General features: G+C 42.5%; 74 protein-coding genes, 12 tRNA genes, 1 rRNA gene, 1 riboswitch and 1 other annotated feature. Of the genes, 38 read left to right on the plus strand and 49 right to left on the minus strand.

The window, feature by feature from the left end; genetic code table 11:
• Positions 1-38: 38 nt before the first annotated feature.
• Genes YK48G_RS05370 through cobD form a run of 13 tightly spaced genes read right to left on the minus strand, consistent with a single transcriptional unit; the run spans position 39 to position 11906 of the window.
• Complete coding sequence (locus tag YK48G_RS05370; protein ID WP_203629704.1) at positions 39-806, minus strand: sirohydrochlorin cobaltochelatase; 768 nt, start codon at positions 804-806, stop codon at positions 39-41.
• Positions 778-2199 carry a uroporphyrinogen-III C-methyltransferase gene (gene cobA / locus YK48G_RS05375; protein WP_203629705.1) on the minus strand — a complete coding sequence of 474 codons (1422 nt, stop codon included), beginning with the start codon at positions 2197-2199 and terminating at the stop codon, positions 778-780. The genes YK48G_RS05370 and cobA overlap by 29 nt, the downstream gene beginning before the upstream one ends.
• The gene (cobK, locus tag YK48G_RS05380; RefSeq protein WP_203629706.1) at positions 2196-2948 is read right to left on the minus strand and encodes a precorrin-6A reductase; all 753 of its coding nucleotides are present in this window, start codon (positions 2946-2948) and stop codon (positions 2196-2198) included. Before cobK ends, cobA begins: the two co-directional genes overlap by 4 nt.
• Positions 2945-3670, minus strand: coding sequence for a precorrin-3B C(17)-methyltransferase (gene cobJ, locus YK48G_RS05385; protein WP_203629707.1), 726 nt, complete (start codon positions 3668-3670; stop codon positions 2945-2947). The genes cobK and cobJ overlap by 4 nt, the downstream gene beginning before the upstream one ends.
• Before the next feature lie 3 nt (positions 3671-3673).
• The gene (locus YK48G_RS05390; protein ID WP_203629708.1) at positions 3674-4741 is read right to left on the minus strand and encodes a cobalt-precorrin 5A hydrolase; all 1068 of its coding nucleotides are present in this window, start codon (positions 4739-4741) and stop codon (positions 3674-3676) included.
• Positions 4719-5501 (minus strand): cobalt-precorrin-4 methyltransferase, encoded by a 783-nt coding sequence (locus YK48G_RS05395; RefSeq protein WP_203629773.1) that lies wholly within the window; start codon positions 5499-5501, stop codon positions 4719-4721. The genes YK48G_RS05390 and YK48G_RS05395 overlap by 23 nt, the downstream gene beginning before the upstream one ends.
• Before the next feature lie 6 nt (positions 5502-5507).
• Positions 5508-6065 (minus strand): decarboxylating cobalt-precorrin-6B (C(15))-methyltransferase, encoded by a 558-nt coding sequence (locus YK48G_RS05400; protein WP_203629709.1) that lies wholly within the window; start codon positions 6063-6065, stop codon positions 5508-5510.
• A complete protein-coding gene (locus YK48G_RS05405) occupies positions 6052-6657 on the minus strand; it encodes a cobalt-precorrin-7 (C(5))-methyltransferase (RefSeq protein WP_203629710.1) in 606 nt (201 codons plus the stop codon). Before YK48G_RS05405 ends, YK48G_RS05400 begins: the two co-directional genes overlap by 14 nt.
• Positions 6654-7781, minus strand: coding sequence for a cobalt-precorrin-5B (C(1))-methyltransferase CbiD (cbiD, locus tag YK48G_RS05410; protein WP_203629711.1), 1128 nt, complete (start codon positions 7779-7781; stop codon positions 6654-6656). The genes YK48G_RS05405 and cbiD overlap by 4 nt, the downstream gene beginning before the upstream one ends.
• 13 nt (positions 7782-7794) lie before the next feature.
• Positions 7795-8448, minus strand: a complete 654-nt coding sequence (locus YK48G_RS05415; protein WP_203629712.1) for a cobalt-precorrin-8 methylmutase — start codon at positions 8446-8448, stop codon at positions 7795-7797.
• Between the two features lie 17 nt (positions 8449-8465).
• Complete coding sequence (gene cbiB, locus YK48G_RS05420; protein ID WP_203629713.1) at positions 8466-9452, minus strand: adenosylcobinamide-phosphate synthase CbiB; 987 nt, start codon at positions 9450-9452, stop codon at positions 8466-8468.
• Positions 9439-10809, minus strand: coding sequence for a cobyrinic acid a,c-diamide synthase CobB (locus tag YK48G_RS05425; RefSeq protein ID WP_203629714.1), 1371 nt, complete (start codon positions 10807-10809; stop codon positions 9439-9441). The genes cbiB and YK48G_RS05425 overlap by 14 nt, the downstream gene beginning before the upstream one ends.
• A gap of 11 nt (positions 10810-10820) precedes the next feature.
• Positions 10821-11906 (minus strand): threonine-phosphate decarboxylase CobD, encoded by a 1086-nt coding sequence (gene cobD, locus YK48G_RS05430; RefSeq protein WP_203629715.1) that lies wholly within the window; start codon positions 11904-11906, stop codon positions 10821-10823.
• 451 nt (positions 11907-12357) lie between these two features.
• On the opposite strand from cobD, the gene YK48G_RS05435 reads away from it, so the two are divergent.
• The 5 genes from YK48G_RS05435 to YK48G_RS05455 all read left to right on the plus strand — a co-directional run bounded on the left by YK48G_RS05435 (position 12358) and on the right by YK48G_RS05455 (position 19081).
• Positions 12358-12933: a cob(I)yrinic acid a,c-diamide adenosyltransferase gene (locus tag YK48G_RS05435; protein ID WP_203629716.1), complete on the plus strand. Its 576-nt coding sequence runs from the start codon at positions 12358-12360 to the stop codon at positions 12931-12933.
• Between the two features lie 404 nt (positions 12934-13337).
• Positions 13338-14846: a phosphoenolpyruvate carboxylase gene (gene ppcA / locus YK48G_RS05440; protein ID WP_203629717.1), complete on the plus strand. Its 1509-nt coding sequence runs from the start codon at positions 13338-13340 to the stop codon at positions 14844-14846.
• 491 nt (positions 14847-15337) lie between these two features.
• A complete protein-coding gene (locus tag YK48G_RS05445) occupies positions 15338-16573 on the plus strand; it encodes a TMEM175 family protein (protein WP_203629718.1) in 1236 nt (411 codons plus the stop codon).
• 566 nt (positions 16574-17139) lie between these two features.
• Positions 17140-18048 carry a hypothetical protein gene (locus tag YK48G_RS05450; RefSeq protein WP_203629719.1) on the plus strand — a complete coding sequence of 303 codons (909 nt, stop codon included), beginning with the start codon at positions 17140-17142 and terminating at the stop codon, positions 18046-18048.
• Positions 18049-18145: 97 nt separating this feature from the next.
• Positions 18146-19081, plus strand: coding sequence for a hypothetical protein (locus tag YK48G_RS05455; protein ID WP_203629720.1), 936 nt, complete (start codon positions 18146-18148; stop codon positions 19079-19081).
• A gap of 417 nt (positions 19082-19498) precedes the next feature.
• Here YK48G_RS05455 and YK48G_RS05460 read toward each other — a convergent pair whose 3' ends face one another.
• Positions 19499-20278 carry a sulfite exporter TauE/SafE family protein gene (locus YK48G_RS05460; RefSeq protein ID WP_203629721.1) on the minus strand — a complete coding sequence of 260 codons (780 nt, stop codon included), beginning with the start codon at positions 20276-20278 and terminating at the stop codon, positions 19499-19501.
• Between the two features lie 202 nt (positions 20279-20480).
• Here YK48G_RS05460 and YK48G_RS05465 point away from each other — a divergent pair, with 202 nt between their 5' ends.
• Positions 20481-21929, plus strand: a complete 1449-nt coding sequence (locus tag YK48G_RS05465; protein WP_373300176.1) for a C69 family dipeptidase — start codon at positions 20481-20483, stop codon at positions 21927-21929.
• 126 nt (positions 21930-22055) lie between these two features.
• Here the strand turns inward: YK48G_RS05465 and YK48G_RS05470 are convergent, their stop codons facing one another.
• Together YK48G_RS05470 and YK48G_RS05475 are read right to left on the minus strand one after the other, a co-directional pair.
• A complete protein-coding gene (locus tag YK48G_RS05470; protein ID WP_203629723.1) occupies positions 22056-22541 on the minus strand; it encodes a hypothetical protein in 486 nt (161 codons plus the stop codon).
• A 1-nt stretch (position 22542) separates the two neighbouring features.
• Positions 22543-22746 (minus strand): helix-turn-helix transcriptional regulator, encoded by a 204-nt coding sequence (locus tag YK48G_RS05475; protein WP_203629774.1) that lies wholly within the window; start codon positions 22744-22746, stop codon positions 22543-22545.
• 176 nt (positions 22747-22922) lie between these two features.
• Between YK48G_RS05475 and YK48G_RS05480 the strand changes: the two genes are divergently transcribed.
• The 6 genes from YK48G_RS05480 to yaaA all read left to right on the plus strand — a co-directional run bounded on the left by YK48G_RS05480 (position 22923) and on the right by yaaA (position 28346).
• A complete protein-coding gene (locus tag YK48G_RS05480; RefSeq protein WP_203629724.1) occupies positions 22923-24062 on the plus strand; it encodes an NADH-dependent flavin oxidoreductase in 1140 nt (379 codons plus the stop codon).
• Positions 24063-24178: 116 nt separating this feature from the next.
• Positions 24179-24544, plus strand: a complete 366-nt coding sequence (locus YK48G_RS05485) for a hypothetical protein (protein WP_203629725.1) — start codon at positions 24179-24181, stop codon at positions 24542-24544.
• Complete coding sequence (locus YK48G_RS05490) at positions 24541-24852, plus strand: hypothetical protein (RefSeq protein WP_203629726.1); 312 nt, start codon at positions 24541-24543, stop codon at positions 24850-24852. The genes YK48G_RS05485 and YK48G_RS05490 overlap by 4 nt, the downstream gene beginning before the upstream one ends.
• Positions 24853-25075: 223 nt before the next feature.
• A complete protein-coding gene (locus YK48G_RS05495; RefSeq protein WP_203629727.1) occupies positions 25076-26491 on the plus strand; it encodes a DHA2 family efflux MFS transporter permease subunit in 1416 nt (471 codons plus the stop codon).
• A gap of 138 nt (positions 26492-26629) precedes the next feature.
• Entirely contained in the window at positions 26630-27346 is a 717-nt protein-coding gene (locus tag YK48G_RS05500; protein ID WP_203629728.1) for a sulfite exporter TauE/SafE family protein, read from the plus strand.
• 247 nt (positions 27347-27593) lie between these two features.
• Complete coding sequence (gene yaaA, locus YK48G_RS05505) at positions 27594-28346, plus strand: peroxide stress protein YaaA (RefSeq protein WP_203629729.1); 753 nt, start codon at positions 27594-27596, stop codon at positions 28344-28346.
• A gap of 124 nt (positions 28347-28470) precedes the next feature.
• Here yaaA and YK48G_RS05510 read toward each other — a convergent pair whose 3' ends face one another.
• Complete coding sequence (locus YK48G_RS05510) at positions 28471-29841, minus strand: MFS transporter (protein ID WP_203629730.1); 1371 nt, start codon at positions 29839-29841, stop codon at positions 28471-28473.
• Between the two features lie 21 nt (positions 29842-29862).
• Positions 29863-31410, minus strand: a complete 1548-nt coding sequence (locus YK48G_RS05515) for an alpha-N-arabinofuranosidase (RefSeq protein WP_203629731.1) — start codon at positions 31408-31410, stop codon at positions 29863-29865.
• 244 nt (positions 31411-31654) lie between these two features.
• Between YK48G_RS05515 and YK48G_RS05520 the strand changes: the two genes are divergently transcribed.
• From YK48G_RS05520 to YK48G_RS05535, 4 genes are all read left to right on the plus strand, one after another.
• Positions 31655-32548 (plus strand): ArsR/SmtB family transcription factor, encoded by an 894-nt coding sequence (locus YK48G_RS05520; RefSeq protein WP_203629732.1) that lies wholly within the window; start codon positions 31655-31657, stop codon positions 32546-32548.
• Positions 32549-32811: 263 nt separating this feature from the next.
• Entirely contained in the window at positions 32812-33927 is a 1116-nt protein-coding gene (gene hisC, locus YK48G_RS05525; protein WP_203629733.1) for a histidinol-phosphate transaminase, read from the plus strand.
• A 13-nt stretch (positions 33928-33940) separates the two neighbouring features.
• Positions 33941-35200 (plus strand): MFS transporter, encoded by a 1260-nt coding sequence (locus YK48G_RS05530; RefSeq protein WP_203629734.1) that lies wholly within the window; start codon positions 33941-33943, stop codon positions 35198-35200.
• Positions 35197-36186: an NAD(P)-dependent oxidoreductase gene (locus tag YK48G_RS05535; protein WP_203629735.1), complete on the plus strand. Its 990-nt coding sequence runs from the start codon at positions 35197-35199 to the stop codon at positions 36184-36186. The genes YK48G_RS05530 and YK48G_RS05535 overlap by 4 nt, the downstream gene beginning before the upstream one ends.
• Before the next feature lie 196 nt (positions 36187-36382).
• On the opposite strand, the gene aldA is transcribed toward YK48G_RS05535, so the two are convergent.
• The 3 genes from aldA to YK48G_RS05550 all read right to left on the minus strand — a co-directional run bounded on the left by aldA (position 36383) and on the right by YK48G_RS05550 (position 41096).
• Positions 36383-37858, minus strand: coding sequence for an aldehyde dehydrogenase (gene aldA / locus YK48G_RS05540; protein WP_203629736.1), 1476 nt, complete (start codon positions 37856-37858; stop codon positions 36383-36385).
• A 664-nt stretch (positions 37859-38522) separates the two neighbouring features.
• Complete coding sequence (locus YK48G_RS05545; protein WP_203629737.1) at positions 38523-39644, minus strand: NAD(P)-dependent alcohol dehydrogenase; 1122 nt, start codon at positions 39642-39644, stop codon at positions 38523-38525.
• Positions 39645-39917: 273 nt separating this feature from the next.
• Complete coding sequence (locus YK48G_RS05550; protein WP_203629738.1) at positions 39918-41096, minus strand: NAD(P)-dependent oxidoreductase; 1179 nt, start codon at positions 41094-41096, stop codon at positions 39918-39920.
• An 86-nt stretch (positions 41097-41182) separates the two neighbouring features.
• Between YK48G_RS05550 and YK48G_RS05555 the strand changes: the two genes are divergently transcribed.
• Positions 41183-41812, plus strand: coding sequence for an LbetaH domain-containing protein (locus YK48G_RS05555; RefSeq protein ID WP_203629739.1), 630 nt, complete (start codon positions 41183-41185; stop codon positions 41810-41812).
• Between the two features lie 87 nt (positions 41813-41899).
• On the opposite strand, the gene YK48G_RS05560 is transcribed toward YK48G_RS05555, so the two are convergent.
• Positions 41900-42058 (minus strand): hypothetical protein, encoded by a 159-nt coding sequence (locus tag YK48G_RS05560; protein WP_203629740.1) that lies wholly within the window; start codon positions 42056-42058, stop codon positions 41900-41902.
• 132 nt (positions 42059-42190) lie between these two features.
• Here YK48G_RS05560 and YK48G_RS05565 point away from each other — a divergent pair, with 132 nt between their 5' ends.
• Both YK48G_RS05565 and YK48G_RS05570 read left to right on the plus strand, forming a co-directional pair.
• Entirely contained in the window at positions 42191-42784 is a 594-nt protein-coding gene (locus tag YK48G_RS05565; protein WP_203629741.1) for a zinc ribbon domain-containing protein, read from the plus strand.
• 105 nt (positions 42785-42889) lie between these two features.
• Positions 42890-43393 carry a DNA-3-methyladenine glycosylase I gene (locus tag YK48G_RS05570; RefSeq protein WP_203629742.1) on the plus strand — a complete coding sequence of 168 codons (504 nt, stop codon included), beginning with the start codon at positions 42890-42892 and terminating at the stop codon, positions 43391-43393.
• A 309-nt stretch (positions 43394-43702) separates the two neighbouring features.
• On the opposite strand, the gene YK48G_RS05575 is transcribed toward YK48G_RS05570, so the two are convergent.
• The 5 genes from YK48G_RS05575 to YK48G_RS05595 form a co-directional block, all read right to left on the minus strand.
• The gene (locus tag YK48G_RS05575) at positions 43703-44239 is read right to left on the minus strand and encodes a GNAT family N-acetyltransferase (protein ID WP_232365292.1); all 537 of its coding nucleotides are present in this window, start codon (positions 44237-44239) and stop codon (positions 43703-43705) included.
• A gap of 146 nt (positions 44240-44385) precedes the next feature.
• Complete coding sequence (locus YK48G_RS05580) at positions 44386-44838, minus strand: MarR family winged helix-turn-helix transcriptional regulator (RefSeq protein ID WP_203629775.1); 453 nt, start codon at positions 44836-44838, stop codon at positions 44386-44388.
• A gap of 230 nt (positions 44839-45068) precedes the next feature.
• Positions 45069-45818: an SDR family NAD(P)-dependent oxidoreductase gene (locus YK48G_RS05585; RefSeq protein ID WP_203629744.1), complete on the minus strand. Its 750-nt coding sequence runs from the start codon at positions 45816-45818 to the stop codon at positions 45069-45071.
• Between the two features lie 382 nt (positions 45819-46200).
• The gene (locus tag YK48G_RS05590) at positions 46201-48981 is read right to left on the minus strand and encodes a cation-translocating P-type ATPase (RefSeq protein ID WP_203629745.1); all 2781 of its coding nucleotides are present in this window, start codon (positions 48979-48981) and stop codon (positions 46201-46203) included.
• A 113-nt stretch (positions 48982-49094) separates the two neighbouring features.
• Complete coding sequence (locus YK48G_RS05595) at positions 49095-50516, minus strand: aspartate ammonia-lyase (protein WP_203629746.1); 1422 nt, start codon at positions 50514-50516, stop codon at positions 49095-49097.
• Positions 50517-50822: 306 nt separating this feature from the next.
• Here YK48G_RS05595 and YK48G_RS05600 point away from each other — a divergent pair, with 306 nt between their 5' ends.
• The 4 genes from YK48G_RS05600 (at position 50823) to YK48G_RS05615 (ending at position 56151) form a co-directional block, all read left to right on the plus strand.
• Positions 50823-51419, plus strand: coding sequence for a DUF3862 domain-containing protein (locus tag YK48G_RS05600; RefSeq protein ID WP_203629747.1), 597 nt, complete (start codon positions 50823-50825; stop codon positions 51417-51419).
• Positions 51420-51583: 164 nt separating this feature from the next.
• The gene (locus YK48G_RS05605) at positions 51584-52156 is read left to right on the plus strand and encodes a TetR/AcrR family transcriptional regulator (protein WP_203629748.1); all 573 of its coding nucleotides are present in this window, start codon (positions 51584-51586) and stop codon (positions 52154-52156) included.
• Positions 52156-52746 carry an NAD(P)H-dependent oxidoreductase gene (locus YK48G_RS05610; RefSeq protein ID WP_203629749.1) on the plus strand — a complete coding sequence of 197 codons (591 nt, stop codon included), beginning with the start codon at positions 52156-52158 and terminating at the stop codon, positions 52744-52746. The genes YK48G_RS05605 and YK48G_RS05610 overlap by 1 nt, the downstream gene beginning before the upstream one ends.
• Before the next feature lie 432 nt (positions 52747-53178).
• Positions 53179-56151, plus strand: a complete 2973-nt coding sequence (locus YK48G_RS05615; RefSeq protein ID WP_203629750.1) for an MMPL family transporter — start codon at positions 53179-53181, stop codon at positions 56149-56151.
• A 138-nt stretch (positions 56152-56289) separates the two neighbouring features.
• On the opposite strand, the gene YK48G_RS05620 is transcribed toward YK48G_RS05615, so the two are convergent.
• The gene (locus YK48G_RS05620; RefSeq protein WP_203629751.1) at positions 56290-56979 is read right to left on the minus strand and encodes a TenA family protein; all 690 of its coding nucleotides are present in this window, start codon (positions 56977-56979) and stop codon (positions 56290-56292) included.
• 19 nt (positions 56980-56998) lie between these two features.
• The gene (locus YK48G_RS05625) at positions 56999-57595 is read right to left on the minus strand and encodes an ECF transporter S component (protein WP_203629752.1); all 597 of its coding nucleotides are present in this window, start codon (positions 57593-57595) and stop codon (positions 56999-57001) included.
• Positions 57596-57795: 200 nt separating this feature from the next.
• A riboswitch (TPP riboswitch) is annotated at positions 57796-57890 on the minus strand.
• 223 nt (positions 57891-58113) lie between these two features.
• Here YK48G_RS05625 and YK48G_RS05630 point away from each other — a divergent pair.
• Positions 58114-58587, plus strand: a complete 474-nt coding sequence (locus YK48G_RS05630; RefSeq protein WP_203629753.1) for a hypothetical protein — start codon at positions 58114-58116, stop codon at positions 58585-58587.
• 472 nt (positions 58588-59059) lie between these two features.
• On the plus strand, positions 59060-59380 hold the full coding sequence (locus YK48G_RS05635; protein ID WP_203629754.1) for a magnetosome magnetite crystal formation protein family: 321 nt from the start codon (positions 59060-59062) through the stop codon (positions 59378-59380).
• A gap of 69 nt (positions 59381-59449) precedes the next feature.
• Here the strand turns inward: YK48G_RS05635 and YK48G_RS05640 are convergent, their stop codons facing one another.
• Positions 59450-60835 carry a L,D-transpeptidase family protein gene (locus tag YK48G_RS05640; RefSeq protein ID WP_232365293.1) on the minus strand — a complete coding sequence of 462 codons (1386 nt, stop codon included), beginning with the start codon at positions 60833-60835 and terminating at the stop codon, positions 59450-59452.
• 231 nt (positions 60836-61066) lie between these two features.
• Here YK48G_RS05640 and YK48G_RS05645 point away from each other — a divergent pair, with 231 nt between their 5' ends.
• Complete coding sequence (locus YK48G_RS05645) at positions 61067-61498, plus strand: GNAT family N-acetyltransferase (RefSeq protein WP_203629755.1); 432 nt, start codon at positions 61067-61069, stop codon at positions 61496-61498.
• A gap of 157 nt (positions 61499-61655) precedes the next feature.
• Here YK48G_RS05645 and YK48G_RS05650 read toward each other — a convergent pair whose 3' ends face one another.
• Positions 61656-62999, minus strand: coding sequence for a PFL family protein (locus YK48G_RS05650; protein WP_203629756.1), 1344 nt, complete (start codon positions 62997-62999; stop codon positions 61656-61658).
• An 11-nt stretch (positions 63000-63010) separates the two neighbouring features.
• On the minus strand, positions 63011-63280 hold the full coding sequence (locus YK48G_RS05655; RefSeq protein ID WP_203629757.1) for an ACT domain-containing protein: 270 nt from the start codon (positions 63278-63280) through the stop codon (positions 63011-63013).
• A 312-nt stretch (positions 63281-63592) separates the two neighbouring features.
• Here YK48G_RS05655 and YK48G_RS05660 point away from each other — a divergent pair, with 312 nt between their 5' ends.
• The 5 genes from YK48G_RS05660 (at position 63593) to YK48G_RS05680 (ending at position 68958) form a co-directional block, all read left to right on the plus strand.
• Complete coding sequence (locus YK48G_RS05660; protein ID WP_203629758.1) at positions 63593-64159, plus strand: sugar O-acetyltransferase; 567 nt, start codon at positions 63593-63595, stop codon at positions 64157-64159.
• 70 nt (positions 64160-64229) lie between these two features.
• Positions 64230-64466: a binding site (T-box leader), on the plus strand.
• A 544-nt stretch (positions 64467-65010) separates the two neighbouring features.
• Positions 65011-65823 carry a 2-keto-4-pentenoate hydratase gene (locus tag YK48G_RS05665; RefSeq protein WP_203629759.1) on the plus strand — a complete coding sequence of 271 codons (813 nt, stop codon included), beginning with the start codon at positions 65011-65013 and terminating at the stop codon, positions 65821-65823.
• Positions 65824-66191: 368 nt separating this feature from the next.
• The gene (locus YK48G_RS05670; protein ID WP_203629760.1) at positions 66192-67484 is read left to right on the plus strand and encodes a Y-family DNA polymerase; all 1293 of its coding nucleotides are present in this window, start codon (positions 66192-66194) and stop codon (positions 67482-67484) included.
• Positions 67485-67500: 16 nt separating this feature from the next.
• Positions 67501-67821: a hypothetical protein gene (locus YK48G_RS05675; protein ID WP_203629761.1), complete on the plus strand. Its 321-nt coding sequence runs from the start codon at positions 67501-67503 to the stop codon at positions 67819-67821.
• Between the two features lie 99 nt (positions 67822-67920).
• Positions 67921-68958, plus strand: coding sequence for a matrixin family metalloprotease (locus YK48G_RS05680; RefSeq protein ID WP_203629762.1), 1038 nt, complete (start codon positions 67921-67923; stop codon positions 68956-68958).
• Between the two features lie 113 nt (positions 68959-69071).
• Here YK48G_RS05680 and YK48G_RS05685 read toward each other — a convergent pair whose 3' ends face one another.
• The 4 genes from YK48G_RS05685 to YK48G_RS05700 form a co-directional block, all read right to left on the minus strand.
• Positions 69072-70241, minus strand: coding sequence for a pyridoxal phosphate-dependent aminotransferase (locus tag YK48G_RS05685; protein WP_203629763.1), 1170 nt, complete (start codon positions 70239-70241; stop codon positions 69072-69074).
• 106 nt (positions 70242-70347) lie between these two features.
• The gene (locus tag YK48G_RS05690; protein ID WP_203629764.1) at positions 70348-71010 is read right to left on the minus strand and encodes a methionine ABC transporter permease; all 663 of its coding nucleotides are present in this window, start codon (positions 71008-71010) and stop codon (positions 70348-70350) included.
• Positions 71007-72029 (minus strand): methionine ABC transporter ATP-binding protein, encoded by a 1023-nt coding sequence (locus YK48G_RS05695; RefSeq protein WP_203629765.1) that lies wholly within the window; start codon positions 72027-72029, stop codon positions 71007-71009. Before YK48G_RS05695 ends, YK48G_RS05690 begins: the two co-directional genes overlap by 4 nt.
• A 12-nt stretch (positions 72030-72041) precedes the next feature.
• Positions 72042-72881, minus strand: a complete 840-nt coding sequence (locus tag YK48G_RS05700; protein ID WP_203629766.1) for a MetQ/NlpA family ABC transporter substrate-binding protein — start codon at positions 72879-72881, stop codon at positions 72042-72044.
• Positions 72882-73946: 1065 nt separating this feature from the next.
• On the opposite strand from YK48G_RS05700, the gene YK48G_RS05705 reads away from it, so the two are divergent.
• The 7 genes from YK48G_RS05705 (at position 73947) to YK48G_RS05730 (ending at position 79661) form a co-directional block, all read left to right on the plus strand.
• On the plus strand, positions 73947-76097 hold the full coding sequence (locus YK48G_RS05705; protein ID WP_203629767.1) for an amino acid ABC transporter substrate-binding protein/permease: 2151 nt from the start codon (positions 73947-73949) through the stop codon (positions 76095-76097).
• Positions 76094-76831, plus strand: coding sequence for an amino acid ABC transporter ATP-binding protein (locus YK48G_RS05710; protein ID WP_203629768.1), 738 nt, complete (start codon positions 76094-76096; stop codon positions 76829-76831). The genes YK48G_RS05705 and YK48G_RS05710 overlap by 4 nt, the downstream gene beginning before the upstream one ends.
• A gap of 122 nt (positions 76832-76953) precedes the next feature.
• The gene (locus YK48G_RS13600; RefSeq protein WP_284692017.1) at positions 76954-77088 is read left to right on the plus strand and encodes a hypothetical protein; all 135 of its coding nucleotides are present in this window, start codon (positions 76954-76956) and stop codon (positions 77086-77088) included.
• A gap of 80 nt (positions 77089-77168) precedes the next feature.
• Complete coding sequence (locus YK48G_RS05715) at positions 77169-77708, plus strand: hypothetical protein (protein ID WP_203629769.1); 540 nt, start codon at positions 77169-77171, stop codon at positions 77706-77708.
• Positions 77709-77895: 187 nt separating this feature from the next.
• The gene (locus tag YK48G_RS05720; protein ID WP_203629770.1) at positions 77896-78048 is read left to right on the plus strand and encodes a hypothetical protein; all 153 of its coding nucleotides are present in this window, start codon (positions 77896-77898) and stop codon (positions 78046-78048) included.
• 13 nt (positions 78049-78061) lie between these two features.
• Complete coding sequence (locus YK48G_RS05725; protein WP_203629771.1) at positions 78062-78436, plus strand: hypothetical protein; 375 nt, start codon at positions 78062-78064, stop codon at positions 78434-78436.
• Between the two features lie 67 nt (positions 78437-78503).
• Positions 78504-79661, plus strand: coding sequence for a site-specific integrase (locus tag YK48G_RS05730; protein WP_203629772.1), 1158 nt, complete (start codon positions 78504-78506; stop codon positions 79659-79661).
• 174 nt (positions 79662-79835) lie between these two features.
• Here the strand turns inward: YK48G_RS05730 and YK48G_RS05735 are convergent.
• The 13 genes from YK48G_RS05735 to rrf form a co-directional block, all read right to left on the minus strand.
• Positions 79836-79920 (minus strand) — tRNA-Leu (locus YK48G_RS05735).
• A gap of 46 nt (positions 79921-79966) precedes the next feature.
• Positions 79967-80037 (minus strand) — tRNA-Cys (locus tag YK48G_RS05740).
• Between the two features lie 19 nt (positions 80038-80056).
• Positions 80057-80128: transfer RNA gene (locus YK48G_RS05745), tRNA-Gln, on the minus strand.
• A 7-nt stretch (positions 80129-80135) separates the two neighbouring features.
• Positions 80136-80208 (minus strand) — tRNA-His (locus YK48G_RS05750).
• 14 nt (positions 80209-80222) lie between these two features.
• Positions 80223-80293: transfer RNA gene (locus YK48G_RS05755), tRNA-Trp, on the minus strand.
• Positions 80294-80297: 4 nt separating this feature from the next.
• Positions 80298-80380 (minus strand) — tRNA-Tyr (locus tag YK48G_RS05760).
• Between the two features lie 5 nt (positions 80381-80385).
• Positions 80386-80458: transfer RNA gene (locus tag YK48G_RS05765), tRNA-Phe, on the minus strand.
• Between the two features lie 58 nt (positions 80459-80516).
• A tRNA-Asp gene (locus tag YK48G_RS05770) sits at positions 80517-80591 on the minus strand.
• A 16-nt stretch (positions 80592-80607) separates the two neighbouring features.
• Positions 80608-80680 (minus strand) — tRNA-Val (locus tag YK48G_RS05775).
• Positions 80681-80682: 2 nt separating this feature from the next.
• Positions 80683-80754, minus strand: a tRNA-Glu gene (locus YK48G_RS05780).
• A 19-nt stretch (positions 80755-80773) separates the two neighbouring features.
• A tRNA-Ser gene (locus tag YK48G_RS05785) sits at positions 80774-80865 on the minus strand.
• Between the two features lie 13 nt (positions 80866-80878).
• Positions 80879-80951 (minus strand) — tRNA-Asn (locus YK48G_RS05790).
• A gap of 5 nt (positions 80952-80956) precedes the next feature.
• Positions 80957-81073: ribosomal RNA gene (rrf, locus tag YK48G_RS05795) — 5S ribosomal RNA — on the minus strand.
• Between the last annotated feature and the right edge of the window lie 49 nt (positions 81074-81122).

Genomic DNA, 81122 nt, shown 5'->3' on the forward strand with positions numbered 1-81122 from the left:
AGGTGCTTACACGCAGATCCCTGCTTTGCGTAGCTGTCCTACATCACTTGTTTCAAATGATCAATATACAACTGCTGAATATCTGGATATTCACCTAATCCAATCAAGCGTGCATCAACCGCAATGCCATGCGCCTGCAATTTAGCACGCCAAGAGGTTGGCGAAGCCGATGCCATATCGTGATGGGCATGGTTTCCCGCTACCATCATCAACGGTTGAAGCACGACCTGATTAATCCCATCCTTAACTAACCGCTGAATCTCAAAGTCAATATCTGGATAGCTTTCGACGGCGCCAACGTAATTACCGGACCCCATTAACATATGATCTAAACAGGCATAGGCAGTAAAGGCACTATCAGCTGTTCCGTGACCCATTAATAGCAGGCCTGAATGCGCTGGCTGGTTTGGAACCATTCCCTTGATAAAAGTGATCAAGCGCTGATAATCAGCAAACCGCTTCAATAAGGGAGCCCCCAACACAATTTTTTTAAACGTTGCCTGAAACTGATCGACAACTTTTTTGACCATGTCATACTCAATCCCAGGTATCAGGTGAAGTGACTGGACATAGACTTCTTCGAATCCAGCTTGATAAATCTTGGTCAATGCTTCTGTCGGTGTGTCAATCTTAATTTGTTCATTTTTTTGAATCCGTTTAATCACCACGGTGGACGTAAAAGCTCGAAACACTTTGAAATCGGGAAAAGTTGTTTGAAATGCTTTTTCAACCGCCCCAATTGATTTCTCGCGAGTGGCTGGATACGTGGTACCAAAACTAACGATTAGAATTGCTGACTTTGTCAACTTGCCTGGCCTCCTTTAACGCTGCCAATACTGCTTGATATGCTGGCGCAACCGCCACGACTTGATCTAAGCCATTACTTCGGCAAGCCTCAGCAACTTTTTGGCCCATTGCTAAACACGTTAGGCCTTTTAATCCTGCTAGCTGAATTGGCTCAAGGCTGCTGATTAATTCTTGGACAGCTGCCGAACTTGGAAAAACGATCGTCTGGTAGTTGGCGAAGTCAATATTCTGTTTACTGGGTACCCGCTTATAAGTCGTTAATAAATGAACGGTTTCACTGGTTGAAATTTCCGCTAATTGATGCTGTTCGCCAATCACATTAATTGGCCCGCGTAAATGGTCAAACCGATCGCTCACCTGGTCAACAATGATGCCAACCAACCGTAACTGTTTAGCAACCACCTCGTTTTTAGCAACCAAATGCCACTTTGCTAAGTGACGCTGGTCTACTCCTTGGGTGATCATTTTTTCTTGAAAATAACGGTAAGCGTTAACGTCGTTAATGAATAAGGTAGCTGGCTTAACGAGATTAGGAAGTTCAAAGGCTACCTTACGGACCTCGCCTCGTCGAAAGAAACCAACCGAGGCGCCGGCATCCTGTAATAAACTAAATAATTGAGATTGCTTTTTGTAGGGAACGAGAATATGTTGCCCTAGTAGTGATGGATGAGGCTGTAAGGTCTTCATCAATTTAGCCACTTCACCGACAACAATCAATGCTGGTGAGCCCATTTGCTTAGCAGCAACAACTTGAACAATGTCGGCCAAAGATGCTAAGACCGACCGCTGGTTCCAATGAGTGGCCCACTGAATCACGGCAACCGGCGTTTTTTGATCCTTACCATTTTCAATCAATTGACGCACAATTTTTTCCAGCTGTTCCATCCCCATCAAGAAAACTTGGGTACCCTCTTGATGGGCAATGTTGTGCCAATCCAGTTCTTCACCAGTCTGTTTGCGATGCCCGGTGATAACGTGAAACGACGACGCAAAGTCTCGGTGAGTAATTGGAATGCCAACGGCCGCTAAGCCGGCAATCGCGCTGGTGATACCCGGCACCACTTCATAATCAACCTGATTGGCTTTTAAATACTGACTTTCTTCACCACCGCGGCCGAACACGTCTGGGTCCCCTGCTTTGAGTCGAACAACTCGTTTCCCTTGCTTAGCTAATGTGACCAGCAAATCGTTAATCTTATATTGACTATATTTGTGATGGTGAGGTAACTTGCCAACGTCAATCGTCTCCGCAGTCGTTTCCATTAGTATGGCCGGATTGACGAGTCGATCGTACAAAATCACATCTGCCTCAGCTAATCGGCGCTTGGCCAAAAGTGTTAACAATTCTGGGTTCCCAGGGCCGGCCCCGACCAACGATACAAAACCGCTCATAATCGCCCCTCCAGTCTTTGCTTTAATTCGTCAAACGAACCCGTAACGTCAGGATAGTCAACGGCCGGGCGCTTGATGACCAGACACACAATTTGTAACGCCTGACAAGCTTGGATCTTTTCTGGCAGGCCACCGCGACGCCCACTTTCTTTGGTGACAACGAATTTAGCCGCCGTTCGCTTAATCAATTCAACGTTCAAAGCTTTAGAAAACGGCCCTTGAATCGCGTCAACCTGATTGGCTTGATAACCCACCTCAGCTAACATTCCCATCACTTTTGGGGTTGGTAATACTCGAACGTGAAGCCGCTCAACGCCCAGCTTAGTCGCAAACTCACTTGCGGTTTTACTGCCAGTTGACAGGTAAACGGTGCCTTTGCGCTGCTGTAAAAACTTAATCGCCGCTTCGGTATCATCAACCACTCTTAGAAATGGTCCTTCGCCGTGCATTTGCTGCCGCTCAAATCGGATATAGGGAATCCGGTTTTGCCTAGCCGCAATGATAACGTGCGTTGAAATTGACCTGGCAAACGGGTGAGTCGCGTCAATTACCAACGAAATTTGATGATTACTAAAGAAGTCATCAAAGTCTGCTGGCAAAATTGCGCCCAGATGCACCTGGCTCGCATGTTGCCGGGCGAGTTCAGCACCGTATTTAGTTGTCACTGATAATACAAAATCTCGCTGTAAACTGGTCAGCATGTCGGCGATTGTTAAACTCTCGCTCGTTCCGCCAAGCAATAAAATCATAGCGTGTATCCCCTTGGAGTAATCATTCGACCATCGGCAACGTAGGTATTTTTATTGCCAACAATCACAATTGTGGTCATATTAATTTCGGTTTCATCCAAATCTTTAATTGTTGTTATCTTGTCAATTTCGTGCTTGCGGGCAACGTCTTTACCAATTCCAACCACTGTGTCTGCCGATTTATATTTCAAAATAATCTCAAGGGCTTCTCGTAAATTATTTGGCCGTCCCTTGCTGCGGGGATTATACAAACAAATCACAAAGTCTGCTTTGGCCGCTGCATCAATCCGGTTCTTAATGACGTCCCAAGGGGTCATCAAATCACTCAAACTAATATGACAAAAATCATTCATCAAAGGCGCGCCTAGAGCAGCCGCAGCAGCAATACTGGCAGTTACGCCTGGGATCACCTTAACGTCGACGTGTTTATCCTCTTTGGCCGCCATTTCTAAGACTAAGCCGGCCATCCCGTAAATCCCAGCGTCGCCGCTAGAGATAATCGCAACGTCTTGACCAGTTTCAGCGAGTTCAATGGCTTTTTTTGACCGCTCAATTTCCCCACGCATTCCGGTTGTAACGATGTTTTTGCCCTTAATCATGTCTTCAACTAAATGAATATAAGTAATATAGCCAACAATTGTGTCGACCTTTTTGATGGTTTCAATGGCCTCTTGGGTCATTAATTGCTGTGAACCGGGTCCTAATCCAACGATATATAACATCTTTTAATCATCCTTTTTAAGTTGTCGTTTACTAATAGCCATTGTGATCTGATTGCTCGAAAATCGTTCATTAACGGTCTGGCTGCCAGAGGCAAACTCCGAAGCAGCGTTGGCAACGTTACCAACGCCAACCGTTTTGGCAACGAACGCCGATTGTTCATAGTGCCCGGCAGTAGCCTGAAGCTGTTCAACCGAATAAAACTCAGCTGGCACCCCTAGACTATCAGCCAGATAATGAATGGCATTTTCATGGGCCTTTTTTTCAATTGAAACAACCTGACAAATTGATCGCCAAGCCAGCTGTTGTCGTTCACAGAAGGCCACAAAAGCGGCCTGCATCATTGCATAACTGACATCTTTTCTGCTGCCAACGCCTAAAACGTTAATTTGAGGAATAATTTGCAGGGAATTCGGTCGCTTCGGAACGGTACTTTTATCAGAAATGATCACGAGGGGGATTTCAACTCGCTGCTGATCAAGTTCGTTAACGACTTCGAAGCCTTTAAGGTCAGTCACAATTCCTCGAAAGTCCGGGTCGATGTACAGTAGCAACGGCTTTTTTTCAACTAACCTTGTATTAAATAACTTGGTATTGTATTTAAAATCCGGATACCAGCCATTAAACCGCTGGGCTAACGTGTCAATTGCTTGGACATGCTCGGTATCGGTAGCCGTTGTAATAACTGGATCAGAATCAAGGGCGACGGCAAGTTGATTGGTGATGGCGTTGGCACGGCCAACATGACCGGATAATAGACTAATCACGTGGTTGGCCTGCTCATCCATTACAACAACTGCCGGATCGATTGTTTTATCCTGCATCAGTGGCCCCGCTTTGCGGACAACAATCCCCGTGGCCATAATGCAGACTAAACAATTAAACCCTTTAAAAGCTGCCGTAAATGCTTGGGTAAATTGGCCCTTGGCAAATGTCTCGTCGTCATCCACACCGTACTTTTCTGGAACCAATAAGCGACTGCCCGGAATTTTGGAATGGACTTTTCTAGCCAGTTGAACGCCTGGACCAGTTAGCGCCAGAATACAAACCTTAGTCTTTGTTTGCTGTAACATTTTTAATCCCTTTTCGATAAGTATGGGTAAAGGTCGGGTCATACAATTTAGAATAGGTGTAATTATCCCCAAGGAATTCACCTACCATAATTAATGCGGTTCGTGAAATGCCAGCCTTGCCAACTTTATCCGCAATGTTAGCCAAAGTGCCCTTAACCATTTTTTCATCTGGCCAAGTGGCTTTATAAATGACCGCAGCTGGCGTTTCAGCCGTGTAGCCGCCGGCAATCAACTGACGAACGACTCGGCGAATGCTTTGAACCGATAAAAAGATCACCATCGAGGTATGATGCTTGGCAAGTGACGTCAAAGACTCATCTTCTGGCACTTTCGTCCGCCCGGAAATTCTGGTAATAATCACGCTTTGGGCAATTTCTGGAATCGTGTATTCAACGCCCATTTGAGAGGCTGCGCCAAGAAACGAGCTGACTCCAGGGATGCACTCGTAATCAATGGCCCGCTTTTTGAGTTCCTCAACTTGTTCTCTAATTGAGCCGTAGATCGAAAAGTCTCCCGTCTGCAGCCGGACAACGGATTCGTTTTTTTCAACTGCTTCGGCCATTTTGTCAATGATGGCCGCCAAAGTCATCGAGGCACTGTCAAATTTTTGGGCCTCAGGCTTGCAATAATCCAATAATTTGGGGTTGACCAAAGAACCGGCGTAAATCACAACATCCGCTGCTGCCAACCGGCGATACCCTTTCAACGTGATTAAATCTGGATCACCAGGGCCGGCCCCTACAAAACTAATTAAACTCATCATTTATCATCCTTTCGTGGCACTTAATATGATGCTCGGGTTATGGTGCTTGAAATAATGTCCCTTACCAAGCGCATGCCATTTGGAAACGTCCACTTGGGTCATTTCCAACTCATCAACGTCCTGATTGGCTAATACTTGGTAAGCCGCCATGGCATTTTCGATCAAGATAAAGTTTAAAACCAATGTCCCACCTGATTTCAAACGACTCAGGCATTCTTCGATAATCTCTTTTAGATTTGACCCGCTGCCGCCCACAAAAATCGCGTCAAACCGCTCATCTGGAATCCCTTGAGGGGCATTAGCAGTGATTAAGCTAATATTGTCGGTATGAAATTGAGTCATGTTTCGGGTCATAATCTCGATTGCATCGGGATTTTTTTCAATTGAAGTTACTTGAAGATTTGGAAATTCGATGGCGGCTTGGATGCTGACACTTCCCGTACCGGCCCCTACATCTAACAAATTGGCTTTACCTTTTAACTGCAGCTTATCGATGCTAACGGCTCGGACTTCAGCTTTGGTCATTGGCACCTTGGTTCTCAAAAATTCACTGTCCTTCATCTTTTATAATCACCACGTTCATTTTGTATTTGCGCTGTTCAACGTCTGCTTCAGTAAACCGGGAAATGCGTTCATTGGGGTAACTCAACATTTCACCGACATAAATTGTTCGGTGCAGCCCGCGCTTTTGAATTTCATTGGCAATTTCAACCGGCCCAATATCGTCATCCGTCACCATACCAACCGTTTGATGCAGCAGTAAAAAATCAAAGTCGGGCATCCGCCCATGACTGCTAGTCAAGTAGCAATCGTTCATCGATAGCCCCAGTTGATGAAACAAGTACTGAATCGAGCTAATTCCCGGCACAATTGTGACCATTTGCGGATCAAAATTGGCTAATGTCCAGCTGCCAATCCCATACATCAAGGGGTCACCAGAAGCCAGCAAGGCGATTGGCTTTTCAAAATTCTCACAAATAATTTTTTTGAGAACTGCCAGCCTTGTAAAAATGACCGCCTTTTTGGTGGGAACGTTAAAGAGCTTCAATTGGCGCTTAGACCCAATCACAATTTCAGCTTGGGCAACAATCGATTGGGTACCTGCTAACATGAGTGATTGGTTACCTGGACCAATTCCAACAACTGTTATCATTGCCATCGCCCCTTAATTTGATCGATCGGAAGTGTTGCTGCTAATACACCGGACGTATTGGAATAAATTACGGCATCAAGTTCAACTTGAGGCGTTCGATGGGCAATGTATTTTTCACAACGTTCTTTGATTTTGTCAACGATTACCTGCAGAACTTGTTGATAGCCTTCTTCTTCGACAATCTTTAGCATTGAAATCGTCGTTAGGCACTTATAAACTCGTTGGAGCATCTCCGTGGGCGCACCCAATAATGCCAGGTTGGCGACCATAATCTCCGCTCGGGCGTCAGCGTCCTTGCTATGCGTCGAAAAAATGCCGCCTGATACTTTGATCAACTTACCCAGGTCACCAACGATCAAAACCCGTTTGAACCCGATCCGCTGAGCTTCCTTTAAGACATAGCCGACAAAATTGCTCATCTGGACAATTTTCTCCGCTGGTAATCCCAGCTTTTCTTTGGCAAAGGCTTCCCCAGCATCTCCCGGCGTGAGGATAATGCCGTCATCCCCCCGTTTTTTATGGATATTCATTTCAATTGAAATGGATGCTTTCCAGCTGTCTTCAGACATCGGAGTGACGATTCCACTGGTACCAAGAATCGAGATGCCCCCAACAATTCCAAGCTTGGGATTATAAGTGAGTTTAGCTACCCGCTCTCCTTCCGGCGCAGAAATCACAATGTCCGCACCACGATTGGGGCCAAGCACCTGGCGAGCACTTTGCGTAATCATTTTTCGCGGTGTTGGATTAATCGCCGGCATCCCGGGTTTGTTTGGCAAGCCTTCTTGGGTCACCCGGCCGATCCCCTTGCCACCATCGAGCTTGATTTGATTATCATCCCGCAAATTAACCGTCGAATAAATGAGCATCCCATCGGTTGCATCTTGATCGTCACCGCCATCTTTTTTAATGGCGACGGCAGCCTTTTGCTGATCAAAATCGCATTTTTCAATCGTAAACTTTACTTTTTGCCCATTGGCGGCTTGGACACTGACGGCGGCTTGCTCTTTTTGATCCAATAATGCGGTTAAAGCCGCCACCGAAGCAGCCGTTGCCGTCGTACCAGTCGTAAATCCCTTACGAAGCTTGCGGCCGTTATAAAAGACAAAATCATCGTCTGCCATGAAACCAAACACCTCACTTAATTAAGTCAAGATTGTAAATAATCGCATTGGTTAACGCGGCAGCCAGGTTACTGCCGCCTTTTCTGCCAACCGCAGCGATTGCCGGAACGTCGCTGTTTACCAACTCATCCTTACTTTCTTTAGCCTCCACAAACCCAACCGGTACCCCAATAACTGCGGCAACTGCCAGTCGATTCTCCTTAATCATTTCAAGAATCTTGTACAATGCAGTTGGCGCATTGCCAATTACAAATACTTTTTCACCTGGTAATTTAGCCGCGACTTCAATGGCGGCCATCGAGCGGGTAATCCCCTTTTCACTGGCCAGTTTTCGGACTTCTGGATCCCGGATAAAGCAGTGATAGTGAACGCCTAGTTGATCTAGTTGCCGCTTGTTAATACCAGATAAGGCCATTGTCGTATCCGTGATAATCGTGCCGTGAGCCATCATGGCATGTTTAATGCGGCCAATTGCATTATGAGTGAACCTCAGACTATGCATATAATCGAAATCCGCAGTGGTGTGAATGGCGCGCTTGATAATTTGCTCTTCAATCGGTGACACAAATGTGTAGTTCGGATCAAGTTTATCGATTTCTGTTTGAATCATCGCAAAACTTTTCTCAGTGATTTGATTTGGGACCGTGATGTACTTCTCGTCTGCCATTATTCCTAACTCCTTTGTTATGCGTAAAAAATCAGTGTCAGTGATGTGAGCGCCAACAACCCAATAATTGCCGCCGCGTACAGCATCCGAATGGTTTCTTCAATTTTGGTGACGGTGGCAACTTGTGGGTTTGGAACCGTTGTGCCGATATACGGTTTATCCACCAGTTCACCAAAGTAGTAGTGGGGACCGCCCAGTTTGAGCTTGAGGGCACCAGCAACGATTGACTCAGAAAAACCGCTATTGGGGCTGCGATGATTCTTGCGGTCGTGGATGCCCACCGAGTAGGCTAATTTGGTGTCATACCCCAGCAACATGCAGGCCGCCAATAAAAACAGCCAAGTCAACCGAGCCGGAATGAATCCCACCACGTCGTCAATTTTTGCTGACACCATGCCAATATCGCCATCCTGTTCATTTTTATAGCCAATCATTGAATCCAGCGTATTGACTGCTTTATAGGCAATCCCCAAAGCCGGGCCGCCAAGCAATAGATAAAAGAGCGGGGCAACTACACCATCGCTGGTGTTTTCAGCAACGGTTTCAATAGTTGCCTTACAGACTTGATCTGCTGATAAATGCTGGGTGTCTCGGCCAACAATCATCCCCACTTGCTCGCGAGCTTTTTGCAGATTACCGGCCTTTAGACTTCTCATAATCTTATGGCTCTCAACTGAAAGACCCTTAATTGAGAGGCAGGTGTAGCAAAGATAAGTTCCGACGATAAATTGGATCGCAGTAACAACTTGAACCGGAACCCAAGTAATCAATGAAATTCCCCAGAAAAGCAACCATACTACCGCAAACGAACTACCTACCACGATAAGCCAAATCACCAATCCCAAAAACTTTCTTAGACGATGAGCGTAAGCTGGACGATTTAATTCCCTAGTTAAGACTGCAATCAGTTTGCCCATCAGCTTCACCGGATGCGGCCAAGTTGGCGGATCGCCCAAAATGGTATCGAGGACAAAACCGCAAAGTACCATACTAACGATTTGCATTTTCCATTGCCCCTAAGTTTGCTAATAATTGATTAAAAATTGTTGGATCCTGATAAAAATGAATGTGCAAATAACTGGCAAATGTATGATTGACCTGATAACCACCATCCCAGCGCTGAGTAATTCGACCATCAATCACTTTGGTCATCTGGAGAACTGGGTCGAGGCCATCCCCTGGCCTAAAGGTCGAATGATGAAATTCATGACCACGGATTTTGATGCCTTGCTTAGCCAAGACGGTATCTTCTTTAGGACTGGCAATACAGTAGCCAAACCGCTTGAGTCGAGGAGTCATTTCACTTGTACCATCAAATACCCCAGCCATTTGATAAGTGTGACCGTGGTCAATTAATTGATTTCCTAAATACATGAGGCCACCGCATTCGGCGTAAATGGGCATGCCCCTTTCAGATGCTTCCTTAATCGCCATTTTCATTTTGTGATTGGCCGCTAGTTCAGCCGCGAATTCTTCTGGATAACCGCCCCCTAAATAAAGCGCGTCAACATCGGGAAGGCGTTGATCATTTAAGGGACTGAAAAAGGTTAGCTTGACGCCCACTTGTCTTAGTAAGTTCAAATTATCTTCGTAATAAAAACTAAACGCATCATCGTAGGCTACCCCGAGCTTTAAATGGGTTCGTCGATAACCTTGGGGCACGTTAATTGGTTCAACCGCTTTTTTCATAAGCCCTAGTAACTGCTTTAAATCAACGTGGTCCTTAATTAACTCGCCCAGTTTGGCAATCTTTTGATCAACTTGTGCCAACTCGTTATCAGGCACCAAGCCCAATTGGCGGGACGGTAAGCGAACGTCATCACAATGGGGCAAATAGCCAAGGACGGCAACGTGATCGTATTGTTCAATGGCTGCTTTAATCAGCTGAAAGTGATGATTGGACTTTAAATTATTAATAATTACGCCAACAATGTTGACATCTTTGTCAAACACCTGAAAGCCCTTAATAATTGCGGCAATCGAGGTTGACGCCGCATGCCCATCCACCACCAAAATGACTGGCAGCCCCAGCATTTTGGCAACTTTAGCAGTTGAATGGCTATCCTTATCGACTCCCAAACCATCGTACAAGCCCATGACGCCTTCAACTAAACCAATATCAACGGTTTCCGTATCCCGCCTAAACAAATAATTAAGCGTTTGAGCATCTGGCACCAAGAAATTATCAAGATTGCGAGAATCTCGGCCCACAATTCGTGAGTGAAACTTGGTGTCCACGTAATCTGGGCCTACTTTGTACGGCTGAATTTGATATTGCCGGCTGAGCGCCGCTAACAATCCCAAGACCACACTGGTTTTTCCGGAACCACTAGTGACGCCGGCAATCAGTATTTTTCTCAACGTGTCACCCCCTAACTAACTGGATTGGAACAGATTGCTTTGAGTGCTGCCAGTAATTGGGTATTTTCTGAATGCGCTCTCACCGCAACCCGGTAATAGTCTTGACCAAGACCCACGTAATCAGCGCAAGAACGAATCATGATTCGGCGTTGCCATAATTTTTCCCGTAAGTTTGGCACGTCACTTTTAAGCAGGTAGTAATTAGCAGCTGACTCATAGGCGTGAACATTTGGTAATTGTTGCAACCCAGCCCACAAATAAGCTTTTTCGCGGGTTAGCCAATCATATGTCTGTTCAATATAATGCTGATCGTCATACATATGCTGGCCAAATTGATCTGCCAAGGTATTCACTGACCACGGCTCAGCCTGTGCTTGCCAAGCGGCCTTGAGCGCTAAATTTTTGGTAATGGCAAACCCTAACCGCAGACCGGGGATCGCGAAAAACTTGGTTGCCGATCGAAGAACCATGACTGGCAACTGGGCGCTAAGGTGGGTCACAAAGCTCCACTGGTCATGATCGACAAAATCCATAAAGGCTTCGTCAATTATTAACCACTTGTGATTCTTGCGGCAAAAATCAGCGATCTGCAGCATTTCTGTCGGCTTAACCATTGTTCCAGTTGGATTGTTGGGGTTGCATAGACAAATCAAATCAATCTGTGGCTTGGCTTTTAAAGTTGCAAGCAGGTCGGCGACATCCAGTTCAAATCCCGTTGCTTGCGCCAAGCCATAGTGATCAGTCGTCATGTTTGAACGGTTAAACGACCGTTCGTATTCGCCAAAAGTTGGGGCTAAGACCAGTGCATGTTGCGCGTTAACCGCGTTAGCCATGTCAAAAATCATTTGAACTGCGCCGTTGCCGACCATAACATCGTCTTTTGAAACGTTAAAATGATCAGCGATTGACCGTTTTAGTGCTGGGTACTCCGGATTAGGATAGTAAATGACTTGAGATAATGCGTTTGTTAAAACCGGTAGTAGCCGCTTGGATAAGCCTAGCGGATTGATGTTGGCACTAAAGTCCAACATCTCATCGGCTGAAAAGCCCAGTTGAGCGGCAATCTTTTCTCTATTTCCACCATGAATGACTTTCATATTTCTGCTCCACTTTTAATTAATCAAGATATCGGGTTCCTTAAAACAAGATTGTGAAATCCTTTTCATTTGTTTCCAGTTCAAAACATACAATATGAGAGTAACCGGATACAAGCCTTTTCAAAGAAACAGCCTGCTTTGTGGAATAATTCCCTTGATTAACCTAAAAAGTGTTAAAATACCAACGCCAAGTGGCAATTAGTACATTTTTGTTGACAAAAAAGTTTGCCTCAATGGTTGATATGGATTCGTCTGACGGAGTTTAAGAAAGCGATTACATTAATCCGACCAATTTATTGTGAAAAAGCAACCTAAGCCATTAATCAAAAGTGACATTTTTAGTCTCATGAATGTAAAAATGTGATTATTTTGTTTAGTTAGTGGTTTACACCTCCAATCAGTCATATTTTTAAGTTATGCTATCGTTAATTTCGAAAAGGACTGATGATAAATGAAGATCTACACAAGAGCAGGCGATAAGGGGCGCACCCAACTTATTGGTCATAAAGTTGTTAACAAAGATGATGCCCGCGTGGAGGCCTATGGCACTGTTGATGAGTTAAATTCCTGGGTCGGCTATCTCATTTCAGTGTTAACTCAAAATACGCGTATTTTAGCCGCTGAACTCGAAGAAATTCAACAGTTGCTCTTTGACGTTGGCAATGATTTAGCTAATCCAATTGCCGATTCACACCGGGCTTACAAATTCGATCCCAAGACCGCCAACGAAGCCACTCATTGGCTGGAAGAAAGAATTGATGCCTACACCCAGGCTGCCCCGGCAATTAAAAAATTCATTCTGCCAGGTGGATCAACGCCGGCAGCCATCCTCCAAGTGGCCCGCACAATCGCTCGCCGCTGTGAACGGCGGACCATTACCCTGGCTAATCAGACTGAAATCAATCAGGAAGTCTTGCCCTTCATTAATCGGTTATCAGATTACTTCTTTGCGGCCGCCAGATATGCCAACAAGTTGGACCACCATGAAGAAATTATTTATCGAAATAGTAACCCCATATTTAGATAACCCATTTTAAATAAACAACGGTTCAATTGTCACCAACTGAAAACACTTCGATCTAATCCAGAAACCATTCTCTGGACTAATCGAAGTGTTTTTTCTACTATTGAGTTAGGCAGTGGCTATCACCGTTCATTTTCGCCGAGTTCAAAAAGTATTCTGAATTGTCATTTAACCCGCTGTCGTGAGTGTTAACCGCTTTCATAGCGCTAACCGTCGGCTGGTAAAACTTAGCCATTAGCGGTAATATCTAATTAATATTTAATTAGATGAACATTTTATTCATAAATTGACTAGAAAGCGTGAATTTATGTATAGAAGCAGTTAATTCTAATTTTATTTTCATATTAGCCCTTTTTTACTGTATAATCATTCTAAATACATATCTATATATTAGGAGGCAATTCTTTATGGACAGAAAAATTCCAAATATTATGGGGACGCAACATCCGGATAATGCCGGAGTTCCATTCTTTAAAGACCATCAAAATCCATTTGTGTCAGCATTTCGAGAAATTGACGAAGCTTACCAAAACTTTTCGGTACTAGACGCTGACGAGTACATGTGGGATTGGGAAGGCAAACACGCTGATGCTTCTGTTATTGATCGCTTATATTCTGAGCACTATGAATATTTCAAAAAGCACCCGCTTGGCAAGGATAAATTTTTAACTTTCCGGTTTCCAAATATTTGGGAAGAAAAAGGCTATAGTTTGATGCAAGCCATGACAACGATTCTTTCAGCCGAGGACTTTGCCTTAGACCTTGGCTTTAAAGAACGGCCATTATTTGAAGCGATCCTGCCAATGACCCAGTCGGCTGATCAATTAATTGATATGGAAGATAAGTTTGCCAGCCTATCTCATTACAAGACCAAGGAATTTAACACTGGCCATAAAGACTCCGATACGTTACAAATGATTCCATTATTTGAAGGGTTTGAGTCTCAACTTCACGCCCCCGAAATTTTGAAAAAATATCTGGAAATGTATCATCAACACTTCGGCCGTGATTTGAACTATATGCGAGTCTTCTTAGCAGGTTCGGATTCAGCCCTTTCAAACGGTTTTTTAAACAGTATTATTGGTAATAAGTTAGCCCTTACCCGACTAGCTGAATTTGAACAAGAGACTAAATTACCAATTTACCCAATTGCCGGCATGGGCAGCACAATTTTCCGTGGTGGCTTATCACCAATGATGATTGACCGCTACTTAGAAGAATTCCCCGGCTTAAAGACCGCTACCATTCAATCAGCCTTTCGTTACGATTATCCACTGGACGTTGTTGAACCGGCCATCATTAAGTTGCGAGAAGGACTGCAAAAGAGCAAGTTCCAACTTATCGACAAAGACGATCAAAGGGTTCTCTTGGAAATTGCCAAGAAAGCAGCCCATGAATATCATGAAACTTTGGATCCATTAATTAACGATTTACAACCAATTTTTGATGCCTTTCCCAAGCGGCGTGACCGTCATCAACACGTTGGCATCATTGGTTACTCACGAGACGTTGACGGCTACAAGATGCCACGGGCGATTACCTTTACCGGCGCGCTTTATTCAGTTGGCGTACCACCAGAGTTCCTTGGGACTGGTCGCATCTTGAACAAGTTAGATGATAATGAACTATCAACGTTAATGAAATATTATCCAAATATCAAGCACGATTACGCCCACGTCGCTAAATACTTCAGCAAAGATGCCTTAGAAGCATTGCAGGCTAAAAATCCGGCTTGGCACGCCGTTGATGAAGATATCGAAGCTATTGAAAAATTGTTTGATATTAAAGCCGGCCCTCAAGACGAGGATCAAGAAAAGCACGCTGCATTGGCTGCCGATTTGGTCAAAATTTCTGATAAAGAAACCAAGACATTGCTTATTAGTAGAGAAGCAGTCTTACGTAAGTTCCTAGGATAATTCAGCAGTTTAATTTAATAACTTAAATAGGATTATTTCAAAACAGCGCGACTCGTTTTAGGGGTCGCGTTGTTTTTTCGCCGAAAGTGGTGATAAAGCTGCCAAATCCAAGCATTTATGTATTATGGATCACTAGACAATTCTTCGCCAAGACCTCATGTTTTTGAGACTTTAGGCGGCTTAATCAGTTCAATCAACGTTCACTATTCGCTCTTTTGACGCCCAGAGTTCTATAATGGGCATAGGTTAATAGAGTTAGACCATCACAATGTAAACTAAACGCACATTAAAGTTATCATTGATATGGAACCAATTCAGGGCACCCAGTATAATTGGCACCGGATTTTAAAAGCGACCGCCAAAGCGTTTAACAACAATGGGTGCCAAGGGATTGGGCTCACGGTCAGGCCCTACGCTTTTCTAAGTTAAAAATATCTCAATAAATTCAGCTTTCTCAAACAATCACCCCAGGCAGTAAAGAGGCCTTCATAATGAAAAAATTAAAAACCCGACTAGACGCATTTAGCGATGCCGTCATCGCCATTATTTTAACGATTATGGTATTGGATTTAACTCCAGTGTTAAAAGACAGCGCTGCCGACTATCTATTATTGAGCAAAGAAATCGGCGTCTACATTATCAGCTTCGCGTTTGTCGCCAACATGTGGTACCAACACGCCACTTTATTTAATGAAATTGACGACATGAGTTATCGCATTATGCTCTATGATTTTGTCTTTCTGATTCCTTTATCGCTTACACCGCTGGCAACCAATATGATGGCTGAGAATACCACTAAAATAACGGTTACTGCCTATGGACTACTAGTCGGCATCACCGGTGCTTGCTTTCGCTTACTGGCCCGAGGTGTCATTCACTTCCAATATACCGATACGTCAAAAATGCGTCAGGTTTACCACAAAGTATTTGGGCAACACAACCTCATTTATGTCCTATTAAATTTAGTTTTGATAGTTTTGGCTTACTTCTTCCCCCAAATTATTTTGTGGTTCTACCTGCCTTACCCCCTTGTTTATCTGCTGCTTAGTTCACGAGACCGCCAACAAATGTACGACGTTGCCCAACTCACTACCAACCAGCGACAACAATACTTACGGCTACCTCGCGACCAGATGAAGCAATTTCGACAATTGGTTGAAACTCAAAAAGCAGCCAATGGGACTGAAGCTGTCCGGTCAATTAGTGCCAAACCAATCAGTTGGGTCCGTTGGCTGGATCAACCCATTGGCGCGGGAGCTGGCAAAAGCGGTGGTCATTTAGATGCCGAAGCTATTCGAGAATTACGCCGAGCTCAGTGGGATGAGTTTGAACGCCTGGCTAAACATCAAAAAACTGCTCAACAACAAGCCGCTGATGAACGGGAAGCCCAGCAGGATGCTCAAAAAGCAGCGGCTAGACAAGCGAAAAAAGAACGTCAACGCCAACTAGAAGCACAAAAAGATGCCGCAGAACAGGCAGCCAAGCAACGTGACCGCGATCAAGAGGCTCAAGAAGACGCTGCTAAATTAGCGGCCAAGAATATTGAGCGGCAAGCAAAGGCCAAGCGAGAGGCGGCCAAACAAGAAATCAAGATCCAAGAGCGCCAGCAAAAAGCCAAACGAAAAGCGGACCGCAAGGATGCCAAAGCACTTATTCGCCAAAAGAAGTTGGCCCAAAAAGCTAAGCGATACGATTCTGATAATCAAGATGATCAATCGCCGAAGTAGCGATCGCCATTGTCAATTACTAACATTTAGATGGCCTATCAAGATAAAAAGTTCCGATCAAGTCAGCCCATTTTACGGCAACTTGATCGGCTTTTTTAATCTCAATTCATAGCAGCTCTCTAACTGTAATGCCCAGAAATCAAATCATCTAACTTCATAGACGAATTGTCTATTTTCTAGTCGAAATTACTTCAGCCGCCTATGGGTGTATTTTAGTATAATCCGTCTAATTGCCTCACTCATTTCATGATTTGGCTCACTTGTTCAACTTCTTAATTGTCAATTGTCGTTATAGATATGGACAGACTATTAATTTATCATCCTTATCTCTTAATAATGATTTGTTCATTCTTTCGGTTCTTCTTTTCTCATAATTAATTACGCTAATCACCTATTTTCGCCCCACTCAGCAAGGCTAAATAGTCTATCATCATAGGCTTTCAGCGGTTTATCCACGTCATAATGATAGCTTGGAATTTCAATTAATTCACCTCACTTTTCTTAAGAAAAAATAAAAAAACATCTCATCTTCACGGTGCTATAATCCCTGTGGAGGTGAGTTATCCATGAAAAATCCAACTGTCAAACTGCTTGTTACCAGCCTAATTAGCTTAGGAGCTATCTTTACCAGCCAACTATCGCTCGGGGCTGCCAGCTCGAATGACGTGAAGTTAATTTGGCGCCACGCTATGGGCCGGCATGCCTATACTGCCACAACCGGGGCTCGCTATTCGGAGCATTTGGGCACTCGATATGGTTTTAACACCCAAACAGCTAAAGTTACTTGGTACACAACGGCCCACGAAAAGCTTTATTTTAAGGATTCACATACTTACGCGATTTATTATCACGTCACCAATGCCGACCAGAGTCTCCAAGGTTGGATTTGGAATGGTTATTTGAAACCAGCGACGACCTCAGGAACCGCGACCAATTCAAGCAACGGTGGTACCACCACTAATAATGGTAATTCTTCGACTACCGCCCCGACAACAAGTCCTAGTAATTCAACTGATAGTAGCAGTTATTCAGACAATGCACAGAAATTCAATCAAGCCGATAACGTTAAATTTGCTCAGCAAATCCTTCAGCTTTCTCCTAAGATGGTGGTGGATAACAAACTGACTGATTTAGCAAAATATGATTTCTGGGTAGATGATCATTATCACTATAATAACCCTCAAATCAAATTGACAAACTATCTCACTCAATTATATGGTGGTCAACCCCAAGGATTGTTAAAAGACTGGGGATACGTCAGCAAACCAGATACGAGTTTAGTGAAAGCGCAGCAATCAATCAACCTTAATCCTATTGATTACGCCAACTTGTCAAAATATGATGGTGACCACATTGGCGTTGCCACCGAAGCTTGGTCCTCACTTCCTGATGGAAAAATTGAGAAAATTAACTATGTCATCTACGTTCTTCCACCTAATCCAACAATAACGCCAAGTAATAATACTTCAAACTAATTTTAAAAGTTGCTACCTAAAATCATAAACAACCCATTATCTCGGGAAATTATTTTATTTAAAGCATACTCAGATGCCCAGTGGAGGCAATTAACTCATGAAGAATTCAACTATCAAACTACTTGCTGCCTGTTTAGTCAGCTTAGGCGCCGTTTTTACCAGTCAACTACAAACAACTGCTGCCAGCCAGTACTCGGCGGCACGTTCGAATGATGTAAAATTAATTTGGCGTCACGCTATGGGTCGCCATGCCTATACCGCAACGACTGGGGCGCGTTATTCAGAACATTTAGGTACTCGGTATGGCTTCAATACCGAAACAGCTAAAGTCACTTGGTATACAACTGCCCACGAAAAACTCTATTTTAAAGATTCCCGCACGTATGCAATCTATTATCACGTTACAAATGCCAGCCAAAGTCTTCAAGGTTGGATTTGGAATGGTTACTTAAAACCAGTCACGACCTCGACTGGGACAACTAGCACGCCAACTCATTCAGGCAGCGGTGACACTTCCACCAGCAATGGCAATCCTTCAGCCACCACGCCGGTAACTGCCAACAATTCAGCTAACAATAACAATGCCAATTATTCAGACAACGCACAAGAATTCAATGATATCGATAATATTAAATTTGCTCAGCAGATTCTTCAACTCTCACCTAATATGGTGGAAGATGCAAAGCTGGATGACCTGGCAAAATATGATTTATGGATGGACGATAATTATCGTGACGTTGATCAAAACATGTTTACAAACCATCTTGTTCAAGAATATGGTGGGGAACCACGGGGATTAGAAGAAGACTGGGGATATGTTAGCACCCCCGATATTAGCTTGGTAAAAACACAGCTTTCAAATAAGCTCAACGAAATTGATTACACTAATCTATCAAATTATGATGGTTACCATATTGGCGTCGCGACTGAAGCTGAGTCTTCACCACCTAGCGAGAAAATTGAAAAAATTAATTATGTTGTTTGGATTTTACCAGCTAACCCAATAATTGCTCCCCAGTCCCTTATTGGTTAACTCAATCCCTATGATATGCACGAGAGGAGCGGCACCATAAATTAAAGGTAAGTAACTAATGAAGCGCTCAGCAATTAAACTATCCGTTACGGACTTCGTTGGCTTAAGCGCGGGCATTACTATGCAATAACTACTTCCGCTGCCAGCCACAATTCCGCCTTAGTGAACACTCAATTTAATATTAATTCGATGTATAAGAGGGGCTAATCACTCCTCTTTTTTCGTCATTTTAACCTGATTAACCACCTAAAAAATCTTCTGAGTTATTCCACCCAAATCGCTATTAATGCACCATACCCGCACTTGAACTAAGCCAAAAAATGGTCCAGGCGTTATTATCTTGACTATCAATTGACCGTTGACCTTTCCTGTCACTCCGATCGGCTAGTCCGCAAGTTGGGTGACTAAACGAGGCTTTCAAAAATAGGCCGTTATAAACAAGTAGATTGCCAACCCAAAAGCTGCCAGCGAAATTAACACTCGCAGTAAGTGAATATTAGCGTGACGAACAATAATCGGCCCTGTATAGCCACCAATTAACAGGCCAAATCCAAGTGGGATGACATATAGCCAGTCAATGTGTGATTTAAAGATGAAAATGATAGCTGCCACTAAGTTGCCAATAAAGGCAATCGCATTTTTGGTCGCGTTCACCACCGTAAACTTGTCGTCCATAATAATCGACAAGATTGCCAAAAAGATTACCCCGCCGGCCGCGCCAAAATAGCCAGTGTAGGCTCCCACCAGCACAATCCCTGCCAGGCTGATAAATGATACCCAGAAATGTTTTTCGGCAGTAACATTGGCAGCCTTGAGTTTACGAGTCGAAACGTCCTTCTTTCGCCCAGACATCCACAACAAGATCCCAGCGACCAAAATAAAGAACGGCACGACTTTTTCAAAAGAAGCTGCCGGGGCCATCAGCAGTAAAATACTCCCACCAATACTGCCGACTAACGACAGCCCGACATAGACACCCAGCCGTTTCCAATTTCCCTTCAATTCCTTTATCGAGGAGGCCATTGACCCAATTCCAGAAAAAACCAAGGCCGTTGTATTCGTCACGTTGGCAATTACTGGTGGCAAGCCAACCATTAAAAGCGCCGGATACGAAGCCAGTGAAGCCAAGCCAGCAACTGATGCCAACAACCCCGCCACGAAGCCAGCAATGATTAAGAAAATAAATATTCTGACCATTATTTCCAAACCTTTCTAGTTCTAAGTATTTGACACAATTCACCTACTAATATACTACTTTTTCTGATTAATATAGCCAATTTTATCAGCCTGTTACGAACTAAAATTTTGCAGTATACTTAACTTTACAAGTGAGTTAAACTCACATGATTTGAAACGCTACTCGTTGTTTAATGAGGTCAGCGTTTTTATTAGAGAGGAAATGACTTTTTTGCAAACTGCTTTAAATCTTTCTAGCTGTACCGCCTTTTTAGCTGGTAAAAAGGCAACTGTTGATGGTTCGACGATGATCGCCAGAAATGAAGATGCCGGTGGAGGTATTAATGCTAAACGATTTGTCGTAGTCAATCCGGCCGATCAACCCAGCGAATATGTGTCAACGTTTAACAATTTTCGGCTGAAACTGCCAGCTAGCCCGTTGCGTTACACTGAAACCCCCTGCGCCGACACGAGCGATGGCTTATGGGGCGAATCTGGCATTAACACCGATAACGTTGCCATGAGTTCAACTGAAACTGAGTTTACCAACACGACGATGCTTGGCCTCGACCCCTTGGTACCAGACGGGATTGGCGAAGAAGCCATGTTAACGGTTGTTTTACCTTACGTCCATTCTGCCAGAGAAGGCGTCAAACGCTTAGGCCAATTGGTAACTCAATTTGGAACTTGCGAAAGTAATGGCATCGCGTTTTCTGATGCCGATGAAGTTTGGTACTTCGAAACTGTCGGCGGCCATCACTGGGCAGCCGAACGAATTCCCGATAATGCTTACGCAGTTGCACCGAACCAAACCGGCATCCAAGAAATCGACTTCAACGATCCGGATCACTTTATGTATTCGGCTGACCTCAAAGAATTCGCTGAAGCTCATCATCTCAATCAAGCTCGCTCGGGGTTTAATTTCCGTAATATCTTTGGCGAAGACGTTCAAGCCGATCACTACTACAACACGCCACGGGTTTGGTACGGCCAAAAGATGTTTAACCCAGAAATTGACCAGGATCCTGAAAGCCGCAGCATGCCCTTTACCAGAGTAGCCGCGCGCTTAATTTCCGTCGAAGACATTGCCTTCTTTTTAAGCAGCCATTATCAAGGAACTGATTTTGACCCTTATGGCAAAACAGGCACTGCGGAAAGTCGGCAACGCTATCGGCCAATCGGGATGAATCGTAATCAGGAAATGCACATTTTACAAATTCGGCCAAACTTTCCTGCCGAACACGCGGCAATTCATTGGCTGGCTGAAGGCGTTAACGAGTTTAACGCGCCGGTGCCTTTCTTCGCGAACTGCACGGATACACCCGCTAACTTTAAAAATACCCCGCTACGAACAACGACTGAAAGCTTTTATTGGCTCAATAAGTTAGTTGCCATGTTGGCTGATCCGTTCTTTGCCGAACACGATTTAGATGCCATGGTGGCGGTTTCTGAAAGCCGTAAGTTTGGCTTGGCAAACGGCCGGGCTGCGGTAGCGGCCGCCGATGCTGAATTTAAGAATATTGCCAAGGAAAAATTACCCGAGTGGCATAATCAAGTCAACGAAAAAATCGCCAACACAATTACCGAAAACGTGAAGGACTTACTTCACCAGCTTGTCTTACTGCGGGCTGAGAAGATGGTGCCGACCTTTGAAAAAGGCGGCGAACTTTAACAGATAAAGTTGATGTCACCATTAGCTGTAACCTAAAAAGCAATCTAAGATTAGATCCCGCTAGAGACTGATTAATTTCAGCTTCTAGTCAGATTTAATCCTAGATTGTTTTTTTATCAAATGAGTTCATGCTCTATCTAAATGAATATAAGAAATGACATAGCCCCATTCATTAACCATAATTGCCAAAAAAACGACTGTTCCGGCAAAGAATGCCCAGAAAAATGCGCCTAATTCAATCCCTGATAAAATAATTGCATAGGGTATCAAGAACGCAATAATTAAATAAATAACTGTCAGTCGCGATGAAATATACGTTGCCGTCAACATCATTCGCCATTCCCGTTCATCATTATGCTGCATGTCAATTGGATAACCATCTTCATTAAAGTCAAAGAATTTAACTTTCCGTTTAGTCTTTCGAGTCTTCAATAAAAGAAACAGGTCAATGATCACACCAGCTCCTAGCACCAACCATAAAATCACTGAAACACTGGCCGGAACATTAGCATAGCCTTTATAAAAAGCACTTCCAAGGAAAAATATGTAAATTGCGCCTAACGCAAGGGTGGTTGCAATCGCAACGTTGATCATATGTTTTTTAGTATTCATTTTACTTACTGTCCCTTCCATAAATAAAAAGTTCGTCAACTGTTGTCCGTAACACTTTCGCCAATTTAAAAGCCAGTTCTAGAGAAGGATCATATTTTTCATTTTCAATTGCGTTAATTGTCTGGCGGGTAACTGAAGTCAATTCACTTAATTCCGCTTGGGACAATTTCAGGCTTTTTCGACGGCTTTTAATCGTATTTTTTATATTGCTCCCTCCGTTTCAATGTAAAACTTGTTTTACATTTACAGTAAAACATCTTTTACATATTATGTCAAATTGATTTTACATTTTTAATCAGTTAACCACCAATTTAACCACTAACTTATATAGCTATGCTAGAATGAAAACGTAGTTATTTTTACTTATATGGAGGTTTTGCAATGACCAACTACCATTTTTTCAAACCTTACACGCTGCGAAACGGCGTGACAATTAAGAACCGGCTTGCCATGTCACCAATGACCGAACAATCCAGCTTTGAAGATGGTTCGATTACCAATGACGAAATTGCCTATTATCGCCTTCGAGCTGGTGGTGTCGGGATGATGATTACCGGCTGTGCTAACGTTAACGATCTCGGCAAAGGCTTCGAGGGCGAATTGAGCGTTGCCAATCGTAAAATGCTTCCTGGATTGACGCGCTTAGCCAATGCGATGAAACTTAATCACACCAAAGCTATTTTGCAAATTTTCAGTGCTGGCCGGATGAGTAATTCCAAGGTCCTTCGCGGCAAGCAACCAGTGTCTGCCAGTGCCGTTGCCCCACTGCGGCCAGGAGCCGAAACGCCTCGTGCGTTGACCAATGAAGAAGTTGAACAAACCATCAAAGACTTTGCCAGTGCAACTCAATTAGCAATTGATGCCGGCTTTGACGGTGTCGAACTTCACGGCGCTAATACTTATCTAATGCAACAATTCTTTAGCCCTCATTCGAATCGACGCACCGACAAGTGGGGTGGCACGCTTGAAAAACGGATGAACTTTCCTTTAGCAGTGGTTGCCGTTTGTGCTGAAGTGATTAAGCAGCGCAAGCCATCGTTTATTTTGGGCTACCGGATTTCACCAGAAGAACTCGAAACGCCTGGAATCCGGTTGGCGGATACCTTGGCACTCATTAAGAAGCTCAACGACACCCCCATTGACTACCTTCATATTTCTTTAGCCGATGCATTTGCCAGTTCAATTGTCGACCGTGATGACCACCAGCCGATTTTTGAGAAAATTAAGCCAATTTTAGCGCCTGATTTACCACTAATGGTAGTTGGTCACCTGGCAACCCCTGCCCAAGTTGAAAAACTGATGGCCGCCGGTGTCGATTTTGCCGCCATGGGCCGTGAATTAATTCGCGAACCAAAGTGGGTTCAAAAAGTTGAAGCTGGAGACGAAAAGGCCATTCGTTACACCTTTTCACTGCGCGATTTGGACGAATTAAAAGTTACCCCACCGCTTCTTAACTTCTTGATGACCGCCTTTAGAAAGGGGTTCCCACTCTCAACGGATGACGAGCAGCTTAAACTTTAAGGAAATTTATTTGAAGTTACGTGACTCATCCCATTGATCGATTCCCAGAACAAACTTCGATACATTACTTGACCTTCGAACGTACGTTCCTATACTAGACATAGGAGGTGCTGCTGATGATTCGAAACGTTCCCAGGGACCAATGGCTTTACCCTGATCGGGGAATGATCAAGTGGCTGGGGTACTTTTTAAGTGACCACACTCAGGACATGACGGACAAAAAGATAGCCGAAGCCCCAACTATTCGCTTACCCCAACAAGATGCCAAAACAATTGACAAACTTCTACAAATAAGCTGGCGGAATGCCATGCAAATAACCCTTCAACTGAATGCCGATGGTTATCTTAACGTTTGTAATCTTGACGGAATCGTTATTGGCGCTTACGATCAATCCATTTATTTTCAAACCGATAAATTAATAACGATTAGCGTGGCCGATATTCGTCACGCATCACTGAAAAAAGGAAGGCATACAGATTGAAAGAAACGTTTACCGCACCATGCACTGATAATGCCATTACCATTATGGTCGATTCGATTAACAACCAATACCTAGCACTACGGCGGGCATCGCTAGACGTCGCCCCGCTGGATTCCGTTCAGGTCACCCTGACTGATGAACCGGTTGACGGTCACGCTTACTACGAAGTTGCCAACTTTAAAGTAGAAGCTAGCGGCAAGTTGCAAGATTATGATTTACGGCCGGGTGATTACGCCGTTTATCGGGCACTTCCTGGTGGCACTCCAAGTATGGTCGTTCAACTAGTCAATCCAATCGATAAAAAATAAACGAATGGTATAGTCAACCTCATCAATTAAGAATTTCCGAATGATGCTTCGATATCATTCGGCTTTTTTATTACGAAGTCAACTCGATGACGGTCGGCTCGCGATGATAACTGTACTTGCGTTTTCTAAATTCGTTTTGACTTACTTATCCATAATCTTTAAACTATTTAAAGGCCCGTTTTTTTAATTTAGCGGCCAAACTACATAATCGGAAGTCTTGTTAATGTCAAAACAAATTAAATTATCGCTATTTATTATGATCTTCGGTGCCTTTTTTGGCATCCTCTGTTCAACCCTGATGAACGTTGCCTTGCCCACCTTCATGCGGGCATTTGCAATCTCATCGTCCACTGTTCAGTGGGTTAGCAACGGCTACATGCTGGTGAATGCCATCATGATTCCAGTCAGTGCCTATCTCACCAAGAAATTCACGTTTAGATCTTTGTTCATTGGATTTAGTACCATTTTTTTATTGGGAACGATTTTTGGCGCTATGGCCCCCAACTTTTTAACCTTAATTATCGGTCGAATGATTCAAGCAGTCGGCTCGGGGATGATGATGCCCTTAGTAAATATCTTAGCTATCCGTTACGCTGCTCGAGGCAAACAAGGCGCGGTAATGGGCCTTGTTGGCTTGGCTTTTAATTTCTCGCCAATCATTGGCCCCACCCTTTCTGGGGTGATCCTGGATTATTTTTCTTGGCGTTACTTATTTATTTTTGTTTTACCATTTATTATCGTTGATCTCATTTTAGCAGTTATCTCACTGCCCCTAGTCCCAACTAACCAAGAACCTCAATTTAATTCGTTGGGGCTAATCACCATCAGCTTAGGATTATTGGGATTGCTTTGGAGCTTTTCAAATATCGGCCAAGCCGCGCTGACTAACATGATCGTCTGGCTGCCATTTATGGTTGGCGTTTTGCTAATCACGGCTTTTGTCATTACCCAGCAACAATCCGATCACCCCTTTGTGAATTTAGTGGTTTTTAAAAACACGCAATTTACAACTGCGACTTTGGTCAATTCACTCATCGTTTCAACAATGTATGGCAACACCATTCTCTTGCCCCTACTCATCCAAACCATTATGGGAAAAAGTGCAATCATTTCAGGGCTGGCACTATTGCCGGGAGCGCTGCTAACCGGTGTCATGTCGCCCATCAGCGGCCGTTTATTTGATCGCTATCCCGTTCGGATCATTGTCACCACTGGTATTTTAATTGATTGTTTCGGAACGATGATGCAGGCGTTCATTGACGTTAACGCTTCGGTGATCATGCTGACGATGGGGCAAACAATTCGCCAACTCGGTTTAGTGTTAATCCTAATTCCCATTCAGACTCAAGCGCTGGCCTACCTGCCAAATAACTTAATTTCAGATGGTGTTGCCGCGTTTAACACCCTGCGTCAAATTGCCGCTTCTTTTGGTACGGCCATTATCGTTGCGACCATTAACATTGCCAGTCAGGTATTCAGCCAACACCCCAACCATCAACAGATTGGCATTCAAGCGGGTTTTACGATGTGTTTGCTTTTTCTAATTATCGCATTGTTGGTTTCTAGAAAGCTGTACACCACCCATTCACATACGCCTAAGGCTCGTAAACACAAGCAGCCGACTTTAGCAAAGGTTTAGCTAACTTATTAAAGCGTGACGCCAAATAAAAAATAGGCATATAAACGCTTGCCCATAAGCCAAAAAGTCATGGCTAAGGGGCTTCTCAGTCTGGCTCTTAACTATCTAGCCTCGCTCACTTTTACAAGGAGATTTACAATGACGACATTATTTTTAGTTTTGTTACCAGCAATCTTGGCCGGTATCGTTCAAGGCATTACCGGTTTTGGTTCAGCCATCGTGTTAATGGTCTTTTTACCAAGTATTTTGCCAATCCCCCAAAGTGCCGGCGTGGCCTCGCTCATTATGTCGGTGTCAAACCTCATGTTAGCATGGCGCTATCGACACAGTATTCACTTCAAGCGCGTCATTTTCCCGTTTATCATTTACGCAGGGGTCGCATTTATCGCGCTTAAATTAGTGAATACGATTGACGTTCATCTGTTAAAATCAATGTTGGGTGGCCTGCTGGTTGCTTTATCACTTTATTTCTTACTGGTAAAGGCTAAGGTCCGTCATTATCCCATTTACGTGGCGATTATTTTTATGATCGTTTCCGGCTTCTTCAATGGCCTATTTGGCATTGGCGGACCGCTGATGGCACTATACTTTCTGTCATTGGCCGACACCAAAGAAACTTATCTAGCCAGCATTCAAACGTTTTTCTTAATGGATCAACTTTACGTGACTTCTGTTCGGTTCTATGACGGCATTTTAAGCGTCAATGATATTCCGTTAATCTTACTTGGCATTGTTGGCGGCATTATCGGCACCATGATTGCAAACCGGATAACGACTCACATGAATATCCAAATGATTCAAAAATGCGTCTTTGTTCTAATTGGGATAAGTGGGTTGTTTTATTTATTTCAGTGACCACGTTTAAGAACAGCTACACCAAGCATCGACCTAGTTGATAGGGTCCTTAACCAAATACCGGGATTCTTGGTTTGCCACCCATTACCTAGCCGAAATGCATGCCACCAGGCCGAAGTTTGTGTATAAGTAGCTTTCCCAAAAGTCCCAAGCCTGGAGGATTCCGTGAAAAGAGACTTATGCGTCGATTTCTAATCGCCTAGTTCCACACGCTGCGTTGCTCATTTTTAGTTTGAAGGAGCTTTTTATGAAAATCATTATTTCGCCAGCCAAGAAAATGGTCGTCAATCAAGATGATTTTGACGTCCTCGATATGCCACTTTATTTGAATCAGGCCCAAGAACTGTTAAAGGCCATGCAGCAATTAAATTATCAATCGGCCCAAAAGTTATGGCAAACTAGCGATCAATTAACCAAACTTGCTTATAACCAGTTGCAGCAAACCGACCTAAATCACCAATTAACCCCAGCAATTCTTGCTTTTTCCGGCATTCAGTATCAATACCTTGCGGCTGACTTGTTAAGCGAACCGGCATTAGCTTATCTTCAAGCAAACTTACGGATTTTATCCGGTTTTTATGGGATTTTGAAACCATTTGACGGAATTGTTCCCTATCGCTTGGAAATGGGTGCTAAATTAGCCGTAGCTGGCCAAAAGAATCTTTATGATTTTTGGGGTGATCAGCTTTATCAAGCATTAGGTGCTGGCCGTGAGCCAATCGTTAATTTAGCTTCCAAAGAATACGCCAAAGCTGTAACCCCGTTTTTAAAGCTCACCGATCAATGGATTGACGTTGATTTTGTCCAAGAAGTCCAAGGTAAATTCAAGACAAAAGCTACCCTGGCTAAAATGGCTCGCGGTGAGATGGTCCGGTTTATGGCGGAAAACCAGATTACCACTATTGCTGGGCTGAAGGGGTTTGATTCACCAGATTATCGGTTTAGTGCGGCGAATTCGACGGAAACTAAGTTGGTGTTTGTGAGGCAAAATAAAAAATAAATTAAGTAGCTTGGAATACATGCCTCTTAATACAAATTGAAATCTTTACTTTAACGACAAAAAGCTCCTCCTTGCAATTTGAGGTAGGAACTTTTTTGATCACACCAATACCAGTCAATCATACTTATTCGTGTCTTGCTGCCAAATCACGCATAATCTTTGGATACTTCTTATCAAGATTGTACATTAAGAGCAAAACAATCTGGGCGATATAAATAACAACTGGAATATAAATAAACAATTGATAAATGGCGCCAATTGCGCTTGATGACTGAGTTGCCAGCGTTCCATTGTAATGACCCCAAGCAAGAACCCAGCCAGTTAATGCAGTTCCAAGGCCAACACCAACTTTTTGTCCCAGACTGCCACCACTATAAAGAAGTCCTTCAATTCGAACGTGGGTCTTCCATTCACCATACTCAATAGTATCAGGGAACATTGCCCAAACACCACCAAGTAACGGTGCTTGACCAAAGCCTTTAATAATTTGAGCAGTCATCACAACCCAGAAATTATCTGGAGCTACCAAAGTGAAGAAATACCCCACAATACTGACCAAAGATCCGGCAATCATGACTTTAGTTTTGCCATATTTAGAAAATAGTTTTGCCATAATTAGGAAGCCAACCAGAACCGGTACAAGATAGCCGATGGTTAACACCCCAACTAATCCATCGTTATGCAAAATATATTTAGCATAATAAATCGTACTACCTTGGTTCAAAGCATAGCCAATACTGTAAATGATGAAGAAGATCGTTGCAATCCACCAATATTTATTCTGAAAGATTGCATGTAAACTGGTTTTCAGCGGAATCTTTTCAGAAGCAGCGGATACCTGAACTCGTTCTCGTTGCGACTTAAAGACAATCATTAACAAGCCGACCGAAATGATTGAGAGAATCGTGTATGTGATAATCCAACTGACTTGTTTGTTACCAAAGAAATTAACCATTGGCATCGTTGCATTAGTCACGATCAAGACACCAATTTGAGCCATAAACATCCGAAATAGATTGAACTTTTCCCGCTGATGCTGATCACGAGTTACCAAAGAATTCAATGTCCCATAAGGAATGGCAATTGCGGAAAAGGCAATCATTAACAGGTTGTATGACAGGAAAATATAAATAATTTTCCAAACCTCTGTCCAGCTGGCAGGAACGGCAAAAATCGAAATGGTTAGGATGGCAAATGGCAACGCACCGAATAACAGCCACGGTCGTGTTTTACCCCAACGACTGTGCGTTTTGTCCACCAAGCCACCAACAACCACATCAATAATTCCATCAAAGGAACGTGAAAACAACATCAAAGTTCCGATAATTCCAGCTGATATGCCAATGACATCTGTATAGAAAAATACAACAAACATCCCAAGTGAAGCAAACGTAAAGTTGATCGCCATATCACCAAAACCAAAGCCTACATAGTCCGTAAATCCTAGCTTTTCCTTAAATGAAACAGCGTGTTGAACACCTGCATTACCTTCCATAACTTTTTACATCTCCAATCATTAGGCGTCAACATCACAATTAATAACGTTCCAAGAAGCTTTTGGAAGCGAAAGATCCGCAATATCACTTGAAGGGGTTATCGTCTTTGGTACAACTTTATTTGGATTTTCAAATGTATTGGTAGCTTTCAATTCATCTCCGGTAAAGACAATTTGTTCTTTGGGTGTGATCTTGCCAAATCCATCAAATTTCAAATCTAACTTGGCTTCATTTTTTAAATCGTTATTTAAAGCAAAGATATGCAGCTGCTTCTTTTCTTTGTTATAAACTGTTGCCGAGGCAACCACTGGTAAATCACCATAATCGGTTGATTGTGTATCTCCAGAGACTTTTGCTGATAAGACAGTCCCCCTGCCGTATTTAGATAACAGTGCAAATGGGTAGTAGATCGTTTGCTTCAGCAAGTTGCCATCTTCATCAGTCGTAATTGGTGAAATCACATTGAGTAATTGTGCTAAGCAAGCAATTTCAACTTGATCAACGTTGTTTAAAATGGTGATTCCTAATCCACCAACGGTTAACGCATCTAACAATGAATATTTCTCTTGTAAGATAGCTGGGTGTTCTTCCCACTTTTTAGCATCGGTTAACACAAAGGTTGTCATCCCATTAAGGTCGTCCAAGTTATCAATCTTAATATCTTGCATATTCCAAACATTCCACTCATCTAAGCAAATCTTGATGTCCTTATTTTTGTATTTTGGATCCTTTTGTAACGATTTGGAATAAGCAAGGACGTTCTTAGTGTTCTTAATATGATCGTCTAGTTGCTTCCATGATGATAAGAAGTTCAGTGTTCCTTGACCCGAATTCATGTTGTAATTATGGGTTGAAATGTAGTCCACATATGGATAGAGATCCTTCATAATGGTCTCGTCCCATTTCAAATAAGTTGGCAACATTTCATATGAACTGCCACAGGCAACCAGTTTGATACTGTCATCAACCCACTTCATCATCTTGGCAGCTTCTCGAGCTTTCTTGGCATAATCTTCTGCTGACATGTGTCCGGCTTGCCAATCGCCTTCCATTTCGTTACCAAGGCACCAATACTTGATGTTATATGGCTTTCGATGACCGTTCTTAATTCGAAGGTCACTCCAGTAAGTGCCATGGTCGTGATTGCAGTATTCTACTAATTCAGCCGCGGAACGAATGTCACCTGTCCCCAAGTTAACTGCAATCATTGGTTCAATGCCAACTTCTTGCGCCCATTGACAGAAGTCATCAATGCCAAACGTGTTTGGCTCAATACTCGACCAGGCAAAGTCCATTGTCTTGGGTCGTTTATCTTTAGGACCAATCCCGTCCTTCCAATTGTAGTTAGAAACAAAATTACCACCAGGATATCTGATAACGCCTAAGTTCAAATCCTTAACCGCTTTTTTGACATCTTTACGAAAACCATTCTCATCTGAAAATGATTTATCAGGATCATAAATGCCGCCATAAATTGAACGGCCTAAATGTTCAGTAAATGAACTCCATACTTTTGGATCAACGTTTCCTAATTCAAATGACTTATCATAACTGTAAACGGACTTCATATTGAAACTCTCCTTTTTTATTAATTACCTAGGTAAATGTCTTTCTTATCTGTGCGCATTTTTATAGTAGTCCGTTTCTGTTAGCGTTTGCAATACCAAAACGATATTCAATAACATAAATTTTCGCTTGAAATATCATAAAAGTTAATTGAATGTTGTGAATTAATCCACTATACTTGTTTTAGTATCAATTAAGTTACTTGCCAGATTTCAATTAACTGTTTAGTTACTTAAGGAAGGAAAAATGATGATAGTCGATTTAAGCGAAAAATCACTGCCAGTTTATAAAGCGCTAGCTAATCCTGTGAGGTTAAAAATAATTCGAATTCTCTGCCAAAGGCCTTATAGTGTAAAAGCGTTGGCTAAGCAAATTGGCCTTAGCCAACCAATTACACTCCGCCACGTCAATCAGCTTCAAGAAGCTGGAATCGTCCAATTCAAACGCGATGGAAAAAATAAAGTTTCTCATATATGTATTACGGAAGTAAAGCTGGAATTGCCGCAACCAAACAATACGTCACTCTTATCTCAAAGCGCTGACATTCCCGTTGGTTCTTACGTCGATTTTGATGTGACGCCAACTTGTGGTTTAGCTGATATTAATAACTTTATCGGTAACGTTGACGACCCAAAATATTTTATGGATCCTGGGAGATTGAACGCTCAAATTCTGTGGTTCTCGAAAGGTTTCGTTGAATACAAAATTGGTAATTATTTATTTGCTAAAGACCAAGTGCAAATGCTGACATTGTCTGGTGAATTTGGTTCTGAAGTACCATTATCCAACCCTGACTGGCCGTCGGATATCACTTTCACCCTTGATGGTCACGAGTTAGCGACTTGGACAAGCCAAGGTGATTTTGCTGATACCCGTGGAAAGTACACGCCCCGCTGGACACCGGAAGAATTTAACCAATATGGAACCCAAATCACTATTTTGGTTTCCGACACGGGAACTTGGATTGGCGGGTCTAAGGTCAGCAATCTGACCATCGCTGATTTATTACCATTGCCAAGAAGAATGGACCTGAAAATTGAAGTCAAAGATAACGCTCAACACGTGGGTGGCTGTACAATTTTTGGCAAAAAGTTTGGTAATGTTGATCAGGATATGAGGTTAACCTTGTATTACAAATAAGATTATTCAATGTCCTATAATCGGGGCAACTTCTATTCGCAAAATAATACTATGCAAAGGAAAAAAGAGGCGATCATGACCTCTTTTTATTTCGCACAAAAAGCCTAAAGTTACGTTTCTTATATATAATTAATCCGGCAAAACTTGTTCACGTTAATGTTATATAAGCTAACATTCTCTGCTTTCCTTTTTTTCATTATTGGAGTAAAATAATTACTAATCATTTTTTAATGATATTTTAATGAAACGGAGAGTGTTTAAACATGTTTGATAAAACTTATCGTCGTGAGATCAATGACTGTGAACCATACATTGCTGGAGAAACTGAGGATGTTGTTCGCAGAAAATATCATCTTAATAAGGTTGTTAAATTAGGATCAAATGAGAATCCGTACGGCCCGTTTGATCATGCTAAGAAAGCCATGGTGCGCAGTATCGAAACCGTTAACCGGTATCCAGAAGATGATTTTGTCGAAATGAAAGAACTCATTGCAAAACAGTGGGGATTAAGTGCCGATAACGTCGCAATTGGCAGTGGTGCTGGCAATATTCTAGAAACCCTTTCAAAGGAATTCTTAAATGCAGGTGATGAAGTCTTAATCGCTAAGCAGTCTTATCGACTTTACAGAGAGATATCCAAAATGATGGGGGCTAAAGTAATTGAAATTCCCTTAACAGACGATTTTCAGTTTAATTTAGATAGTTTTCAGAAACATATTAGTGATAAAACCAAGCTCATCTGGATCTGTAATCCCAACAACCCAACGTCAACAGTAACTGATGCCAAAAAACTAGATCAATTCATTAACAATTTACCCGATCATGTCTGGATTATCGTTGATGAAGCTTACGCGGATTTTTCAAACAAAGAAAATCTGCCTAACTTTATTAAATATATTGGTAAGAAAAGAATCATTGTTGTCCGAACTTTCTCCAAGTTCTTTGGATTAGCCGGGGCCCGTTTGGGATATGCCTTGGCTGACACACAGGCAATCAACGGTTATGACACCGTCACGGAACCCTTCAGCACTAACCGGATGGTGTTAGCTGCGGCGAGTGCATCACTCAAGTTTGATAAAGAACAAATCCAAACCACCCGCGAAAAAATCATCGCTTCAAGAGAGAAGCTTACTAAGCGTTTGACAGAGATGGGCTGTCAAGTTGCCCCCTCTGAAGCAAACTTTATCTTTGCGAAACTTCCTGATAATTTTGAGAACGCAACCACCGTTTGTGAAAACTTAATGAAACAAGGGGTTATCGTTCGGGACTGCACGCCTTGGGGCTATTCAGATTCAATTCGAATCACAATTGGCACATCTAAAGAGTTGGATTTCTTCTTAACTAAGTTCACTCAACTCACCACAACGGTCAACGAATAGAGGTGTTCAGCTTATGACGAAAGTAAAGCAATATATGCTTTTGCTACTCTTGGGAATGGCGGGCGGAACCATTTATGATTTTCCCTATATCAAATACATCTTTTATAACCAAATGTTGACATCGATGCACATCTCAAATACCCAACTTGGCCTATTGACCTCAATTTACGGAATCGGATGCCTCATTCTATACATTCCTGGCGGCCTACTCGCTGATAAGGTCAAGTCAAAAAATGCACTAATCGCCTCCCTAATCGGAACCGCAATCTTAGCAGCCGTGTTTGGTTTGACGTTAAACTTCGTTGTCGCCATCATCGTGTGGGCATTACTTGCCTTTAGCTCCGCATTCGTTTTTTGGTCAGCTTTAATTAAGGCGATTCGAATGATCGGTGGTGAAAATGACAGCGGAAAAATGTACGGGATTTACTATGCGTCTAACGGGCTATCCGCCGCTTTATTGAACTTCTTAGCTATATGGGTCTATGGAAATATCCATCAAAATCCAAAGTTAGCGATGACTGCTGCGGCAGTTTCAATGGCAATTGTCATCGGGATAATTGCGATCCTTCTAACTGTGTTTTTACCAAATGATAATCAGTTAGTTCAGAAAGATGAGGCCCCCAAGTTTAGTGACTTCAAGAAAATCATTTTCAATCCTTCGGTATGGATGATCGCCATCGTCTTCTTTATGACCTATGGATTGTTTTCTGGCGTATCTTACTTAACCCCTTATTTAGCTGATGTGATTGGTATCTCAAATCAAACAAGCAGTATCTTAGGCGTCGTCAGAAACTATGTCTTTCTTCTATTGGCTCCAGTAAGCGGTATAATTGCTGATCGCTTGTTCCACTCAACTTTGCGTTGGTTTACTGTCGGATATGTCATTCTAGCACTATCACTAATTGCAATTTCCCTCTCTTCTTCACTGCCAACGGCCTTTGTGGTGATTCTTTCGCTAATTCCAGGAATTTTAGCGTTGGGATTGTACGGCATTCAATTCTCAATTATTGGTGAAACTAAGATTCCACTTGCTTTGATGGGCGCAACCACTGGCTTTGTATCGTTAATCGGTTATTTGCCAGACATGGTATTGCCAACGATTTTTGGTAAAATCCTTGATTCGCAAAAAAACAATGGCTATCAAACCATCTTTCTGTTACTCGCCAGTTTTGCCATCATTGCCAGTCTCGGAAGTTTATTAATCTATAAGTTAAATCGTGCACGGGATAAAAAACAACAGTTATCGACAATAAAGGAGACGGCAGAACAATGAAGATAGTGATTACAGATACGGCCGAACCGTTAAATCGTGATCTAGCCTATGAAAAAAGAATCATGCGACAAATAGTTGGCGACTCAGCTGATATTGAGACTTATACCTATACTGGGAACCGGGAAGAATTGATCTCCGTTATCCAGGATGCAGATGGGATTCTCACTTCATATCTTAAGTTTGATGGCGATCTTCTCCGCAAATGTCGCAAGCTCAAAGTCATTTCGATTGAAGCCACCGGCTATAATAATATTGATATTGAAGCTGCTAATGAAATGAACACTAAGGTTTGTGTCATTGCCGAATATTGTACTGAAGAAGTATCCGATTACGTGGTACTAAGTGCGATTGCGATGAATAAGCAATTGAAATATTATACCCATGAAACTGAAGATTTGAAACAGTATGAATTTCAACCACCAAAGGCCGTTAAGCGACTAAGTGATTCGACATTTGGCATCATGGGGCTTGGCAAAATCGGCTATCAAGCTGCTAAAAAAGCCCAAGCATTTGGCATGAACGTCATCGCCTACAGTACCCCACATGCCCAAAAGAGAGCAGCAGAGTTGGGAATTCCATTGGTTTCTAAACAAGACCTGTTTGAAGAATCCGACTTCATCGCTTTAACAATGCGTCTAACCCCGGAAAACGCTGGAATCCTGAATCAACAAGCGTTTGAGCAAATGAAGAAATCTCCCATTATTGTTAATATTGCCCGCGGCGTCATGATCGACGAACAGGCACTCCTCGATGCGCTGAATAACGGTCAAGTTCGCGGAGCTGCATTAGATGTACTGACAGACGAATCAGCTAACGGGCTTAAATCCAGCCAATTATTAGGAAGAACCGATGTGATGATAACTCCTCATGTTGCCTTTTATTCCGACCAATCACTTGAGGATTGCCAACGGATTGCTTCCGAAAATCTGGCGAATGCTTTGACACGGCAAACCGACAAGTTGTTCCGATTAGTAAACGCTGAATAATATTTACCCGAAAGAGCATCCCTCGCGTCGTCAGTGACTTTGAGAGATGCTCTTCTATAATGTATAGTGCGAATATATCAATACTTGAATAACATATTCAATAAAAATCCCCGAATAAAAATGAAAAAGGAGGGACCTTTCCACAATGTACTGAAAAGATTCCTCCTTTTCAATTCATTAGATCATTTAAGCTGAGCTAACCTTTCGCATTCTCCGGATGACCCTGCAAGTAAACCGTATGGGTATTCAAGAATTCTTCAATCCCGTGCTTGCCATCATCACCACCGACACCTGATTCCTTCCAGCCAGCATGTGAGCCGTTCATTGCTTCAAAGTTGAACCGGTTAATGTAAGTCTCACCAGCTTCTAGCTCATTAGCTGCTCGGGCTGCCGTATCAATGTTTTGCGTAAAGATTGAGGAAGTTAGCCCATACTTCGTGTCATTAGCCATCTCAATGGCCTCATCTAATGTCTTAAAGGTTAAGATTGGCAAAACGGGGCCAAAAATTTCGTTTTGGACAATTTCTGAATCTTGTTTGACATTAGTAATTACTGTTGGCTCATAGTAGAACCCATTTTTGATGTTCAGTACGTGTCCGCCGGCGGTGATTTTACCACCCGCTTCGACTGCTCGATCAACCATTCCCGACACTTTGTCCAATGCGGCCTGATTGATAAGTGGGCCCATCCCAATGTCTTCATTTTCCATTGGATCGCCAACAGTTACTTCAGCCATCTTCTTAGATAACTTTTCAATAACTTCATCAGCAACGTCTTCTTGAACGTAAAGTCGCTCACAGTTATTGCAGATTTGGCCGTTATTATCGATTCGGGAGTCAATAATGGATTGAACTGCAAAATCAATATCGGCATCCTTGCAAATAATCCCCGGAGCCTTGCCGCCCAATTCAAGTGAAACCTTAGCCATGTGTTCTGCGGCACCGGCCATTACTCGTTTTCCTGAATTAGTGGAGCCAGTTAAGCTGATAATTCCGATTTTGTCATTCTTAGTCAATTCGTCGCCAACGATTGAACCACGGCCAGAAATAATGTTCACAACACCCTTTGGAATTCCGACCTTTTCAACGGTCTTGGCAAACTCAAGCGCTAAGTTTGGCGTATCTGAACTTGGCTTCAATACGATGGTATTACCGGTTACCAACGCCGGCCCCATCTTTCGGGCAATTAAGAAGAACGGGAAGTTCCAAGGCAAGATGCCAGCAGCGACCCCAATTGGTTGCTTGGCAATCATAATATTTTCGTATTTATTATCAGACTGTAAAATTTCGCCTTCATAGGTCCTCGAAGCACTCCCCATGTAGTCAAAGTAGTCAGCTGAAAATAGAATTTCGGTCATCGCCAACGACTTAATTTTGCCTTGTTCTTCTTGAAGCATTTCAGCAAAGTGATCTTTGTTCTTACGGATTTCGTTGGCAACATCGTGTAAATATTGCCCTCGAGTAGCGGCAGGAACTTGCTTCCAAGTTTTCTCAGCTTCATAAGCCGCGTCAACTGCTTCCCGGGCTTCTTCACGACTAGCCTCTGGAACTGTTGAAATCACTTCACCAGTTGCCGGGTTAATGACTGTAATTAAATTGCCTGACTCAGAATCCCTAAACTCACCATTAATATACATTTGGTAATGCTTACTAGAAACAACATTTTGTGCCATAATGAATTTGCTTCCTTTCCATATGAACTATCACGATAATCCATTTACGAACTATAGCAACGGGGAACCGCCATTAACACTAACAATTCAGTTTTTAATATTCCTTCCAGAAACAACAGTCCAATTAAATCCTTATTCGAGCAAATGTTGATTTGACAATTGCCGCTATGCTCATCTTTCGGATGATAGCGCTTTCAATAAAGCGATTTTTAAGTCATTGGGCCACGCTTCCCTTCTATTACGGCTTGTGAATTAAACCAAGTAACAGGCTAGAAAATCCAATCAAACAACTAACTAATTCGATGCTTTCATTTTATTAGAATTTGAAAAATAAACAAGTAATTAGCTTTCTAATTTTCAAGTAGCATTAATCACAAAAAAAACACCCTCAATCTAGCGGTTCCTCAAGGCTATCAGACTAACTTTGCCTTTGAGTATACGTTTTACTTATTGAGAGTGTTTCTTATTTTCTATTAGTTCTTAACCAAACCCAGCCACTTACCTTTTCAGGATCCCCCTGCAGGTAACTAACGTGGGTTCTCAAAATACTTTGATACCATAGCGATCATCGCATCACCGGCACCTAATTTGTGGACACTATTCACGGGTTCACAGTGACGGCATTGATATCGATGATCGACATGACTATTTTGCTGGTACGCAATTATTCACCCGGTTTGTAATCCTGGTCAATCACTAAGACTGGCTTAATGGTCTTGCCGCTAACTGAATCCGCGTTGGCTTGGTTAATGTCTTCAAATTTGTAGAACTTCTCGGTCTTATCAAAGTCAAACATTCCTAATTGATAGAACCGAATCAACCGTGGTACATCAACTTGCGGGATTGAGTCACCCATGTTAACACCGACAACCTTACGATCGCTAGTGCAAAGGTCGTTCCAAGTATCCAAATCAATGTGTTGGTCAGTCACCGCAATCGTAGCAGTGGTCCCACCTTGAGCCAATGCTTGAATCGAGTCTTCCATGACTTTCTTAACGCCGGTGGTATCAACTGCATAGTCCACACCATGGCCGTCAGTCAGATCCTGGATAGCTTTAACGGCATCTTGGTCTTTACTGTTAATTGTATCAGTAGCACCTAATTCTTTAGCTAACTTCAACCGTGAAGGAACGATATCGACAGCGATTACCTTTGTGCAGCCAGAAATCCGGCCAGCCATCATAGCAGCTAACCCAACCGCACCAGTTCCAAAGACCGCAATTGTCGAACCCGGTTCTGGCTTCAAGGTGTTAAAGACGGTGCCACTGCCAGTCACGTAGCCACAACCAAGAGGACCTAATTCCCGTAAGTCCAAATCCTTAGGCACCTTAACGGCGTTCCGTTCGCGCACGACTGTTGTTGTCGTAAACGATGATTGGTCAAACATGTCGGCAACATCATGCCCATTTTCAGTAAAGTGAGCACTCCCATCAGGACGAACCCCTGACAGGTTATTTGCGGCGTAGTTCAAACATTGAGTTGGAATCCCCTTTAGGCAATTAATGCAGTTGCCGCAACCATAAAACGACATCACAACGTGATCGCCGGGCTTGAAGTTCTTAACTTCAGGGCCAACCTTTTCAACAATGCCAGAACCTTCATGACCTAAAATGATTGGATATCCAATTTCGGCGGTTCCTTTTCTCAGTGCTTCGTCTGAATGGCAAATGCCACTGGCAACCATATGAACTTGTAAGTCGTCAGCCTGCATATCAGCTAATTCAACATCATCTTTAATCTCGAAGTTTCCGCCTTTTTCACTAACAACCGCTGCTTTGATCCGCATAATCACATCTCCAGTAAATTTATTTGTTAATCATTGAGCAATTTTAAGAAAAAGAAAAGCCAATCAATTCAGCATTAAGAACCAATAAATGAACCATATCATTAATCTTTCTAAAAAGCTTCATCATCAGCCATTTCCTATAACCGCTTACAACTTCAATTATAAGCGTATTTTTACTAAAATCAACTACGGGTTGGTTTGAATTTCACTTATGATTATTTGGAAATTATTTTAACTGCGTTTAGCTTTTAACTTGTGAAGAATCAGCACAATTTAATGCCAGTTCTCCCAAGTTGGATTGGTTAATAAGCGAACTCGCAACATTTCATCAATCCCATTTAATTCCGCCAGCATTTGATCGGCAGTTTGTTGGGAAATGGCAGTTAGGTCCGTATTGACAATTGTATAGGCATATCCCGCCCGGGTATTGCCCATCATCTCTTTGACTGGAACACCATAATGGTTCACAATATCGTTTACATCAGCCCATAAACTCTCCCGGGCGTACGAAAAGAAGGTCAGCCGCTGCGGACTTGTAAACGGCAAGTCCACTTGCGGAAAATTAACCGACCGCCGAACCGTTCCATATTCCAAAAAATCAAGTAAGTTTTGCAGAATTGTGTTGGCCGAATGAGTTAAAGCTTCAATGGTATTGCCGCCAAGATGCGGTAACAGCGTAATATTTGGATGATTCTGCAGCTCGGCAGTTGGGAAATCGCTAATGTAGCCGGCAATCTCGTTATGATCCAACGCAGTAAGCAATGCCTGGTTATCCACGATATCTCCCCGACCAAAGTTGAGTAAATAAGCAGTGTCCCGCATTTTTTCAAAACTAGCCGTGGATAACATCCCTTTGGTTTCGTTTGTCAGCGGCAGCAATACCACCACAAAATCGGCGACCTCCAAAACTTCATTCAGATCTTCAAATTGCTGGACATGGCGTAAGTTCTTGCGGCTGCGGTTATAGCCAATCACCTGCATGCCCATGTGATAACAGGCATCTGCTAGTCGCTGGCCAATGGTTCCTAACCCCAATATGCCAATTGTTCGGCCATAAAGTTCCTCGCCGATAAAATCGCCACGCTTGGCTTCAGCAGCTTCTTGGAGGCTTTGACCATCAGAAGCGGTTAAATTTTCCGTCATCTCAATGGCTGCATTTAACGGACGAACGCAACGAAACAGCGCTTGAACGATTAACTCCTTAACCGCATTGGCGTTAACACCTGGCGTATTAAAAACAGCTGTGCCATTTTGAGTACAGGCTTCCAAGTTAATCGTATTCACGCCGGTTCCCGCCCGGGCAATGACTAAGAGGCGGTCTGAAATTAAGTGACTATCAACATGAGAACTTCTCACCAAAATCGCATCGGGCGTATCCGTATTGGATTCTTTGAAAACATCGCCAGCAAAGTCGGTGAGGTCAAACCGATCAATCGTTTTTACTTCAAACATTTTTTGAGCTCCTTTTAACTATATCTTTACTAAACATATTATAATGGACAAATAGAAAAAGATCTCGGAGAAAGAGGCATGATAATATGCATATTGATTTCGTTAAATTATCAAAAGACAAGCCAACCATTGGCAAAGGGACACAAACTAAGAACACAACGTTTGGTGAATGGGTAGAAATTGGCAGTAGTAATTTAATCGATAACAGCACCATTGGTGATTACACGTACACCGGCCAATACTGTTTCATTCAAAACAGCGATTTAAAAAAATTCATTAGTATGGCCGCAATGATTCGAATTGGCCCAACCAACCATCCTTACGACCGAGCCGCCCAACACATTTCCTTTTACAATGGCGGCGCCTACGGGTTTGGCCATCCTGACACCGAATTCTTGGAACATCGAAAAACGATTCGGACCACAATTGGCAATGATGTTTGGATTGGCCACGGCGTGATTATCCAAGCCGGCGTGACTGTTGGCAATGGCGCGGTAATCGGTTCTGGTGCAGTTGTCACGAAAGACGTTGCTCCGTATACCATCGTCGGGGGTGTCCCTGCCAAACCAATTAAGGACCGCTTCGCCGATGAAGTCAAGGCTGACTTACAAAAAATTGCTTGGTGGGATTGGTCAAGAGAAGATTTGGAGAAATATTACTTAGACTTTAGACTACCAGTTAACGAATTTATCGATAAGCATTTACCAACTAAATAGCAAATAGGCGTTGTGTTGAAATCATCAGTTTCAATGCAGCGCCTGTTTTGTTGTTGTGAGAATTTGTAAACTTTAACCAATCTCATGTCAATTTTGATTAAGCAGCCGCCTAACTAACCAGCCACCCACAAAGATCAATCCCGAAATGACGACCGCCAAGAGAAACATGTTCTGATAAGCCTGCTGTGCAATATCATAAAATTTTGCTAACACGTTGTCTTGGCTGCCGGCGGTTGAATTTAACAATCTTCGTTAATACGACTTTTTTGCGGACGTGCTTTCAAATTTCATTTTATCGGGAGAATTCTATTTAAGACCGTCAATTTTTGCTATAATTGGTTGGTATACTAACGAACAGTTCATATTGGAGGAACGAACATGTCTGACGAAAAGACCAAGTCGTGTGTTATGTGTGGCAAAACAATCCCGGCATACGCAAATTTTTGCCCCTATTGCGGTGCTAAACAACCTTGGCTTGAAGAAGATGAAGTAAGTGATACGCGTGTCGAAAAAATTTTAAAGTGGTATGAAAAGCCGCTTGGAAAGTTAATCAGCTTAGTTGTCGTTTTTTTAGTCATCCTAGCCGTCGGCAGCTCCTGCAGTCTTCAAGATGGCCCTAGCCACACAAAGGTTGAACGGGAGTTGAATCAGTATTTGTTTAACGCTCAGAAGAAAACGGTCTATGGTAAAGATCCCAGTATTAAAGTTGACAAAAATAAAGGGATTACGATTAAGATCGCTAAGAACAACCAAGCCATTAGAGACCTAAAAAATGGCAAGCCAGCCAAATGGAATGTCTTAGTTAAAAAACTAAAAAACCGTTCTCGGGCCTTCAATGGCGTTTACGCTAACAAGAAATATTCTGATATGAAGGTTAAAACCAAGAAAGTTAAGGGCGGTCCCAAACAAACATTACTGAAAGTTAATTTAGGAAAGGTAACGTATAACGTCGGCGATAAATATGCAAAGTAAGCTGAATCATAACGACAGTCGAACTAAATAGCCCCGCTTGCTTCAAATCCGTGCTATGCTCAAACCATCATCACTATAGTTAAAAAAGTCAACAAGGTGGTTCAAATGGCAGACACTAAAAGTGGCGTTCAAATTTATCACGAATTATTTGGCACGGAGGTTCACGATCCGCGAATTATGTTTGAAATGTTGACGGTCAACGTCTTTCAACCTGGCCTTAACTGGCGGGTGGCGGCTAGTAAAATCCCCGTTTTTGATAAAGTTTTCAAGCATTTTGACGTTCACCTAATCGCTAACTTTACCGAAATGGATCTCGAAGCCCTCGAAGAAAATCCAGAAATGATTCGCAATCCCCGCAAAATTAAAGCCGTCGTCCAAAACGCGCGGGCCACGGTTAATTTATCGCCCGAGTTTAAAGACTTAGCTGATTATTTATGGTCATTTAAACCAACTAACGCCATCGTCGAAGGCCCCTTGGGTCATGACGCCCACGGCCTAGGCGCCAAAGTTGCCAAGGATATGAAAAAGCGCGGTTTTACCTTTGTGGGGCCAACCACCATGGAATTATTACTAGTTGGTACCGGCATCTTAAAACATCAAGAAAACTAAATAAAGTGGCTGGGGCGATTAAGGCGCATGCGCATCTTAATCATCCCAGCCACTTTTATTTAAGCAATTTTGGCTGCCATCGTTGCCGCCGTCAGCCGCTGAACCTTTCCCTTCACTTGGAAAAAGGCCTCACACAATTGCTGTAATGCTGCCATTGCTTCTGTTGAACGGACAGCTTGTTCTTGATTAATTGATTCAATAACTAAAAGCAGTTTGAATGTGATTATCAATTCCTTGAAGTGTCATCACCTCAATTTGGATCTCAGGAAACAAATCAACAACGGCTTGGTCCAAAATCATTTTCTTCATTTATTGGCTGACATCGGCTTTATCTAATTCTTTTTTTAAGATTAAATCACGCTGGGGACTATCCCCTAAGTTAAAGACGTGGTCGCCGATTTGTTTAAAACCCATCCGGTCATAAAATGCCAGCGCGTCAGGATTGTTTTCCCAAACGCCCAACCAAATGGCTTGCTTGGATAATTTTTTAGCTACGGTTATCGCTTGAGCAATTAATTTTTGTCCAAGTCCTTGTCGTTTAAATTCCGGTAAGATATAAATTCGCTGGACTTCCAAAGCTTCATCACCCATTTGTTCTGTCTGGGCTGATGAAACATTGATTTTTAAATAGCCGGCAGGGACGCCAGCCACTAAAATAAAATAAAAAGCGGAATTCGGGTTCGTTAACTCTTGTTTGAGTTGGGCTTCACTATATGAACGATCCAAATACTGGGCTAAATCTGTTTTCGTATTATATGCGCCAAACGTATCTGCGAATGTCACCCGGCTAATTTGCTGTAATGCGGATAGATCTGCAAGTGTACATTTCTTAATTAAGATTGTCACAAAAAACTTCCTCTCCAAGTTGGTTAAATTCGGTAGTTTAAAACCATTAAACCGGCCAAAGCTTTCACAGTCTTGCATATCTCCAAACAAAAGCTTTTACGGTTGCTTAGAAACTCAATGGCTGGCTTTCGTCTGCTATCGCTGCTCTAATAATGCCGCCGATTTCCCTTTTTAACGTATTCCCAATCACCAGCAACGTTATTTCTAACTTTCAGCAAAAGTGCCGCCAATGTGTCAGCTTCCGCCGTTGTCAAGCCGGTTAACGCAATTTGATTCGAATAGCGATTTTCCCGCTGAATCAACGGATAGCGCTGCTTGCCTTCCTCAGTTGGAAAGAGCCGCTTAATTTTCTTATTGACCTCATCGGCTCGCCGTTCAATTAACCCGTTAGCCGCTAATTTTCGAATGGCGCGAGAAGCCGTTGTGCGATCAACCTTAATCATCTCCGCCAGTCGTTCTTGAATAATGCCCGGGTGCTCGCAAATTCTCACTAAGTATAAATATTGACCTTTTGCTAAGGTTAATTCTTTAAACTCAATATTGGCAATTGAATCCAGCGCCCGAGCAATATCACCGATTGGCCGCAAAATTTCCGCGATGATTCTCACTCCCATCATGATCAATTTAATAGGATTATCATAAACGAATTTTGTTGCAAATGCAATAAATATATCAAATCATCCTTTTAAAAATAATCTTGAGCATGAGCAGAACAACCAGCCAGCTATCTTTTCACGGCCAAATAAAAAAATGGGGCTGAATAGATTTGAATGACGCACCAAGTTCATTCTATTCGAACCCCATTTTTTACTTCTGATTTAATTATTAGCTACTGGGCTAAGAAGCCACCGTCAATTGGTAATTCAACCCCGGTAATAAACGACGAGGCATCGGATGCTAAAAACAACACCGCTTTTGCAACTTCGCTTCTTTCACCTAGTCGCCCAAGTGGAAACAGCTTGCCAAGGTCATTTTCGGCAACCCCTAACGAAACGGATGCATAATCCGCCATCCCTGTTTTAATATAGCCCGGATGAATCGAATTGACTCGAATATTTTCTTTAGCATATTCGACGGCAGCATCCTTAGTCATTGTTCTGACTGCCCCTTTACTAGCACCATATAAAATATGGCCGGCAGAACCGCCAATCCCAGCGATCGAAGATGCATTAATGACTGAGCCGTGGTGATGAGCTGCCATTATCGGCAATACGTGCTTTAGCCCTAGAAATACGCCTAATACGTTGATTCTCATGAGCTTATTCCAAGTTTCAACCGTAAGTTCTGGGATTTTGCCAATAATATAAATTCCTGCATTATTGAATAAGATATCAATTGTACCGAATTTTTCAATCGTCGTATTAACGACCCGCTCCCAATCAGCTTCATTGCCAACGTCTTGCTGAATAAATAAAGCGTTTTGGTTGTTTAATTCAGCTTCAACCTTTTTCCCAGCTTCAGCATTGATATCCGTGAAAACCACTTTTGCTCCTTGGTCTAAGAACAATCGCGTTGTTTCTAACCCAATACCAGCAGCGCCACCAGAGATAATCGCAACTTTTCCATCTAATTGTGCCATTTGTTTTGCCTCCCAAAATAAAGTGAGCGGCGTCGGGCCTTAAAATCGATCATCCAAGCCTCCAGAGACAGAAATGATCGAATTTAAAGTTTTGCCTAAGCGGCCTCTACGCTGCTTTCACCCGACGCTACTATACCAAAAATAAGAATTCATGCTTACAATTTGTAACCAAAGTATAACCCGCTGCAGATAATTTGGAAGCGTTTGCACTTGGTAGTTCTATTACCGGTCGTCAATGATGATTAGTTGCGAAGTAAGGTGTGCCCAGCCCATAAAAAATATGGGAACAGCAGCTTGATATAAATCAATTCAACTGCCTTCCCATATTTTTAATCGTCATCACTAAATAGTTTAGAAACTATTTCTTGTTCCCCCGGGGTCGTTAACGCACATGTTTGATTCTTCTAACTAACCATTTACGCCCCTCTTCAAAAAGGAAGAGCGGTAATGGAATGCAAAACAGAAATCCCCAAGCAACCACATTTAACGGACCCGTATTAAAAATTTCTTGAAGAAACGGCTGATACATCAGACAAGCAATCAAGCCGATTTCGACGCCAATTCCCAACCAGATCCGGTGGTTACTGAATAAACCGATTGAAAAGACGGATGATGTTTGCGTCCGACAGTTCATGGCAGCCGCAATCTGGCAAAAAACAATTGCTCCAAGCGCAATCGTTGTCGCTTCGGCATAAGCCACCCCAGAAGATGCCAACGGGATTTTTGGCCAGCCATTTAAATAGTTCATAAAGAAGTATGCCCCCGTTGAGATAATGGAAGCCGTTAACCCGTATAAGCCAAATGCCTTCCAAATAATTGCGTGACTTAGCAAATGACTATTTTGCGGCCGTGGTGGCTGATCCATAATCCCCGGCTCCGCTTTTTCGATGCCCAGTCCAAGGGCTGGTAATAAGTCCGTCCCCAAGTCAACTGTCAAAATTTGCATAACCGTTAACGGCAACGGTACTAATCCGCGAGTCACCAAAAAGATCACGGAAGGCGCGGCTTCGGGAACGTTACTATTCAAAATATACAGTAAGAACTTCTGCAAGTTACTATAAACCGTGCGGCCTTCTTCAATTGCGCTCACGATTGAGGCAAAATTATCATCGGTTAAAATCATATCCGCTGCGTCTTTGGCAACGTCAGTTCCGGTTAAGCCCATCGCAATTCCAATGTCAGCGCGTTTTAAGGCCGGCGCGTCATTGACACCATCCCCTGTCGAAGCGACAATCTCACCGTTTGCCTGACACATTGAAACAATTCGGAATTTATGTTCGGGGGCTACCCGGGCAAAGATGACCTCCCCGGAAACTGCGCGCCTCAGGTCAGCATCACTCATTTGATCGAGCTCATCACCGGAAATTACTCTGGCTTTATCTGACGTGATCCCAATCCGGACAGCAATGCTTTTGGCGGTGATTGGACTGTCACCAGTGACCATAATAATGCGAATCTTAGCGCGTTGACAATTTTTGACGGCGGCAAAGATCTCCGGTCGCGGCGGATCAGCCATCATCACGAGGCCTACAAAGACCATGTGCTTTTCAGCAGTCTCAATCGTATAGGCATCAATTGCCGTTTGATTTAATGGGTCACTAGCCCCTACTTCTCGATAAGAAAATGCTAACGTCCGCAATCCTTGTTTAGCATATTGGGCGTTAACTTGTTCAATTTGCCGGCGGTCTCCTGCAGTTAAGGGCCGCGGTGTCCCGTTAACTAAGATTTGATCACAAATAGCCAATTCACTACTTAACGCGCCCTTTGTTTCAATTAAGGGCGTGCCCTTAGAATCTTTAGTAATGATCGTCATCAGCTTTCGCCCGGAATCAAACGGTAATTCCTTTAGGCGGCTAAACTGCTGTTGCAGCATTTTAGCATCAATCCCCGCCTTTCTGGTCAAAATTACCAAAGCGGCTTCCGTTGGCGTTCCGAGGATTTTAGCCTGACCACCAGTTGGATCTTCGTTAACTTCAGTATCATTGTTCAAAGCCGCAATCGTCAATAAGCGGTTGAGATCTCGGTTCCGGGTTAAATCAACCGCGGCACCATTTGATTGAATCTGGCCGTTATTAACATAGCCGGTTCCCGTCACTTCATAGTCGCCGTCAGCTAACCAAATGTGATTAATCGTCATCTGATTTTGCGTTAGGGTACCGGTTTTATCAGAGCAAATGACGGTTGTTTCCCCCAAGGTTTCGACGCTATTTAAATTTTTTAACAACGCATGTTTTTTAGCCATTCGTTGCGTCCCTTGGGCTAAAGAAAGCGTGACGGTCGGTAATAATCCTTCAGGAATAAAGGCCACAATCATCCCTAACGCAAAAATAAATGACTGTGCAATCGGATAATGCACGAAGAAAACGGCCAGCAGGAAAAACGCAACCCCCAGCATAATGGCGATCACCGTTAGCTGGCGCGTTAAATGATTTAATTCCCGCTGCAGGGGGTAAATCACTTTCTTTTGGGTTTCCGTCAATTGAGCAATCCGGCCAAATTCAGTCTGCATGCCAGTAGCCACAGCGATTGCGTGAGCCGTTCCCTTGGTGACAATTGTGCCGGCAAAAACGATATTTTGTTGGGCAAATTCCCCATCACCATGCCGATAGCCGTCAGCCTTTTCAACTGGTACCGATTCACCGGTTAAAGACGATTCATCTACTGCTAAATTCGAACTATTAAAGATGCGGGCATCGGCTGGCACCGAATCACCTGCTTGAATTTGAAACAAATCCCCAATGACTAACTGCTCAACTCGAATTTGCTTGGCCTGACCATCGCGAATGACTTTAACATATGCTGGCAGCATCTTCTTCAACGAATCCGTGGCTTTTTGAGCCGCGTGCTGCTGCCAATATGAAAAGCAGCCATTAATCACGTTAACTGCCCAAATTGCAATTCCAAGTTCCATCATGCCAGCAAACAGCGCAATTATCCCAGAAACCCATAGTAAGATTGCCATCAATGACGTAAAATTTTCTAAGAAAATCAAAATCTCTGATTGGCGCTTTCCTTGGCGGATTGTGTTTGGCCCATAATTCTTTAAGCGTTCGTCAGCTTCATGCTGTGTCAAACCGCTCTTCTGAGTATGAAATCGTTCAATCAGTTCCTCAACGGTTACTTTGGCGGTTTCGTCTATTTTTGTCGATTCAACGTGCTTCATTTCCCTCATCACCCTTGAAGTTCTATGACTAGATATCTGTGTAGACACCATCATTATATTCTTTATCGGCGATGAGGGAATCATCTCTAACAATAAATTTTTCAACCAATTGGCTAATGATTAGCCGACGCCGTCTTGGCTGTAGCCGCGGTCGCTGGTTTAGAATTGGTAAGCGTTGCTGGTGAAAACAAGTCATCAATTAATGGCTCAGCTAACAAATGCTGCTGTTTAACAAGTTCTTTAACCGACTTTTTCTCGGCGATCGCTGTCTTAATTAATTCGGTTGTCTTTTCATATCCCAGAATTGGCGAGAGGATTGTTGCCGTAATTGATGAATGGGCCACTTCTTGTTGACAGTGCTTTTCATTAACTTGAATCCCAGCAACGCAATTGGTCACAAGCGTTTCAATGGCATTTGCCAAGTGCGTTTCGCTCATTAAAATGGCCCGAAACATGATCGGCTCAAAAGCATTTAATTCAAGCTGACCGTTTTCTGCCGCTAAAGTCGTCGTGACATCGTTGCCAATAACTTCAAAGGCGACTTGATTAACCACTTCTGGGATGATTGGATTAATCTTTGCCGGCATAATTGAAGAACCTGCCGCCCGCTTTGGCAATGATAATTCGTTAAACCCAGCCTGAGGGCCGCTTGAAAGTAAGCGTAAATCATTACAAAACTTAGTCAAGTCCACTGCCAAAGTCTTAAGTGCGGCCGAAATGGTTGTAAAGGCATCACTGTTCTGGGTGCTATCAACCAAGTCATCTGCTTGTGTCAATGATAAATGGGCCACTTGGTTTAGCAGTGGGACCACTCGCTGCTGATAACCAGCCGGTGCGTTGATCCCGGTTCCAATGGCGGTCCCACCCAAATTGACCGTCTCAAGTGCCGGTAAGGTCGCTTTTAAGCGTTGAGCATCACGGCGAAACATGGCGGCGTACGCGGCAAAACTGCGGCCAAACGTTGTTGGCACGGCATCCTGTAACTGAGTCCGCCCAACTTTGATTGCCTGGGCGTAGGTTTTGGCCTTATCATCCAATGTACTCGTCAGTTTAGCCAGCGCATCCTTGAGCGGTGTCAGCTTTTTTATCATTGCCATTTTTCCAGCGGTTGGGTAAGTATCATTTGTCGACTGGGAACGATTAACATCATCATTCGGGTGAATCTTAACCGGTGTGTGTCCGTCCTTTGCACTCAACCGCATTGCTAGTTGCGCAACAACTTCGTTCACATTCATATTAGTTGACGTGCCAGCACCGCCCTGAATTGCTGGTACCAGGAAGTCATCATTGTTACTGGAAAACAACAACTGATTACAAGCCGAGACAATTAGAGTCGCTTTTTGAGCACTCAAGTTGTTCGCTTGCTGGTTAGCTAGTGCCGCTGCTTTTTTAATTTGCAAATAGCTCTCAATAATTACTGGATTAACTTTTTCACTGGTAATTGGGAAATTGTGGACCGCTCGTAATGTATGAATCCCGTATAATGCATCATCTGGAACAAATAATTCTCCTAAACAATCCTGATCAAGTCTCATTTCAAATCTTCCTCTCATGTCATATTTATTAACATTTATTCACAGACTATAATATATGCCAATTTCGTTAAATGTCAATAGTTATCTTTTAAAATCAGTTAAATTAATATATACCAATTAGTAACATTGGCGTGGTAGTTATTTACCAATTTGATTTATCTAAGGATTCCGAACGATTTAATGTCATTAAATATAACACTAGCCATGTTTTCAATAATTATCTTAAGATTTTCAATGACTTTATCCACCGCTATCGAACTCTGGTATCTTTAATATAATGAATTAAACTCATTAGAAGGTCAAAAAATGAAAAAAAGATGGCAAATCATCACAATCGTGTTTCTTGGAATTTTTTTAAGTGCTTGTAGCAATCATGCTTCGCAAAACCACGCTCATTCAAAAGCAAACCAGGTGGCACCGATTACTCGAGCCGATTATAATCACATCAAATTGGCAAATATCACAACTCCTAATAAAGGCGGTACTTCACAAAGCGCAATTATCCGCCGATTCGGCAAACCCAGTGCCACAAAAACCATTTCAATTACTGGCCAATCCAAGAAGCATGCCGTCCAATATACTTGGCATCATTTAGCCAAAAGTTTCAAAGCCACTTCGCTTACCGTTGAATTTCTTTCAAAACATGCCGTTAGCAAAAGCTATCTGCTAGCCAATAATCAACGCAAATTAACCGCTGCCAGCACACTTAACGCCATTAAGCCAGGAACTTCCTATCAGCAGGTTATGAATCGCTTGGGATTTCCCGTTTCCGAATCAAAAACCGGCTCCGGCCGCTCAATGGCGACTGATGTCCTCTACGTAACCAATAAAAAGGGCAATGCTACCAGCCTCATGTTTATTGCCAACAAACTCCAATCTAAAACTTCAACCAAAGTCAACTAGTTTGCTAATTAAATAGTCTCGCGACGGTCTCAACAATCGATTTTTGGAAATAGTCAATTGCTGAGACCGTTTTTTTGAACGGCATTAATTGTGCATGAATCTTTACAACTATAGGATAACAGTGTTATCTTTAGACTATTCCAATTCAAAGGAGCCCTTCTCAATTGGCAGGAAAAACTAACCACACCAAAGATGATATTGTTACCCTGACCATTCGCTTAATTAGTCAACATGGCTATCAGCAAATTTCACTTCGGCGATTATTAGGCGATTTACACCTCACGACCGGATCGTTTTACAAGCATTTTAAAAATAAGGATGATCTTTTCAAAACCGTTACCGAGGTCATTTCAACAACCTTAGGCAGGCAGGCCCAACAGCAGATTGCCAAGCTCCATTTAACCCCATTTGATTCACTCGTTTCTCTTGGCGCATTTTTGGTGAACCAATTTGCTACTCAACCCTACTTGATGGATTTTTTATTCTTTAACCCTACTGCAATTAATCTGTATCAGGCAGTTGAAACTGGTCATCATTTTATTCTCTTAGACTATACCCGCCAGCTGATTGAAGAAATTGTGTCCCAGTTTGGCTTAAGTGAATCCAGTGACACCCTCTTTATCAAAGTTTGGTCGTTTATCCAAGGCTATGGCATCCTCGTTCGCAATCATGCCATTGTTTATGACGACGCCTTATTAAAATCCGCTGCTAAAGAATTGATTGGAGTTGAAAAATAATGAAAACGATCGTTGTTATTTACTGCCACCCATATAAGAAAAGCTTTAATCACGCTGTTTTAGAAAAAGTGCTCCAAAGTTTAATTGCTCAAAGTCTAAATCCCAAAGTTCTGGACCTGTATGCTGAGCAGTTTGATCCCGTTTACGATTTAGAAGAACTACGGCTATTTCATACTGGCCAAACTCACGATCCGCTGGTAACTGAGTATTTACAAGCGCTCAAAGATGCAGCTGGCGTTATTTTTATTACACCAATTTGGTGGAACAGCCTTCCAGGTATGCTAAAAGGCTTTATTGATAAAGTCATGAAGGAAGGCGAAGGCCTGTCTCACACTGTCAGCAAAACTGGCATTAAGGGCGAATTAACCAATCTCAAACGCGCTTACGTTTTAACTACCTCGACATCGCCAACCTTTTATTTGCGGCTATTTTGTGGCAATGCCATTCAGAAAATTTTTATTCACAAGACCTTGAAGCAACTCGGCGTTCATAGCGGCAAATGGCTTAACTTTGGCGGTATTACGAATTCAAGCCTCAAACGACGTCAACGCTACCTCCAGTCGGTTACTAAGATGTCATTTCGTTTTTAGTGGTGAGCCGTGAAATTAACCCTGCTAATGGTCGCTTTCAATCACGGGGTCATTATTTAGTTGAGGAACACTGACCGCAGCCAGTCACGCTTTACATTTTTGTCATTAAGTTAGTACGTCAAAAAACGTTTTCTTCTCTAGCTCCCAAAACCTTTAATAATTTTTTATGGGTTTTCAATTAAATCAAAAGATTATTTTAACCGCGTTCACTTAACGGGTTTCGAATGGCTCAATTCATGTTAAAATGTATGATGTATCTGTTGAACTTCAATGTAAGTTCACAACTATTTTGCACTTTTAATTTCATTCGAATTTAAATCAGCCATCGCAACGTTGATTCTCGATGACCCTTTAGTCTTTGCGGTGGTTTTTATGAGTGCTCAATTTAATGAACCACACAATAATTTTGATCTAGGGAAAGGAAGAGAATTGATGCACAATTTCAGAGAAAAACACATCTTACCGCTTATTATCTGGATTGGCTTGGTATTGATCGCGGCGTTCACGTTGCCTAACATCTCCCAACTAGTCCGCGATAAGGGAAGTGTCCGCTTACCCGCAACTGTTCAAAGCGAGGTTGCCCAAAAAATCCAAAAGAAATCTGCGGGGGGCAAAAACGTCCGAACACTCATTGCCGTTTTTAACAACAAACACGGCAAACTAACTGATGAACAGTCACTTCAAATAGGAACGGCCGTTAGTCAAATTCGTAGCGATCCGGATTTACATATTGTCAGTGTTACCAGTGCCGGCGATAATGCCGCGGCTAAAAAGCAATTAGTTTCAAATGACGGCACCACTGAAATGGCCATGATCACTGTTCCAAGCAAATACAAAGTTAAGGGGCAAACCAAAGCCGTCCTCAACAAAATTAAAACGCCAGGCCTGCGAACTTACGTCACTGGCGCGGATGTTTTAAACGAAGACTTTTCGGCAACCACCGAAAAAGGCCTTCAAAAGACCGAAATTATTGCCGCGATCTTTATTTTCCTGGTCTTAATTATTGTCTTTAGATCCTTCTTAATTCCAGTTATTTCGCTTCTAACGGTTGGGATCTCTTATTTAATTTCACTTAATATCGTCATGAACTTGGCCCAGCGGTACGGTTTTCCAATTTCTAACTTTACCCAGGTCTTCTTAGTGGTGGTCCTCTTTGGAATTGGGACTGATTATAATATTCTGCTATACGATCGCTTTAAAGAACAAATCAAAAAAGGCCAAACAGCCGTTGCGGCAGCTCGTACCGCACGGCGGCATGCTGGCCGAACCATTCTTTACAGCGGTTCATCTGTTTTGATTGGGTTTACTGCTTTGGCACTTGCTAAATTTTCATTTTATCGTTCAGGAGTAGGTGTGGCCGTCGGCGTGGCGGTCTTACTGTTAGTATTGCTGACGCTTAATATGTTCTTTATGGCAACATTGGGTGAAAAACTCTTTTGGCCAAGTAAGAACCTGGCTGCCCATGATAAAAGTGTTGTCTGGCACTTCTTATCAAAGTTTACTTTATCGCACACATTTGTGATGGTTGGCATTCTCGTAATTGCTTCTGTTCCGCTACTATTTGTTGGTTCGCAAAAGCTCAACTTTAATAATGCCGACGAACTTCCCAACAGTGTTCAATCAAAGGCCGGCTACAATCTTATCAAAGAACATTATCCGGCTGGAACATCCGGCCCTTCAACTCTTTATATTGAAAATAAGAAGCCCCTTAATACCCAACAATATTTAGCTGAAATTGATCAGATAACGGGTTATTTAAAGGCGGAGCCAGGCGTCAAATCCGTAGCCTCAGTTACCCGGCCAGGGGGAACCAAAATCGAACAACTGTATCTTAAGAGCCAGTTAAAGACCCTCACGGATGGTTTGGATCAGGCCAATTATGGCATCAAGAAAGTCCAAAAAGGATTAGCAAGTGCTAATAAAAAACTTGCCAGTTCCAATACTTCAGAGAGCCTTGCTCAGGTTCAACAATTAGCGGATGGTGCCAGTCGGCTCCAATCAGGGGCTCAACAATTGAGTAACAGCCTTTCAACTTACACGGCTGGCGTTAACAGCTTAGCCAGCGGCTCCCAGCAACTTAGCCAAGGCGCTTCTTCTCTTTCATCCGGCGTCGGTCAATTATCTACCAGCAGCCAAACATTAAATTCTGGCATTCAACAATTACGTTCCCGGACGGCTCGCTTGCGGGCACTTCGTAGTCGGGTAAGCCGTTTGGCAACTGGATCAAGTCGTCTTTCTTCTGGATTGGGTCGTCTTCGTTCCCAGACTACCCCATTTTCAAGTGGCCTTAATCAATTGAATAGTGGTGCCAGCCAACTCCAGCAAAATAGTGCTTCGCTTGTCTCTGGCGCCCAAAGCGTTGCCAGTGGCAGTACCGAGGTCAATAATGGCGTCCAAACACTGAGTTCGAAGATGAAAGCATTACAATCTCAAATGCAACAGCTTCAATCAGGTTTAACTTCTGCTAACGCCGGTCTTTCAAAAGTCAACGCAGGTACCAATACCGTGAATGATTACTTAAAAGAAATGCAAAAATCTTATTTGGGTGATACATTCTATATGCCAAAAGCAAGTGTTAAGAGCCCAACTTTTACGACTTCCTTAGATGCGTTTATGTCTAAAAATCGCAAAATTACCAAAGTAACCTTCATCTTAAACAGCGACCCAAGTACCACTAAGTCTGCTGATCGTATCCGAACCATTACCAGGGATGTTAATGCTAAACTCAAGGACTCTTCGCTAAAAAAGGCCAAAGTTGCCATTGGTGGTCAAAGTTCGCAAACTGCTGACTTACAAAAAACGGCTAACAGTGACTTCTTGAGAACCGTGGCAATTATGTTAGTTGGTATTGGGATTGCCCTCATGTTTGTTACCCGGTCATTGGTTCAAGCGTTAACCATTATCGGTACGTTAATTGTCACCTACTTCGGTGCTTTACAAATTACCAAATGGTTATCAGAATATCTGTTATTCCAAAACATGTTAACTTGGAATACCCCATTCTTCAGTTTCATTATGCTGGTTGCTTTGGGGGTTGATTATAGTATTTTCTTGATGATGCGCTATCGAGATGACGCCAGCACAATCACTGATGTCAGAATGCGGATACTTAACTCCGCTACCATCATTGGAACCGTGGTTATTTCCGCGGCAATCATTTTAGGTGGTACCTTTGCCGCCCTCATTCCATCCAACGTCTTAACCTTAATTCAAGTGGCCATCACCGTCATTGTCGGTTTAATCATTTTGGTTATTACATTACCAATCATCATGAGTGCCATGGTCAAGTGGACTTACCCTTATGTCAACGATAAGATGTATAAAAAGTCGTTAGCGAATAAAGATAGTGCCCAAAATCGACGGACCCAACAACCGGATACAAGGGTTGACAATCATACCAAGTAATTAGCTTTTTACGTTTAACCTACTCATCGACTCACTTAAACTACCCTTATATTGAATTTAAAAAACGGTCTCATTCCCATGATTTGTGAAGGAATGAGGCCGTTTTTTAACTTAATAGGCTGTAAAAGCCAAAAGCGTTTAACGAGTTAATGCATTTACTTTTTCTTGATCCAATTGCCACTGTTCGTGTTTGACGCACATATCCCAATAGTGCAGTTCATATTCACTACTATATTGGAATGCCAACCGCATTTTGTTGCGGCCGTTATCAGTCGTGCCTGCCGCCAGCTCGTCTGTTAAATCTAGCATCTTTTGATTGAGTGATCCAAACTCCTCCGAAGCACAGAAGTCAATAAAGTCTTTATACGCTGGTTTAGTTTGAAATCCTCGTTTGGCAATTTCCCGAAACATTTCAGTATAGGTCCAATAACAAGGAACCAAACTGGCTACCCCTGCCTCGATCCCCTGTTGTTCAAATTGATAATACATGTTTGTAATGTAAGCATAGGCGGTTGGGGCAACCGGTACAGAATCAATTTCTGCTTGCGTCAGCTTTAATTCGTCATAAATTGGGCTGCGTTCGCTAATTTCATTACAAAGATCCACCAAATGAGTTAGTAAGTAAGCCTGATCTTTATTAGTCATTTTGGCGGCAATCTTTTGATGAAGATCGTAGAAGGCGACACAATATTTATTGTCCTGGATAAAATAATACCGAAATGCTTCTGGCGCCAAAGTCCCGTCCGTCAAACCCGTTATAAAGGGACAGTTAAAAATCTGTTGCCAAACAGAATCATTGGCTTGTCGTAACTGAGTTGTAAATTTCATCATTTTCCTCCACTATTTACTATTTACTTGATTTACTAACATGATTCACTTGTAACTTGGCAAACGCCCGATCAAAATTAAGGGTGATTAGCTTAACCAAAACACCGTCAAATACTAAGCTTGAGATAGTTGAGATGGCAAACAAAGCGATAATCATGCCAACCCCATAATGACTGTATCCGGACGTAATAAATGTGTATCCAAACCCCAATAAGTTCGCACCAAAAGCGCCTAATAAACAACTTGTCCAAGAAAACTTCTGATAGCCATGTGGGAAAAAGCCAAATTCGTTACCAACTCCTTGCAAGAAGCCTACAATTACGGTCATAATCCCCCACTGGGCACCGAAAAACATTTCAACAATTGCGGCTAATGTTTCGCCAATAATTCCGGCACCAACCGTTGGCACAAAATATAAACATAAAGGAGCTGAAATATACCACAGGCCTGAATACAAGCCATCGACAAACGGGCTTAAACCCGTTGGCGTTAGGGCAATTTTGGTAACGTTATACAACGTGTCAACCCCATAAAAATAGATGGCCCCACAAACAATCCCGATTAAAGTTACTGTAATAATCTGCCTAACATCCCAATGTGGTGATCGAATGTCCATTATATTCACCTCAATTCATCATGAAAACAACTTGTTCAACAAACGACCAATCGATTAAAATCACTTTTACCACTAGAAATCCTGACTCCCACCAGTTGGTCGCTTTTTTAGATAGCTGGTTTACATCAGTTTAATTTTTCCAATAAAAAAGGACCTCCTCTACAAAAAGAGTGGTCCTTAGCCAGGCAAAAACTCATTACGAAATGACTAAGTGGTCTTCCTACGTCAGTACTAACTGATTCAGGTTCCATGGGTATTTCTCAGCTGGATTTAACCGGCACCCCAGACCACAGATTAAATTATTTTGAACACTGTCATTAAACACCTAAATTGTAGTGGCTGTCAATCGTTTTTTGACTGAACACTTTTTACTAAAAAGTTCCCTTTGCTCATCTTCATTTGACAATTTAACCCAATTAACGTTATAGTTTCTTAATATAATCTGTCATTAATTTACTAGTTTAATGGCAAACTAATCCTTGTAACCCTTCAACTTTATTCTACTAGGAGCATCCACCATGAAAAAAATCGTCAAGTTAGCGACAACTATTTTGGCTGGTCTTTTATTAGGTATTACCGGTAATCAGATAGCATCCGTCCCAGCTCATGCCGACACATATTATCAAGTCGGCAAAATTCATCATCAAACCCCAAAAAAGTGGCAGGGAAATTGGTATTCTTACGTTAATGGCCGGATGTGTATTACCCATATCAATCAATATTCCGTTACGCAATCATACAAGGGTAAAAAACATACCCTTTTTAAAAGCAGTTGGCACGGTTATAAAAAGTTAGCTGTTGCTAAAATTAAAGGCAGCAATCGTTATACATTTAATGCATACGCGCAACACGGTTATCAAAGTGATCGGGGATGGGGAGTCGCCCACCGGACGATCAATGGACAAAGAATTACTGTTTTGCGAGACTACTCGTCAATGGGATCATACGTTGATCTTTTTCGGGCTCCCGTTTACAAGTCATATTCAAACTAATTTAGGACAGCTTTACTAAGCGGCAACTTCTGTATGAGTTGACTTGGTTTACTCGTTTTTAGGACAGCTGTGCAAAGCAGAAAGCTCCGTGTAAGCACCTTGGCGAAAAATTCCAAGCCCGGGAATTTCCCGCCAAGGAGCCTTACCCTCCGACGGCCGTGAAACGCCTAGCCTATTTGCGATTTCTAAGCGCTTTGCTCCGCTCACTTTTTTAGGACAGCTGCACAAAGCAGAAACTTCCGCATAAAACATCTTGGCCAAAAATCCAAGCCCGGGATTTCCGGCCAAGATGCCTTATGCTCCAGTTTCTAAGCGCTTTGCTTCGCTCACTTTTTTAGGACAGCTACGCAAAACAGAAGCTTGCACCTAAGTCTACCCGACCAAAAATCCAAGCCCGGGATTTCCGGCCGGGTAGACTTAGGCTCCAGCTTCTAACTGTTTTGCTCCGCTCACTTTTTTTAGGAGGCCTCGAATGTCACCAAATAAAATTGTTAACGCGCTTTCTTATTTATCAATCGTCTTTGCACCCTTTATCTTCCCGTTTATTGTTTGGTTAGTAAGTAAGGACTATCCAGATATGCACGAAACGGCTAAACGGGCCTTTATGCTTCACTTGATTCCGCTTGTGCTATCTGCACTGACAATTCTGTTATTTACAATCACTGTCATTTCTTCTAGTGGCAGTAATGGTGTCGCTATTTTATTCGCCATCGTTGTCACCCTTGTCGGCATCATCGATGTTGCTATGTTTATCTACAACCTGTACTTGGGAATTAAAATTTTAATTGATTAATTTAAAAAGACGAGTTTCTTAGCCGTTTTCACATTCGAATTGGCTAAGAAACCCGTCTTTTAGTTAAGTTTAATAATAAATGAAGACCGGTTCATTTGTGTGCGTATACTTCCAAACCGTTGGCATTCTCGATGGTGGGTTGTTTAAACAGCCATGAGAATGATATTGCGCTCTCGCACTTGGATTACCATATACAGATGCAGGCTGCCATGGTGAGTCATGCATGCCGACACCTGAATTGGTTAACGGTTCCCAATAGCTAACCTTTGACGCATACTTCGAACCATTATCGTTCTTTCCTTTCAACGTGGTATTTCGCTGCTTATACATAATGTAGTATGCCCCTTGAGGCGTCTTATTGCCACCAGTCAGCGTACCAGACATTACCGGAATCGTTGTGATTAACTTACCATTGTAATAAATATATTCCTTCAAATGATTCAAATCAATCGCAACGTAAGTTTTTCCGGCTCCCTTAACACCGTAACCGGTTCCTAGGGCATAGTGTTTCAAATTCATTGTAACTGAATGCTTCTTGCCCATATTTTTTAGTAAGTTCTGCTTGAGAGCTGTTTGATTAACTCGCCAGCCGTACGTGCCACCAGGAACTTTTACTTTTCTACCCTGATGCGTTGTAATCTTGACAGGTTTGCCAAACGTATCAACTTTGTTAGCGAACTTTGCAATCCATGCCTTTAGCTTTGTTGAATCAAATTGGTAATCACCATTAGCGGTTGGATAACCATTGGCAACCCAGTTTTTGACCTTAAATTGGTATGATTGATGATACGTTTTCAAAGTAACCACATTTTGCAAAGTGGCCTGCAAATGTTTCTTTTGGTTCGCAACTTCACTGCTATTTGGTGAAGCATAAGCGTCTTTTACCATCTTAACAGAAATTAATAAGTGACTCTTGGCCTGTTGTTTAAACGCTTTAACCATCTTTGCTTTATCCAGCGTATTGCCAGCCTTGCCCGCTTTAACGACGATTTTGCCATCCTTAAGGAGAACCTTGGAATTAACCGTTTTTTCTCTTGAACGATTAATCTGGTCAATTCGTTGCTTAAACTTAGGCAATAAGACCGTCATTCGATAGGCTAATTGTTTATTGGAAATATCTGGTTTAGCACTCAAGTTCTTAACCGCAACCGTACTCATCGAACTGCGATCTTCAAATAACTGCTTGACATCCTTTGAATTAACTTTAATCCTGGAATCTTTGACAACCAAATAATTGCCATCCTCATCAATGTGCGACGTGTTTAACTTTTTAGTCGCTTGAGCCACCGTTAGCCCAGAAACACTGATGTTATTAATCTTGGTAAATTTAAAGTGATTTTGAAAATAAAGATGAGAACCGACAAACCCACCAAAAATCAATAACCCAATCCCAATCAGAATTCGCTTTAGGCGTGGCCTTTTTTTCTTTTTAAACTTTTCCTTGCGTGATATCACTGCTGCCTACCCCCTAAGCAAGTTTATTTCATACCTATTCTACGAATTTTCTCAACGACATACTATTAAATTATCACTAAGTTACAATACTTAACGAAATCTTCAAACTTTTTTAATTTAATAACTGTTGTGAGTACCTTCTTATGGTACCATTATCTTGTTTGAATTTCAGGCATCTATTTGTAATTATTATAATATGTTTTAAATCAAACAACTACTGAGGTGATCTCTATGACGTTAATTGTTAACAGCACAAAACCAATTCGAGCCGCTGCAGCCTATATTCGGCTATCAGTCTTCGTTTTAGAACGTGGCATTGCACTTACTGACGAGTTTGATGATAAGGATTCAGATGATATGATTTACGCTGTTTTGTTTAAAGAAAGCCAACCGATCGCAACTTGTCGCTTTGAACAATTGGACGCCACCACGCTTAAAATTGGTCGGGTGGCAACCCTGAAGGCGTATCGCGGCCATGGCTATGGTAGACAAGTTATCACCGCAATGGAAAATCGGGCCAAAGAAGCCGGCTTGACTCAATCAATTATTCATAGTGAGTTAACCGCCCAAGGCTTTTATGAAAAAATGGGGTATCGACCAATTTCCGATGTTTTTCTAGAAGATGGCGTTCCCTGTATCATTGTCAAAAAAGATCAGCTCTAGCGGTTATTATAATCACTTTATCCTAACAAACTTACGGCTAGCTGATCGGGTTATGCTGAAGAAACTGATTATCATCATTATAAGCCAATCGCGCAATCATCCCCAATAGGGTTAATTGCGCGATTGGCTTAAATGATGAACTCAAATATGATTATTTTTAATTTTTAAACGAATGAATTGGTGCCGGGATTCGGCCGCCTCGATTCACAAATTTAGCTGGACTATTGGGGTTGACTGGCATCACTGGCGCATACCCAAAAATACCACCGAAGTCAATTTGGTCGCCAACCTGTTTGCCCGCCGCCGGGATCACTCTGACAGCAGTTGTTTTATTATTAATAACCCCGATAGCCGCTTCGTCAGCAATCATCCCACTAATTGTTTCAGCTGGCGTATCACCTGGAATTGCAATCATGTCTAAACCAACAGAACAAACTGCGGTCATGGCTTCAAGCTTTTCCAAGTTCAGATTACCATACTCTACGGCTTTGATCATCCCACTGTCCTCAGATACTGGAATAAAGGCACCGGATAAGCCGCCAACATGTTCACATGCCATCACGCCACCCTTTTTAACCGCGTCATTTAAGAGGGCCAATGCAGCAGTCGTTCCAGGTGCCCCAACGCTTTGCAAACCAATTTCTTCAAGAATCTCGGCAACTGAATCTCCCTGATTTGGCGTTGGGGCCAGTGACAAATCAACAATTCCAAATGGTACGTTTAAGGCTTTAGCCGCGACATTCCCAACAAATTGCCCCATTCTAGTTACCTTAAAGGCAGTCTTTTTAATCGTTTCAGACACTTTATCAATGGGCGCCCCACTCACTTTTTCCAATGCTCGTTTAACAACTCCGGGTCCGCTAATCCCGACATTAATCACTTTATCAGCCTCACCGACGCCGTGAAAGGCACCTGCCATAAATGGATTATCTTCGACCGCGTTTGCAAACACCACCAAGCTCATGCAACTCACTGGATCGATTGCTGCCAGCTCTTTGATGACTCGACCCATTTGCTTAACGGCATCCATATTAATCCCTGCCCGGGTTGAGCCAACGTTAACCGAACCACAAACCCGTTTGGTTTCACTCAACGCCTGTGGAATTGAATCAATTAACTTTTGATCACCACTCTGTTCGCCCTTTTGAACAAGTGCTGAAAAGCCGCCAATTAGGTCTACTCCGAGTGTTTCAGCCGCTTTTTCCATTGTTTGCGCGTAAGCAACGTAATTATCGTCATGACAAGCTGCGGCAACCATCGAAATAGGCGTCACCGAAATCCGTTTATTAACAATGGGGACCCCATATTCTGCTTCAATTTGGTTAGCAACTTTTACTAGATCCTTTGCGCTAGTTGTTAATTTGTCATAAATCTTTTGCCGTGCTTTACTACCATCACTATCAATGCAGTCAAACAGCGAAATTCCCATTGTAATGGTTCTGATGTCCAGCTTTTCTTCTGAAATCATCTGGATCGTCTCTAGAATCTGTTTGGTTTCCATCTTGATGTCTCCTATAATTTTTGAATGGCGTCAAACAATTCTTGGCGTTGAATATGAATATCCAAACCAACTCTTTGACCCAGAGCTGTCAGAGATTGTTGAACGACATTAAATTTAACGTTGTTTTCATCCCACTCGCCCATCAACATCATCGTAAACTCCCCGTGCATTAAGGTCTGCGAAATATCCGTAATGTTCACTTGTAATTCAGCCAATTGTTGAGAAACTGTCGCAACAATTCCAACTTGATCATGACCAATAACTGTAATAACCGCTTTCATCGCTATCTTTCCTTTCACCCAAAATAGGTTTTATGTCACTTAATTTAAAGCGTGAAGTGACAACGAGAAAAAGTGATTGACCAAAATTTGCCTGTGTCATCTAACCCATCGCTGGTTAAATGACACCTACAATAATTATTATTTTGATATTTAGCCAATCCTCATCATTTTCTAACGCTTTTATTTATCATACTCGAAACTATCTTAACCATCAATTTGTTTTTAAATTTAACCTGATGAATTAATTGCCTTGAGATTCATGCTAATAAAAATGATATAATTTTATTAATTTAGTAAAAAGGTGGTACCTTTATGGCAACTGAGAAAGAAAAATTTTTAGCGGGTGAACCTTACCTGGTGATGGACCCAGAACTAACGGCTGATGAGACAAAGGCCCGACGACTCTGCAAAATGATGAACGAGTTAGATGACACGGCCAGTGCTGAAAAAGAACAACTGATTCGTAAGTTGTTCGGTTCAGTTGGTAAAAGCCCGTGGGTTCAACCTAATTTTCGTTGTGACTTTGGCTATAATATCCATGTCGGTGATCATTTTATCTGCAACTACGATAACGTCATTCTAGACATCGCACCAGTGACAATTGGCAACCACTGCATGTTAGCGCCACGGGTGCAAATTTATTCAGCTTATCATCCATTAGACCCAGCTGAACGGGCTAAATTTGTGGGAATGGGAAAACCAGTGACTATTGGCGACGATGTCTGGATTGGCGGCAATTCCGTTATTTTACCAGGGGTCACGCTTGGTAACAATGTCATTGTTGGTGCCAATTCTACAGTCACTAAATCCTTTGGCGATAACTTAATCATTGCTGGTAATCCCGCTCGAGTCATCCGTGAAAATCCAGTCAAAAAATAATTTTTTTGCCATTTGGTGTTGACAATCAAAATAACCAGGTGTAGATTAATGACAATCATTAAATTCAAATTAAAAAGCGATGAAGAGAAACTTCATTTAGTATTAACAATCAGAGAGTTGCTGGTTGGTGCGAAGCAATTTGTTATATTAACTGATTATCGTCTCTGAGCTGTATGGTCAAAGATTTAAGTAGATCATGCTGGGTACACCCATTATTGTGTCAGCGTATCGTGAAAACTGTACGTGTGAGGTCATGCTAGTAATAGTATGGCAAATGAAGGTGGTACCGCGCAAACGCGTCCTTTTAACTATCCCAATTGGGGAGAGTTAAAGGACGCGTTTTCTTTTTGGATTTGATGAAATTAACGAATAACATAAGGTGGTGAGGACAAATGGAATCGGAGATTAGGCCCGATAATAAGAATCCGGGTCAGATTAGTTACTTAAAAAAGGTTGTATCCGCACATAGCATCAATGATGTTTTTAATCACATAGTTACACTTAACATAGCACCTATCACATATTTTACGTCACGCATTTGTCCTCACGTTTTTTCGACAAGCGAGGACAAACTTAAGTTTTTGTAGGACAGCTGCGTCAGGCAGGAAGCTATGGATAAGCGCCTTGGTCAAAAATTCCAAAACCAGGAATTTCCGCCCAAGGAGACTTCTCCTTCGATTCTTAACCGCCTGACTCCGCTCACTTATTTTTAGGACAGCTGCGCAAAGCAAGGATCTGCGCGTAAGCACCACTAACAAAAATTCCAGAACCGGGAATTTCCGTTAGTGGAGACTTACGCTCCGATCCTTAACCACTTTGCTTCGCTCACTTGACTTTAGGAGGTCACGCTTATGACAGAACAAGCAACTATGACATTAACTGAAAAAGAAACTAAATTAGCAAATGACTTATTTCATGCTTATCAAACTCATGAACCATTAAAGGAATCAGATTACAAAGGTGTTGTAACCGATGAAAATGCTGCTTATCGAGTGCAAAAGAAGTTAACGGCGTTAAAAAACGAAGAAGTTGGCGGCTATAAAGTTTCATTAACCAGTAAGCAAACCCAAGATATGTTCGATTCCGACTCCCCGCTTTATGGCGCTCAGGTCAAGAGTCACTTCGTTCAATCACCCGTGACACTTCACCGTGCAGAATTAATGGAACCGTTAGCTGAAGTGGAGATGCTGTTCACGGCAAAAGAAGATCTCAGCAGCAAAGACTCCCTTGAAGATTTAATGAAAAAGACCAAAGTGGCTGCTGCCGTTGAAGTGCCCGATTCTCGCTTTAGTGACTGGTTCCCAAGCCTTTCAAAGTATATGGTCATGTCAGATGCAGCCGTTGGCGGGTTCGTCGTTTATGGTCAGGAAATGGATACCCAATTATTATTTGATCAAGTAGACGACCTAGCTAACGTGAAATGTGAATTGTTCCATGATGGCAAAAAGCTAAAGGATGGCGCTTCATCAGAGGTTCTTGGCAACCCATTAAATTCATTGCATTGGCTAGTTGCTAAGCTTGAGGCCCAAGGAATGCCTCTTACTGCCGGCCAACGGGTTTCAAGTGGCACTTTCCTGCTTCCAGAAAAGTTAACTAAAGGAACTTGGAAAGCGACCTTTGATAAGGGCCTTGGCGCAGTATTTCTAAACGTTACTGGTGATTAAACAGTTTAAATTTAACCATTACTTAGAACAAATTGAATTGATTGATAATTGATAAAAATGAAATCGTCAAAGCGTGACGAGAAATGCTTTGACAAGCAAAAGGATCACCCCAGGTTAAAACGGGTGATCCTTTTTTAACCGTTAATTTTGAGCTTGCTATCATTTAGCCTGTCCGACCAAATAGCCCGATTCCAGTTCAAAAATCACCCCATCAATTCCAAACTAAAATCCTATGCCTAAGATCTCCTGTAAGTAAAGTTTGTGTGCTGACAGCCCGTTAATAGCCGCTAATGCCTGATTACCAGCTTGACTTTTCGAACAAATGTTCGTATTATTTAATTAATCCATCATATTGGCAGGTAATCTTGATGACAACTCCTCTTGATAACAAGCAACGACTGCCCGTCCACGATATTATGTGCATTGACTGTAAGTCCTTTTTTGCATCCACTGAAGCCATTAAGCGCGGCGTCCATCCCCTCGCCGCTAAAATTGCAGTGATGAGTCGAGAAGAATCCTCTGGCGGCCTCATCTTAGCGGCCAGCCCCTACACCAAACAGAACTACGGCGTTAAGTTAGGATCGCGGCGGTTTGAAATTAACGATCAAATGAATATTGAAATGGTTGAACCTCATATGGCTGATTACGTTGCTTTGAATTACAAAATCAACCTCATTTATCGCCAATTTACTGACGATAAAGATTGGTACCCCTATTCAATCGACGAGAGTTTTATCGACGTCAGCCATAGCCATCAACTATTCGGTACAAACTTGCAAATTGCTAAAAAAATCCAGGATCGGGTATTTCACAAAACTGGTATTGTGACTTCCATTGGCATCGGCCCCAACCCCCTCTTGGCAAAACTAGCTTTAGACAATGCCGCTAAAAAGGCTGAACCTTGGCGGGCTCATTGGCACTATGATGACGTTGCCGAAACCATCTGGCAAATTCCTAAATTAGAAGATATGTGGGGGATTGGCAGCCATACGGCTACTAAATTAAATCGACTGGGCATCTATACCGTCAAAGAACTCGCTCACGCAGACGTTCAACTTCTCAAAAAGCAATTTGGGATCTTAGGCGAACAACTTTACTACCATGCTTGGGGAATTGATTATTCCGAGATTGAAAAGAAGTATCTCCCCCGATCAGAAAATAAGGGCTATGGGAATTCTCAAATTCTCATGCGAGATTACACTGAGCTATCAGAGTTGCTCACTGTCCTTAGTGAAACTGCCGACCAAGTTGCTTCTAGGTTACGCAAGAACAACGTGGTCGCCGAAGTTGTGGGCATCTTCATCGGGATGGCCACTACTGATCAACAAGGCCGCACCCATTTTTCAGCCCAAATGCACATCGAGGCTACTAACACTACTCAAAATATCACCCGGGCTGTCCGCTATTTATTAAAGTCAAAGTGGGATGGCAGCGCGGTCCGTTCAGTCGGTGTGCGGTGCAACCGGCTTTCTCGAAAGCGGCAAACCCAATTTAGTATTTTCGTTGATCCCGCTAAAACCTTGGCTCATGAGAATCTTGATAAGACAATTGACACTATCCGAAAAAAATATGGTTATGCAGCCTTAATTAGGGCCTCGTCCAAAACTAAGGGCGGCACTGCAATTAAGCGAGCGAATCTGCTTGGCGGCCACCAAGCCTAATGGGAGGTCATTAACGATGCTAACTGAATCTAAAACCCTTATTAACAATTACCGCCATTATTTTACACGATTACCAAACACATTATATTGGCTAGTAATCGTCGATAATCATTTTGCCGATCGCTATTATTTTTTCCTTTATAGCCAAAAGATTGGTACTAACTTGCTGCATTCCCACGAATTGTTGGCATTAGCTCATGATAAATCCCGATATCAACAAGTTTTAGGCGACCTAAAAGCCATTAGCCATCTTCGAATCGACTATCGAGACACCACTCATCTGGTAGAACCCACGGCGGAAGTTACCGTTGATAAAATTCACGGCCACAGCAGCTAATCACTGAAATTAGAACGGATCACCGGTTCTTATTAGGCGCTTTGGTAGGCTAACTATGATATATTATTAATGATTCACGTACCTTGAAAGGAGTCTCTTATGTCTCGTTATCTCGCTAGATTCAGGGGACTATCTGCCCTCTTAATAATGCCAATGGTTATATCGCTTGTAATAACCACTCCGACGGCTGCTCAACCGGCCGCCCAAGTGCTGACTAAGAAAAAAATAACGCCCAAAGCTTATCATGCGACTGCCGGATACATTTACAGTACGCCAAAATTAACCAAGCCAAGTCACAATGCCAAGCATTACCCCAAGACAATTTTTTACGCTTACCAACAGGTTCTCGTTAAAAAAGCGACTGGTAAAAACGCTGTTTATTATTACGTTAGCAGCCAAAACAAACAACTCCGTGGCTATATTTGGCGCGGGTACTTAAAGCCGATAGCCAAGCAGCAATCGGCGATGTCTCAAAAGTCCCTTATTAAATTGATTAACGCAGCCGCCGATATGGATCCAGACAAATCACTTTTGGGTCTCAAGCAGATTAACTATCAAGCGCACGAAAACGTCTTTGACCTTGGCTATAATTTGCTGCACTTTTCGCCTCAATCAACGTTTAAAGATCATCAAGCAACGATTTATGTTACTGCTAATCAATTAACGCCCTACACTGAAGCGGCGATGACCAAATGGAATCAAGCCCTCGGAACAACCGTTTTTAAACTGGGGAGCAAGCGCAGCCATACCCTAACCGTTCAATTTGGAAACGGCACTAAAGAGGGCTGGGATGGCCTCTACAATGGCAAAGCAGTCTACGTTGACCAAACTCACTTCGACGATCCCAAGTATCCAATCGGCTATATGAATCCTAAATTAGCTGAACAAACTTCAACGGATCAATACTGGACAGGGGTAATCGCTCACGAGCTTGGGCATACTTTAGGCTTGGATCACACCGGTTACCAAGAAGATTTGATGTACGCACCGAATAGCGATGGTAATGTGATTGCGAAGTATCTATGGAAAAAACCGATTCAAAAATCAGCAAGTGGGTTAGACGGCACCGAAATGGCCACGATCACCACTCGGGATTTAGATCGCGCCAAACTTGCCAAGCAATTGGGGTATTGGTAAGATTTTATCAGTGAAATAGTCATTTTTAGATTATTAATTCATCATAAAAAGGCCAAGTAAGTTGGACCGCCCTCCATCAAAGGTGGCCGATCCAATTTACTTGGCTTTTTTAGTTAAAATAAGTTAAGCTTAGCAATTCGTTGACAAGCTTCCGTGAATCTCGGCTCATCAATCAACAACCCAACACGGACATAACCTTCGCCGCCCTTGCCAAAACCATTTCCTGGGGCAACCGCCACGGCTGCTTTCTCTAAAAGCAAGTCAGCAAACGATTCGCTGGTATATCCTTTAGGCACTGGCATCCACGCGTAAAACGAACCACCAGAATGGTACGGTTCCCAGCCAATCGATCGAGCAGCCTTAAAGAATTGGTTCCGGCGCTTTTCATAAAGGGCCACTAACTCATGCACCGTTTGTTGGTCGCTGTTCAATGCGGTAATTGCCGCTTTTTGGATAGCCGGAAAAACACTGACAAACAAGTGATCCTGAATCAAATTGATGGCTTCAATCATGTCGGCATTCCCCGCGGCAAACCCAATCCGCCAACCAGCCATATTAAACGGTTTAGAGAAGGTGTAAGTTTCGATACCAACGTCTTTGGCTCCCGGTGTCTGTAAGAAGCTTACCGGCTTTTTACCATCAAAACCAATGGGGCCATATGCAAAATCGTGAACCACGCCAATGTGGTAATCACGAGCAAACTCAACGGTTCGTTTGAAGAATTCTGGCGTAGCAGTCGCCCCAGTTGGATTATTGGGATAATTAAGATACATTAATTTAGCGCGGTCAACTACAGCTTTATCTAACTCTGAATAATCCGGCATGAAGTCATTCGCTTCTTTTAACCGCATCAACGCCAATTTAACTTGGGCTAACGCGACGCCTGAAAAGTAATCAGGATAGCCGGGATCTGGCATTAAGATTGTGTCGCCGGGGTTTAAAATTGCAAACGGCAATTCAACCAAGCCAATCTTGGAACCACCTAAAATGGCAATTTCTTTTTCCGGGTCCAAGGAAACGCCATATTCACGTTGGTAAAAATTAGCCGCAGCCTCTTTAAGTTCCGGATCCCCTCGAAACAGCGAGTACTTATGATTTTCAGGCTTCGCTGTTTCTTCTTGCATTGATTTAACAATAAACTCGGGAGTTGGTTGATCTGGATTCCCCTGCCCTAAGTTAATGACATCGGCGCCCGTTGCAATTTTAGCATTGACCTTTTTGACTAAACTCGCAAAAAATTGTTTAGGCAACTGCTGCAACACTTTTGATTCTTCAAACTTCAAAATAATTCCTCCAATTTTCTAGTTTTTAAGCAACTTCATTGAACTACCAAAACGTCATCAATCAAAATATTTGCTGACGTATGGCCTCCTAGCTGCTTTGCACCGCTTAGGAACGCGTATAGTGGACAGCTAAAAAGTCCCCAATCCACTGAATGATTTGAACAATAATGACTAAAATCACAATCACACTAATTAGGACCCCGGTATCATAGCGGTTGTAACCAAACTGAATGGCAAGATTCCCAATCCCACCAGCGCCAATTGTTCCAACCATTGCCGAATAGCCAATCAAACTAATAATTGTCAAGACAATCCCCCGAATCAACGACGGCAAGGCCTCTGGGAATAACACTTCTTGAAAAATCAACCAAAAGTTAGCGCCGGTTGAACGGGCTGCCTCAATAATTCCTTCATCAATTTCGGCAAACGCACTTTCGGCAATTCGGGCAAAGAATGGGACTGCGGCAACTGATAAGGATACCGTGCCGCCCATTGGTGTATAAGGGTCGCCGGCAACCAATTTGGCAAACGGAATTAAGACGACCATCAAAATTAAGAACGGAAACGAACGGATAGCGTTGATAATAAACCCCACAACAGCGTTAACCACCGGTTTAGGTGAAAATAGGCGGTTGGAATAGTAGTAAAGGGCCAAACCGATTAACGTGCCAAAGACAATGCCAATAATTCCAGAAATCAACACCATTTCAGTGGTTTCCCACAAAGATTGTCCTAAATTTGCTTTTAAAATTTGAATTGTTTCATTCATCGGGCAACCTCCTCTACCATGTCGACCTTTTCAGTAAATAATTGAACTGCCTTGGAAATTGCACTCGGTTCACCAGTGATAAAAACTGCTAAAACCCCAATCGCATTGGAATGAATATATTCGATTCGACCTTGTAAAATACTAATGGCAACGCCGGTACTTGAAGAGATCTCAGTGATTACCGGATCAAGAGAATCATCACCTTGATATTTCAAGGTTAAAATCACGCCGGGTTCGCCACGCAACTTCTCGCGTACTTCATCTGGCAATTGCTCATCCAAAAATCGGTTAACCAATCGCTTAGCCATGCTGGACTGAGGATCGGCAAACAACCGATAAGCCGTCGTTTGTTCAACAATTTGGCCAGCTTCCATCACGGCAACTCGGTCAAATAAATCCTTGGCGACTTCCAACTGGTGAGTGATAAAGACAATCGTAATATGCAGACGCTGATTGATGTCTTTTAAAATTGCGATGATTTCTTGGGCTGTTTCCAAGTCCAACGCACTAGTGGCTTCATCACAAAGCAGAATATCCGGATCGTTGGCAAGCGCCCTGGCAATTCCCACTCGCTGTTTTTGGCCGCCGGATAATTGTGCTGGATAATTATCCTGCCGATCCTTTAAACCGACCATATCTAAAAGCGCATCGATCTTTTTTGGTTGCGCTTTTTCAGGAAAACCGCCAGCAGTCAGCGCGAAAGCGATGTTTTGGGCAATCGTTCGGTTATTAATCAAGTTAAAGTTTTGAAAAATAAAACCGATCTTTTTGCGTGCCGCTGCTAATGCCTTCTTGGTTGCTTGAGTAATGTCGACCCCATTAACGACAACCGTTCCTTGGCTTGGCTTCTGTAGACCGTTAATCGTGCGGACCAGCGTTGATTTACCAGCGCCTGAAAGGCCGACAATGCCAAAGATCTCTCCCTTTTCAATTTTAAGGGACACATTTTTGACCGCTTCAATCTGTTTGTGCTTTTGCTCAAAAGTAACTGAAACGTTTGAAATTTCAATTTGACTCATTCAATCACCCCACTAATTCCAGGTGTTTGGTTTCTGAAAATCTTTAAATTTTGAATTAGCAATCGCCTTTTTAAATTTGCTGCTGTTTAAAACGGACTTAACTGCTTTAGCAAACTTTGAATTTTTCTGACTGCTTCGAACAACAAAAACTTCTTGGTATTCCGGTTTAAGATTTTCCAATACAAGGGCACTACTTGGCTTTAATTTCGCATTCCAAGAGAAATTACCCGGAATCAACGCCGCCGTGACGTTACTTTGAGATTGCGGTAATTGCGCGGCATCCAGTGTCTTGAATTTCAAGTGCTTAGGATTTGAAGCAACATCTGCTAAACTTGCTGTTGCCACGTTAATGCCCTTTTTAAGGGTAATCAAGTGATTATCAGCCAGTAACAGCAGTGAACGCGCTAAGTTAGACGGATCGTTGGCAATTGAAATCGTATCGCCAGCTTTTAGGTCATTAAGTGATTTAACTTTTTTAGAATAAATCCCCATCCCTAAAGTTGGCGTTTTCCCGATAGCAGCTAATTTCAAATGATTGGCCTTTGAAAACGTCTTTAAATAGGCGGTGTGCTGAAATAAGTTGGCGTCAATTTCTCCAGAATTCAGTGCCTTATTGGGCTGAACGTAATCGTTAAATTCTTTGATTTTGACTTGAAAGCCCTTATCTTTTAATAATGGCCCTATTACGTCCGTTGCCATTTCACCATAAGGTCCAGGGGCCACCCCAATCGTTACCGTCTTAACTTTGCTGCTGGCAGAACCGCCGGACGAAAATTTACTAATACCAAAGATGCCAGCAAATAATACAACAATGACGCCTAAACCAATTAACCACTTTGTATTTCTTCTCATAATCTTTCCTCCAAATAAGTCAGCGATGCAACGCAATTAGCAAGTGGGCCAATTTACGGCCATCACATAAAGGCATTGTCAGCCAAAAGTTGCCCCTTTGAAAATTTTGACCGGTGATACTTCGCGCCACCCGTTACTTTACACAACTGCTCTATCAAACAATCAACTACCCAACAATAAAAAAAGTCCTTCATCAAATTTAATTGACAAAGGACGACAAAGCCGCGGTACCACCTCGTTAAGCACAGAACATGTGCTCACTCATTCAATGCTGTAACGGGCAATCCCGAAGCCGGTTTACGTTAAAAGCTTACCAACTTAATCAATTTCTCAAAAGACCATATTCCCAAAAACAACCGGCTCATCTCTCAGCAAACGATGATTCTCTGTCTCCATTTGTTTTCAGTACTCATCCTTTAAGTTAATGGTTTACATTATGAGTAAATCATTGGTAAATGTCAAGAGCATTTTAATCTGTTGCTCATTTTATAAAATAAAAAACAACCTAACCACTGATAGTAACCGGTATTTCTCTCCGCAACTAATACTGTCAAGTGTACATGAGCCCAAATATCTGGTATCATAGTCACATTATTGTATGTGATATTTTATTACATAGGAAGTGCAAAGCGGAAAGCTGTATCTAAAATTCTAAGCGGTTTGCTCTGCTCACTTTTAGGACAGCTACGCCAGGCAGAAAGCTACACGTAAGCACCTCTAACAAAAATTCCAGAACCGGGAATTTCCGTTAGAGGAGACTTACGTTCCGCTTTCTAAACGCCTGGCTCCGCTCACTTATTTTTAGGACAGCTACGCCAGGTAGAAAGCTCCGTATAAGCACCTCGGACAGAAATTCCAAACCCGGGAATTCCTGTCCGAGGACCCTTATACTCCGCTTTCTAAACGCCTGGCTCCGCTCACTGTTATTAGGACAGCTGCGCAAAGCAGAAGCTTGCACCTAAGTCCGCTTGCCCAAAAATCCAAAAAACCGGGATTTCCGGTCAAGCGGACTTAGGTGCAAGCTTCTAACCGCTTTGCTCCGCTCACTTACTGAGGAGGATATTCATGAAGCACAAAGTTTTCAAAATTTTTGGTTGGGCCGCTTTTTTAATGACCTTATTTTTCTGTTTATCGCAAACCACGATTACCGCCCAAGCAAAAACTTATCAGATTGGCACGGACGTCACCTATCCGCCATTTGAATTCGCCAATAAACAGAATAAATACATTGGTATTGACATTGATATTATGAACGCAATTGCCAAAGAAGAAGGCTTCAAAGTTAATATCAAACCGGTTGGCTTTAACGCGGCCGTCCAATCCGTTCAATCGGGGCAATTGGACGGGGTGATTGCCGGTATGACCATCACGCCAGACCGAAAAGTCAAATTCGACTTTGGAACGCCCTATTACAAGACCGGTGTCGTGATGGCAGTTGGTAAAAACAGTCATATCAAGAGCTTTAAGCAATTGAAGGGCAAACGCGTCGCACTAAAGACTGGTACGGCAGCGGCTGACTATGCCAACAGCATTAAGAAAAAGTATGGCTTTAAAACGGTCACTTTTGATGACTCTAATAATATGTATGAAGACGTTACGACCGGCAATTCGGTTGCGTGTTTTGAAGATCAGCCAGTGATGCAGTACGGTATTAAGCAAGGCCTAAAATTAAAGATCGTCACCTCCCCTGCTAATACTGGTTGGTATGGTTTCGCAGTTAAGAAGGGCCAAAATAAGACACTGCGGTTAAAATTCAACCGCGGACTCAAAAAGATTCAAGCTAATGGTACCTATGATCAGATTGTTGGCAAATACTTAGGAAATAAAACGAACCCGCAAGTAAAGGGAAAAACGTTTACGATTGGTACGGATGTCACGTTTCCACCCTTCGAATTTGCCAACAAGCATAACAAATACGTTGGCATTGATATGGATTTAATTCGCGCAATTGCTAACGAACAAGGATTCAAAGTGAAAATCAAACCGGTTGGCTTTAATGCCGCCGTCCAATCTCTGGAATCCGGCCAAATTGATGGCGTTATCTCCGGGATGTCAATCACTAACGCTAGAAAGGCAAAGTTTGACTTCTCAAAGCCTTACTTCATGTCGGGAGTTGTTATGGCAGTTGCCAAGAATAGCAAGATTACCAGCCTTTCTCAGCTTAAGGGCAAACGCGTTGCGATTAAAACCGGGACTAGTGCAGCTGACTATGCCAATAGCATCAAGAAAAAGTATGGGTTCCACACCGTGACTTTTGATGACTCAAATAACATGTACCAAGACGTTACGACCGGCAATTCAGTTGCGTGTTTTGAAGACCATCCAGTGATGAAATATGCAATCAAGCAAGGAACAAAGTTAAAAATTATCACCAAGCCAGCTGAAAGTGCACCATATGGTTTTGCGGTCAAACGTGGCCATAACCAAGCACTATTGGCCGCATTTAACAGTGGCTTGGCTGATTTAAAGGCTAGCGGTACTTATGACAACATTAAGGCTAAGTATTTAGGCACCAATGATAATGATTCGGTTGCTAAGACAGCGGCCGCAGATGACAGTGACTCACGGACATTTATTGGCTTGATTAAGCAAAATCAAGGGGCACTACTTTCCGGCCTGAAGGAAACCATGTGGCTGACAATTGTCTCAATCTTTTTTGCAACTATTTTTGGGATTATCGTCGGCTTGTTGGGCGTTGTCCCAAGTAAATTTAGTAATGGGGTTTCCTCAGTGTTAATTTATCTATTTAGGGGAATGCCATTGCTAGTGCTGGCACTCTTTATCTATACAGGGATTCCAAGCCTGACTGGAACAAAAATTCCGGCATTTGTCGCCGGAGTTGTAACTTTAACCTTTAACGAAGGTGCCTACATTGCCGCATTTGTTAAAGGTGGCATTGAAGCTGTCGACCCGGGGCAAATGGAAGCTGCCAGAAGCTTGGGGTTGCCGTTTGGCAAATCGATGCGCAAAGTCATCTTGCCACAAGGTATTCGAATCATGATTCCGTCATTTATTAATCAGTTCATCATCACCTTAAAAGATACGTCAATTTTGTCAATCATTGGCCTATTGGAATTAACCCAAACCGGAAAAATCATTATTGCCCGTAACTTGGAAGGCTTCAAAGTTTGGACAATCGTTGCTGCAATGTATCTCATCATCATTACATTGCTAACCTGGCTGTCAAATTGGGTGCAAAGGAGAACTAAAGTATGAGCGAGAAATTAAAAGTTACAAATTTGGTTAAAACATTTGGTACCAACGAAGTGTTGAAGGGAATTAATTTGACCGTTAACCAAAACGAAGTGGTTGTCATCATCGGCCCATCTGGTTCCGGTAAAAGTACCCTATTACGAGCCTTAAATCGTTTGGAAGAGCCCACTTCTGGATCAATTGTCATTAATAATGTTGATATTGCCAGCAAAGGTGTCGACATCGATACGGTCCGGGAAAATATTGGAATGGTCTTCCAACATTTCAACTTATTTAGTAACCTTTCAGTTGGTGAAAATATTATGTTGGCCCCAGTTGAATTGAAGAAGGAAACTAAGGAACAAGCCGCTAACCAAGCAAAACAATTATTGAAAACTGTCGGCCTGGAAGAAAAATTCGATGCAACCGTTCAATCCCTATCAGGCGGCCAGCAGCAACGAGTTGCGATTGCCAGAGCACTAGCAATGGATCCCGACATTATGTTATTTGATGAGCCAACTTCGGCGCTTGACCCAGAAATGGTTGGCGATGTGCTGGCAGTTATGAAAGATTTAGCTAAAAAAGGCATGACAATGGTAGTTGTGACCCATGAGATGGGATTTGCTAAAGAAGTTGCCGACAGAGTTGTTTTCGTCGATAACGGTCAAATATTAGAACAAGGGACTCCAGAGCAAGTGTTTGAACATCCAAAGAATTCGAGGTTACAGGATTTCTTGAATAAAATTTTAAATGTTTAGTGTTGGGTCTTCACTAAAAGTTGTTGCCTTAGACGATTATCGTCTAGGGCTTTTTTTATGAAGATGTCTTGTTTAGCTTGTGTTAAAATGAACATAAATAAGATGATTGGGAGGCCAGCAAAATGAAATTTTTAGTTCTTTGTGCATCAGCGTTGACTTTGTGTACTGGCGCAATTGGCGTCAGTCATTATTGCAATCAGACGCAACATTATCAGCAGCAACCCCGAATTGAACGTGGGTGTGGGATGATGCGATAAGTACATTTTTATCATTAACGTAATTGGCAAGCTGCCCTACCCAGTCAGCTTGCCAATTAATTATGAGTGGAGATCTTTATTTGGGACTATTCAAGCGATTATTTGACAATTCAAAATTAAAAAGTAATGTAACTCATACTGACCATTCAGATTTTCTCAGCGATGCTAAATTTGCCACTCAAAATATCCCTATTTATTGGATTCAGTACGAAGAATCTTTGTATCTTCTAATGTTTACCCATAATTGCCGAACTTATTTTGATCGAAAGGATTTTGTCGTGCCACGACTTGGTATGCTCAGACATGCTTTAGGATACGTTGGCAATGTGCTTTCTTTTGTCGACCTTCACACCCAAGCTCAAGTCATCGTTACAACGGATGATATTGATAAGATTGTCCAAACGATCAAGTCACCTGATTTTGATCAAAAATTTATCAATAACTATTGTGAAGCACTGGACTACAAATTAGGCTTCGTTAAAAACGATCAAGAAAAATTAGTTTGGATTACCAGATGGCAACAACGGCTAAAACCATTTGAGAAGCGACTGTCCACCGAACTTGTGGAGCAGTTTAAACAACATTGTTTGGCGTTAAAGAGACAGTTAACGACTAAATAAGTACGTGCTAGATTGTTTAAAATCTGTCGCCTTTTTTTAATACAAACGGCCGGATTTGGACACCAAATTAATGAAATTATTAGTAACTTGGTACGAGTTGTACCAATGAAGCTTAGCTCAGGAAGTATTTCTAGTTACTATACTGAGCCGTGTGTTCTGTTAATGGCAGATAAAGTGGTTAACCACGATGAATAACAATCAGCAACCAGAAAATAAACTTTATCAAATCGGCGCAATCATCCAGTCTATTGGCTGCATCGGTTGTATGTTACCGTTAGTCATTTTCTTTAGCGCAATTTTCTTGTTTGGTATCTGGGAAATGATGACAGCATTCTTTTAGTACGGAGGAAAATATGAAACTTAAGAAGTCACTGCTGTTGGGGATTACAGCACTGTCACTTGGTACATCAGTTAGCCTAATTGGTGCTCAACCGGTTAATGCAATGAGCATCTATAATTCTGGCAATCCATTCTGGAATCGATTGCCATGGGTTACTTTGAAACATAATGTTAGGGTTCACAAGATGCGAATCGTCACACCCAACTACAAAAGCTATTCAGTTGGTGCTTATGTTGCTAAAAAGGGATACCACTATCGTTTGGGCCATTGGGGAAACAATTATTCTTGGACTCTTGAGTCTGGACGTTTTAAGGGTAACCACCACTATTCCTACGTTGTCGCTAAGGGAGCAAATAATCACTCTTGGTTTAGATTTGGAATTCATTAATAAATGCCCATTTATTTGGACTTTTATTTAACACAAGAAACGAACGTGTGTACGGGAGATGAAATAAATGGCGAGTGTTCGAAAATTCCATAATACTTGGCAGGTCCGAGTAAGTTATAAAGACAAAACTGGAAAACGTAAATCAATTTCCAAGTCCGGTTTCAAAACAAAAAAGATGGCTCAAGAGTATGGGACTAGTTTAGAGTATGAATATGGTCATGGTGGTCAACTAGAGGATAAAAATGTTGGTTTTGTAAATTACTTCATTGATTGGTATCAAACTTACCGAGAGCCTAGTCTTTCTGAAAACACTAAAACTAAGTATATCTATACGATTAACGTAATTACTGAATTTTTTGGTGAAACGAGACTTAATGATGTCACCAGAAGTGCCTACCAAAACTTTCTGAATGTATATGGCCAAGGAGACGATACTAAGAAGCACCCTGCTCACGCTAAAGCAACAGTTGAAAAAGTCAATACACATATCAGGGCTGCTGTGGAGAATGCCGTAAATGACGGCGTAATCAACCGAGACTTTACTATGAACACAAAAGTCGTTTATGATAAAAAACACACCAGGGAAATTAAATATCTCAATGAAATTGACGCAAAAAGGCTTATATCCTATCTCAAGACACATCTTAACGACTCAGTTGTATTTGGTATGTGTTACACCGGCTTAGTGACAGGTATGCGTGCATCTGAAGTTGCGGGATTAACTTGGGATTGTATTGATAAAGAAAATTTAACTCTTGATATTAATAAATCCTGGAATTTTAAACAGTTTAAGTTCGGACCAACTAAAAATCCTTCATCAACACGGGTCATTGAAATCATTCCAGATCTCATCAGTGTTTTAGCTCATGTTAAATTTCTCCAGAACACTCAGTTGAAATTGAAACATCAGCAAAACAAAAAGAATCTCGTCTTTATGACCAAAGCATTCACCGTTCCAGACTATAACACTATCAACAAAGAACTACGGGTTGCACTTCAAGGAGCTGGTATCAAGCAAGATTTGACGTTCCATGGGTTGCGTCATACCCACGCTTCCCTACTTTTATACGATAAGATTGCTATTCCTTACATTTCAAAACGCTTAGGTCACAAGAATGTAGATACAACTATCAAAACTTACCTACACATTACCCAAGAACTTCAAAGTAAGGAGTCCGAAAAGACAATTTTGTATTTGAATAAATTAACCAAAACTGCTAACTAGTGTGTTCCAAAATTTGTTCCACATTTTTATGTATAAAAAAGACCGATGTTCCACTTTGTTCCACCAACTTTTGATAACGTATGTGACTCTATGTGGATTAATTTAGATAAAAAAGAAGGAACGCTGATATATCAACGTTCCTTTACCTTCAAACTACTCTATGTGGCTACTTAATACCGGAGGTGGGGTTCGAACCCACACGATCTCAACGATCACTGGATTTTGAGTCCAGCGCGTCTGCCAATTCCGCCACTCCGGCATAATAATAAATGAAACTAAATTGATTGGCCAATAAAAATGGATAAAGGCGGTAATCGGATTCGAACCGACGATGAAGGTTTTGCAGACCTCTGCCTTACCACTTGGCTATACCGCCATAACTTTGGCTAACCCAACTGGGTTAGCTGGATTCGAACCAGCGCATGACAGAGTCAAAGTCTGTTGCCTTACCACTTGGCTATAACCCAATCAAAGGGCGGTAGGTGGGAATCGAACCCACGCGTGTCGGATCCACAAACCGATGTGTTAACCACTTCACCACTACCGCCATAGTATTATTAACAGGGATAGTAGGAGTTGAACCCACACCGACGGTTTTGGAGACCGTAGTTCTACCATTAAACTATATCCCTAAGATGGAGGGGAGTGGATTTGAACCACCGAACCCGAAGGAGCGGATTTACAGTCCGCCGCGTTTAGCCAGACTTCGCTACCCCTCCATGAATGGCGCGGGACAGAATCGAACTGCCGACACACGGAGCTTCAATCCGTTGCTCTACCGACTGAGCTACCGAGCCATACATCTTAACGTTATAATACTAAGTGTTGTGTATTCAATTTTCAAATACATAACAACGGTTCGTACGAGACTCGAACTCGTGACCTCCTGCGTGACAGGCAGGCGTCCTAAACCAACTAGACCAACGAACCAATGTTGCTATGGAAATGGAGGATACAGGGATCGAACCTGTGACCTCCTGCTTGTAAGGCAGATGCTCTCCCAGCTGAGCTAATCCTCCAATGACCCGTACGGGATTTGAACCCATGTTACCGCCGTGAAAGGGCGGTGTCTTAACCACTTGACCAACGGGTCATAACTTATTATTCGGTTACGGAGAGTAAGGGATTCGAACCCTTGAAACAGGCTTTTACCCGTTTACATCATTTCCAATGATGCTCCTTCGGCCAGCTCGGACAACTCTCCAATTAAATAATAACTCCGGCAGGCGGGCTCGAACCGTCGACAACCTGATTAACAGTCAGGTGCTCTACCAACTGAGCTATGCCGGAATATTGCGTGGCAACGTCCTACCCTCGCAGGGGGCGATCCCCCAACTACTCTTGGCGTGCAGAAGCTTAACGACTGTGTTCGGCATGGGAACAGGTGTATCCTTCTGGCTATCGCCACCACACTTTTGGTAATGAAAGAACTTCGTTCTCTCAAAACTAGCTAATATTAAT

The organism is Lentilactobacillus fungorum (assembly GCF_016860605.1).
Classification (GTDB): Bacteria; Bacillota; Bacilli; order Lactobacillales; family Lactobacillaceae; genus Lentilactobacillus; species Lentilactobacillus fungorum.

Bases quoted from the DNA above. Each gene is read 5' to 3' on its own strand.
- cobA (WP_203629705.1), bottom strand. From the start codon at position 2,199: ATGAGCGGTTTTGTATCGTTGGTCGGGGCCGGCCCTGGGAACCCAGAA.
- cobK (WP_203629706.1), bottom strand. From the start codon at position 2,948: ATGATTTTATTGCTTGGCGGAACGAGCGAGAGTTTAACAATCGCCGAC.
- cobJ (WP_203629707.1), bottom strand. From the start codon at position 3,670: ATGTTATATATCGTTGGATTAGGACCCGGTTCACAGCAATTAATGACC.
- YK48G_RS05390 (WP_203629708.1), bottom strand. From the start codon at position 4,741: ATGTTACAGCAAACAAAGACTAAGGTTTGTATTCTGGCGCTAACTGGT.
- YK48G_RS05395 (WP_203629773.1), bottom strand. From the start codon at position 5,501: ATGAGTTTAATTAGTTTTGTAGGGGCCGGCCCTGGTGATCCAGATTTA.
- YK48G_RS05400 (WP_203629709.1), bottom strand. From the start codon at position 6,065: ATGAAGGACAGTGAATTTTTGAGAACCAAGGTGCCAATGACCAAAGCT.
- YK48G_RS05405 (WP_203629710.1), bottom strand. From the start codon at position 6,657: ATGATAACAGTTGTTGGAATTGGTCCAGGTAACCAATCACTCATGTTA.
- cbiD (WP_203629711.1), bottom strand. From the start codon at position 7,781: ATGGCAGACGATGATTTTGTCTTTTATAACGGCCGCAAGCTTCGTAAG.
- YK48G_RS05415 (WP_203629712.1), bottom strand. From the start codon at position 8,448: ATGGCAGACGAGAAGTACATCACGGTCCCAAATCAAATCACTGAGAAA.
- cbiB (WP_203629713.1), bottom strand. From the start codon at position 9,452: ATGCAAATCGTTAGTATGGTACTTTGCGGTTTTGTCCTCGATACCATT.
- cobD (WP_203629715.1), bottom strand. From the start codon at position 11,906: ATGAAAGTCATTCATGGTGGAAATAGAGAAAAGATTGCCGCTCAACTG.
- YK48G_RS05435 (WP_203629716.1), top strand. From the start codon at position 12,358: ATGAAGATCTACACAAGAGCAGGCGATAAGGGGCGCACCCAACTTATT.
- ppcA (WP_203629717.1), top strand. From the start codon at position 13,338: ATGGACAGAAAAATTCCAAATATTATGGGGACGCAACATCCGGATAAT.
- YK48G_RS05445 (WP_203629718.1), top strand. From the start codon at position 15,338: ATGAAAAAATTAAAAACCCGACTAGACGCATTTAGCGATGCCGTCATC.
- YK48G_RS05450 (WP_203629719.1), top strand. From the start codon at position 17,140: ATGAAAAATCCAACTGTCAAACTGCTTGTTACCAGCCTAATTAGCTTA.
- YK48G_RS05455 (WP_203629720.1), top strand. From the start codon at position 18,146: ATGAAGAATTCAACTATCAAACTACTTGCTGCCTGTTTAGTCAGCTTA.
- YK48G_RS05460 (WP_203629721.1), bottom strand. From the start codon at position 20,278: ATGGTCAGAATATTTATTTTCTTAATCATTGCTGGCTTCGTGGCGGGG.
- YK48G_RS05465 (WP_373300176.1), top strand. From the start codon at position 20,481: ATGACTTTTTTGCAAACTGCTTTAAATCTTTCTAGCTGTACCGCCTTT.
- YK48G_RS05470 (WP_203629723.1), bottom strand. From the start codon at position 22,541: ATGAATACTAAAAAACATATGATCAACGTTGCGATTGCAACCACCCTT.
- YK48G_RS05480 (WP_203629724.1), top strand. From the start codon at position 22,923: ATGACCAACTACCATTTTTTCAAACCTTACACGCTGCGAAACGGCGTG.
- YK48G_RS05485 (WP_203629725.1), top strand. From the start codon at position 24,179: ATGATTCGAAACGTTCCCAGGGACCAATGGCTTTACCCTGATCGGGGA.
- YK48G_RS05495 (WP_203629727.1), top strand. From the start codon at position 25,076: ATGTCAAAACAAATTAAATTATCGCTATTTATTATGATCTTCGGTGCC.
- YK48G_RS05500 (WP_203629728.1), top strand. From the start codon at position 26,630: ATGACGACATTATTTTTAGTTTTGTTACCAGCAATCTTGGCCGGTATC.
- yaaA (WP_203629729.1), top strand. From the start codon at position 27,594: ATGAAAATCATTATTTCGCCAGCCAAGAAAATGGTCGTCAATCAAGAT.
- YK48G_RS05510 (WP_203629730.1), bottom strand. From the start codon at position 29,841: ATGGAAGGTAATGCAGGTGTTCAACACGCTGTTTCATTTAAGGAAAAG.
- YK48G_RS05515 (WP_203629731.1), bottom strand. From the start codon at position 31,410: ATGAAGTCCGTTTACAGTTATGATAAGTCATTTGAATTAGGAAACGTT.
- YK48G_RS05520 (WP_203629732.1), top strand. From the start codon at position 31,655: ATGATGATAGTCGATTTAAGCGAAAAATCACTGCCAGTTTATAAAGCG.
- hisC (WP_203629733.1), top strand. From the start codon at position 32,812: ATGTTTGATAAAACTTATCGTCGTGAGATCAATGACTGTGAACCATAC.
- YK48G_RS05530 (WP_203629734.1), top strand. From the start codon at position 33,941: ATGACGAAAGTAAAGCAATATATGCTTTTGCTACTCTTGGGAATGGCG.
- YK48G_RS05535 (WP_203629735.1), top strand. From the start codon at position 35,197: ATGAAGATAGTGATTACAGATACGGCCGAACCGTTAAATCGTGATCTA.
- aldA (WP_203629736.1), bottom strand. From the start codon at position 37,858: ATGGCACAAAATGTTGTTTCTAGTAAGCATTACCAAATGTATATTAAT.
- YK48G_RS05545 (WP_203629737.1), bottom strand. From the start codon at position 39,644: ATGCGGATCAAAGCAGCGGTTGTTAGTGAAAAAGGCGGAAACTTCGAG.
- YK48G_RS05550 (WP_203629738.1), bottom strand. From the start codon at position 41,096: ATGTTTGAAGTAAAAACGATTGATCGGTTTGACCTCACCGACTTTGCT.
- YK48G_RS05555 (WP_203629739.1), top strand. From the start codon at position 41,183: ATGCATATTGATTTCGTTAAATTATCAAAAGACAAGCCAACCATTGGC.
- YK48G_RS05565 (WP_203629741.1), top strand. From the start codon at position 42,191: ATGTCTGACGAAAAGACCAAGTCGTGTGTTATGTGTGGCAAAACAATC.
- YK48G_RS05570 (WP_203629742.1), top strand. From the start codon at position 42,890: ATGGCAGACACTAAAAGTGGCGTTCAAATTTATCACGAATTATTTGGC.
- YK48G_RS05585 (WP_203629744.1), bottom strand. From the start codon at position 45,818: ATGGCACAATTAGATGGAAAAGTTGCGATTATCTCTGGTGGCGCTGCT.
- YK48G_RS05590 (WP_203629745.1), bottom strand. From the start codon at position 48,981: ATGAAGCACGTTGAATCGACAAAAATAGACGAAACCGCCAAAGTAACC.
- YK48G_RS05595 (WP_203629746.1), bottom strand. From the start codon at position 50,516: ATGAGACTTGATCAGGATTGTTTAGGAGAATTATTTGTTCCAGATGAT.
- YK48G_RS05600 (WP_203629747.1), top strand. From the start codon at position 50,823: ATGAAAAAAAGATGGCAAATCATCACAATCGTGTTTCTTGGAATTTTT.
- YK48G_RS05610 (WP_203629749.1), top strand. From the start codon at position 52,156: ATGAAAACGATCGTTGTTATTTACTGCCACCCATATAAGAAAAGCTTT.
- YK48G_RS05615 (WP_203629750.1), top strand. From the start codon at position 53,179: ATGCACAATTTCAGAGAAAAACACATCTTACCGCTTATTATCTGGATT.
- YK48G_RS05620 (WP_203629751.1), bottom strand. From the start codon at position 56,979: ATGAAATTTACAACTCAGTTACGACAAGCCAATGATTCTGTTTGGCAA.
- YK48G_RS05625 (WP_203629752.1), bottom strand. From the start codon at position 57,595: ATGGACATTCGATCACCACATTGGGATGTTAGGCAGATTATTACAGTA.
- YK48G_RS05630 (WP_203629753.1), top strand. From the start codon at position 58,114: ATGAAAAAAATCGTCAAGTTAGCGACAACTATTTTGGCTGGTCTTTTA.
- YK48G_RS05635 (WP_203629754.1), top strand. From the start codon at position 59,060: ATGTCACCAAATAAAATTGTTAACGCGCTTTCTTATTTATCAATCGTC.
- YK48G_RS05645 (WP_203629755.1), top strand. From the start codon at position 61,067: ATGACGTTAATTGTTAACAGCACAAAACCAATTCGAGCCGCTGCAGCC.
- YK48G_RS05650 (WP_203629756.1), bottom strand. From the start codon at position 62,999: ATGGAAACCAAACAGATTCTAGAGACGATCCAGATGATTTCAGAAGAA.
- YK48G_RS05655 (WP_203629757.1), bottom strand. From the start codon at position 63,280: ATGAAAGCGGTTATTACAGTTATTGGTCATGATCAAGTTGGAATTGTT.
- YK48G_RS05660 (WP_203629758.1), top strand. From the start codon at position 63,593: ATGGCAACTGAGAAAGAAAAATTTTTAGCGGGTGAACCTTACCTGGTG.
- YK48G_RS05665 (WP_203629759.1), top strand. From the start codon at position 65,011: ATGACAGAACAAGCAACTATGACATTAACTGAAAAAGAAACTAAATTA.
- YK48G_RS05670 (WP_203629760.1), top strand. From the start codon at position 66,192: ATGACAACTCCTCTTGATAACAAGCAACGACTGCCCGTCCACGATATT.
- YK48G_RS05675 (WP_203629761.1), top strand. From the start codon at position 67,501: ATGCTAACTGAATCTAAAACCCTTATTAACAATTACCGCCATTATTTT.
- YK48G_RS05680 (WP_203629762.1), top strand. From the start codon at position 67,921: ATGTCTCGTTATCTCGCTAGATTCAGGGGACTATCTGCCCTCTTAATA.
- YK48G_RS05690 (WP_203629764.1), bottom strand. From the start codon at position 71,010: ATGAATGAAACAATTCAAATTTTAAAAGCAAATTTAGGACAATCTTTG.
- YK48G_RS05695 (WP_203629765.1), bottom strand. From the start codon at position 72,029: ATGAGTCAAATTGAAATTTCAAACGTTTCAGTTACTTTTGAGCAAAAG.
- YK48G_RS05700 (WP_203629766.1), bottom strand. From the start codon at position 72,881: ATGAGAAGAAATACAAAGTGGTTAATTGGTTTAGGCGTCATTGTTGTA.
- YK48G_RS05705 (WP_203629767.1), top strand. From the start codon at position 73,947: ATGAAGCACAAAGTTTTCAAAATTTTTGGTTGGGCCGCTTTTTTAATG.
- YK48G_RS05710 (WP_203629768.1), top strand. From the start codon at position 76,094: ATGAGCGAGAAATTAAAAGTTACAAATTTGGTTAAAACATTTGGTACC.
- YK48G_RS13600 (WP_284692017.1), top strand. From the start codon at position 76,954: ATGAAATTTTTAGTTCTTTGTGCATCAGCGTTGACTTTGTGTACTGGC.
- YK48G_RS05720 (WP_203629770.1), top strand. From the start codon at position 77,896: ATGAATAACAATCAGCAACCAGAAAATAAACTTTATCAAATCGGCGCA.
- YK48G_RS05725 (WP_203629771.1), top strand. From the start codon at position 78,062: ATGAAACTTAAGAAGTCACTGCTGTTGGGGATTACAGCACTGTCACTT.
- YK48G_RS05730 (WP_203629772.1), top strand. From the start codon at position 78,504: ATGGCGAGTGTTCGAAAATTCCATAATACTTGGCAGGTCCGAGTAAGT.